Here is a 115,343-nt window from a genome sequence, read left to right as displayed (position 1 = left end):
GCAAGCCATTCCAGGGACAGTCATGAGTGTTTCCCAGATTCCGGCGGGAGATTCCAGGTGGCTCGAGGCTTACCGGGCGCTTGATCCGAAAAAGCAGGCCAACCCGATCGCTTTTTACGAAGTTCAAATCATGGCAGATGAGCCGATCAACGGCGAACTGCCATTTGGCAGTTCAGCAAATGCTGAAGTGATCATTAACGAAGCGGCCGAGGCAGTGGCAATGCCGCAGCCTTGGATTTTCAACCGCTACGATACAAGCGGCTTCGCCTATGTTCTAGCCGAGCAGGGCAATGCAGCTGTCGTTCCGGTTACGGTCAACTTCGAAGTGGATGGCAAAGCGGTCTTAAGCGACGGTATTGCACCAGGAACTGTGATGCTGAAAGACAGCACGTTGAGTGATTTCAAAACGCCGCCCAATGTCTTTATGCCATTCCCCAGTGAACAGCCGGATTACGAATTTGCCAAAAATACCAATTGGCGCAAGTACGTAGAATTTTTATTGGCAAGATAATTCACAAAAACCGACCCCGGAAGCTGCTGCTTTCGGGTTTTTTCTGTAAGGGACTATTTGACAGGATTCAGCTTATTGACCAACTAAAAAGCATGGGATTATGTGGAGAAGGCTAAAAGTAACCGCAGCGGCGTTTACTTTTTCGTAGAAGCGGCGTAAAATGAATGGATAATTCGGAACTCGAAAGAAGGCTTGACTTGATTGAATCAATGGAAAATTTATGCCATTTTAACATTTGTTATGCTCGTCTGGGGCTTTAATTTGCCTTCAGTGAAATACTTGGTGAAATTTGTCGATCCGGTAACTTTAACCGCATTCCGCATACTGACAGCCGGCATCACCGTTTTTATCATCCTGGCCTTCATGAAATTGCTTCGCTTGCCGCGCAAAAATGAATGGACGTTTATTGTGCTAGGCGCGCTTCTCAATGTGGTCGGACATCATTATTTTTTGTCCAGTGGACTGGCAATTACATCTGGTACGAACGCAGGGCTGATTTTAGGGACAGGGCCGATGCTGACAGCCGTGCTTGTTTCTTTAATCCTTCGAAGCTATCCTTCAAAACTGCAATGGGTGGGTGTGGTTATTGGGCTTGCCGGTGTGTCAGCCACCGTGATGGTAGGAAGCGGAGCAGCGGCCGGCATGAATATCGGCGACGTTTTCGTCTTTCTGTCAATACTTACCCAAGTGCTCAGCTTTCTCATCATTTCAAAATCGGCGAGTTCCATGGATCCTCGCCTGCTGACGGCGTATATGTTCATTGTGGGAGCCATCATCTTATTCATTATTTCGCTGATTCAGGAGCCAGGGGAAATCGGGGCTTTTGCAGATGTGACCCCTATCTTCTGGCTAACATTTTTCTTTTCAGCAGTGCTCGGGACCGCTGTTACCCATATGCTTTACAATTACTCCATCGGACAGGCGGGACCGACAAAAGCAGCTATTTTCATGAATTTGAATACTTTTTTCTCGCTGGTCGGCTCCGCGGTCATTCTTGGTGAAATCATCACCTCCCGCCATATTTTCGGACTTGTGCTGATTGTTATCGGAGTGCTGTTCGGATCCGGTGCTGCGGAAGATTTATTGAAAAAACGGAAAAAGCGGCTTAACGTGTGAGCCGCTTTTTGTCTATGCCGATTGTCTCAGTTTATTTTCAAGTGATTTGCAATATAATAGAAACAAGTCGAAATACGAAACGGAGTTTTAATCTATGTCATTAACATTGAATCCACGTGCAGAAGCGCTTAAAATCTCAGGAATCCGCCAATTTTTCAATCAGCTGCCCAATTATCCGGATGCGATTAACCTGACAATCGGGCAGCCTGACTTTCCGACGCCGGAAAAGGTTAAGGAAGCCGGAAAAGCGGCGATTACAGCTAATCTGACCGGTTACTCCCATAATGCAGGGCTCGTTGAACTGCGCCAGGAAATTTCTGCGTTCTTTCAAGATACATATAACCTGGTTTATAATCCGCTAACTGAAATTATTGCCACAAACGGGGCAAGCGAAGCGCTTGATGCTGTTTTCCGCACCATTTTGCAGGAAGGCGATGAAGTGATCCTTCCGGCACCTTGTTTTGCAGGATACGAACCGATTATTGAACTTAATGGCGGAAAACCTGTCCTGCTGGATACATCCGATACCGGCCTGGTACCGACAGCAGAAGCGATTAAAGCATTGATTACCAATAAAACAAAAGCGATTTTATTTAATTTCCCTTCCAACCCGACAGGTGTTACATTGACAAAGGCCCAAATGGAGCCGCTGGTGGAAGAGCTCAGCAAGCATGAAATTTTTGTCGTGACAGATGAAATCTACAGTGAAAATACATTTGAAGGCAGCCATACTTCGTTTGCCTGTTTTGATGCCATTAAAGACCGCACCTTCCTCGTGCACGGTTTGTCCAAATCCCATTCAATGACCGGATGGCGCATGGGCTTTTTGCTGGGGCCGGAACAATATGTCACGCAAGTGCTGAAAGTGCATATGTACAATACCGTGTGTGCATCCGTGCCAAGCCAGTATGCCGCAATCGAAGCATTGAAAAATAACCGCGACGCACCGGAAATGATGAACCGGGCATACCGGGAGCGCTGTGATTTTGTCTACGGAAAACTGACCGAGATGGGGCTTGATGTCGTGAAACCGGCAGGCGCATTTTATATTTTCCCTTCCATCACAAAATACGGCATGACGTCATTCGAGTTCGCGAGCGCTTTATTGAAAGAAGGAGGCGTGGCAGCTGTACCCGGGTCAGCGTTCACAAAAGCCGGAGAAGGCTTTCTCCGCATCTCATACGCCTATTCCATGCCGACACTAGAACGGGCAATGGAACGCATGGCAGCATGGATGGAAACGCTGGAGAAGAAATGAGGAATATCATTTTGCGGGGATACAACCCCCGCTGAGTGTTAGTTGATCCAAGAGGAGGACATAGAGATGGCTACATTATGGGGGACTCCCGAAAAGCTGCAGGAATTGTTATGCGAGTTGGTTAGCTGGAAAAGCATGACGTTAACAGAAGGCGAAGTTCAATTCGCTTATAAATTGAAAGAAAAACTGGAAATGATTCCGTATTTCCAGGAGCATCCTGAAAACTTGGCGTTTAGCCAAGTGAACTGGGAGCGCGAGAACGTCACTGCGCTGTATAAACATCCTGAAGCCAAAGAAACAATTGTGCTCATCAGCCATTACGATACCGTCCATACATCGGAATATGGCGACCTGGAGCCGATTGCCTGCAGCCCACTGGAATTGGCGGAAGCGTTCAAGAAAGTGCGGGATGAATTGGATCCAGATGCAAGGGCGGACCTTGAGTCAGGTGAATACTTATTCGGACGCGGCACCATGGACATGAAAGCAGGATTGGCGCTTCACATGGCAATGATTGAGAAAGCGGCTGCCGAAGAATGGCCAATCAATTTGCTGCTGGTGACAGTGGCCGACGAAGAAGTAAATTCAGCCGGCATGCGCTACGGGGTTTCGAAACTGCTGGACCTGGAGCGGGAGCACGGTTTGGAATACATCTTATTCTTGAACGGTGAACCGGTGTTTGCCCACCATCCGGGCGACATGAACCATTACGTCTATACCGGATCGATTGGTAAAATAATGCCATCTGCCTTATTCTACGGCAAAGAAACGCATGTTGGTGAACCGCTGTCCGGCATCACGTCGAGCTATATCTCGACATATCTGACGCACCGGATGGAATGGAATACTAGTTTTACTGAAACCGTTTATGGCGAAAAGACGCCTGTGCCTGTAACTTTGATGCAGCGGGACATGAAAGAAGAGTACTCGGCACAGACGCCGTACCGGACCAGCGCCATGTACAATGTCTTTTTGATGGAAAAAACGGCGGAACAAGTATTCGATCAATTCGAGAAAGTAGCCATCGAAGCGATGGAACATTGCACGCGTGATTACCGCGCAATGTGCGAGCGCGAAAACATCGAACCGGTCGGAGACATCCGGGTGCTTCGCTTTGAAGAACTGATGAAATACGCGATTGATAAATTTGGCATCGAATACGTCAATGAAGCCTTGTATGATACCATGATGCACCCGGAATGGGACGTGCGGGACAAGTCGATGCACATCGTCGATATCCTGCTGATCAATTGCCAGGAGCTTACACCGGCGACTGTGCTGCTGTATGCGCCGCCTTATTACCCGCCAGTAAACTCGTCGGAAAACGAACTCGTCAAGCGCTGCGTTGAACAAGTGACAACTAATGCCATGAATAAATTCGGATTGAAAATGAAACAAATCCATTACTTTAACGGCATATCGGATTTAAGTTATGTCAATTACACCGACCAGAATGGCGGTTGGATCACCTACGAAAAAAATACACCGGTGTATGGTGACTTGTACAACATCCCTTTCCAGGCGATGAAGCAATTGCAGGCGCCTGTTTTGAATGTCGGTCCGTTTGGCAAAGACGCCCATAAACGCACAGAGCGCCTTCATATCAAAAATACGTTTGAAGAAATGCCGATTCTGCTGGAAGAGTTGATTTTGTCGATTTCCGTTAAGAGTCCTCATTATTAAGGGTGTTGAAAGAAGAGACCTTCGCTTACAGCGAAGGTCTTTTCCATTCAAAGCCCTTGGTCTGGCGTCAGTGGGCGAAGCTTGTTCCGAAGAACACCGATAGAAATCTTAGAAACACCGATAAAAACCATTAAAACACCGATAGAACCTGCACAAAACACTGATAGAAATCACATTGCAGTTCGCCGACCGGCGGACTGCATCCTTGAGCTTCATTGGAGACCTTTGCGCACTGCGAAGGTCTTTTCCATCCTGAGCATGTGAACTTCGGTTTTGGAAACTTTCCCTAACGAACACCACTAACCCAAAATAACCCCTCCTGTCCTACAACAATCGTCCTCAATCATGTACAATTTACTTATACATAATAAGGGGGAACTGAAGATGAAAATCGTCAAAGCGCAAATCTCTGCAGTGGAATTTCCGTTGAAGGAGCCGTTTATCATTTCGTATGCGACTTATCCGAATATGCCGGCGGTCATTATCAAGCTGGAGACGGATACGGGAATCGTCGGCTACGGCGAAGCGGTACCGGATGAGCACGTTACCGGAGAACAAGTTACCGGTACATATGAAATTTTGAAAAATGTCCTCATTCCGCAAATCATCAATCAAAGCCCGTTCGACATCGAACACATCCACCATCTCATGGATGCGACGATTGCCAGAAACCCCGCGGCAAAAGCGGCGATTGATATTGCGTGCTATGACTTGATGGGGAAAGCGGCAAATCAGCCGGTCTATAACTTGATCGGCGGACGTGCACATGACCATCTCCAATATCCGAAAGTTCTGAGCATCGAAGCGCCGGAAATCATGGCGGAAAAAGCAAAAAAAGCGATGGACCAAGGATTCAGCAGCTTGAAACTGAAAGTGGGCGGCACGGATTCCGCTACTGACATTGCGCGCATTTACGCAGTGCGGGAAGCGGTGGGACCCGAAATGCCAATCCGCATCGATGTCAATCAAGGATGGAAAACGGTCGGGCATGCGGTTCAGACCATCAACCAATTGGCGGATGCACAGCTCACTTGGATTGAACAGCCGATCCGCATGGGCGATATCCGCGGGCTTGCAGATATCCGCAAAAAAACCACCACGCCAATTATGGCAGATGAAAGTGTGCAGACGATGGAAGACGTGCTTGAAATCATCCGTCTTGAGGCTGCCGATTACATCAACATCAAATTGATGAAATCCGGCGGTATTTTCCCGGCGATCCAAATGGCGAAAGCGGCAGAAGCAGCAGGCATCATTGTCCAGATCGGGTCGATGGTGGAGTCTTCAGTCGGTTCTGCGGCAGGCTATCATGCGGTTATGTCGCGCCGCAATATCCAGTCAGCTGAGTTGACTGGACCTCTTTTATTCGCAGAAGAGATTGGGAACCTGGAGTACCAGCTGCCTTATGTCAATTTGTCGGACCAGCCTGGCCTTGGCGTCGAAGTGGATGAAAAGCAGCTGCAGAAACTGTCCACGGCCACTTGCATAGTGGAAGGGAATGAACGGACAAATGGATAATGAAACAAAAATACTGGAGTACTTTGACCATTTCCATGCCCATCCCGAAGTGAGCTGGAAAGAAGTCCAAACGACGAAAAAACTGGCTGACATTATGGAAGAGCTGCAAATCAGGCATCATACCTTCAATGACGTAACGGGATTGATCGCTGAAATTGGCGAAGGAGATCAAGTAGTGGCGGTACGCGCCGACATCGATGCCCTGTGGCAGGAAGTGCAGGGAAAAGTGCAAGCCAATCATTCCTGCGGCCATGATGCCAATATGGCGATGGTGCTGGGGGCGCTTCTTTACTTGAAAGACGAAACACTGACGAAGCGTATTCGGTTTATTTTTCAGCCGGCAGAGGAAAAAGGCAATGGATCGCTTGCGATGATTGAACGTGGAGCGCTGGAAGACGTGACGCATTTATACGGTGTGCATCTGCGTCCGATTGAGGAAATGCCTTTTGGCCAAGTAGCGCCTGCCATTTATCACGGTTCCGGGATTTTCCTGAAAGGCAAGATTACCGGAGTGGATGCCCACGGTGCTCGGCCGCATCAAGGGAAAAATGCCATCGATGTGGTTGTCGCTATCCATCAATTTGTGAAATCGATTTATTTCTCGCCGTTTGAGTCGTATTCGGCGAAGCTGACGAACATCCAGGCGGGAGGCGAGTCGTTGAACATCATTCCGGGCAGCGCTGATTTTGCACTGGATGTCCGCTCCCAGTCGAACAGCCTGATGGCGGAATTGAGAAAACGCATCGATGCAGGGCTCGAATCTATCGCAGCCTTGCACGGCGTCGAAATAGAGTGGGAATGGGATGATTACACGCCGGCGGCGGAAGTGTCGGAAGAAGCAATGCAGATTGCGGACGCCGCCATCCGGTCCGTCATAGGCGATGAAAATACGTCAGCGCCTATTGAGACAACCGGTGCGGATGATTTCCATTTTTACACGATAAAGAAGCCGGAACTGAAAGCGGCGATGCTTGGAGTGGGTGCAGACCTTGTGCCGGGGCTCCATCATCCCGATATGGCGTTCAACCGGGATGCGCTTGATATCGGGGCGCGCGTACTGGCAGAAACGCTGAGAAGAACTTGAACGAGTGGCAGGTTTTAAAGAAAAGCACATTTGCGCAATGGCAAATGTGCTTTTTTCTGCTCTCTGGCAGCAACTCGGAAATAAATTCATGATACAATTCAACTATGAAAAAAATACTTATCTTTCTAATATTGTTTATCATCTTATTTGTATCATCTGGCCAAACTTATGAAGAACAATCCTTGATTCCGGCATTGGAAAAGTACCTGCCGTCCGAGCCGTTCAAAGGTGTATTGAGCCATTTGGAAATTCCGTATTGGGGCACTCACGTATCGATTGAAGAAAGAGGCTACCATAAATTTATCGAATTTTTGCTTCGCAAAGGCGCCCATGTCCTGATGTTCGGCTTGATCGCCTTGGCCGTGCTGAATCTTTTGCCTAAACCAAAAGTGTGGCTTGCTTTCATAATCGCTCTTGCCATTGCATTGATGGATGAGTTCCATCAATCGTTGACGGGAGGACGGACGCCGGCTATTCAAGATGTGTTGCTTGATGCTTTTGGAGCGCTCTTGTTTTTAAGTATTTGGTTGTTATGGAATACAGGAAAAAGAAAAACAAAAGAACAATAACTTGTGGAGGAATAAAAAGCAGTGCTGGAATCAATCCAGCACTGCTTTTTATTGAGTCGATTTTCAAGAATTTTTGTTTAAGATGACCAGATTAAATGGACTTTAAATTAGTTTATATTTTCCATTTTAAAATAAAAATATTATAATTCCCTTTTTATATAAAAATAAACATTAAAATGAGCATAAATTTAAAATTGTAATACAAATGTAATGAAAAATAGTACATTTATCTGATAAGATCATAAGTGTATTAAGTACTACTCGGAAAAATATATTAGATTCGGTGTCTGATCAACATCTAGAATCCACAACAGAGGTGTCCAATTGAAAAAATGTATAGTAGTTATGGTGATAGCGATGCTAATTTTTACAGCTAATCCGTTCTTATCAAATAAAGCCGAAGCAGCCAGTGGAACAGTAACACCAGAAGAATTAATCGCATATGCAAATAAATTTACAGGAGTACCTTATCTATGGGGCGGCAAAACACCAAGAGGTTTTGACTGTTCAGGTTACCTCTTATACATATTCAACCAATTTGATCTTTCCATCCCTCGTGTTTCTGCGGATCAATATAAGGAAGGCGCATGGGTATCGAAAAGCAATCTAAAAAAGGGTGACTTAGTATTTTTTGGAGCAAGTGCTGGTTCAACCAGAGTCACACACTCAGGACTCTATGTCGGAAATGGGAATTTCATCTCTGCAACAACAAGTAAAGGAATTGCTACAGAGAATTTGAATACAAACTCTTACTGGGCTCCACGCTATATTGGTGCAAAACGATATAATAGCGTAAAAGCTGCACCGGTCACAGTTTCTGCACCGAAAAAACAATTGCCAGCAGGTCAGTATTATGATGTGTCAAGCAAATATTGGGGTTATATTGCTATTAAAAATCTAGGCACTAAGGGCATTATCAATGGTTATGATGTCAGTGTTTTTAAACCGAATAATGCAGTAAACCGTGCAGAGGCAGCAAAAATGATTGCACTTGCAGTAGGACTTAAACCGGTTAACGGCTCATCATTCAAAGATGTTTCTTCTGCTTACTGGGCAAATGGCTATATCAATGCTGTTAAACGGGCAGGCATCATTAATGGCCGCGGTGACGGCAGATACGCACCAGCTGAGAAGATCACACGTGCAGAAATCAGTGCCATGCTAACTAGAGCATTCACTTTGAAAGCATCTTCAACATCAGTGTCATTCAAAGATTTGAAAGGCCACTGGGCTGAGGCATCTGTTGTAAAAGTTGCTTCAAACAACTTGGCGACCGGATACGATGATGGCACATTCAAGCCGAATAATAACGCTACACGCGCTGAGATGGCCACATTCATCCACAGAGCAATCAGCAAATAAAATAAGTTTTAGAAAAGGAGCCTTCAGTGGAAGGCTCCTTTTTCAGCTTATCAAAAGCATTATATTCTTATTTACTTACCGATATTCTAAATTATAGCTTCATTAGTCCAAGGCTTTTACCAGACAAAAAGGCAGTCCAGATGAGATCATCTGGACTGCCTTTTATTTAATCTACTCCAATGAATTACTCAAAATTTGTGCATTCTCTGCTCGTGTAATCGGATTTTCCGGACGGAAAGTGCCGTTTGGATATCCTTTTACAATATTGTTTTCGAATACAGCTTGAACAGCGTCGTAATAGTACTTGGAAGAAGGTACATCGCTAAACTGGGTATTTTGTGTACTCTTCAGATTATATATGCGCTGAATAAGGACTGCCATGTCTCCGCGATTGATTGGAGCATCCGGTGAAAAATTAGTTGCTGTAATTCCTTTGACATAACCAAGCTCAACAGCGCTATTGATATAGCCGGCAGCGTATGAATTTTTTGGGACATCCGTAAATTTATGATTAATGTTGTTCTTATTCAAATTTAATGCACGGCCGATCATTGTGACCGCTTCTCCACGGGTGATGGAACTGTTCGGCCGGAATGTCCCGTCCGAGAATCCGTTAGTTATGTTTTGATCGAAGATTTTTTGGATAGCTGAAGTGTACCAAATATCAGGAACTAAATCAGGGAACAAAGCCGCTTTTGAAGACAAGGACTGAACCAAACCATGTCCATATAGATTGTCTCTTCCTTTTGCCCCTAAATCCATTGCGGCCCTATTCACTGTAGCGCGAAGCTGTACGTTGGTCAAATGGGGATAAGCTTCCATGTACTGGGCAAATGTACCGGCAGCGAAAGGCGCAGCCATGGACGTTCCTTCTGAGACCATATAATCTTCCTGAGTGGAAGTTTTGGCATCTACAAATGTACTTTTAATGTTTTCCCCAGGCGCCACCAATTCCTGGTTTGGACCGAAATTTGAGAAATAGGACAGTTTGTTCAATTGGGATACAGAACCCACGGCAATGACAGAAGGAAGACGGGCAGGAAATAGAACATCTTTAATACTTAAATTTGCCCGGTAGTTGCCAGAGGCTGCAACGATGATAATGCCCTGGTCATAAGCTTTCTTGACGACAGCCTGAAGAGACGGGCTATTGGTTTGTGTTGTCAAACTGAGGTTGATAATATCCATCTTCTGCTCAATAGCCCATTCAATGCCGGCGATGACGTCGGTCATATCGCCAAAGCCTTCATCTGACAACACTCTGATTGAATAAAGTGAGGCGTCTGGTGCTACGCCAACTGTTCCAATTGAATTGTTCTGTGCTCCAATTATACCTGCGACATGTGTCCCGTGCCCAAGTTTATCGGCAAAGGCGGTCAGCCCTGAAATTTTTGATACACCACCGGCAATTTTCAAATCAGGATGCTTGTTGTTAATCCCGGAATCGACAACCGCTATTTTCACTCCTTTTCCGGTATAACCGATTTTCGAAGCGGTATTGGCTTTTATCTGTTTATAGCCCCATGTCTGCATTTGGCCGGCTGCTTTTACGAGATGATCTTCCTCAATGTATTCAATGGAAGAATCTATGCTGGCTGACTCGATGGATTGCTGATCCGGCAGGGTGACCACAACTGCGTTGATGCTATTCAATTCTTCTTGAACTTCTGCACCCATTTCATCCAGCACTTCAAAATCGATTTCATCTTTAAAAGAAATAATCACTTTCTCAGGTTCGTTTTCAGAAGCGGCAACTTCTATATGGTTAATGTTTAATGAAATGAGAGTAAGTGCTGTTGCTGCTAAAACATATATTTTTTTCAATAGATTCCCTCCATGCTTAAGCCGTTTTCTAGTAGTATAGCGCAATATAAAAAAAAGCGGGCTAAAAAGCCCGTTTTTTTATTAATTAATTATTAGCTTTCCACTTGTAGTAATCATCGATGCCGCTGGCAATTGCTTCAGAAGCCCGTTGTTTATAAGTAGCAGAAGCTAATTTAGAAGCATCTGTGCTGTTTGTGATAAATCCTAATTCCACCAATGCGGCTGGAAGAGGATTTGAACCGATAACCAGATAACCGGCTTCTTTTACACCTCGGTTGTTGTTGTTCATAGCTTTATAAAGCCTGTTCTGGATGAATGTTGCCAATTGTTTACTTTCTAAAGCCCGTTGATCAAGCGCAGCTGAGTAGAAGGTCTCTGACCCGCTAGCTGAAGGAGTTGCAGCATTGGTATGGATGCTGACGAACGCGTTGCCACCGCTCTTTTTAGCTAAATCAACTCGACTTGCCAGCGGAATAAAAATGTCAGTCGAGCGTGTCATGTAGACAGAAATACCTTTGGTTTTAAGAAGTGATTCAACGCGTTTTGCTACATCAAGGTTGATATCTTTTTCTTTTAAACCATGGCCGACCGCACCTGGGTCTGTACCGCCGTGACCTGCATCAAGAACTACGTATTTATTTGTATTAGCTACGGGTGTCACCGATTTTGCCAAATAAGCAGTACTGACATAGCCGGTTAAAGTGCCGCTTTTACCGTATGCCCAGCTACCATTGTAACCATAGACTTGGAATTTTGCGCCTCTGTAAATTTTCCCATATGATGAATAACTCGCATCCGGACCTTTGCGGACATTCAAGTTATCAGCTGTTACTGTCAGTTCAGCAATTGTAACGTTTTTGAATATTACACGGAAGTCAGTGTTGAGTGCTCGCGCTACAAAAGCGGCAAACTGCCCTCTGTTCAATTCACTGTTTGGTTCATAACTTCCGTCGCCTGTCCCGTTTGTGATGCCGGCTGTGGCGATTTTATTTGCTGCTGCATATAAACTTGTAGAGCTTGTATTTATTTTAATGTCTGTGAAAAAAACATTTCCAGTTTGTGTGAAGTTAAAGGCTCTGCTTAAAAGGAAAGCCATCTCACCGCGTGTTATTGTATCTTTCGGACGAAAATTTCCTTCTGAGTCGCCTTCGACGATTCCTTTGTCAACAGCGGATTGAATATAACCAGAAGCATAATTTTTGGGATCCACATCATTAAAAGAAGTTTTTCGTAAAGTGCCATTTAACTTTAGGGCACGACCAATCATAGCAGCGGCTTGTTCGCGTGTAACGGAAGCGTCAGGGCTGAAAGTTGTTTTTGACGTTCCATTGATTAAGCCTTTATTCCATAAATAAATAATTTCTTCATCCGTTGTTTTAATATCCTTGAAAGGAACGCCTGAGGCAGAAGAGCTGTTTGAACCTAAAGACGTAATCACTAATACCAGAGCGACAAAGAAGAGCCCAGCTTTAACTAATATTTTTTGCATAATTTAAAAATTTCCCCCTAATATTTTTTTGTTAATTTCTATAGTCAGTTTAGCAGACTTTAGTTCTAAAATATTCCTTTTTTTAATAAATGATAGAATAGATAGGTTTAAAAAACTAAATGAAGGGTAAATTCATTAAAAGTAAGCATAAATAACTACTTAATTTTAATTTTTTTCTATTTATTTTTAGTTTCATATAAATATTGTAAATAAATTGTAAAAATATGTGCTATAAGCAAAAAGTGACTCTAAGTGAAAAACTATCGAATTAGGTACTAATTTTTAGTTATATGTAAAAATTAGATAAAAAGTATGATAGTTATCATCTGGTAACTCCTATAAGATATTTACTATCTGGAAGGTCTAAAGAACGAATTTACTTTCCGATTGATAAAGGATTTTATTTCCATATAAGGGGGCTTTAATAAAAAATGAAGAAAGTATTGCTTATAACAGTCATGGCGGCATTGGTATTATCGTTATTCAATTCGCCGATAGCTAAAGCAGCAGATGACCTGAGCGGACATCCGTATGAAAAAGAAATGAGAGAATTGATGGCGCTCGGCGTTATTACTGGATACAATGACGGCTCTATTCAGCCGGAGCGCCATGTGACTCGTGCAGAATTTGCGAAAATGGTCATTAAAACTTTTGGTCTTGGAACAAATGCTGAAAGTGCAGAGTTTAAAAGCGCTGGACTGACAAACGCGGGAATAACTGCCACTGCTATAAACTTTAAAGATATTTCTGCGCATCAATGGTTTTATTGGCCGGTAATGGATGCTGTTCAAGCGGGAATTGTTAAAGGCTATCCAGATAACACATTCCGCCCAAATGAATCCATCACCCGCGAGCAAATGGCAACAATGGTATCAAGAGCATTAGCGGCAAAAGGAATGCTTCCGGATGTCGAACAGACTGCCACATTGAACTTCAAAGATTTATCTACTATATTGGAAGATCATGTAACAGATGTTCGGATTTTATCGCATCTTGAAATCTTGACAGGGAATACTGATGGAACGTTCAAACCGAAAGAAAGCTCAAAAAGATGGATGGTGGCGCTTGTTATGCTGAGAGCTAAAGATTACATGGACGGACCAGCGGAAAAAGAATTCCAGGCGGTTTCAGTAGCTTCGGATAAAACTACTATCGTAAAACATTTTGATACATTCGCAGAAGCGAAAAAATATGTTCAAGACAATACGAATTCGCAGGCAGTTGAACGCACCAACAAAATCCTCTGGATGGAGGAGGGGATCGGGTTTACGAATGCCTTCACTGAAATTTATCCTTCTGAAACGTTAAAAGCTTCAACTGGAACGTTCCGTCCATATGTTCCGGCTAGTACTGAACTAAAGTTTTTGGATTCGACAGGCACAACAGTCAAAGTGGAATTGGCGGGTAAAATAGGTTATGTCAGCCAGAATGTCATCCGTTTGATTCCGGAACAGGCTAAAAAAGGGCAATCGTATTATGAAGTATCAACCTCCGGCAGTCTGGTTCATAAAATTTATAACCACTCAAATGGAACTTTGCAGTCAACGGGAGAAATCGGCAAAGCGCCGAAAGAATTCGTGGCTGGCATGAAGTACTACAGCTGGGACGGAGCGACATTCACCAATGCCTCTGGCGCTCTTGTTACAGAAGCGCATCAATATTTCAACAAACTGCCGCTTCATACGACATCCAACTATACGGCTGCAGAACTGGACAAGTACCTTCAGGACGCCTTCCCGTATTACAACAAGACGGTAGCTGGCAAAACTTGGACCAAGAGTCCACTTGTTGGAACAGGTAAATTCTTCAAAGAAATGGAAAGCAAATACAAAGTCAACGCGCTTTATCTGATGGCCCATGCCATCCACGAAAGTGGATGGGGAACCAGTAAAATTGCACAGGATAAATTCAATCTTTTCGGTTATGGCGCAGTAGATGCGGATCCTTACAAGGCCGCTTTCACTTATCTTACGTTTAGAGAATCGATTGAATACGCTGCTCAAAAAGTCGATGCGAATTACCATACGATCAAAGCCAGCTACTATAATGGAGCATACCTTGGCAACAAAGGTGGAGGGATGAACGTTCGCTATGCATCCGATCCATTCTGGGGTGAGAAAATCGCGGGGCATATGTACCGCGCTGACCTTAAACTTGGCGGCAAAGATCTTAATAAGAAGATTTTAGGGGAAACAACAACTGCGCCTTTAAACTTCCGAAGTGGTGCATCAGCAACAAATGAAATGTTGTATACATTGCCGGTTGCCGGAGTTCCAGTCGTAATTAATGGCAACACGACGGCTTCCGGAGTTGCCTGGCATAAAGTACAGCCTGAAAACAAGGCCGATACTGAAGCCTATGTTCACGGCTCATACATTAAAATGCTGCCGTTGGCTAAGTAAAGAAAAACGCCAATCTCTAAGTTGTAAGCTTCGTATAGATTCCAATAAACTTTTAATAAATTTCACAAAAGAATCCTGTGTTCAAGCGCTTAGCACTTGAACACAGGATTCTTTGTTTATGTTATACTATCATAGAATATTTTGCCCTAAATAGAGGAGTTTTTATAATGACAAACAAATTTGTACATATATTAGGTGTGCCTTTTATCGATACGACCCGTAAGGAATTTATAACAAGATTGCAGGACCGCATTGAAAAGCGGGAAAAGACATTTGTCGTTACGGCGAATCCGGAAATTGTTATGCACTCGCTCCAAGATCCGGCTTATAAGCAGATACTCGGCAAGGCGGATTATATAACAGCTGATGGAATTGGTATTGTTAAAGCAGCTGCCATTGTCGGCGAACCTTTGCCAGAACGGGTTAGTGGCTATGACATGATGCTTGACTTGATGGAAATGGCTAATCAGAAACGCCAGCGGATCTTCTTCCTGGGAGCTTCAGAAACAGTGCTGCAGGAAACGGTACGCTTAGTTCAAGAAAAGTATACTGGCATACATATAGCGGGACATCACAACGGTTTTTTTGATTGGACAGACCCAACTTTGCCGCAAACTATCAAAAATTCGGAGCCAGACCTAGTATTCATAGCACTCGGTTTTCCGCGTCAGGAACAGTGGATTGGGCAACATATCGATGGATTTGATCAGGGAGTCTTCATCGGCGTCGGTGGCAGTTTTGATGTTTTCAGTGGAAATGTCAAACGAGCGCCTGAACTTTGGCAAAAGCTTAATCTGGAATGGTTCTACCGTTTAGTGAAGCAGCCTTCGCGCTGGAAACGGATGCTCGTCTTGCCGAAGTTTGCGCTCGTCGTGATCCGCGGGAAGGTCTTCAGTAAAGGATGAAAAATACGCTAGTCAAAAGTACGCTTATTTTATCAGTTGCTGCGTTATTATCGAAAATACTTGGAAGCCTGTTCCGCATTCCGCTTCAGAATATAGCGGGGGACGAAGTGCTTGGAATTTTCACATTGGTGTACCCGGTTTACATGGTGGCATTGACGCTGTCGGTCGCGGGTATTCCGATTGCAATTTCCAAACTAATTGCAGAAGCACGGGCTAAAGGTGATGATCAGCGCATCAAAACAATTTTTTCGGTCTCTGGAGTTTTAGCAGCGCTGTTTGGTATCATAAGTTTCTTGTTAATTTATGCGTTTTCTCATCCGATTGCGGAGGTTCTGGGAGGACCGGCTACCCGGCCGGCATTAATTGTGGTCTCTTGTACATTGCTGGTCGCACCTTATATGGCGGTATATAGAGGGTTTTTCCAAGGCTATGAGGATATGACGCCTACGGCTGTTTCCCAAGTGATTGAACAGTTTATCCGCGTCGGTTTGATCTTAATAGTGGCAGTTATCATGGTCCAAAACCTGTACAGCGATCAAGAAATAGGCGGAGGCATCATGATCGGCTCCATTATTGGAGCGGCTGTTTCGCTTATTTATCTGAGAATATTGTATGAACGGACATCAATCCGTAAGCTGAAAAGGAAGAAAGACGGATCGTTCTGGAAAACTGGAAAAACCATACTGAAAATTTCCATCCCGATTTGCATCGGAGCCATCACGATGGCTCTTCTTAATCTGGTTGATTCCATCACTATCCCTACAGGATTGAAGACTTATGGCTATGCAGGCGATGACATCAATTATCTTTACGGAATATACGGAAGAGGATTAGCGCTTGTACAAATTGTAACAGTATTCGCAAGTTCTGTTGTCCTGCCTCTTATTCCTTCTATTTCAAAAAAACTCTCGCAGCGAGACTTGAACGGAACGAAGAAACTGATTGAAAATACGTTTTTCCTTACATATCTTATTTCAATACCAGCGGCCTTCGGCTTAGTTGCGTTAACGCTGCCGATTAACTTGGGATTATTCACTGATTTGGAAGGAAGCCAAGTCGTAGCAATCATTTCATTTAGCTCACTTTTTACTTCGTTGACAGTTCTCGGAACAGGCGTGCTGCAAGGTATCAATAAAGCAAAGCTCGGTGCATGGATTATCATCTTCGGTGTCATCATCAAGCTGATCCTCAATTTTTTACTGGTGAACCTGTATGGATTAACGGGAGCTGCAATTTCCACCGCCCTTGTTTACTTGATTTTGTTCCTGTTAAATGTATATTTCATTTGGAAATACACGGAATTTGAGTATTATTCAAATAAAATTATTTCCATTTCTATTGCAGCATTAGTAATGGGGGCAATTATCTGGCTTCCAAGTTCTTTCCTGGACTTCGAAGAAATGTCGCGAATTGGAGCTTTACTATATGCCGCAATTGCAATTGTAGTAGGAGTTTCAATCTTTTTTGGCTTGCTTCTCGTATTAAAAGTGCTCAATAAAGATAATATGAGCCAGATTCCAGTGCTCAATAAAATAATTAAGTAAAACAAGGACATAGCTTGAGAGAGGCAGAAGAAATAGCTCCAGCTCTTAGGGTTCAAAAAATAAAGGTTCTAAACCATGAAAAGTTAAGGGTGTGTAATTTGTGCGAAAAGTGTTAATTGCTATTATTCTAGCCACATTAATATTGACAATTCCTTCAATATACCAGCGCGTTCAAATAGAAGAATCCAATAAGACTGTTGAAACCATTGTGCCTTACAAATTGATCCATCAATGGATGGGCAACAATCCAGATATTACTCAAGGCCAGGTATTCAGTGATTTAGAAGAGGCAGGTGTCCAATCCATTTCTGTGGAACCTGATACGTTGCGGACATTGGAACGGAAAGGGGCGATCACGGCGGTAAATTCTTCCCGAATGAGAGAGCATCTTTTGCTTAATCGCCAAGAGCCTCTGGACGCTTTTTACAATACAGAAGGACTGTTCGTCGCTTCAACTGAAGATTTTCCTCTGGCAGAAGTAGCGAAAGAGATGTTTGAAGAAACGCATTCCATAGAAGTCAACGGTGTTCAATACACGTTCATTCCGGGAGTGCAGCATACTATTCTTTCAATGCCAGTTGGCTATGATGAAGAAGTAATTGCTGCAGTATTGGACGCAGGGATAAACGTTGTTCCCCGCCTCGCTGATTACGGAGAAGAAGAACAAACCAAGCGTATGGCGGATGAACTTTTGTCTTTAAAGCAAGAAGGAATAGAAAAAGTGCTGTTCCTCGGTATGAATGCTCCGTTCTACAAAGAACCGGAGCTCCTTAAAGATTTTGCAACTGAACTGAAAGAAGGCGGTTTTACGCTGCTGCAAATTGAATCCGGAAATCAGACAGGTTTCCAGCAATTGGCTTATGCGATGGATCTCGACGTGGTAAGGCTTCATAGTGTACCTGTCACCAAAGATGACCTTTCCACTATGTCAGAACGGATTGTCCGAGCTGTAAAAGAGCGCAATATCCGTTCGATTTTCTTGAGTATGAGCTCAACTGATTACGGTGAAGCGATAGCAGGATTGAAAACTATCCGAGCAGATGTCGACACAGGATTGGTAGCGTATTCCAGAGGCGAAGCCAAGGCTTTTGCAGCCTATGAAGTGCCAGCTTGGCAAACGGCTGCCGGATTGATTGGCGCAATTGCCTTTTTAGGTTTAGCAATCGATGTTATTATCAAAAAACGCCTGTTGACGTTGCTGACAATAGCGGGTGCTCTATTGCTTGCATTAATTTATATGCTGTTTGACCTTAGCATCATATTGAAAATTTTTGCCCTTGGCGTGGCTATAGCTGCCCCTATTTTCGCAGTATTGCAGGATAAAAAGATCGAATCCAAAGGGTATTTGGTCAAAGAGTATGCAAAAGCGGTCGCTGTTACTTTAGTAGGTATTTGGTTTATTGTCGTATTACTCAATGGAAATCAATTTCTATTAGGTATAGACTCTTTTAGAGGAGTTAAACTTGTCTATATTTTGCCCATGGCATTTATTGCGATTTATGCAGTATGGGGAAGCATTAATTTCCTGCTAAAAATGAATGTGAAATATTGGCATTTGTTAACAGTCGGGTTGATTGCTGTTTTAGGGATGTATTATATAAGCAGAACCGGGAATGCAGGAGCTGTCAGTGCATTGGAGCTGCAGGTAAGACAGTTGCTTGAGCAAATTTTGTATGTGCGGCCGAGAACAAAAGAGTTTTTGATTGGCTTCCCGCTTTTCGTCGTAGCACTTTACGTGGCGAAAAGAAACATCAAAGCCAGTTATTTCATTTTGATTCCGGCGGTCATCGGCTTTTTGTCGATGGTCAATACGTTTACACATTTGCATATCCCTCTGTCGATTTCCTTGCTCCGGAGCACATATAGTGTAATTATAGGATTTTTAATCGGCTTGTTGCTTATTTTACTGTATAAATGGATTGGCAGAAGGATAGTTGGACAGATAAAGGCGAGGTGTCAGTTTTGAGAATAGTTTTGTCGGGATATTATGGCTTTGATAATGTAGGGGATGAAGCTATCCTTTATGCCATTACTCAATCGTTAAAAGAGTATTATCCAAAAATAGAAATCGTGGTGCTATCCAATAAACCGGAAAAAACGGCCGCGACTTATGGTGTCGAATCGGTAAACCGGTGGAATATTGCAGAAGTTGCGAAGGCGATAAAAGCAGCGGATGGACTGATTAGCGGTGGCGGCAGTCTGCTGCAGGATGAAACAGGACGAAAAAGCATTCCGTATTATTCCGGTGTGATGAAAATCGCCCAGTTTTTGAGAAAGCCAGTTTTTGTATACGCCCAAGGTATGGGTCCTGTTACAAGCCGGATTAATAAAATGATCATGAAAAAAACATTGCAAGCAGCTAAGTTGTTGACAGTCCGGGATGAATCATCCAAGCAATTGCTGAAAGAAATAGGCATCAAGCAGCAGATCCAGATTGTCCCGGATCCGGTAATGGGCCTTGATGCATCCAATTTCCACAGTGGCTGGCTGGATCATAAACAATTTTCAGGACGCGTCATTACAGTATCTATCAGGGACTGGACAGAAGATTTATCTTACTTGGAAAAAGTGGCAGAGGCATTGGATCAGCTTTCTAAGAAAGGCCATAACATTGTACTGGTACCCATGCACGGCAAACATGATTTGAAAACTTCAGAACGCGTAACAAACATGATGATAGAAGAAGTCCATATCTTCCCGTACGACCATTCTATACAGGAAAAAATGGCAGTCATCAAAGAATCCGATGTTTTGCTGGGCATGCGCCTGCACGCCCTTATTTTCGCAAGTGTAGGATTGACGCCATTTATAGCATTGTCGTACGATCCGAAAATTGATTCGTTTGCCTCGATCGTCGACCAACCGGTCATTGGCAATGTCAATGAGAGAAATTGGTCTTCTGAAGACATTGTCTTCGCCATTGAAAAGATTTTCGCAGATTATCCGGGAGAAGTCAGCAAACTGAAAAAGTTTGTGGTTCCTTTGCAAAAACAAGCCGATGATACAGCAAAGCGAGTAATTGATTTGCTGTTTGAACCTTTAACCGATTCAAAAGATGCTGTTTCCTATTCTGAAAGATCAAGGATACGAAATCGATAAGCAAAAAGGAGTTGCCCCTAAAAAGATTTGGGGGCAACTCCTTTTTTGATTTTTTGTATATTGAATAGCTTATTGCCTTTTCCAAAAACAATCCAGCTATGCGGTACAAACTCAAAGAAAAATCGTACAATGATCCAACTGCCGAAAAATGCAATCAGAAATGTGATTAATTGCCACGAGTGAAAAACAATCGGTTCTCCTCCTGCAGGCCCTATCCTTCTCAAAATCATCAGGAAGAACGGATGGATCAAGTACATGCCGAACGATACAGTACCGAGTTCAGTCAGCAGTTTTTTTGTGAAATTGAGCTTCATCAAACTCAGGAAATGAACAACGATGAAAATAGTAGCACCAGCAAACAATGCATGTGTGCTCCAGGCAAATTCCACCACGTAATTGCCAAAAGTCGGCTGGCCCGTACGGATGTTGTAGTAAATGCTAACATAGAAGTAAATCGTTGCTGCAAATGCAGCGAATATCAATGCAATACCCGCAAAGTGCTTTCTCCAATTCCGAATCCAATTAGCTGCCGCTTCATAATACACTCCAAGGAAAGCCCCGAAGAAATAGAACATGAAGTAAGACAGTGACACAGAACCTTTTGAAGGCACCTGCAAGAACTCGGAATTTAAGAATACCCATATCCACTGAATAGCAATTCCGATGAAGATGGAGTATTTCCGGATAAATTTGAATTTCTTAAAGAGGAATAACAAAATCGGAAACATTAAGTAAAACTGGACACTGACAAATACAAAGTACAGATGTTGATGCCCATTGCCGGTAGCAAGCTTAAACAGGAAGTTTTCAAGAAGCAGCGGGATATTGTCAAAGCTTCCATACATCCGTGTATAAATTAAAAAATAAAAAGCTGAAAAAACAACATAAGGCACCAGTATGAACAATAACCGTTTTTTATAAAATTGCTTGAACAGCTTGGCTGTTAAATCCCGGTGGTAATATGTATAAAACAAAATAAAACTGCTGAGGAAAATGAATGTAGGGGTTCCCAATTTTCCAGCGATGTTCAAAAAATTATAAACGCCGAACATTATGGAATCTGTTCCCGCTGTTGCTACTACTCCAGTGGAAGAAGAATGCACTGCAAAAACAGCAAACAAAGCTAAAGCCCGAGCATATTGGACTTCATCCAAATATTTTCTTTTTAAACTCATGTAATCACCATACTTTCTTTTATTGCCTGGGAAATATAGCATTGATATCATTTAGTTGAGAGCGTGTTATTTTAATTCACCTTTCCCATTTTAGCATACCTTTGCTGGTTCGTTGTATGGAAATATTAATAAGGTATTAAGTTTTAATTAAATGTAAAATGACTAAACATTCTTATTGTTTGAAAAAAAAGAGCGTGCTACACTAAAAGCGAATAGTTGCGCTTTTAGCTGTGTTCAAATTCAGCATGGCCTTTAACCGATAGTTACAGCTGGGTAATTGGCAATTGCTCAAAAAATAATGGGGATGGTGTTAAGATGAAAGGTAAAGTGTTAAAGACCACAATCGCCGCTGCTCTGACAGCTAGTGTAATTGGAGTTCAAGCGCCGGCTGACGTAAAAGCTGCTGAAGGGGATTTTGAACTGACGATCATGCATACGAATGATACGCATGCGAACTTGGACAAAGTGGCCAACCGTGCAACATTGGTAAAACAGATTCGTGCAGAAAAACCGAATAACTTGTTATTGGACGCAGGGGACGTTTTTTCCGGAACGCTTTATTTTAATGCTTTTGAAGGCGAGCCGGATATGAAGTTCATGAACATGATGGGCTACGATGCCATGACTTTCGGAAACCATGAGTTTGATCTTGGTTCAAGCGAAGAAGGGCACAAAGCACTTGACGAATTTGTTGGCGATGCGGAATTTCCGTTTGTGGCAGCGAACGTTGATTTTTCGAAAAATGAATATTTCCAGGATTATGCACATAAAGAAGTCACTGCAGATTATATAGACGGCAATATATATAACGGCGTTGTCAAAGAAGTCGACGGCGAAGAAGTGGGGATTTTCGGGTTGACGACAGCAGAAACAGCTACCATTTCAAGCCCTGGCGATATTGGATTCACCGACTATCTGGCCGCTGCTGAAGAAGCGGTTGCGGCATTTGAAGCGGCAGGCGTCAACAAAATTGTCGCTTTGACTCACATCGGCTATGACGATTCTGCTGCAATTGACAATGATTTGACTCTGGCTAAAGAAGTCGAAGGAATTGACGTGATCGTAGGCGGGCATACGCATACGAAACTTGAATCACCGGTATTAGTGGAAGGCACTGGTGAACCGGTTGTAATCGTGCAGGCAAATGAATACAATAAATTCCTTGGCCAACTGGATGTCACTATCAATGACGCAGGCATCATTACGGGGCATACAGGCAAGCTGCACGATGTGAATGCAGCAGCGATCATGCCGGACTCAGATGTAGAAGCTGCTTTAAAACCATATGCAGCTGAGATTGAGGCACTTAAAAACCAATCTACTGGAAAAGAAGCGAAAGTGGCACTTAATGGGGGCCGAAGTGCAACAAATGGAGATGGTACAGGTGTCCGTGCTTCTGAAACCAATCTTGGAAACTTGATTACGGATGGCATGCTGGCAAAAGCCAAAACAATCGATCCTGCTACGGCTATCGCTCTTCAAAATGGCGGCGGCATCCGGGCTTCAATCAATGCCGGCGATATTACAGTCGGTGAAGTATTGACAGTAATGCCTTTCGGCAACGCACTTGCCCTCATGGATTTGACTGGCGCTGAGATCAAAGCGGCTCTTGAGCACAGCGTGAGTGCTTATCCAAGCGAGTCTGGCGCATTCTTGCATGTAGCGGGGCTTCAGTTTAAGTTTGATCCGACAAAAGCAGCGGGATCTCGCGTTCACTCGGTGAATGTAAAAGAAGGAGATGCACTAACACCGCTTGATGACGCAAAACGCTACAAAGTAGCAACAAATACATTCACTGCAAAAGGCGGCGACAATTATACGATGTTCGCTGCCGCTTATAAAGACGGCCGGGTGAGTGAACCAGGATTTGTCGATTATCAGATGTTCATTGATTACATCAAAACATTGCCGGAAGTAAACCCGGCAGTCGAAGGACGCATCACAGTTGGCGCTGCAGCTGAACAGCCGGGGGAAGCGAAATTGCCATTCAAGGATCTGGATGAAAAAAGATGGTCATATCCATTCATTCAAGATCTATTTGCAAAAGGCATCATTGACGGTACTTCAGATACTACATTCTCGCCAAAACAAGATTTGCCGCGCTGGCAGGCAGTAACGCTTATGGTGCGTGCATTAGACCTGCCGGTAGCCACTGCGCCGAAATCCTCATTCACGGACATTTCAGCACTTCCAGCAGAGCGCCAGGCGGAAATTAATGCAGCATACGCAGAGGGTCTGATCAAAGGAAGCAGCAAAACGAAGTTCAATCCAAAAGAAAAAATTTCACGCGAACATTTCGCATTGATCATGAACCGGTTGTATGAGCATGCAAATAAAGAAGAGTACAAAACGGCCAAACCAGCTCCATTTGAAGATATCAGCAAATTGGGGCCAGAGTCGCAAAAAGCGATTGCCATGCTTTATGATCTGAAAATTTCGGAAGGCTGGCAGAACAATTACATGCCAACAAAATTCACATCACGTGAAGAAACAGCTAAAATGTTCTCATTATTGCTTCCGCATACTGAAAAGTAAATACAACCAGCAACCCCCGCTTACCGGAATGCCGGTAGGAGGGGGTTGCTTTATTTTTTTGAAAGGCTAAGGATGTGGAGATAAACAAATGGTTTTTGAGGAAATGGACAAACAGTTCTTTTTTGTATAAATTATTGCCTGACCTTTGTGTATTTTATTAGTAAATGCATGCCCTTTTTGAAGAAACTGAATCAATCGGGAAAAGGTGTGGGAAGGTGGGAATTCAGATGGAATTTATATGAAACGATTAAAATGTGTGCCTATATACTTTAAAATAACTAATTATTTACATTTTTATAATCTTTTAAGGCATTAAATTTGAAAAATTACACAATTTTAACGAAAACGATACATTCCTTTTATATAATGGAGCTGTATGTTATTAAATTCCAAGGAGTGAAGCAGAGTGACGAAGAATGCATTCGGCAAGATGTTCTTGAGCTTGTTAGTGGCCTTGTTCGCTATGCTGCCGTATATGGCAACTACAGAGGCGGCAGAACCGATTACGGTAGCGGAAGCGATTGCCAATAATTCTGGAACCGCTACGGTGAAAGGATTTATCGTAGGAACCGCTAATAGCGGAACGAGTTACGACCAGGAAGCCCCGTTCACGGCAGCTACCAATGTGGGATTGGCGGATTCGCCGGACGAAACAGATCCCGCTAAAATACTGCCTGTCCAATTGCCGACCGGTTCTGTCCGTGGAGGATTGAATCTGGCAGACAACCCGCAAAATTTCAAAGCGGAAGTGACTATCACCGGAACGCTCAGTGCTTATTTCTCTGTTCCTGGCCTCCGTTCAGCATCAGCTTACACGATCCTTTCTGAAGGCGAAGCGCCGCCGGAAGCAGCGCCGGTCGATTCAATCGCTGAAGCCCGCACCTCTAATGGCGAGTTGATCGAAGTTGAAGGCACAGTAACAACAGGAACCGGTTTCTGGGGCGGAAAAGCGTTTTACATCCAGGACGAAACAGCAGGCCTTTATGTCTTTACTTCGAACGCGAACGTTGCTCCTGGAGATAACGTACGCTTGACAGGACGCACTTCCTTATTTTCAAACGAACTGCAATTGCAGCCAGATACAATAGAAGTAATTTCATCTAACAACCCATTGCCTGCAGCGCAAACCCTTACGCCAGCAGGAGTCAATGAAGAAACGCAAGGCGAGCGCATCGAACTGCGCAACGTCACGATCACAGGCTTAAAATCAGTAAACGATTTTGGCACATTTGAATTTTCAGCGGCTGCGGAAAACGGCGAATCGGTCATCATCCGCAACGATAACCGCAACGGCCTTGATTTTGCCCGCTTCACGCAGCAATACAAAGAAGGCGACCTCATTCACGTATCGGGAATCGCTTCGAAATTCAATAACACGTACCAAGTGAAAACACTCGGCACCGGCAGCTTTGACTTGGTCAATAAACCGGCCGTTTATACAGACGTATTCCCGGGCGTCGTTTCTGCAGGAACGAAAATTACCCTGCAGTCCGGCTGGGACAACGCAAGCATCCATTACACGCTTGACGGCTCAGTGCCAACTGCCGCAAGCGCAAAATACACAGCACCGATTGAATTGACCGAAGACACGGTGATCAAAGCGATTGCTGTTGGAGACGGGACCTCAGAAGTCTTTTCATTCGATTATACGGTGCTGAAAACAGCAGACCTGAAAATCCGTGATATCCAAGGCGAAAGCCATTACTCGGATTATGAAGGCGTGGCCGTCAGCGAAATCGTTGGAGTTGTGACGCATATCTACAACTCGGCGAACTTCGTCATCCAAGATACCAATCCGGACAACGACTTCACTACGTCGGAAGCCTTGATTGTCAATAAAGCATCGAACGGCTTGAAAGTCGGCGATGTGGTGACAGTCAGCGGGACAGTAGAAGAGCATTTCCAGGAAGGCTATTCGGACATCAGACAAAACGACCTTCCGATTACGCGCATCCGCGCTGTGGAAACTGTCAAAACAGGAACAGCTTCACTTCCTGAACCGATTGTCATCGGCGAAGACGTTCAGCCGCCGTCAGAGATCATCGACAATGACCAGTTCGCAAAATTCGATCCACAACAGGACGGCATTGATTTCTGGGAGTCGCTCGAGTTGATGCGCTTGGCCGTGCCGAACGCCAAAATCGTCGGGCCACAAGGCTACGGTGAAGTGGTAGTCGTAGCAGAAAACTCGCTGAACACGGATTTCCACAAGCAAGGCGGAATCCTGATTTCCGAAAACGATTATAACCCGGAACGCATCACCGTCGATTTTAACGATGAAAGTTTCGTCGCGAAAGGCGGAGACCGCTTTAACGGAGACGTCGTCGGCGTCCTTGGCTTCGGCTTCGGAAACTATAAATTGTGGACAGAGCGAGCAAGCTTGCCGGAACTGATTGAAGGCGATACAGCTCCCGAAACCACATGGATCCAAAAAGACGAAGACAAATTGACGGTTGCTACGTATAATATGGAAAACTTCTCAGCTGACCCGAACCATACAAGTAACGAAAAAGCGGCGCGCCTCGGCGAATCGTTTGTGGAGAACTTGAAATCACCGGATGTTGTCGCATTGGTGGAAGTGCAGGATTCCAACGGGCCGATCAATTCAGGCGACCCGAATGCAGATGCCAGCTATAAGCGCTTGATCGAAGCCATCGAAGCGGCGGGCGGCCCAAGCTATAAATGGACCGACATTGCGCCGGAAAACAACCAGGACGGCGGGGAGCCGGGCGGAAATATCCGTGTCGGATTCCTGTATAACCCGGAACGCGTGACGCTCTCCGATGCACCAAAAGGCGATTACAACGACGACAATTCATGGGTAAACGGCGAACTGGCGTTGAATCCTGGACGCGTCCAGCCAATTCCGATGCCGAATACCCGCAAGCCATTGGCTGCACAATTTGAATTCCAAGGCGAAGACGTGGTCGTCATTGCGGCCCACTTGAATTCAAAAGGCGGCGACCAGCCGCTGTTCGGCCAGAACCAGCCGCCATTCCTTGGCTCTGAAGCAGAGCGCATCGAACTTGCATCAGCGATCAACGGCTTTATTGAAGAAGGCTTAGAGCAAAATCCCGACTTGAACGTAGTTGTGGCTGGAGATATGAACGACTTCGAATTCACGCCGGCACTTGACGCATTGAAAGGCGACATCCTGGCGAACAAAGTCGAAGATGTACCACTGGATGACCGTTTCTCTTATTATTACCAAGGAAACTCTCAAGTGCTTGACCATATGCTCGTGACGAATAACTTAGACGATAAAACAGAAGTCGATATGATCCACATCAACGCAATGTTCATGGAACAGCACGGACGCGCATCTGACCATGATCCGGTGCTTCTGCAAATCGACTTGGCAGATCCGGCCGTTCCGGGTGAACAGCAAGCGGACCCTGATTACTCAGGAGAGTCAGCAATTGTTGTCGCAGGCCCGGCAGATGAACAAGGCCAATTGAATATCCTCTTTAATGAAGAAACAGCAGAACAATTGCTGGCAAGCGACAAAACGCTTGTCATCGACATGCCTTCAGCAGACCTGACATTGTCCGCAGCGAACCTGCAGCAAATCGTTGCAGCCGCAGACGGAGCTTTCACATTGGAAGTGGCGTATGACGACGAAAGCGAAGTCGACAAACGCCCGACAACAGCCGATCAAGTGAGCTTAAATCTAGTGAAGGAAAACGGCGAAAATTTGAGTATCCAATTCAACGCAGCTGCTGAACTGGAATTTGACTTGAACACCGACGTCAAAATCCTGTTCGGCGCCCGTGAAGACGCCAAGGGCAAATGGAAAATCATCCAAGGCGAGAAAACCGGCAAAACGTTCACATTGAACATCACCGGACTCGGCAACTACACGGTTGTATCCAATAATGGACAGATGAAGAAGAACAAGTAGATGTCTTCACTTTGATAAGCCGCGCCGGCTGCTTTGGGTAAGGCAAAGACGATTGCTCCTGCGCAAGCTCGTCGCAAAAGTGGTGCCCAAGCTTTTGGGCACCACTTTGACTCCCGCTTTGAGCCGAGAAGTACACTCGTCTCAAAGCTCCGCCTAGCCCCTGGACGCACCGGCGCTGGATATTTCTAAGTAATAGTGATGATCATTCAAATTTATCCTTCTCTAGATATGAAGTAAAACAGCGGAGACTCCCGCGAGGCAGCGTAGCTGTTTTACGAATATGGCATATAAAGTTTATTAGTTCCACTTATATAGTAAGAAAAAGAGCTTCCGCAAACTGCGGAAGCTCTTTTTCTATCCCATCGCACCCACTTTAGCAGACCTTTTTGGTTCAACTTGCTATAATGGAAAAAGATTGAATAGCAAAGGTGCCCGACACGCTAAATAGAGCTGTAACCATTTAGCTCCTTTTGCGTCTATATAATTACCATTAATTTAAAGAAGCGAGTTGAACACATGAATAGTCGCAGAGCTAACCGTAACACCGTTGGACAAAACAAAAAACGAATTCTAATTTTCTTATTATCGCTGATTCTGATTGCTGCAGTCGGCATTGGCAGTTACCTCCTGATTGCACCGCCGCCGGAAACTGCTCCACCGGCAACAGCAAGTGTGAAACAGGAAGCGTTCGCAGGAAAGAGCTATTCTGGTTTTCAAGTAGAGCCTAAAGAAGTGCCTGAAGAGACGGCTCCAGCCGAAGGTACAGTGGAAGATACAAGGGAAGAAACACCGGAAGAAGAGGTTGTAGAAGAACCGGCTGAAAAACCGGTAACTGAAAACGAAGTTGTGGTTATTACACCGGAAGAGCCAGTTGAGGCGCCGGAAAAAGATCTCTCATTGATGATTGCGAATGCGAAGACGCACGTCTATACGCTTTATACCGACCTGGAGCAGGGCTCGGGCTTCCTATTCAATGAGCAGGGTGACATCTTGACCAATGCCCACGTCGTTAAAGGCGCGTCGTATGTGACACTTAAAAACAGTGATGGGCAAGAATTTAACGGTCATGTAATCGGCATCTCGGAAACGGAAGACATTGCGCTTGTGCGTGTGAAAGAACTTGCTGGCAAACAGCCGATGCCGATGGCTAGTGCTGATCCGCAAGTCGGTACGAACGTCGTAGCAATCGGATCTCCGGAAGATCAGGCCAATACCGCGACCGAAGGCGAAGTGACAGCAACAGGCGCCAGCTTTTCGGATACATTCGAATATGTGAATATGATTGAAAGTACCGCCATCCTGAAAAAAGGTTCCAGCGGCGGGCCGCTGATTGATACTGAAAACGAACAAATTCTTGGCATCAACTCAATCATCCTTGAAGACAGTCCAGGGATTGGTTACGCGATTCCGATCCATACCGTGGTCGGCCAATTGAATGAATGGGTTTCCAATCCGATTGAATATGAAGAAGAAGACGTCGTATTGCCGGATGTGAAAGATGCATACTTCGATGAGGAATTGCTCGGCAGTTTTATCCAATCTTATTACGAACTGATTGTCTATTCACTGAACGAACCTGAGTTGACGTATTATCATGCGTATTTGCTGCCGGGTAGTGAAGGGGAAACAGAGGGCGTAAAGCGCGTAATAGAACGAACAGATGCTAATAAAGTGTACAATATCAACGAGGTTCAGATAATGAATGTTGAAATTGGTGAAGAAGAATCGACGATTGAAGCGACCGCTGAATACATGTACCATGACAAAGCGACCAACGAGACATTCAGCGAAACCGAAACAACCGTCTTCACCGTGGTGATCGATGAATACGGCGATTACCAGATCAAGAGCATGGTCACTAAATAAAGTTTCAAGCCATTTTCGTCCGCGAAAATGGCTTTTTTCTATTCTCTTAAATGAAGAAAAAAGACTTTAAGTGCGGATTTGATGCTTTTCGTAGCGAAAAGCGCTTGTTCTTTTGGCAAACAGTCTTTTATCTGCGTTCAGCTGAAATTATTTACGCTCAGAAATCTTTATCTGCGTTCAGAAAAATTTACCTGCGTTCGATAAAATCTGGCATAGCCAAGTTTTCAAAACCAACAAAAAAGCACTTCAGCCCGCGGGCTGAAGTGCTTCATTCATTGATTAAAGGCGTTTGTAGCTGTGGAATTTCTTGCCCCAGTAAGGGTCGTTTACGCTTTTCACTTCAGCTTTTGATCCGCCGGCATGGACGAATTGGCCATTTCCGATGTAGATCCCAACGTGTGAGATTCCAGCTTTGTAAGTGTTAGCGAAGAAGATCAAGTCTCCAGGTACTGGATTGCTGACAGTTGTAGATTCCGCGAACTGAGTGCCAGTTGTGCGTGAAACTGATTTGCCGGCTTTTTTGAATACGTATTGGATGAAACCGCTGCAGTCAAAACCGCTTGTAGTCGTTCCGCCAAATTTATATGGAATTCCTTTAAGAGACAAGGCGATTGATACAACTTCAGAAGATGAAGCTGAGTTTGAAGCTTTTACTACTTTAGTAGAAGTTGGAGTCAATAATGTGCTAAGAACCCATCCGGCTTTGCCGTTGACTTTCACTTTGTACCAAGTTTTAGAGCCGACTTTCTTTTGGTGAGTTGCAGTAACTGTTGTGCCTTTTTTAGCCATAGTTACCACTTTATATTTAGTGCCTGCATCCAAACGGATGTTGGAGTTGTATTTTGTTTTGTATTTGCCAGTTTTAACAGTTGCTTTAGCTGCTGCAACTTGTTCAACTTCCTCGGTGTTAACTTGTGCTGTATGTGAAGACTCAATGGCTGGAGTAATAGTGTTGGAATTAAATGCTGCCTCGACATCAACAGCTGAGTTAGTAAATATCAATGAACTAGCTGCGAAAAGAGTGAAGACTAATTTTTTCATTATTTTTCTCCTAACATTCTTTGTTATCCTTGAATAGGATTTTGTTTGTTTCTTTAATCTGTTACTTACTATAAAGAGTCGAAGGTTGAATAACAACGTCAATTCGATTGCAGTTATATTACAGTTGTATAACAAAAATATTTATGGTTAATAAAACCAGTAGTATCAAGGGTTTCAGGGTTTCCACGAATTTAAGAAAAAGGTTTAAAACTAATGAAAAACGGGTTTTATATTAGGTTTCAGACTATTTTATGACTTAAAAAGACATTTACTACCTGTTTATGGGTATTAAATAAACTGTAAGATTATCATAAAAAATGGAAATCAACATTAAAAAAGTTGGGAATATGTTTAAAATACCTATACATATACCTAAATATTCAGAAATTATTACAACCAAATTATGGCATTAATTAAAAATAACGAATTATCATATAATTATTAAAAGAAATAAAATTATGATTAAATCGGTATATTTCCTACACTAATATAACGATGGAATATTTCTAATGTAATTCTTACAGCCAGCGAGCATTTATTAGCTTTCAGAAGCGCCTCTTTTTGACAAATGGGGCTTGATAAACTACCCTTAAATTATTCAGAATATTCCATTTAAATAAAGTGGGAGGGAAATGGCATGATCAAGATACTGTCCATAGACGGAGGCGGTGTTCGGGGCATTATTCCAGCCATTGTGTTAGCGGAGATAGAGAGACGGACAAGAAAGCCGATCTGCGAACTTTTCGATTTAATCGCCGGAACATCCGCCGGCGGAATTCTGGCGCTTGGGCTCGTGGTGCCGGAAGAAGGAGATGCGATTAGCTGCATCCCGAGGTATACAGCGAAAACGCTTGCGAAACTGTTCAAAAACGATGCCCATATCATTTTCGATAAATCGATTTTGTTCCGCATACCTGGCGGACGCTATGTATATAGAAGATATCCGGACGACGGTATGGAATTTGTCTTGGAAAAATATTTCAAAGACGCCATGATTTCCGAGTCGCTGACTGACGTCCTGATTCCCAGTTACGAAATTCAGCTGCGCAGTCCCGCCTTTTTCAAAAGTGCCAAAGTAAAATCAGAACAGCCGACACAAATGGATGTATTGATGAGAGATGTCGCCAGAGCGACGTCCGCGGCACCGACTTACTTTACGCCTGAAAGAATCGAGACACTTCCGGAATTGGCGTTTATCGACGGCGGTGTCTATGCCAACAACCCGGCAATGTGCGCCTATGCCGAAGCAAAGGCGATTTTTCAAGAAGAAACTGATTTTCTGGTCGTATCGCTCGGCACCGGCGAAGCCAACGCACCCATTCCGTACGAAGAAGCGGTCCACTGGGGCCATATCGGCTGGTCGCGGCGCATGCTGAACATCATCATGGATGGCAGCTCCGATTCCGTCGACTATCAATTGAAGCAAATTGTGACACCGCGAAAAGGGGAAGACCGTTATTACCGTTTCCAGACCGAACTCGGCAAAGACACCGAACCGATTGACAACTCCGACCCTTTTAATATGGAAAAACTCGAAGCGCTGGGCATCGGCATCATCCGCAACAGAGACAACCAGCTCAAACTCGACAAACTATGCGAGCAGCTGCTGGAATAACATAAAAAAGGCATTCGCAGTTTTTCTCTGCGAATGCCTTTAGATTTGATGCCGAAACTTTCCTTTTAAATGGTGAGGTTGCAATTCAAAGGGGATTGGTCGTAACTCACATCGAAAAGGTTGTAACTCGAGCCCAATTCGTCGTAACTCACGTACCAAAGGTCGCAACCCGAAAATTCCAGTATCCCAAAAGATGCATTTCGCCTAGGCGAAATGCGAAAAAGATGAATTTCTTCTATAATAAAGATCATGGCTCTACCCAAAGTGGCACAACCCATCCGCCACTCTCCCCATTAACCGGTTTAACCACACCTTCCTGAGGGGAAAGGGATAATGCGGATAGCAAGCCTTCAACCTATACATATATTTTTATCGGAAGGAGATACACAGATGGCACAACGAATTCACTACATGGACTGGCTGCGTGTAATCTCCATCTTTGTGGTGGTCGGCATCCATGTGGTGTCGAAGATCATCAATTCCGGCTCCTATACAGAATGGGAATGGCAATATGCCAATGCCATTGATTCGGCTCTGCGCTGGTGCGTGCCGGTTTTTTTCATGTTGAGCGGAGCATTGCTGCTGACCCGGAGGCCGGACGAACCGGTAGGGGAGTTTTTGAAAAAGCGGCTGGCGAAAGCGCTCATCCCGCTGGTTTTCTGGAGCGGGGTGTATACGGCTTACAATATTTTCGAGAAAGGCGAATCCTATACGATTTGGGAAATGATTAAGCTGTTCCTCAGCGATGACGTGTATTACCATCTTTGGTTTCTCTACGTCATCATCGGCTTGTATGTGATGGCGCCTTTCTTGCGAATCCTGGTCCATCATTTGTCGCAAAAAGCCTTCCTTTATTTCCTGATTTTCTGGTTCGTGTATTCCGGCGTCTTGCCGTTCGCCCCGAAATTCTTCGGGTTTGAACTGGCCATCCCGGCAGGCATGTTCGAGCCGTATATCGGCTATTTCATGCTGGGGGCTTACCTGTACTTGTATCCGTTGTCGAAAAAGAGCTTGCCGCTGCTCGGATTTTTGGCCATCATCGGCTATTTCATCACCTTTTTCGGCACATCTCTTCTGACAGAACGCCGGGGCGAATTCGACGATTTCTTCTATGAACATTACCGGCCGAATGCACTTGCCATCACGCTGTTCATCTACGTCGGATTCCAGCATCTCGCCGCAAAAATCAAACCGAACCGCTGGATTACCCGGATGAGCACCGCGACGCTTGGCATCTATGTCATCCATCCGCTCATCCAGACCTATCTTCACAAAATCTTTGGAATCAATGAAATGACCGGAACACCGATCATCGGCATCCCGCTCGTGTGGATCTTGATTTTCTTCCTGTCGTTCGCCATCATTTTGCTGTTCCAAAAAATACCGGGCGTCAAACACATCGTCCCTTAAAACCGTTCGCCTCTTCGGCGGACGGTTTTTTAATGCTTCCAAAAAATAAAACCAAATCGACACGGTTTTATACCCTCAAAAATGAAAAACTATGGTAAATTATAGTTATCAATAAATTATGAATGTTCAATAAAATTTACTATTATTCTAGAGGAGGAAAAACCTTGAAGAACCGGAAGGCCTTATTCATGATTTTCTTAATCGCCGCCTTGGTATTCAGCTCGCTGGCATTCGGTACCGCACAATCCGCCAGCAGCAAAAGCGCCAGCGTCCCGGGTTCCGAAAAAGCAGCCACCGTCCCGCAGCAATTATTGAAGCCGCAGCAGCCGAAAAAAGAAGTGCGCATCATCGTTGAACTTGAAAAAGAGCCGGCCATTGAACGAGCCACGGATAGGGGCATCCTCTACAGTGAATTGCCGAATGCCACAAAAGAAACTTTGGAAGCCGCTGTTGCAGCTCAGCAAAAGTCGGTAAAAGCCTCCGTCAGCGATGTTGCACCGAATATCAAGTACCTGCAAAGTTTTACGACAGTATTCAACGGCTTTTCCGCCACTGTCCCAGCAGGCCAAGTAGCGAAAATCGGTGATCAAGCCGGCGTCAAAGCGGTCTACGAAGCGACTGAATACCAGCAGCCGGACGTCACGCCGGAGATGAAACATTCAAAAGAACTGGTCCAGGCACAGCGCGTCTGGAACGACTACGGCTTTAAAGGGGAAGGGACGGTCGTCGGCATCATCGACACCGGCATTGACCCGACCCATAAAGACATGGTGTTGACCGACAACTCAACCGGTGAAATCACCAAAGCGGAAGTCGATGCCTTGCGTGCGGACGGCTCGGTCCCGAACGGCCAGTACTTCTCCGCGAAAGTGCCGTTCGGCTTCAATTACATGGACGCCAATAACGAAGTCCGTGATATCCGGCCGAACGCCTCGATGCACGGCATGCACGTCGCCGGAACCGTTGGCGCAAACGGCAACGAAGAAGACGGCGGCATCCGCGGCGTCGCACCCGAAACGCAGCTATTGGCCTTGAAAGTGTTCAGCAACGACCCGCTGTACGAATCAACGTACAGCGACATTTACATCAAAGCGATGGACGACGCCATTAAACTGGGCGCAGACGTCCTCAATTTATCAATCGGGGCCACTGCCGGATTCGTCGATTCGACAGATCCGGAACAGCAAGCCGTAGAGCGCGCGACCAACAACGGCATCCTCGTTGCCATTTCGGCAGGGAACGAAAATTTATTCGGCTCCGGCCACTTCAACCCGCTGGCGGAAAACCAGGATTACGGATTGACGGGCTCACCGAGTGTGTCACCCGATTCTTTTGGGGTGGCGTCTTTTGAAAACGACGTCATCACCGCCAAAAGCTTTGCTTATAAGGTAGCAGCACAAGAAACGCAGCGCGGCATTTATTTCCTGGGAAATAACGCCGATCCGGCCGGGCTGCCGCAGGACACCTATCCGGTAATGGATGCCGGGCTTGGAACGCCTGCTGATTTTACAGGGAAAGATTTCAAAGGCAAAGTGGCGCTTATTGCCCGAGGCGGCATCACGTTCGTTGAAAAAGGCTTGAACGCCCAGAAAGCAGGCGCCGTCGCCGTCATTATCTACAACAACACTGCAGGCACGGTCGCCATGCAGACCGACCCGGCCATCACGATTCCGTATATGTCGACGCTGCAATCCGTCGGTCTGGCTATGAAAGCAGGGCTGGATGCGAAACAGCAAGTGACCGTCACATTCGACGGCCAGTATTTTGAAGTGCCGAGTGAAACGGCCGGCAAAATGAGCGCCTTCACTTCCTGGGGACCGACGCCGAACCTCGATTTCAAACCAGAAGTCACAGCGCCCGGCGGCAATATTTTCTCGACTCTCAACAACAACGAATACGGCTTGATGAGCGGCACATCAATGGCCTCTCCGCATGTGGCCGGTGGAGCGGCGCTGTTGTTCCAGCGCATTGAAGAGCAGGAACTCACCGGCCGCGACCGTGTGCAGTTGGCGAAAACGCTGATGATGAATACCGCCAATCCGGTGGTGTTCTCACAAGGCCAGTTCGTCTCGCCAAGACGCCAAGGAGCGGGACTCATGCAGCTCCATGATGCACTTTCAACCCGCGTAATTGTGACTGATAAAGAAACAGGAAATGGATACGTGGCCTTGAAGGAAATCGCCGAAAATCAAATCGGCATGACGCTGACCGCTGAAAACACATCGGACCAAGCGGCCAAGTTTAACGTCACCGTCAATGTCCAAGTCGACGCTGTGACCAATGCCAACGGCAAAGTCGTCACGTCGCCGAACGAACTCGGCTCACTCAATATCACGGGAGACACAGAAATCGATGCACCGGCCACCATCACCGTTCCTGCTAACGGAACCATTGATATTCCGGTGACCGTAGATGTTTCAGGAGCAAGCGAACAGCTCCAAAGCAATTTCACCAACGGCTTCTTCGTGGACGGCTTTATCACCTTGACCGATGGCGATGAAGAAGTAACGGGCAATACCGCGCTTGCCGTTCCGTATTTCGGCTTTAGCGGCGATTGGGACGACGCCCGCATCTTTGACCGCTTCGCCTGGGATCCGAATACGTTCTACGGCCGGACGCTGCTTGCTGACCCGACCGGTAAAATTATCAACGGCAACAGCCATTCGACCGGCTACGAACCCGGACGCTTCGCCTTTTCACCGAACGGGGACGGTGTGCTGGATGCTGTGATTCCGGTCTTCTCATTGCTGCGGAACGCCAAGCAGGTTGAAGTGAATATCCTGAACGAAGCAGGCGAAAAGCTGCGGACGATCCGCTCCGATGAGGAATTGCGCAAGAACTTCTCAGCGACCGCACCCGACGTGCCGTACGTATTGAATCCGCTGTATGCCTGGGACGGCAACATCCTTGGCAAAAAAGCGGCGGACGGCAAATACCGCATTCAATTGCGGGCGGTCATCGATTATCCGGACGCTGAATGGCAATCAATCGATTTCCCGATCATCGTCGATACCGCAAAACCAGTGGCAACGGTGACATTCAATGCACAAACCAAAACTATCCAAGTGGCCGGCTTCACGGATAATCCGGGAGGCGGGGGAGCAGACCGCTGGGAAGTGTTCTTAAATAACACCGAATTGACGGAAAACACTGCAACTCCTGCAGACGAATCGCTGGCGCCAAGCGTGGCCACCTACACCGTAGCTGCTGAACTCAAGCCGGCCGACAAACTGAAAGCCGTGTTCTACGACACCGCTGGCAATAAAACCGAAGTGGCGCTGCCAACAAGCACAACAGTGGCGCCGGCAGCAGAAACGAACGAACCAGTCATTTACATCGATGCACCAGCCGTGCTGTCGACGCATAAAACCAAAACCGTCGAAGTGACCGGGCGGGTGGAAGATGCGTCGAAAGTGACGTCGCTCACCATCAATGGCCAAGTGCCAAGAGAATTCAACGGCACGGCGTTCAAACACACATTGACATTTGAAGATGGCACCCAGCACGTCACCATAAAAGCGGTCGATGAATTCGGCAACGATATGGAAATCCGCCGGCGGATCTTCGTCGACACCACCGTTCCTGCTATTGAATTGATCGATGTGCCGGAAACGATTGCGGCGGATGAAGACGAAACGGAAATCACGTTCAATGTCAAAGACAACTTCGACCAGATCCGCGTCTATTTATTCGACAGTGAAATCTACGCCCATCCAATAAGCCGGAACGATCGGGTCGAATTCAATGAAAACATCACAGAAACAATCGAAGTGCCGGCAACAGGACCCAATAATTTCACGCTAGTCGCCGAAGACTTAACAGGGAACCGGTCACAAATCACTTTCACCATCATTAAACAAGCACCTTAAGCCAAAAAAAGGAGTGCCATCAGCCCAGGCTGATGGCACTCCTTTATATATCATCCAACTTCAAGCAATTTCTGCTTCAACTCTTCCAACTCTTTTTTCCGCGCCAGATAATCCGCTTCATCGGCTTCTTCCCAAAGCTCCAGATCCGCCCCGCGGTCGATGGACTGGATCGCCAAATGGCGCACATCCTCCACCAGGCAATTGTTTTCCAGCTGCACAGCCGCCAGCCCGATATGCACCAGCGACATCACTTCAAAATCTTCCTCGGGATGGAACTCCTCCAAATACTCATCCAAAATGATCGTCGCCGCTTTTTTAGAAGACAAACCTTCTTCTATATAATCAATAAAGCCATCTTTCACATCACAAGTCGTATCATCATCAAATATCCCCGTACCCCACGCGCCCATTTCTCCACTCCTGTTTTTGTTTTTAACTAAAATTTTACATTAAATATAAATTTAATCAATAGAGAAAATAGAATTTACAGAAATTTGTCTGTCATAATTATGTGTTAACAGTGGATATACTGGAAGAAAGTTCTGTTGCTTTGTCCCATATCAAGGTAGTAAACCATCATAAAGCCATAAAAACAAGTATCTCTTTTACAAAAAACTATCCAGCGAAGGCGCGTCCAAGGGCGAAGCGAAGCTATAAGACGAGTGCATTTCTCGGCTTATGGCGGGAGCTCTGCCCAAAGCGTCCGAAGCGGAGTGTTAAAAAATCATACTTATGAAATCAACCAATAATCCCTCACCAAAATCCATCTTTGGAAACTCCAAAAATAAAATTGGTAATTATTTATTAAAAAACCATCAAACTAATAAAAAAACATGATAGAATTGAATTGTTTAAGATTTCAGATAATACATAACAATTCGAAGGAGGAAGTTGATTTTGGAAAAACACACATTTTGGAAAGTCTTCAGCAGCATAGTGGCACTCATTATGATTCTTACCCTGCTGTTCCCGTACCCGGCCGCAACACCAACAGCAGCCAACAGCCCATTTAAATCAGCCGCACAATCAGAAGGCCAGGCACATATCCGGGCAGCCATCGCCGAACAGACAAGGTTGCTGGAAAGAGGGCCGATGCTCCATCAAGACTTGCAGGGCATAGCACCTGAAAAAGAAGTCAATGTCATCGTCCACCTTTCCCAACGGCCAGTTGCGCTCGAGCAGGGAATCCAGGCATCAGAAGGAAAAGCTATTTCCCAGGCACAAGTCGGCGCAGTGAAAGCGGCCGTCGTTGCCCAGCAAACAGCTGTAAAAACGCAGATCCAGTCACAGCAGCTCTCGGTGAAGGAAGGTTATTCGTATAACACCGTCCTGAACGGCTTTTCAGCAAAAGTGAAAGCTGGGGATCTTAAAAAATTACTGGCGATCAAAGGCGTCCTCCTAATTGAACCAGACACCCGCGTCCAATTAATTCCGGTTGTCCCGAAAGAAGAGGTTCAAGCTTCTCTCAATTCAGGTGCTTCATTTCTTGGAGCCGATAAACTGTGGACGGAAGGATATGAAGGGGAAGGCGTCAAAGTAGCGGTTCTGGATACAGGGATTGACCGGGACCATCCGGAATTCAAAACGGTCTTTAAAGGCGGAAAAAACTTTGTGCCAAGTTCTAGCCAGTATACGAAGCCGCGGGCCAAAGATGACCCGTCTGAAACCAAACCATCGGAGCGTCCGGCAAATCAGCCCGCAATAGATCCGTATGGCAATAAATTTGCCACGTCTCACGGAACGCATGTAGCGGGAATCATCGCTGCAACGGGTTCCAATGATTTCGGTTTTAAAGGAATTGCACCGAAAGTTGAACTGTATATGTACCGCGTGCTTGGAGCCTACGGTTCCGGAGAGATTTCCCAAGTGATTGCGGGAATCGAAGAAGCGGTCATCCAGGATATGGATGTCATCAATTTATCGCTTAACGCTTATCAGACCTCAGAAGCGGAAGCGATGGCTTTTGCACTGAACAATGCCGTACTCAGCGGAACGCTGGCCGTATCTGCAGCGGGAAATAACGGCTTATATCGGGGATCGATTGGCACGCCGGCCACTTCGCGCCTTGGAATTGCAGTCGGCAACTCAACTTTGCCGGAAGAGCGGCATAAAGGCACTGTCAATGCAACAGCCGGCAGCTTTAAATTAGCCAAAGTCCATAACCTGATGGCTACTGCGATCAATGAAGATCCGGCAAAGCAGCTGGCGGGATCGTTCCCGGTGGTCGCTATTCCGGAAGCAGGAAAAGCCGTTGATTATGAAGGGCTGGATGTAAAAGGAAAAGTGGTGCTTGTTGCCCGGGGCAAAAACGAATATGTTGATAAAATCCGGATTGCCAAAGAAAAAGGGGCTGTGGCCATCCTGATCCATAACATCCGCAACACGCAGGAATCACCGGGGCCGAATGGCGTATTCTTCGGCGACTCGCCGGACTTTATCCCGGCATTTGACTTGTCTCAGACGGACGGAGAAGCGTTGCGCCTGGCAGTGGCAAAAGCGGCTGGCACCGTGTCTTTTGCAAATTTCACCAAGAAAGCAACAGCGGGTGACGTCATTTCCCAGACCAGCTCGAGCGGACCCTCTACGCCGAACTTTGACATTAAGCCGGATATCATCGCACCGGGCATGAACATACTGTCCGCGCTCCCGATGTATAAATCGGATTTCCCGAACGCCGATTACAGTGACGCCTATGTCCGCAATTCAGGGACGTCTATGTCGGCACCGCATGTGACCGGGATCATTGCCCTCATGAAGCAAGCGCATCCGGACTGGACAGCGTCCGATATCAAAGTCGCTTTGTCCAATACGGCGAAATTACTGGATACAGCAAAATACGATGTGTTTGCACAAGGCTCCGGCCGCGTCCAAGCATACAATGCCGTCCATCCAGCTGCCCTCGCTTACGTGCAGGACAAAGCGGTGCAAAACCAGAGCGGGACTCTAGTAGACAACATCAAAGGCTCGGTCACATTCGGGGCGCAGCCTATCAAGCAAAAGGATATTTCCGTCTCCAAGAAAATCCTGGTGAAAGATATTACCGGCAAAGGCGGCAATTACAAAGTGACGGTTGATGTGAAGAAAACAGCGGGCAATGCCAAACTGACTGTCGATAAACCGACATTTACATTGGCTGGTGAACAGCTGCTGAACGTCACATTGATTGCTTCAAAGAACGCCAATGCGGCAGTGGATGATGAAATCATTGGCTATATCCGCATTTCAAACGGCACCACGACGATCGCTTTGCCGTTTGCAGCTGATTTGAGCGGGAACCTCTTAGTCGAACTTCAGTCTCTGCAAATCTCTGAAAGAGACCTGTCATTTAATGGAGATGGCATCCATGATCAGGGAGTAATCAGCTTTACGCTGACGGGAGACCTAGCTCAGCATTCAATGGAAGTTTACACTTTGCTGCAAACCGATCCCAATGTATTTGAAGATCCTCTTGTTGGCTACATCCTTTTAGGAACTACCTTGAAAGCTGGAAAAAATAAGATTCTATTCAAAGGGAATTATCGGCCATGGAACGGAGGCCCTGAAACGATGTTACCAGACGGCTTGTACCATTTCACTTTCACAGGTACCCCGGCATCCAAAAATCCGGAGTATATTCAAGAAATGATTTCTCCGGTCTTTGTAAAAACAACGCCACCGAAAATTAGCGGTTCCATCAAGGAAGGAAAGCTGACTGGGAAAGTGATTGACAAATACATTGACTATAACGCCGAGTTAGAAAAGTACTTTCCTCCGACTAATTATGATTTGAATACTAAATTGAAAGCGTCGTACGTTATCACCCGGAACGGCGAAGCCCAAAAAGCGGTACCGTTCAAACTGGACCAAAAAGGCAATTTTAACGTCACCGTTAAAGGATTCAACGCACAAACCGACTCTGTAAAAGTCAGCGTAACAGACGCCGCTGGCAATAAAGGCCAGAAAACAATCAAGTAGATAATGGAGTGAAAGAGAGTGCAGGAATAACCCTGCACTCTCTTTGTATGGGAAAAGCAATAGTAAGGGACAGCGACCAAAAAGGGGATTTCCCATGCGCGAGGTTGTAACTTACGAGCAATTGGTTGCAACTCAAGCCGCATTGGTCGTAACTCGCAACCGATTCGTTGCAACTCACCCCGAAAAGGGTGCAACTCAAGCAAACCAGCCATAACAAACACCCCAAAGCCCCAATGACATGCTTTTCGCCGCGGCGAAAAGCGAAAAAGAAGGGCATCCCTCATTAAATACCTGCTCATTCCACTGGAGGTTGCAACTCGCCTTCAAAAGGTCGTAACTCAAAGGCAATTGGTTGCAACTCACGCCCGATTCGTCGCAACTCACCCGCAAAAGGTCGCAACTCACCAAAACAACACCTATATTATAGTAGAAACTCAACTACCCACCCCATAATAACTCCACAAAAAAGCCGGCCGCACCAACGACTGGCTCCACAAAACTATCTCATATAAACCCGCCGGACAGAATCGCCATGTGATGCCAAACCCATCTTCCGAAGCACATACCCAGCCGCATGCTTATCCTTCAAGCCGAGAAACTCCCGGCACTGGGCATTCGAAATCACAGGCGACACAAACTCGAACCAATCATCCAATGCCCGGGAATAGCCGTCCCAGACATCTGAGTGGCATTTCATACAAATATGCACGCGCTCACTTTTCCGCGCACAAACCGCTCCGCAGCTGCCGCACAGCACGCCTTTTTTCAAATCCTTCAACTGATAACGGTACACATCCTGGTAATTCATCTGGGGGGAAAGGGTATGGTGGTCAATGACAAGCTGGCCGGCGCGCGCCAGTTCTTGAGGAGGCATCGGCAGCCCGGTCCGGGGGAGGGAGGAGAGGAACCGGTTCAGCGAATAACCGTAAATCACAGGTACTTCTATCGGCGCCTTTTCAATCAGCGTCGTCGAGTACGGCAGCACAACAGCTGTATAAACAGGCAACGGAATACTAAGCCGATGGAATAAAATCTGCAACTCTTCTCGCGCATTCCACGCTTGCGTCACAGGAGAATTGTACCCGAAAAATTTGCCGTCACGTGTTTCTTGCTTCATATGAAAACTTTGTTCATCAAACGACAGCGTCCCGGAATAATTCTTCACTTCAAGCGCCACAGCAAAATGCGGAGTCAGCACCACCGTATCAATCTGGCAAAAGCGCTCATTCAGCTGCAGATCAGCGATAATGACAGGGGGTTCCAACCAGCGCATCCGCTGCAACAACTCATCAACCCGCTGCTCTCCGCCAAACCCGGCTCTCGCCTTATAGTGGTCGGAAACAATATCTTCATGTTCCATCTTTAGCCGATGCATCAACCGGGGCAGCACCTCCAGCAAAGCCGGCGCCTCACGTTCTTTCATAAACATCGCATCACTCCTTTTGCCACAGTATACCAATAACAGGATAAAAAGAATTCAATGAAAATCAACTAAATCCATCAGCCTAAGTAAAAAACTTCTCTATTTATTGACGAAAAATTGCTAGCCACAACCGACTAGCTTTCTTTCGAAAGGGTATATAAACAATAACTAATCGAGTAGGGGGAAGCCGCTATGTTTTGTTCAAATTGCGGATGCATGAACAACCTGACAGCGAAAAATTGCCTCAACTGCGGCCGGCCACTGGACCGCACCACCCGAATTAGAAAATACAAAAGACGCCAGCGCTTAAATATCTTCATCGCAGCGATCCTGTTGCTCGGCACAGGATTCGGCTCAGCCCGGATATTCTATCAGCCATTACCCGATCAGCCTTCAGCAGCAGTCGAAAACGCAACTGCCACCCAGCCGCAAACCAACCCGCCCATAAAAGAAGTGGTCACAGAAACCACAGATCCACCAGAAAATGCCCAACAATCAGCCCAGCCCGGAACCAAAGCTATAAAAGACATTATCAAAGAAACCCAGCAAAAAGTCTTTACCATCAAGACCGGTTCAGCATACGGCTCCGGTTTCTTGTTTACGGATTCCGGCGCAGTCGTCACCAGCGCCCATTTGATCATCGGCTATACCGACGTCATGGTCCGTACAGTAGAAGGTGTAGAGAAGCCGGGAACAGTCATCGGCATCTCGGAAACTTATGACATCGCGTTGATCCAAGTTGATGCTTTCGCTGGGGCAAAGCCGCTCCAAATCGAGCAAAATCCGAGTGACGTCGGAACCGAAGTCATTGCGCTCGGCAGTCCATCCGGCTTGGAAAATACCGCTGCAATCGGTTATTTGACTGGCACCGACCGAGATTTCGATCATGAATTCCTGTACAAAGACATGTACCAGATCGATGCCCAAATCGCACCGGGTTCCAGCGGCGGCCCGCTCATTGACGCTGTCACAGGTAAAGTCATCGGCATCAATTCACTCTTGTTGAACGACGGCAACGCCATCGGTTTCTCGATTCCCATGTATTCAATGAACGAACTGCTAAAAGGATGGGCAACAGAGCCGATGACGGAAAGGGAAGTGGAAGAAGTCTATGACACTTACGACGGCTTCGGCTAATAAAGATAAATTAAAACAAAAAAAGACGCTTCCACCAAGGAAGCGTCTTTAAAACTCTTCTTATTTAAGTCCAGCGGCTTTTTTCACCAACGCGTTGCGGCGTTGCTTTTTCGTGTTTTCATACTCGTTGACGACTGACTTTACATGAGACTCAGCAAGGCCATTCGCTTTCAAATCGCGCTTCATCACATCAACCACTGCGTAGAATGCGGCATCCATATTTTTTTCAAGATCTTTTGCTGCATTCGTATACTTGTTATAGTAGCTAGCGTAGTTTGGTGAAGCATCTGCTTGGTACTCTTTTTTAGCGACATTGACTAAGCCATCGATGCGTGCATTTGCTGTATCTTCGAGGCGGGTCAACGAAGTCTCGTACTTCGCTTTGATCTGAGAAACCGTCACACGTTTGGTGCCATTGTTAGATCCGTTATTGCCATTTGATCCATTAGTTGAACCATTGTTGTTGCCATTATTCGAACCGTTATTCCCGTTTGAACCGTTGTTTCCGTTATTGCCATTGTTAGATCCAGTAGTTCCGTTTGAACTCTTGCCAGAACCATTGTGATCGTTCGAGCCGTTAGTGCCGTTGGAAGAATTCCCGCCAGCAGAAGCACTAGCAGTTTGGCTTGTGTTTGCAGCAGTTGCTATAGCTGCAGCAGAACCGTTGCTGCTGGAAGAACTTGACGAGCCTTCACTTGATGAACCTGCATTGGAATCAGCTGCATCTTCAGTGTCAGCTTCTTTGTCTTCATCCGTTTCTTCGTCTTTCTCTTCAGTTACATTGCCTTCCCCGTCTACGACAATCTTGCTATCGTCAGGCAAGTCAACTTCGATTTTTTCTTTGGTCACTTCATCCACATTTTTATCTGCATTTTCGTATTCCTTGAATTCGAAAGCGTAAACCAAGTAACCCGCGACAGCCAAAAGAACAACAGTTAATCCAATTGTTATTTGTTTCCAATAATTTTTCACATTACATTCCTCCTGAATAAAATCCTTCTTTTTACATTATCATATCTTTAACATGAGAAGTACTTCTTTTTAAGCTTAATAAAATTATTACAAAAGATAAGTGCTGAACCTCTTTTTTCAATACATTAAAACAATACCATAAAAATAGAGCAAAAAGAATGTCTTTTAGTAATATTTTGTAAAATATATTCAAAGTTCGAACTATAAGACCACCCTCATTATCTTTCATCATAGGAATTCCCAAAAGTCAAATGAATTTTCAAAAAATATATGTAATATTACCCAAAAACTTTTTCCAATAAAAACCTCTATTCCCTAATTACTTCATGCTATACTATAAAAAGCATTTTACTGACAAAGGAGCCACTCATCAAATGGAAGAAACCATCTCGTTACAAGAATTATTTGCCACATTAAAAAAGAGGTTGGCCTTAATCATCGCGTTAACGGTCTTGGCAGTTCTGATTGCAGGCGTCATTAGCTACAATTTCCTGACACCCATTTACCAGACAAACACACAGATTCTCGTAAACCAGGAAAAAACGGACGCTTCCCAATTGCTGAACCAAAACATCCAAACCGATCTTCAGCTGATCAATACATACAGCGTCATCATTAAAAGCCCGGCTATCCTCGACCAAGTGTCGCAGCAGCTTGACTTAGGTCTCTCTGTAGAAGCTCTTAACCAGAAAATTACCGTCAACAACGCGGAAAATTCCCAAGTCGTCAATATTTCCGTGCAGGATCCGGATCCTGCCATTGCCGTTGATATCGCCAATACGACAGCGGCCGTGTTCCAGGAAGAAATCCAGGAATTGATGAAAGTCGACAACGTATCAATTCTGTCTCCGGCTGTATTAAAGGAAAATCCGTCACCGGTTGCGCCAAACCCGATGTTGAATATGGCAATCGCTGCTGTAGTCGGTTTAATGCTTGGAGTTGGAATTGCCTTCCTGCTTGAATACTTGGACACGAGCCTGAAAAACGAGCAGGACATTGAAGACGTACTCGGTGTGCCACTATTAGGCGTTATTTCTCCTATTAAAGAAGAAACACCGCTTCAAAACAGTTCAGGCACTCCATCGGAAAGAAAGGCGGGATGAGCATGTTCGCAAAACTAAAGAATAGAAAACAAGAAAAAAGAAAAAGACTGCAGCAAACCGCCAGGAAACTGGTGGCCCATACCCATCCGCGGTCGTTTGTCGTGGAGCAGTTCCGGACGCTCCGGACCAATATCAACTTCTCGTCACCGGACGCAGACATCCGTTCAATCGTCGTGACTTCAGCAGCGCCTGAAGAAGGCAAGTCCACCGCAGCAGCGAACTTGGCAGTCGTTTTTGCACAAGAAGGAAAGAAAGTCTTATTGATAGATGGCGATATGCGCAAACCGACAACGCACCATACTTTCCATATGGACAACATCATCGGCTTATCTAACGTCTTGACTCGCCAGGCGAAAATTGAAGACGCTGCCCGTCCCACGGAAGTGGAGCGGCTCGACCTGTTAACATGCGGGCCGATTCCGCCAAACCCGGCAGAACTGCTGGGTTCCCAGCAGATGACCAATATGATGGAACAGCTGAAAAGCATGTATGACTTGGTCATCTTTGACGCTCCTCCGGTCCTATCTGTAGCCGACGGCCAAATTCTTGCCAATAAATGCGAAGGCACGATTCTGGTCGTCAACTCAGGAAAGACAGAAAAAGAACAGGCAGCGAAAGCGAAAGAAGCGATCGCTTCTTCCAATAGCCGGATCATCGGCGCAGTATTGAACAACTTCGTTCCGCCAAAAGACAGCTACTACTACCAATACTACGGCTCAGAAAAGTAAAAAGGTTTTCCTTTTTGCTTTTTTCTTGGGAAATTATCTATAAGATGTACTGAACAGTCATCCATTTATATGCCGCTTCGGCCGCTTTGGGCATGGCTCACACTATAAGCCGAGAAGTACACTCGTCTTATAGCTCCGCCTAGCCCGTGGACGCGTCTGCGCTAGAGGAACTTTTTGGAAAAGAGAAGAAAAATGAGATGGTTTTTGGTGTTTGCATACTTAGATATGAAGAAAAGTAAAATCTCGATAGCAAGGAGGAAGAAGCATGATCGACACTCACTCACATATCCTGGCAGGCATTGACGACGGGGCAGAAACGATGGAAGAAACCAAACAGCTGCTGGATAAAGCCTTGGAAGAAGGGCTGACAGGCATCATCGCGACACCGCATGCCCACCATCCGAGCTATCCCACTGACATAAACGAAATCAAAAAGCAGCTGGCCATTACCAAAGACTATATAACCGAACAGAACCTCCCGATTGAAATCTACAGCGGCAACGAATGCCGGTTATCCGATAAGCTGCCGGAACGGCTAGCTCAAGGAAAAGCGTTAACGCTCGCTGATTCCCGCTACGTATTGCTCGAACTGCCGTCATCGGGTGTCCCGGCCTATACCGTACAGATCATTCAGCAGCTCATCGCCGACAATTACGTGCCAATCATTGCCCACGTCGAGCGCAACCAAGGAATCATTGAAAAGCCAGAACGGCTGGAACAGTTATTGGTCCATGGGGCATTGGCTCAAGTGACTGCAGGTTCCCTTGTCGGCGGTTTTGGCAAAGCCATACAACGAACCGCTTTCTCGCTAATCGAAGCCAACTTGATCCATGTATACGGATCGGACGTTCACAACATGTCGAAAAGACCGTTTTTGTTTAAAGAAGGGCTCGCCACACTGGAGAAAAAGAAGCACCACGAACTGATTGAAATCCTGCTTGCCAATAACGAATGCATCATCCACGACAAGCCGATGACCATCCTGGAACCTTTGAAGATTCAAAAAGGAAAATGGTGGAATTTATTTTTATAAATTTGCAATAAAAGTATAAAAATGATAATAAAAGCCTATCATTTCCAAATAATAGTATGTTAGAATTAGAACAGAATTTTCCATCCTGTGAGTATTTTAGGAGGAGCTAAGGAAAAAGTAGTATTCAGGAAAGGGCTGACCCGTTTTGTCATTAAAAAACCGGATTTCTCTATTAATTCTGGTCGATTCATTAATTGTGTTCTTTTCAATTTTTGTCGGCTACTTCCTGTTGCATCCGTGGACCAACCCATTTGAGGTCAAGTTTTTGCTGGTGAGTGCGCTGACGATTTTCGTTGCTCATCATGCATTCGCGCTCGCTTATGGTTTGTACCGGAAAGTATGGGAATACGCATCAATTGGAGAACTGACGTCCATCTTTAAAGCAGTAACTTTTTCAATCATTGCAGTTGGGGCTGCACAGTTTCTTGCAAAAGGAGATATTCTACTCAGAGCTTTAGCCATCACGTGGATGCTGCATTTATTGCTGATTGGAGGATCACGTCTTTCGTGGCGTTTGTTCCGGGACATCCTGATGGGCAAAAAAACACAGGACCAGAAACGGACGATGATTGTCGGGGCAGGGCAGGCAGGAAATTTGGTAGCGAGACAGCTCTTGAATAATAGAGACCGAGGCTTGCTGCCAGTTGCATTTCTTGACGACGATATCAAAAAGCAAGGCCTTGAAATTTACGGAATCCGGGTTATGGGCAGTACCGAAGCAATAAAAGAATATGCGAAAGACAATGACATTGAACATATCATCGTCGCCATTCCATCACTTGGGAAAAGAGAAGCGGCTGAACTGATCAAAATGGCGGTCGATACAGGAATCCGGACCCAGACCATTCCGCTCATTGAAGATATCATGACAGGCAAGCTATCTGTCACAGATATCCAAGACGTGAAAATTGAAGATTTGCTTGGCCGCGACGAAGTACAGCTCGATATGAATAAAATCAAAGATCAGTTGACTGGCAAGACAGTATTAGTGACAGGAGCAGGCGGTTCGATCGGTTCTGAAATTTGCCGGCAGATTGCACGCTTTGGTCCCAAGAAGCTTTTGCTTCTTGGACACGGAGAAAACTCGATTTACACAATCGACATGGAACTTCGTAAGAAAATTGATCCGGCCACAGAACTGATTCCGATTATTGCAGATGTACAAGATTATGAACGCATCATGGATATCATGACCTTGCATCGTCCCGATGTCGTATACCATGCCGCAGCCCATAAACACGTGCCGTTGATGGAAGGCAACCCGACAGAAGCGGTCAAAAACAATATCTACGGCACGAAAAACGTCGCTCAGGCTGCGCATATTTCAGGCGTAGAGAGTTTCGTCATGATTTCCACGGATAAAGCCGTTAACCCACCGAACGTCATGGGGGCAAGCAAACGATTTGCCGAAATGATTGTACAGAACCTAGCGAAGCGCAGCGACACGAAGTTTGTTGCTGTCCGATTTGGAAATGTGCTCGGTTCTCGTGGATCGGTCATTCCATTGTTTAAGAGCCAAATAGCAGTGGGCGGTCCGATTACGGTAACCGATCCAGAGATGACGCGTTACTTCATGACGATTCCAGAAGCATCTCGTTTAGTAATTCAAGCAGGTTCTCTAGCAAGAGGCGGGGAAGTATTCGTTCTTGATATGGGGGAACCTGTTAAGATTGTTGATCTTGCGAAGAACTTGATTCGGTTATCTGGTTATACAGAAGATGAGATTGAGATTAAGTATTCGGGGATTCGGCCAGGGGAGAAGTTGTTTGAAGAGTTGTTGAATGAAGATGAAATCCAAAACAAGCAAGTTTTTCCGAAGATTTATATTGGGAAAGCGAATCCGGCTAGTGAGATGGAATTGTTATATGTGCTGGAGAAGTTGCCTGAGATGACGAATGAAGAGATTAAAGGGACTTTGGTTACTTTAGCAAACAGAAAAAATGTGGAAGTTTCTAGAACATTATTAAAGAGCGTATAAATATTTAAGTAATGAAAGTTACATTCTTAACCGATAAAAAATTATAGAATATTTTATATCATTATTTAGGTTACCATCTATTCATTTTCTGCTCATTATAATAATTTCGAAAAATTATGAGAAGAGATTAAAAAATTAAAAGTTGAAAAGGTGTAAGGTGGATTTTATGTTTAAAAATGGTAAAAAACATGCTTTTTTTATTGAATTAATAACATTAATCGTCTTAAGAAGTATATTAATATTTATTAAATTTAATTCTCATTTTTCCTATATAATAAAAAAACTAAAAAAAATTTATGTTCGAATATATTTACCCATTTCTAAAAGTTAACATGAATGTTAATGAGATAAAATTTTTACATTATTATAAATAATTCTTACACCAAAGTTTATTGAAAGTTATTACTATCAATAGATATTGAGTATGAATTGAACAGAGTAGGTGCTAACTTAGATGATAGAAAGAAAAGATATATTAATGATTACCCATTTTAATACATTACCGGGTGAAAATGGAAATAGCAGATTTAATTTTATAGCGAATTTATTGGCAACCAATCATAATGTGGAAGTAGTGACAACAAACTTCTCCCATGGAACTAAAAGATTTAGAGAACTAAATAATATTCTATTTCAAAAGCAAAAATACAAAATTACCTTTGTAAATGAATTAGGATATAAAAAAAATGTTTCTCCAATGAGATTAATAAGTCATTATTACTTCGGTAAAAATTTGAAGATATTTTTATCGTCCAGGAAAAAACCAAGCGTTATTTATTGTTCAGTACCATCGTTGGATGCTGGATATATAGCAGCCTCATTTGCAAAAGAAAATGACATAAAATTTATAATTGATATTCAAGATTTGTGGCCTGAGGCATTCAAAATAGTACTTAAATTCCCAATTATCGGTAAACACATTTTTGGAAATATGATTAAAAAAGCAAATTTTATTTATGAAAATGCAGATGAAATTATTGGGGTTTCACAAACCTATATAGAAAGAGCACTTTCTATAAATCAGAAATGTAAAGAAGGACTTAGTGCATTTTTGGGTACTGATCTTGTGTATTTTGATAGTATAGCTAAGAATATTTATTCTGAAAAAAAGAATGAAGAATTTTGGCTCGTATATATTGGAACATTAGGACATAATTATGATTTGAAATCAGTTATTGAAGCAATGAACATTGTAAAAAAACAGGGATATCATAAGATGAAACTAAAAATAATTGGCAATGGTCCGTTAAAAAAAACTTTTGTTAATTATTCAAAAGAGCTTCAAATCAATTGTGATTTTATAGATAGGTTACCCTATGAAAAAATGATTGAGATCTTAGTCCAATGTGATGTGGCTGTTAACCCAATAACTAAAGGAGCTGCAGGAAGTATTATTAATAAAGTAGGCGATTATGCGGCTGCTGGATTACCAGTATTAAATACTCAAGAATCTCACGAATATATGAATTTATTGAATGAGTATAATGCAGGTTATAACTGTCGTAATAGCGATTCAAAAGATTTGTCAGAAAAAATTATTAAACTTTATGAAAATCCGGAAATAAAAGAAGAGCAAGGAAAAAATAATAGACGTTTGGCAGAAGATAAGTTTGATAGAAATAAAACTTACAGCGCATTAGTGACTAAGGTGGTTAACGCATAAAATGAACATAAAAGTTTTAGTATCTACAATGAATAATACGGATCCATTAGAGTTATATAATAATATGAATCTTAATACTAGTGCAGTAATTGTAAATCAATGTAACAGAGAAGACATTATTCACTATAAGAGCAATCAAAACTCTATAGAATATATCAATAGTATAGATAGAGGTTTAAGTAAGAGTAGAAATAAAGCTTTGGAACATGCTTGTATAGATGATATTTGTATGATAGCAGATGATGATATGACCTATGTGAATGATTATAGCCATATTGTAGAAAAAGCATTCAGAGATCATCAAGAATATGATGTATTGGTTTTTCAAGTAGAAGGAATAAATGATACGTTTAAAAAATACTCTAAAAATGCTCGACAGATAGGTTATTTAACATCGTTAAAAATTTCTTCAGTAGAAATGGCAATTAAAGTTAAAAGCATAAAAGAACATAATATTAAGTTTAATGAATTGTTCGGCGCAGGTGCAGAATATAAAATGGGAGAAGAAAATATCTTCTTGTTCAAATGTATAAATAAAGGCTTAAAAATTAAGTATCTTCCTTTAAAAATTGCTGATTTGTATATAGGTGATTCAACTTGGTTTAGTGGGTTTAATAAAAAATATTTTTTTGACAAGGGTGCAGTTTTTTACGAAATGACAAAAAAAATGAATTTTTTATTAATATTACAGTTTGCAATAAGGAAGTATAAAGTTTATAGAAAAAATATTTCTTTTTGTGAAGCGATGAAATCTATGAATAACGGTAAAAACGAATATATACGTGCATTAAATAAGAAGTAACGGAGGAAGATTTTTGAAGTTATTTTTTGTAGGGGATTTTAAAGGGAATAATGGTCCAGCTAACGTAAATAAAATGTTAAAAAAAAATTTACCTGATACAGCTTTTTTTGCAACAGAAAGTAAAGAAGTCAAAAGAGTTTTAGAACTTTTATATAAAATACCAAAGTCTGAAGGCGTAGTTTTTTCAGGTTTATCGAAAATAAATATAGTTGGTTTTGTTATAGCGAGAATATTTAATAAAAAATCTGCTTATTTAATGCACGGAAGTGAAGAAATAGAGGGCGAAATCAATAAAAATAAAAGCAAAAGGGCTGAAGATTTAGAAAGAAAGGTGCTCAAATTAGCGCCTAAAGTTATTTGTGTCTCAGAATTTTTTATGGAGGTACTCAAAAAGAAATATCCGCCCCTAGCAAGTAAAATAACTTATGTTAATAATGGTGTTGATTGGGAACTGTTAAATTTCTATAGTAGAATTTCAGAAGTTAAAAAAAAAAATAAGATTCTTTCAATTGGGGGAGGTATCCCGCTCAAAAATATAAGGAAAGTTTGTGAAGCTATTGAATTACTCAATACTCAATCTAATTACAAGCTGACCTTAACGGTTATTGGGAAATATGGGAAAGACTCTGAATATATTAAGTCTTTTAGTTTTGTTAAGTACTATGAAAAATTAAGTTATCGCGATACTCTTAAAGAATTAAAATCAACAAATTTATATGTACAAAATAGCCTATTTGAAAGCTTTGGTTTAGCTCCAGTTGAAGCACTATTAGGTGGAAGCAGTATATTGGTGTCACAGAATGTTGGAGCAAAATCACTATTTAAAGATTTATCAGAAAAAGATATAATTTTTGATCCAAACGATATTAATGAGATTTCGATTAAAATAAAATATTTATTGAAAAATAGCAATCATATAAGACTTATCAGTTCGATTGATAGGGATAATTCAGATTACGAAAATGCCTGCCAAAATATAATAAAAATATTTGAAAATGGAGAAATGTTTTAATGAAAGTTTATATAAATAAGTTATTAAAAATTTATGATATACAAATATTCTATCTCTTATTTTTAAATGTGTTGATGATTATTATACTATCAAGTTTTGGGCAAACTTTCCTTTTCGGTGCTAATCTTTCTTTTATTATTCCACTTCTATTTTTTCTTGTTTATATATCAAACTTTAGAAGAATTCCTCTAACCATTAGTGTCATATATATAATTTTGATTTTGTATACTTTGGCAATAACTTTAGCAGGGAAAGATTTTTATCATTGGAGTATTTCAGTTTTTACGCTCTCTTCTATTTCTTTGTTTGGTCTCATTAAATCAAATGAGAAAAATTATTTACCTATGATGACTTTATCTAGTCTATTCTCTCTTGTTCTTCTAATCTCTTACAACTACTTTGGTGTTTTAAGTAATTGGAATCCAAATTCAATCGGGATGTTTGCAACTTTTGGATTGTTAGGTTTTATATTCACTTTTAAAATAACAAAATCCAATGTACTAAAATTTTTTTATTTAATTTTAATTATTTTTAGTGTTTATTGTATATACCTTACAGATAGTAGAAATAATATAATGATTTTTCTTATAGCATTTCTTACAAATTTTTTTATGAATTTTTTTAATAATAAATTTATATTTCGGGTGTATTATTTATTTGCTTTATTTAGCGCAATGCTTATTGCAAAACTCTCTACATGGATTAACAATTTAACTTATTTGAAACCACTAGTAGAATTCTCGTATGAGTATACGGGGAAAGGGACTATTTTTTCAGATAGAGATATTTTTTGGGGATACATCGAAATTTTAATCGGTAATAACGGTTTATTTGGTAATGGTGTTAGTTTGTATAACTATATTTACTCACACAATATATTTTATTCTATCCAATACTTTTTTGGAATAATAGGTTTTATGCTTTATGTCTTACTTATTATAGTTATTTTAGAATACATTTATAAATATTCAAAAAAAGATAAAATCTCTATGTCCGTAGTTTACATTTTTATAGCGATTTGTTTTGGCCAAATCAGTGAAAATGCATTATTCACTTCAGATTTAGCTATATTCCTCCCTTATATATATCTTTCAATAGGATTATTCCGAACCAGAGAATTGAATGTTAGTAAACTATTTCTTAATAAAAAGGAAAGGAGAACATAATTTGCTCCGTAAAAAATATAATTTATATAGAATAAAGATATGGTTAAAAACGATATACTATTTTGTGTTTTCTTTAAAATGTAATAACACTGCTCTTTTAATGAATGGTAATGATACTGTGAAGGAAGTATTAAAAAATAAAAAATCAATTATTAGGTTTGGAGATGGAGAGTTTAATATTTTATCCGGTAAAAGTATTGCTTATCAAATGTACTCAAAAGAATTACATGAAGAGCTAGAAAGAATAATAAAAAATTATTTGAAAGAAGACGAAGCCACATATAAGTTATGTCTTCCTACAGATTTTTTGAAAAAAAGCGGATTTTATTTATTAAAAAAAAGAATTTATATATCTAGTTGGTCGTACACAAGATACATCTTTAAGAAAAAGTATGATGAAAATGTTTCATATGGTGACGCGTTCCTTTTTGCTAAAGGAAATGAGGAAATATATAAAAAACTGTGGATTACCGCCAAAAATGTTATTTTTATACACAATAATGAAAAGTATGCAAATTATTTTGAACAAAAGTACGGTATAAATACTAAATTTATTGAAATTCCTAAAAAAAATGCTTTTGAAGAACGCGAAAAAATTTATAATAAAATAAATATTGCATTAAGAGAAGTTGATAAAGAAAAATTAATAATTATAGTTTCTGCAGGACCTTTAGGGAAGATCTTAGTCGAAAATTTAAGTAATATAGGTTTGGTAGTGTATGATACTGGTCATTGTTGGGATGACCCTTTAGAAGCAGCTCTATGATAATCAAAATTAAGGAAGTAAAAAAATGGGGATAGCTAGAAAATTTATTAAAACTTCTGCAGTTTTTTTTCTTGGGAATACACTTACTAAGTTAGTAAGTTTTTTATTAATACCTCTTTATACAGCAAAAATTGCTCCAGAATCTTTTGGTTATTATGATTTAAGTATTTCATTGATAAATTTAGCCGTCCCAATTCTTTTTTTTCAAATCTGGGATGGAATATTTCGATTTACATTTGATTTTGAAGAACCCTTGGAAAAATATAAAGTAATTTCAAATGGTTTATTCATTCATATCTTTGGTGTAGTCGTTTTTGTGGCTTTCTCTTTTACTTTTCAGTATTTTTTTGATATTAAAAACTTGTATTTAGTGACTCTATATGGAATTTTATTTTCATTTCAATATTACTATAATTGTGTTGCAAGAAGTTTTTCTGAAAACACGTTAGTAGTCCTTACTGGTTTAATAAATAGCTTTACGAGTATAAGTATAAATATATTTGCAATTGTGGTTCTTGGAATGGGCATTGAATCTTTATATTTATCTTTTATTATAGGAACAATAATCCAAATATCAATTCTAGAATGGAAATTTAAATTATTATATCATTTTAAAATAAAAAGTTTGTCTAGAAGTTTAATGAAAATGTTACTTAAGTTCTCATTGCCAATTTCCTTAATAACGGTTTCTTATTGGCTACTTAGCGGCCTAACAAAAGTGACTATTAGTAATAAATTGGGATTGGAGGAAAATGGTATATTTTCGATAGCTAATCGATTAACTACTGTTATTATTCTAGCGGTTAATGTCTTTCAGTTTGCGTGGTATGAAATGTCTTACAATTTAACAAATAACAGCAGAAAAAACGAATATTATAATCTGAGTATAAACTATATACTAAAAGTGATTTTCTTAGTTGGATCGCTATTTTTAATAATTCTAAAGATTTTATTTCCCTATCTAATTAATGAAGATTATCAAGAAGTATTTCCAATAATTCCTGTTGTTTTTATTGGTGTGTTAATTAATTCATATTCTAGTTTCGCCGGCACATTTTTCTTAGCAGAGAAAAATTCTACTAGCCTATTATTTCCAACTTTGTTCGGTGCATTTGCCAATGGGGTTTTTCTAATAATTTTCATTGAACCGTATGGCCTAATGGGTGCTGCAATTTCTTTAACACTTGCTTTTCTATTAACTGCATTATTAATAACACTAAAAATTAATAAAATGTATAAAATCTATTTAAAATTCAAAACACTATTTGTTGGTACTTTTATGACCCTTCTTTCTGTATTAACATACTACTTTATTACAGATTTACTTATCTTGTACATCGGGATATTTCTTTTAATTTTTATTTTCTTCATAACTTTTAAAGAAGTAATTTTTATGATTTATGAAACATTTCTTAAAAAAGAAAAAATTACTTAATACTAAAAAATGCTTAAAATAATTTATCGAAATTAGTTTAAAAGGAGTAACCAGAATGAAATATACTATTTTTACACCCACATATAACAGAGAAAAAGATTTAATTAATCTATATAATTCTTTATTAAATCAGAAGAAATATGATTTTGAATGGCTCATAGTGGATGATGGATCTTTAGATAATACGAGAGAATTAATTATGAGTTTTAGAAAAACAAGTCCATTTCCAGTTAGCTATTTTTATCAAAAAAATGGTGGGAAACACAGAGCCTTTAATAAAGCAATTAAGGAAGCAGGTGGCCAATTTTTTACTTGTATAGATTCTGATGACTTATTAAAACCAGGTGCAATTGAATTAATGAACGAATATTGTGAAAAAAATATAAATTTAATGGCAACATGTTTTTTATGTGAAGATCAATACGGAAAAATAATAGGCGATTCTTACCCTTCGAGCAATAAAACTTATAATCTTATTGCATTAACTTATGATAAAAAAATTAATGGAGATAAATTATGGGTGTTTGACATGGACATTTTAAAGCAATATCGATTCCCTGAAATTCAAAATGAGAATTTTTTGACTGAAGGAGTATTACTTTTTAATATGTCTCAAAAGTATGAAATTTTAGGAGTTAATGAGTCGTTACAAATACATGAATATAAAGTAGGTGGATTAACACATATTGGGAATAGTTCGCTGTTTGACAGGAATCCAAAAGGCGCTACTCTCTATTATAAACTTTTGATAAAAATTACTCCGAGTTTTAAATATAAACTATTTTATATGGCAAAATATTTAAAGTATTCAATGGGTAAAAAAGTTGCTTAGAATGATAAAGGTTGAAATTAAATACTGGTTCTTAAAAATGAAGTTTAGGATGTCTCATATTAATTCCAAAGCAATTGACAAGACGGTAGAGTTATCAAAAGGCTCAAGGATTAATAAGAATGTAATTGTTGGACCAAATGTCAAATTAGGTGATTATTCATATATTAATAATAATTCCATAGTAATGGATACAGACATCGGAAAATTTACTTCAATAAGTTATAATTGTATGATTGGCCTTCCGAACCATCCAACTAATTTTGTTAGTACTTCTCCATTTATTTATTCAGAAAGTAATATATTCGGAGTAAAAAAAACATATAAAGATAATATTAAAACACAAATTGGTAATGATGTTTGGATTGGAGCAGGGGCCATAATTCTAAGTGGGTTAGATATAGGTGATGGAGTTATAGTTGGGGGAGGATCTGTAGTAACAAAAGATGTACCTCCTTATTCTATAGTTGTGGGAAATCCGGCCAAAGTTATTAAGAAGCGTTTCCCCGAACAAGAAATAAATTATTTAAAGAAATCAAATTTATTGGAAAACTATACAGAAAATAAAATCCTTATTAGCACTCTTGCAGAAAAAGAATCTGAATGGTTTAAAATCATTAGAGAAATTCAAAATGATAACTAAAGTATAAAAAATAAAAACATTACAAATTTGAAACTATCATTATATATTTATTTTTTTGTTAACTGTTCTAAAAATTACATTATTAGCAAAGAGGGTATTCATGACTAAAAAAATTAAAAGAGGAATTGACATTACCTTTAGTGTTTTTATGAGTGTTATGGGATTTATACCACTCTTAATAATTTGTTTATTAATAATAATCAAAATGGGAAGACCGATATTTTTTACTCAAATAAGAGCGGGGAAAGATGGAAGACCTTTTAAAATTTATAAATTTCGTACTATGAAAAACAATAAAGATAGATATGGAATGCTTTTAGAAAATAATTTACGTAAAGACAATTTCGGGAATATTCTAAGGAAATATAGTTTAGACGAGTTACCTCAAATAATAAACATTTTAAAAGGCGATATTTCACTGGTAGGACCTCGTCCACTTTTAATGGAATATAACGATTTATACAGTAGTGAGCAAAAAAGGAGACTTTATGTCAGACCTGGTTTAACTGGATGGGCACAAGTAAATGGAAGGAATGCGATTAGTTGGAACAAGAAATTTTATTATGATGTCTGGTATGTTGATAATTGGTCCTTAATGTTAGACGTAAAAATTATTCTTTTAACTATTAAAAAAGTATTAACTTCTGATGGTGTAAATACAAATTCAAATCAAATGGTAAAGAGATTTACTGGAAAAGAGGATGAATAAAATTGAGCATTCCAACATATATTTTTGGGGCTGGCGGCCTAGGTAGAGGAGTTGCTGAAACGATAAAAGTAATTTCAAATAGAGATCGTAATTGGAAACTTATTGGATTTATTGATGACAATGACGATTCTATTGGCAAAGAAGTAGATGGGACTGCTGTTGTAGGAAATACAGAATTTCTTTTAAACCTCAAAACCGTTGCAAATGTAGTCATAGCTATTGGAAATCCTCATGCAAAAGTAAAGATTCATTATAAGTTAGCGGAAAATCCAAATCTCTTATACCCTAATATCATTCATCCAGAAGTTAATCTTAACCCATCTGTAAAGATTGGAATCGGAAATATTATCTCAGACAATACTGCTTTTTCATCGCAAGTTAAAATCGGTAGTTTTACACTTGTTCACTTCAATTGTACAATTGGTCATGATGTACAGGTGGAAGACTACGTATCAATCTATCCGAATGCTAGTATTTCAGGTTTTTCAAAGCTTGGAATGAACAGTCAGATTGGCACTAATGCATCAGTATTAGCAGAAGTAACAATTGGCGAAGGTGCCTTTGTTGGAGCAGGCTCAATGGTAAATCGTGATGTATTGAGCAATCTGACAGTAGTTGGTGCACCAGCTAGAGAGATAATAAAATGATAGAGACTAATTTTTAAAAAAAGCAGAAGTACTATCATAAATGGGGAGATACTATGTTAAGAGAAAACTTGTTTATTCTTAAAGAGAAAATATCAGGAAACAAAATATTGAAAAATATTAAAGAACTTGAATCTGGCAGTAAAAAGAGCCAAGTAAGCAAGTTTAATGAATTATTGTCTCACGCAAAAAACACCACGAAGCACTATGAGAATTACTCATTAAATCAAAGTTTAAATGAGTATCCCATTATTTCTAAGAATGTAATTAAAGAGAATTATAATGATTTCTTATCTAATTCATATAAAATAGAACAATTATATAAGATGACAACAAGTGGATCTTATGGTACTCCCTTCACATTTTATTTAACTTCTGAAAAGAAAGATAAACAGCGAGCTGAAATATTATATTATGGTGAATGGGCAAATTATAAGGTTGGGAAAAAACACGCTTATTTAATGACTAAGTCTAAAAGTAAACTGAAATTATTTTTGCAGAATGAAATTATTATGGCTCCTTTCACATTAGATATCAAATGGCTGAATACTCAAAAACGTGTTTTAGATGAAGAAAAACCTTTGGTTTTAATTGGTTATACTTCTGCAATAGCTACATTAGCCAAATATGTAATAAGTGAAGGGAAACAGTATAACCTAGATGGAGTAATTTGTGTTTCAGAGGTATTGACAGAAAGCTATCGAAAAACTATAAGAAAAGCATTTAAAGTTAATGCGTTAAGTCGATACTCTACACAAGAATTTGGTGTATTAGCAAACGAATGTCCAGAAAAGTTAAAACATCATTTAAACGATGTAAATTATATTATTGAAGTACTTAATATAAATAATGATTCTCCTGCCTTGCCGGGAGAGCTAGGCAGAATTGTAGTCACAGACTTATTTTCCCATGCTATGCCATTAATAAGATACGATACAGGTGATTTAGGTATCATGAGTGAAAAACAATGCGAGTGCGGAAGGACATCTCCTGTACTTGATAAAATTGAGGGTAGATTAATTGAAGAAATATTCAATACTGATGGCGATGTTGTTTCAGGTTTCGCAATAAATGGTGCAATGCAGGATATAGAAAATATTTTGCAGTATCAGTTTAGTCAGGAAAGCGAAAAAGAATACACTGTAAGGATAATTAAACTTAAAGGATATAAAGAAGAAAAACTAATAGAAGATCGTTTTAAGAAATTTTTAGGAAGAGATGCCTTAATCACCTTTCATTATGTACAGGAAATACCACCAAAAAAATCTGGCAAAAGACCATACGTAATTCAAAATTATAAAAGAGAGTTAACTTAAATTTTGAGTTGCTTTACTTCTTTAAAAAGCAATAGAGAATTATTGTTAGTGCTCCTGAAAGGAAGTATATAAATCATGGAAAGAATTTTTCTATCCTCACCTCATATGAGTGGAAAAGAGCAGTCTTATATAGAATATGCATTTGATACGAACTGGATTGCACCGCTTGGTCCGAATGTAGATGGCTTTGAACGTGAGATTGCTGATTATGTGCAGTTGAAGGATGCTGCAGCCACAAGCTCAGGTACGGCAGCTCTTCATTTGGCATTGGAATTATTAGATGTTCAAAAAGACGATGTTGTATTTTGTTCCACCCTAACATTTATCGCGAGCGCTAATCCGATTCTTTATATGAATGCTACACCAGTCTTCATTGATTCGGAAGAAAAGACTTGGAATATGTCGCCTAATGCTTTGGAAAAGGCGTTGAAGGACGCGAAGCAAAATGGCAAAATGCCGAAAGCGGTAATTATCGTGAACTTGTACGGACAAAGTGCAATGATGGATGAACTGATTGCATTATGTGATGAGTTCGGTGTTCCTATTGTAGAGGATGCTGCAGAATCGCTCGGTGCGTATTATAAAGGAAAACCGAGCGGATCGTTTGGGAAGTACGGAGTCTTCTCATTCAACGGCAATAAAATCATCACGACATCAGGCGGCGGAATGCTTGTTTCAAACGATGTGGAAAGCTTGAAACATGCAAGATTCCTTGCCACTCAAGCAAGAGACACAGCGGTACATTACCAGCATAGTATGATGGGGTATAACTACCGCTTGAGCAATATTCTTGCAGGAGTTGGCCGTGCTCAATTGGAAGTATTAGATGAGCGGGTTAAGGCAAGAAGAGCGGTCTTCAACCGCTATGTGGAAGCATTTGGCGGAGTAGAAGGCATCGACTTTATGCCGGAACTTGAAAACACCTACGGCAATCGCTGGCTCACGACTTTGACTTTGAATCCAGAGAAAATCAAAACCACTCCTTATGAGTTAATTGAAGCACTGGGGAAAGTAAACATCGAAGCTCGTCCAGTTTGGAAACCGTTACACTTGCAACCATTATTTAAAGGCAGTGCATTTTACACCAATAGTGATGATAATGTAGTTAGTGAACGCTTATTTAAACAAGGTATTTGCTTGCCAAGTGGTTCTAATCTGACTCTAGAACAGCAGCAGCGAGTTATCGATAAAGTTATAGAAGTATTTGGAGTAGAAAAACCTGCTTCTTCTTTAAAGTTAAATAATTAGAAGAAAACGTCTTTCAGAAAGCTAAGTTAGCGATTTGAAAGACATTTTTATTTATTTAAATTAGTAAGGTTAAAAGAACACTAAATTAGAGTGGTTTATTTGAGTATTGCAATTCCTTTTCACCAATATTTATTAAATACTGGCCATATTCACTTTTTAAAAGAGGTTCCGCTAATAGCGTTAATTGATTCAAATCAATGTACTTCATGTTAAAAGCAATTTCCTCTATGCATCCTATCTTTCTACCTTGTGCTTTTTCAATCGTTTTAATAAATGCAGTCGCTTCTGCCAATGACTCAATAGTGTTGGTATTCAGAGAGAGAAATTCATTTCCTAAAGACATGATTTTAAGTGAATTTAATTTTAAATATTCATTATTAATGTCTGTGATATCTACTATACCCTTTTGTGACAATTTAAGTGTTTTTACAATTTCTACAACCCTATTGTCATAAAAGTATAAATCAGGTATTGAAAAAGATGATTGAGAACCGTAGGAATTTCCAATTTCTGAAGTGATTTTTTTTATGAAACTGTTTTGCGTTATATTAAATTGATTTGTGTTTTTATCTTTAGAAGCAAAAATGGTAGCGCCTTTCTGAGGAGAGGATTTTTGCTGAATAATAAGTGAAGATTCATGTCCATAAAAAATAGTTTCTCCAAGTATTAGAGCAACATCATCGCTTCCAATAAAATCTTCTCCGATAATAAAAGCATCAGCAACCGAATTATGTTCTTCATCTTCTATATATTCTATCTTTATACCTAAATCATCTCCATAACCTAAAAGCTTGTAATAATAAGGGAATTCTGAAATGTTACATATTACTAAAATTTCTTTAATTTCTGCATTCATTAAAATAGATAAAGGATAATAAATCATTGGCTTATCGTGAATTGGTAATAGCGACTTCGGAATTACTTTAGTAATCGAATTGAATTTATCCTTGCTTTTTCCTGTAACTATAATTCCTTTCATAAACTAGCACCCCTTTTTCTATTTGGTAGTTCTAATGTTAAAGAAAGGAGGTTAAAACAAGGTTAAATGTATTCGGAATTTTTAGTTGAATTAAGTAGATGATTTAAATTGCTTTTATCTTACTTTAAAAAGTTTACCTACTAATTGAATATTGTATAGTGAATATGCCACTTATGAGTAAATTTAGATCGCCATTTGCGGGTATGTTGAAGAAGCAGTTCCATTATGTGATCAATCATAAGCGTGTAGCGCGGCTGGTGAATGAAATGAACCTGAAATCCAGAATCCGGATGAAAAAATCTCCGGAGTTTTCAGCGCCAAAAGAGCCGAAGGAAATCTATCCGAACCGGCTGGAAAGGGATTTTGATGCGCTTCTACCGAACAGGAAGTGGGTGGCGGATCTCACGGAATTCGCTTACTTCAATCAAAAGTTCTACGACTGTGCGATCCTTGATCTCTTCGACCGTCAGGTGGTGGTCTTTCGCCTAAGCGACCGGCCGAATGCATCTCTTGTAGAAGAAGCGGTTCGGACTGCGATGGAAAATCGACAGCTGGAGTCATTGGAGGGTCTTCTGATTCATATAGACCGAGGCATCGTCTTTGCCTCAAAGGCGTACCGGAAGTTGTCGCTGGAGCTGTAGTTTCAGCCGATTATGTCACGGAAAACCAACTGTTGGGACAATGCCGTCATTGAAAGCTTTTTCTCGCACTTGAAGACCGAGTTTCCGTTCCATTCGCAGCTGACATCCCTGAAAGGGATTCAAGAGGGGCTACACAAGTTTATCACGTACTACAATATAAAAAGAGGGCAAAAATGCTTGGGCTATCTGTCGTCAGAGATGTATTACCAGGCGTTCCTAGATAGTGAAACCGCTTAATTTTACCGACTCTACTTTTAAGGAGCTAGACTACAAGAAATGTTTGTTAAATATTGGGAAAATAAGACTGTGACCCTCAGTTCAACATTTATAAGTTGGGGAATTTGATATATTAGAGTTCAACAAAATCTAAAAAGAAATAGTTTCTATGGCAGGATTCTTAATTAACGTATAATGGAAGAAAAGAGAGAGATGGGAGTGCATTGTACAAATGGCGATATTAATCACTGGAGGAGCGGGCTATATCGGCAGCCATACCTGTGTGGAATTGTTGAATGCCGGATATGAGATTGTGGTTCTTGATAATTTTTCTAATAGTAAACCAGAATCGTTACATAGAGTAAAAGAACTAACGGGGAAAGATTTTTTGTTTTATGAAGCGAATTTGCTGGAGCGAAAAAGTGTCGAAAAGGTATTCGAAAACAATGAAATTGAGGCAGTCATTCATTTTGCCAGCTTAAAAGCAGTTGGTGAATCTGTTTCAAAGCCACTCCATTACTATCATAATAACGTTACGGGTACGTTGATACTTTGTGAGGTCATGAAGGAATATGGCGTGAAAAATCTTGTGTTCAGTTCTTCGGCAACAGTATATGGAGTTCCTGAACAGGTGCCGATTTCTGAAGATTTCCCATTAAGTGCAACAAACCCCTATGGAAGAACAAAACTGATGGTAGAAGAGATGTTAAGAGATTTATTTGTAACAGACGATTCATTCAGTATTGCGTTACTCCGCTATTTTAATCCTATCGGTGCTCATAAAAGCGGGACAATCGGCGAAGATCCTAATGGGATTCCGAACAACTTGATGCCTTATATCACACAAGTGGCGGTGGGCAAATTGAAAGAACTGCAAGTGTTCGGCAATGATTACCCAACAATGGATGGAACAGGTATACGAGATTATATCCATGTCGTAGATCTCGCACTTGGCCATTTAAAAGCGTTGGAGAAAGTGATGTCTTCAACTGGTGTAGAAGCCTATAACTTAGGGACTGGAACGGGTTATAGCGTACTCGAAATAGTATCAGCATTTGAAGATGCCTGCGGTCAGCAAATTCCTTATCGAATCAGTGATAGAAGACCGGGAGATATTGCTATCTGTTATGCCGATCCATTGAAAGCGAAAACTGAGCTAGGATGGGTTGCGGAAAGAGGAATCGGAGAAATGTGCAGAGATTCTTGGAAATGGCAGCAACAGAATCCGCTCGGTTATGAAGGTAAAGAGAATTATAAATTTACTGCGCATAAATAAAACCGTAATTCTATGCTTAACAAATCCAAAATTTACTGCATGAATAATTTAGCAAGCTTATAATGATGCGAATTCCATTGATTAAATCTTTCCTTTGTGTGCGAAAAGATTCCGCTTATTCACGACAATTATATGGAGAAAATACTGCTCCTGGGAACTGCAATTGTTTCGGGGGGCGGCTTTCGCAGATTTACCAGAAAGACAAAATAGTAAAACGCCGGATTCACAGGTATACCGCGAATTCGACGTTTTTATTAGTTTCTAGTAATTTCTTTTAGCCAATCATCTGGAACACTAAGCCGCCATCAGTCACAATAGCTTGGCCTGTAATGTAATCCGCATCGTCGGATGCCAGGAAGGAGACCAAGTTGGCAACATCTTCCGGTTCATGAGGGCGGCCAAGTATAGAAAATTCGCGTCCCTGGGAAAAAAACAATTCTACAGAATTCTGAATATAAACGACAATTGCATGCAGAAGAAAATTCATTCCCGCGAACAGAAGGTTCAGGGGGATGGATTTTTGATTTGTATACAGAAAGCGAAATTGTCATGTATTGTGTCTTTCCCTGGGGAATGTGGAAGAGTAAAGAAGGACAAGGGCGAGAAACAGTCAGACCAGAAACCAGATGTCCAATAACCCAGAACCATCGGATTCGAAACATTCCTGCAGAATTCGGACAGTTCATGGCAAATGAATGTGAAAAACAGCAACTCCCAGAATATAAGATTCTCGGAGTTGCTGTTTCATTTTTTCACGAAAAGCGGCGATGGATCCATTTCACACCTTGAAAACCTTAAACATCAAACAGCTTCGCATGTGGATCTTCCTCTGCGGACTGCCGGTAACTCAGGCAATACACGGCGTATGCGGTATTCGTCTGGTCGAACGGCTCGGGCAGCCATTGCCGCAGCTGCGTCCGGTCCAGAAATGGCGGTGCAGGCTTGTCCTCGTCCGCATAAAGCGGGAACGAACTATACGGATACAACTCCAACCGCTCGACCATCGGTACTTTCGTCTCAATCGGGTTGCGGTGGATATAGGAGCTGAGGGTCAAGAGGCCAAGCCGTGAATCGACTTCCTTAGCGAAATAGCGCTTTTGGTAAATCTGGCCGACATGCCCATAGCGTTTCGAATAGGAGATGCTATAACGCTTATTGATGCGCTGCATGATTTTATCCAGCGGATCCCGCAGCGGTTTGATCAATAGATGATAATGATTGGTCATAAAGCAATAAGCCAGCATGGTAAACGGATAATCGGCATGGACATGCAGCAGCGTGCGCTTGAGCTCAAACATGTCCTCTTTCGTTTTGAAGATCGGCTGCCGGTTGTTGCCGCGCATGATGACATGGTAGTAGGAATGGGGGTTGAAATCCCTTTTTCGTGTCATTGGCTCACCTCATCAGCGAGCTGTGGACGCGCGAAGCCTGGATCTTCCATTTCAATGCTTCGTCCACCGCTGCATCTGGCACTGTGTCTTCGTTCAGCACATCGGCAATCGTCCGGGCGAGCCGCAGGATTTTCAAGGTCGCCCGGCTGCTCAAATTCTCCTGGAAACTGGCCGCTTCAATCCGGGCCAGCTGGGCGGAGCTGAACGCGACTTTTTCCTCGAACAGCTTGACCGGCACAATGGCGTTCGTGTAATTGGCGCCGTAGCGCAAGCGCTGCCGATTGCGTGCGGCCGTTACCGTTTCCCGCAGTTCTTGTGACGTCGCCGCGGACGCTTGTTCCAGGACGCTCTGGCTTTTCATCGCCAGCACAAAATCAATGCGGTCGATGATCGGGCCGGTGATTTTCTGCATGTATTTTAAGCGGACTTTATCCCCGCAGCTGCAATACATATCCCGGGCGCCGTAATAGCCGCACGGGCACGGGTTCGTCGCAGCGATCAGGTTGATGCTCGCCGGGAACTGATCGGATCCTTCGACGCGGTTCACCACCGCAAAGCCGCTCTCGAGCGGCTGGCGCAGCGTATCGATGACGCGCCGCGGAAAATGGCCGAGTTCATCGAGGAATAGGACCCCGCGGTGGGCAAGCGACATTTCACCGGGTTTTGGGTAGCGGCCGCCGCCGATGATCGCCCCTTCGGATGAAGAGTGATGCGGGCTGCGAAACGGCGGGCGCTCCGACAACGAACGCGCCTGCTTCGCCATCTGGTAGATGCTGTACACTTCCAGCACTTCGTCGTGTGCCAAATCCGGCAGAATCGTATGGAACGCATTCGCCAGCAAACTCTTGCCGCAGCCGGGCGGACCGCTCATCAGCACATGATGGCCGCCCGCTGCCGCAAGCAGCAGCGCCCGTTTGGCTTCCGTGTGTCCGCGGATTGCTGAAAAGCAGATATGGGGGATTTTCTCGGTTTCTTCATGAACAGTTTCCAGTGGGAGCAAGGTCAGCTCTTCGTCAAACAGGGAAGGTGTTCCTTTTAAATGGGAGAGTAAAGAGGGCATGTCCGGCATACGGATCAATTCGACATCCGCAGCTTGCGCAAAAAGGGAGATTTCAATGGGTGGAATGTAGATCCGTTTAAAGCCGAGCAGAATCGCCTGGTGGATTGTCGGGATCATGCTGTGGAACGTCGTCAGCTGGCCGCTCAAAGTCAGCGCAGCGATAAAGCACGTCTTCTCGGGAATCTTCACCGGCTGTTTCGCCATCGCCTGCAACACCGCGAGCAGCATCGCAGCGTCGTACGACGTGCCTTGCTTTTTCACATCTGCCGGCGACAAGTGGATGGTGATTTTTTTCATGTCAATGTCTTCTTTAAGCGCATGCAAGCAATTCAAAATCCGTTCACGCGACTCCTTGATCGATGCATCCGGTAATCCGATAATGACGCATTGTTCCTTGTCTTCACGAACCGTTGCCTCGACTTGGATCACTTGGCCGGTAAGGCCGTTCATACCCACGCTGTAAATGTAATTACTTATTTCAATCCCTTCTTTCTTCTTGGAATGGGTATACAAACCAATTGTAATAGATGAATGTTCTATTGTCTAAATTTTTATTTAATTCCGCCGTCCGGATTTTGAAAGCACCGCCAAGTCAGGGGGACGATTCAGTGGATTTGGATGAGGAGTTCATCTCCAGAGCGGACATTAAAGAGAATGGGATTAATTATGAAGATGGCATGTTCTCTGGGTAAAAGGAAGTAGATTGAAGTTCTTGTGAGTTCGATGGCCGCAGCTTTGATTTCGGAAAAAACCACGGCTTTATCTGTTTAATAAAACTTCAAGAACGGATACGAATAAGAAATACACTTTTGAGGATAACTAGTGATGGTTATCCTTTTTTTGTTGCGTCCATAATCATGGATAAAAAAGAATATCGCAAACTAAATTAACTTTAAAAGAAATAAATTAAATGTCTTCTTTAGAAATGAAGAAATATTGATTTTAAGAATGAGCTACAAAAGATTGATAACAATGTTTAAGATTAATTGGTTTGAAAAAAATAAAAGAAGTATTTATTTTCCAAATTAATAGTAGTAAATAAGTTCGAAAGTAATTATAATGTTAATAACTATATAACCATAGATTGGTGGGTCTAAAATAGCATGGAAGATTAGCATGGAAGATAAAGCGTTAGTTGGATTAGAGAACAGAGAAGAAACAAAGGCAAAGGAAAAATCACGCCATTTACATAAGTCGGCTAAAAATTTAAAAGAAGATTTAGAAGACAACTTAATGATTATGATCAGCGGAGAATTTAATGCGGGAAAATCTATTTTCATCAATGCACTTTTAGGAGAAAAAGTATTAACGACTGATATTACACCTGCTACTGCCATCATCACAAAGTTAACATATGGTGCAGAAAAGAAAATAATTGCTCAATATATAGATGATTCAAAGAAGAGCATGGCTTATCAGGAATTGAACAACGAACTTATTAGTTTCAAAGTGAAAATAGAGGCAGGATAATATTAAGCTATAGGGAATGGGAGAGAACAATGATTAGAAAAGCAAGAAACAAAGGGTATGCACTAGTTTTTATATTTTCATTATTATTTTTTGTAGGGCTAGGTGCGGCTACAGTGGAAGCAAGCACACCGGCTGCAATTGAATATATTAAAATAGAGAAAAAGAAAATTCTAACCAACCAATATCAGACGATAAAGATTAAGTTAACTGACAGTACAAGAGTTACTCATATCCAAATGTCCTATAAGATGCCTGATGGAAATTATAATGCTGCTCAGCTGTACCGAAATTCTTTAGGAGAATTCGAAGGGAGAACTTTTCCATCACCGGCAGGCGAGTATACGGTTGCAAACATTATGGTGTTGAAACAAGTAGGTGGCGCGCTCTACATGGATCAATCAGAAGGCGGCACCTATGAGTTTGATGAATGGAATTTCACTTCCTATTCAGCAGATACAACTGGACCAGAATTGGATAATTTATATGTAGATAATTCTTCAGTTTTACAAAATGGAAATGTGACAGTAACTGTTGAAGCGTATGATGATTTAAGCGATATCCAAAGTATGTATTTGGACTATAAGACGCCCAGCGGATATTATTATCAATTACCGGCAATAAACGTCGGTAATAACCGTTTTCAAGTGCAGATTCCAAGTTTTATGACATCAGGTTTATTCAATGGTGAATTTGAATGTGTTGGGATTACGATTCGGGATTCTTATAATAACGCCAGCAGCTATTATGATTACGACTACTACAGTAATAGGAATCTGGATGCAGGTAATTTCACTGTGAAACCGGAAGCCGATTCACCAATTTTAAGAAACATTTCGATCGATAAAGCCGAAGTGAACAGCCAAGAAACCCTAAAGGTAACTGCAGTGGTGGAAGATGTCTCAGGAGTTGAGAATGTAAAAGTTAATTTCACCAGTCCATTTGGCTATAACATGACTATCGAACTAAATCACACTTATGGAAGCATTTATGAAGGAGAAATCCCTTCTTACTATACGGCACTGGATAGTGGACAATGGAAGGTGCAATTTGTTTGGTTGAATGATGTTTACAGCAATTCTCAATACTTATGGAGCAATGCCGTCCATTGGTGGGGGGAAGACCTTTCCGGAGGTGATTTCGTAGTTAAAGAAAAAGACAGGACACCGCCAGAAAAACCTGAACTAAACGAGGTATACGATTTTTCTACTGTGATTAGCGGTTGGGCAGAACCTTATTCAACCATTGATGTTTTTGCAGAAGGCGGATGGCTGGGTTCAGCGACTGTGTATGCAGGCGGCTATTTTTATTTTGACATGCCGGCACAAGAAGCGGGAACCTATATAGCCGTCACATCAACGGATTCATCAGGCAATGGGTCAGAGCAAGCTACATTGATTGTAAGGGACGGTACGCCTCCAGGAGCACCGGAAGTTGGATCCGTATCGGATTCAGATACCGTTATTAATGGCCAGGCGGAACCGGGTTCAAGTATTGAAGTTGTAACCGAGCATACTTTAATAGTTGTTGGTTTTGCAGACGAGAATGGAAGCTTTTTGGTGGAAATTCCTAAACAAAAAGCCGGTACAAAGCTGGAGTTTAGGGCATTAGATGCTGCCGGCAATATGGGGGATACGAAAGAAGTGACGGTAATAGACGGTACTCCGCCTGACCTTCCAATAGTAGACGAAGTCACCGATGCTTCTACTAAAGTGACAGGTACAGCAGAAGCGGATGCTGTTATCACCATTTTCCAAGGAACAGCTGAAATTGCAAAGGGCCGATCAGACAGTGATGGCAAATATTCAATTGAAATTCCAAAACAAGCAGCTGGAACGAAACTAGAAGTTACGGCTACCGACAACAGTGAAAATATGAGTGGTAAAAAACAAGTCAGCGTGAAAGACAAGACGGCTCCAGGTGTGCCGGCGGTAAATGAAGTGACAGACAAATCAATAACGGTAACAGGAAAAGCAGAAGCCCGTGCATTAGTAACGGTGAAAAAAGGCACTGCTGTTATTGGAAACGCCAATGCGACAGTAGCAGGAGACTTTACTGTACCAATTGGCAAACAGCAAGCGGGGGTGACCTTAAGTGTGGTTGCAATGGATGCTGCAGAGAATGCGAGCAAGGTAAAAGAAGTGGTGGTAAAAGACAAAACCGCTCCAGATGCACCGACTGTGAAGGAAGTGACAGATTCATCTGACAGCATAACAGGAACCGCTGAAATAGGTTCTTCGATTACTGTGCAAACGGAGACGGATTGGATAGGGTCTGCGACTGCAGATTCAAACGGAAAATTCACTATTGGCATATCAAAATTAGCTGGCGGCTCGAAATTACAGATTACAGCTACCGATGCAGCTGGAAACACAAGTGAAATTAAAGAGATAACCCTGTTAGACACGATGCCTCCTTCTATCCCGGAAGTCAAAGAAGTGACAGACCGATCCACAACAGTTGAGGGACAAGCTGAAGCTGAAGCAGTTATACATGTGAAGGCAGGATCCGTCACAATTGGAAAAGCAGCAACTAATGTAAAGGGGGAATATTCTGTAATTATCCCAAAACAAAAAGCTGGAACAGTAGTAAGTGTGACCGCTGTTGATTTGGGTGGAAACGTTAGTCCAATAGCTGAAGTGACGGTCAAAGATGCAACAGCTCCGACACCTCCAAGCGTACAAGAAGTCACGGATCAAGCTGAAAGCGTATCAGGAATTGCCGAAGCCGGCTCTGTTGTTACGGTTATGAAAGGGGAAGCATTACTAGGGAAATCTACAGCGACTTCTGAAGGGAAATACTCGGTCGCAATTTCAAAACAAAAAGCTGGAACCGTATTGAAGGTCCAGGCTGCAGATGCTGCCGAAAATATGAGTGAAGTAAAAGAAATTACGGTAATTGATATGACAGCTCCTGCTTCACCGACTGTAAAAGAAATTACAGACCAATCAACAATAGTTACGGGTAACGCTGAAACTGGAACAAAAGTGACTGTGAAAGACGGACAAACTATTCTTGTCAGCGGTTTAGCAGGGGAAGACAGGATATATTCCATTGTAATCAACAAGCAAAAACCTGGAATTACTCTTTCTGTTATTTCCACGGATGCTGCTGGTAACAGTAGTCCGGAAACCAAAGTCACTGTAAAAGACATTACAGCTCCGAATGCCCCGATGGTAAATGCGGTAACAGATCAAACAATCAGCCTTATCGGGACAGCGGAACTTGCAACAACGATTGTTGTAAAGTCTGGTGCAACAATTTTAGGAGAAAATAAGGTAGATGCAAAAGGAAGCTATGCAGTAGCAATACCAAAGCAAGTAGCTGGCACAAATTTGATCGTTGTATCAGTTGATGCTTCTGGCAATACCAGCTTACCTAAAGAAATCAGAGTAACAGACGGAACCGCACCAAATGCTCCAACGGTTAATGATGCAACAGAAAAAACCGGAAAATTAAGTGGTACAGCAGAAGCCGGTTCGCTTGTTCAAGTTCGAGTAGGAACTGCGGTTATTGGAAAAGGGAGTGCTACAGCAAATGGTACGTATGAAATTATTATTCCGTCGCAAAAAGCGGGAACGAAATTAATTCTTACGGCTATTGACCAAGCAGGTAACAAAAGCCTAGAAAAAATAATTACAGTAAAAGATGTGACAGCTCCTTCCATACCAACAATTGCTCCATTAGACGACAATGATATAGTGATTACCGGGAAAGCTGAAACAAATGCAAAAGTCTATGCTTATATTGGGACTAAGAAACTCGGAGAAACAGTAGCCAAAAGTGGTGCTTATACGATAAAAATTGCAAAACAAAAAGCAGGACTTAACGTTTCTTTACATGCCATAGATGCAGCTGGAAATAAGAGTGGGATTAAGACTGTCAAAGTGTTGGATAAGACAGCACCAGTTATTCCAACAATCAATACTGTGGCAGATAATTCTACTGCTTTAACAGGAAAAGCAGAAACATCTGCAGTCGTTTATGCTTATGCTAACAACAAAAAAATTGGAGAAGTGATAGCGAAGAATGGTGTATATACCATTAAAATCGCGAAGCAAAAAGCAGGAACCAGTATCAGTGTTTACGCAGTGGATCCGGCTAAAAACAAAAGCGGCAGCAAAACCATAAAAGTTATTGATAAAACGCCGCCACCTGCTCCAACCGTCAACAAAGTAACGAGCAAGTCAACTGCAGTTTCCGGAAAAGGGGAAATCAGTGCGTTGGTCTTTATTTACAATGGCAGCACGAAGGTTGGCCAAGGAACAGTTGACAGCAGAGGGAATTTTAACGTAAAGATCAAAACTCAGAAAAAAGGTGCAACTTTGAAAGTGAATGTGCAAGATAAAGCAGGAAATAAAAGTGGTGGTATATCTGTTAAAGTAAACTAAATTGTAGATGAATAGGAGAATGGCTCTTCATTAGGTGAGAAGCCATTCTCTTATTTTTATTTCTTATTTTTATTTCTTAATTTCATAGGATACTAAAAAACACTGGATTCGCGGAGATATTGCGAATCCAGTGTTTCTATTATTTTCTGGTAGTTTCTTTTAACCAATCATCTGAACACTAATCCGCGATCAGTCACAATAGCTTGGCCTGTAACGTAATCCGCGTCGTCGGATGCCAGGAAGGAGGCCAAGTTGGCGACATCTTCCGGTTCTTGAGGGCGGCCAAGCAGAATATTTCCAGAGAATTGTTTAAAGGCATCGCCCGGCTGCCTATGGTCATAGTACATCATCATTTCTTCGTCGATCCGGTCCCACATGGCCGTCCCAGCTACACCCGGACAATAAGCATTGACCTGGATATCGTGTTTCGCCAATTCTTTTGCGAAAGAATGAGTAAAGATTTGACGGCATGCTTCGTCGCTGAATACGTGGAGAGCATTTCAGAGGATTCATGCCCTGCGATGCTGCAAGCGTTGATGATTTTCCCTTGGCTCTTCTGTTTGATGAATTGTGCTGCAGCTGCTTGTGCCAAAGACCACGCCGTTGACATTGATTGAAAACGCTCTTGTGGTAAATTCGCGCGCCTGTGTCAGACCCGATTCAGTTTATTCACGACAATTGCATGCAAATGAAGCTGTATCCAGAAAATGCAAAGGTTTTCGGATCCATCTTTTCTATATTTATCCAAAAATATAAATAGTCTTCATTGTGCCGGACACAGGGAACATCTCACTGGCCTCATTCTCCGCAATGGATGGCTCAAATCTCCGCACACGCGGCTTTTTCGTTCCGCAATCCTCAGCCTATTCATCGCGAAAAGGAAATCGGAATTTTAATCTAATCGGCCATTGTCCAGATAGGCGGTCGTGCCGCTTCGATGGCGGTTTGGCGTTTAGGCAATTTCAATCGAAAAAAGTTAATGAGTAAATAATGTAAAAATTCGGAAAACAAATTGACACCTCCTGCTTGTACTGGTAAATTAGGATTAGTCAATATTTGTTCTGCTAGGTAAATAGATAGCTTATTCTTGGAACCACCTCTATATAAAGTTTTATATAATTGCCAAAAAAGATGGAGTTTACAGCTCTAAAAGGAAAAGGCGGCAAACCGAAATACGTCTTTTATTAACCGCCTGAGGAGGCTTTTTGAATGTCAAATACTCAAAAGAAAAGAATTTTAATACTGGGTGGAAGCCGCCATATGGTCAATGTAGTAGAAACGGCCAAAAGGATGGGATTTTACACCATCGTTATAGACAAAGAAACCGGATCTCCGGCAAAAAGCTATGCGGATAAATTCTACGATGTCAGTACAGCGGAAATCGGCGAAGTGGCAGAGCTGGCTGAAGCAGAAAAAGTGGATGGCATTTTTACGGCGTTTGAAGACGTGAACACTTGGAATGCCCAAGCCTTGTGTGAAAAGCTTGGTCTGCCTTTTTATGCGACGAAAGAGCAGCTGGAAATTTGTTCGAATAAAGATAAATTCAAGGCGTATTGCAGGGCCTATGGGGTTCCTGTCATTGAAGAGTATCCTTTTGCCGGAAGTATGGATGATGGAACACTAGCTGGCCTGGACTTCCCGGTCATTGTCAAACCGGTGGACAGTTATGCCAGCCAGGGAATCACAGTCTGCTATAACCAAGAGGAAGTAAGCAAAGCCTATCAAAAAGCAATCGGTTTTTCAAAATCAGGAAAAGTGATTGTAGAGCGTTTTATCGATACTTCTTATGGCGTGCAGATGTTTTACACGATTCAAAATAAGGAAGTCCTTTTGACGGCAGTGGTCGACAGGCATGTGCATCAACAAAGCAAAGAGCATCCGCCTTTGCCGGTTGCTATGGTATTTCCATCCCGGCATCAAGACCAGTTTATCCACACAGTGGACCAGCCGATCCGAAAAATGATACAAGGGATGGGGATTGAAAATGGGGTTGTGTTTATCCAATCGCTTTTTGAAAATGGCGCCTTTTACATTTACGAAATGGGATTCCGTTTAAGCGGGGAACAGCATTATCGCATTATTGAACAGCAGACAAACGTTAATCTGCTGGGCATGATGCTTGACTTTGCTGTAGGCGAACCAATCGATCAATATGATATGGCAAAATACGACAATGGCGGGCTTCCTCAGCCTTCTTGCAACCTGCCCATTCTTCTGGGAAATGGAACCATAAGGGAAATTATCGGACTGGAGAAAATAATAGAGATGCCTGAGGTGATTTCCCAGGTCTTGAACCGGACCGTTGGGGATCAAATAGAAGTTACCGGTTCCTATGGCCAAATGTTTGGCCGGTTTAACATCGTTGCGGATACAGAAGAAGAACTATGGCAAACGGTGAATGCCATTTATGATCAGCTACAGATTCTTTCCAGTGAAGGAGAGGACATGATTGTCGCTCGATTCAGTCCAGTAGAAGCTGAAAAGCAGTCGAGTTGAATAAAGGCAAGCGGGGAAGCAAGTGCAGCCAGGAACCACACCAGTTTCTGGCTGTGTTTTTTCGAACTTTTTTTGCTTTCCGTATCCGTGCTGCTCGTGCTTGGCGGAATGCTTGCAAGTGTAGCGAGAGATGTTTATTGCTAAGTTCAAAGGGAATGATGTAGATACACATATTTTAATTTCGATTTTTGGAGGTAAAGAACATGAGCAGAACAAATCAAGTAAACATTGCGGAAGCACACACCATAGATAACCAAGTAATCTTTTTCAAAAGCCAGGACGAGTTTGCAAAAGCATTGCGAGAAGGCATCAGAGCTTTTGAAGAAACGGGTTTTATTGAAGAATTGGCAGAAAAGGAATAAGGAAGTGAGGCAGCTCCTAAAGGGGGCGCTTTTTTATTTTCGGAGAAGTTTTTAGAGAAAATCCTCACAGCGGTTAAGTCTGACAAGCTGGTTTGAAAAGTCGCGCCTCTGTGTTGAAAACAATTCTGCCTATGCGCAACAATTGTATAGAGAAAAAGCCGCATCCAGTAACCGTAAGGGTTTCAGGCTGCGGCTTTCGCATGTGTATAGCGAAGAGTAAATAGTGATAATTGAGACGCACCTAGTGGATAACCCCCTATTTAGCTCGTTGGATTTTGAACGCATACGCTAACCTGTGATATTCTGAGAAGAAGAATAGATGAAGTGTGGTCACTTGCATTTTGCACAAAGCATCGCTCTCTTTCTTTTCATTTGACCGAAAGAGACAGGCGGTTAATAGGAAGATAGAATGTTCAACTTGTAGCGGAAAGGGGATTTTCATGATTATTTTCCAGAGTTGCTTATGGCAAACGAACTCGACTTTAATAGAGGGGAAGGAGGAGTGTTTCCTGTTTGACCCCACCTACTATCCTCATGAATTGGAACAAATTAAAAAATCTCTTCCAGACAAACGGCTAAACTTGATCTACACTCATGCGGATTGGGATCATATTGCTGGATTTTCCGAGTTTTCATATGGGCATACGCTGGGCCATCACAAGATCAGTGAAAGCAAAGACCAAATTGAGAAAGTGAAATCTTTTGATCTCCAGTGGTATGTCGCACGTGACAAAGAACTTGAGTTTCCAAGGATTGATGAAGAAATAGTGGGGGAGACCACCAAGTTGACCTCAGATGATTCTCTTTATTTCTTGACCATTCCAGGCCATACCCCCGATATGATGGCTACCTTTTTTCTGAAACGCAAACTTGTTGTAGCAGGAGACGTCTTATCAGATTTAGAATTTCCATTTATTTTTTATTCGAGCCAAGAATACATCAAGAGTTTGCAGATGATGAAAGAGAAAATAACCGAACATCATATCCACACGCTGATTCCTGGACACGGCCGTCCTATTTTTAATTCTCAAAGGGAGATTCTCCAACGAATCGAAGACGATTTGGCTTATCTTTACCAATTAACGTCTGGTGATAAACGAGCTTATTATCGGCGACAGCCAATTCCCCCACACTTGATTTCCCGACATGAAGCAAATGTAAATTTTGTTGAAACAGAACTAAAGTAAGAGAGGAGAAAACCTTGCTTCTATGTACAAGACCTTTCAGCGATTGCATAAAGGAAATCCGCATCCAGGAACCATAAAGCACAATAAGGGAAAAAGAAAGCATTTTTTATAGCTGCTCGGGGAATAAAATTACAGAGGGATTCCTTGATTATTTACAAAATACTTTATTAGGAGAAAAAGGAGGATACTATGGATTTAAATACTCAGGCTGTTGAGGATCTATTAAGTGCTGACGAGTTGAAAGAAGTGAATGCATACTTCGAGACCAATAAATCAGGGATTATGAAGGAGCTTGCGGAAATAGACCAACACATCGCATTACGTCCTTTAGCTGTAGTCTTTCGGGAAGTAGATGAAGAGCTGCATAGCCGATACCAGGCTTTGAGTTTTTCGGAAGAAGTTAGGGAAGATGGCAGTGATGGGGTATATGTGGAATTGGTTAAATAAGTGAAAGAAGTAAGATGAGGAGTGTCCATATGGGCATTCTTTTTTGATATCAAACTCTTCTATTGAAAATAACGTAGCTGGTTCAATCTTATTTCATGAAGGAGTTTATAAAAAAGCGAATCAAGGCGATTAGTAGAAATGGTGTTAGTTAATATAGAAAGAATCCGCTATCTTCGGTATGAAGATAGCTTTTTGCTTTCATAAAACATATTTCCATTAACTCAAGCGGAGTGCCATAAAATTGTCCGCTTTTCTGTCCTGTTCAATCATATAGGGATAAGAGTAAATAATAGTAAGAGTTGATATAGGAGGGGAACGGCAATGAATACGGATATAGGCCCACTTATTCGAGGCAGAAGAAAAGAAATGGGCTTATCACAAGAGACTTTAGCTGAAAAAGCCCAAGTGAGTGAACGTACAATACGAAGAATAAGTAAATCGCGCCACTGTGTAAGATACAATTTAAATTATTCAACTGAAATGAATGCCAAAAGACCGCCTTCCATGAAATTAACGGATTTCGAAGGCTGTCTTTGTGTTTTCGTGCAGCCAGCTAATTATCCATAATTGCTCTGGGTAAAAGGAAGAAATATTAATATATGTAAATATTTTATTATTGCATAATGAATGAGCCACGTATGCGTAAAATCAAGTCATCAATTGCGGAAGATAGAGCCACAAACATATTTTCACGATAAACACCTCCGGTGAGACTGGCAGCTCTTTTGAATAATTGTCTTTTCCTTGCCTTTCAAAACCCGAGTCAACTAACGTTTCTACTTTAGATGGGATTCAAACTGTTCCCGTTAAGTAAAATTTTGTATAGAGTATCTGTTTTAGAGGAGTGATTCAATAAACGAAACGAAATTTATTGAAGTCGCGCTGGAAGTTTAATTATCGGTATAGAACATTAAAAGCCTTGATCCTCTTAAAAGAAGTCAAGGCTTTGATGCTGACAGTTTTAAAAAAATATATATAAGTTCTATCTAGATATTTTAATATTTTGCTTAAAATACAGTCGAAACACCTGTTTAAGCAGCAATTTCAATTTTATACCTATCCAATAAAAAAGAAATATCTTAAAAGACAGTTAACCCCGGAATATCATAGCTTCATTGATTGCTTCTACTACTGAATGAACAAAATTTTTATCAGTTGACCAAAGTGCATCTTTTTCATTGGCACTGGAGGATAGCTTAACAATATATTTAGTTTTTTTAAACTTAAATATTAATACAGCTAAGGCTATTAAAATAATGCCTCCCAAAAAAGTTTCGGTAAGCGCTACTAGACCTATTAAACCTAAAATGATTTCTAGTTTCCTGCCTGGTTTTGCTTCCAAAGTAGATACAGAGGTTACATTTGCTGTTGCATATGTAGTGCCACCCAAATTCATTCTAGTATTGGATATTAATACATTTTCACTTTGAAAGAAAATCTTTTCCTGAGCCTGTGCTTGTGTTACCATTTTACCCCTCCTATATAGTTATATTTATTCATTATAATATTACCATTTATTTTCAAAAAGACAATCAAACTTTAGAAAAAAGACCCTGGTAATATTTTGGGACTAGTTATAAAATCAGAGTTCGCCTCCTAAGAAAAGAAACAATTCTACAGGATTTTGGCAATTCAAAGCGATTGTATGACCAAGAAAATGGAGAACATTACTTAAGATATTAAACATGAACCTTAAAGTAGTAATAATGTCGACTAGGAACTCCAAAGTGAAGAATTTAATAAAATCGCGCCCCTGTGTTGAAAAGAATTCTGCCTATACACCACAATTGTATAGAGAAAAAGCCGCATCCAGTAACCGTAAGGGTTTCGGGCTGCGGCTTTCGCATGTTTGATACGAAAAGGAAATCGTCATGATTGAGCCGCACCCAGGGACCAACTGGGGACGGCTGGAGAGAGGCGAATTCAGCGAGCTTCTGCCCGAAGAAAACCGCCGGCATTACATCGTCGGCGGCTCCATCTCTTCCACGTGCGGATCTCTTCCGCATTCTGCGCATAGGTCAGGCAATACATGCCATATGCCAGATTATTTTTCTCGAACGGTTCCGGCAAGATCTCCCGCAACAGCTTCCGGTCCAGAAACGGAGGGGCGGGCAATCTTTGAAGTGGACCATGAAGTGCAGCGGAAGCTAGATCCGAGAAGGCGCGTGGAGATCCGGAACTTAATCATCGAATCGCTTGAAAAAAACGAGCACTTCTATTTTTCACCGTTCATCTTTTCAAGCCGGAAAGGGACCAGCGAAGTGGAAGGCGGATTTGAGCTCGTGCCTGGAAACAAGATTTATGTCCTGGACGGCCAGCATCATCCTTTCTCTCCGTGAAGTTGATACAGGGCCATCCACTGCTAGAACACATTGAGATTCACCGCGTAGCGTTTCGCCAGCCTTTTTTCAAATTATGGCTTTCGAGATATTCTCAGACCATTTATAGTTTGTCTGCCACTGAAAATTTCCTCATAGAAAAACTGCACCTCCATTTCTAGTTGTGTCTAACAATGGAGGTGCAGTTTAAGTTTGAGGATGGCTTTTGTTTGTTTAGGAATTAGGAAATAACCATATTCCATACCCTTGGACGAAATGGGCAACTTCTTTGGCATATGGTGGTAAAAAGATGGCAGAGGTGCTACATGTTGGTGGCTGCCATCCCTACTTGACTATCTTTCAGCATAACGGGAGCTGAAATGAGAAAAAACCAAATGAGGTCATTTTTTAAAAAGGCATGCTTCGGAGAGCAATTCATTTAAGAAACGGGATAATAAGTAATTAATTTAGGTATATAGGTAAATTAAGAAATAAAAAGTATGTAATAATATCTACAGCTGTAGTATGATTATTAAGGTTTCCGAAACATTTGGAAATTTTATAAAATTATTATTTAGGAGGGGAAGCTATGCAGCGAAAGTATCAATGTATGTTTTTTGTTGTTGTAATGATATTTTCCATATTGTTTCCATATGGAGTATTGGCAACAGGCACGAATTCCAGTGATTTCGAGGATATTAAGGGACACTGGGCAGAAAAAGAAATTAGGGAGTTAATTAAAGAAGGCATCGTAACAGGAAGTATGCAAAATGGCAATTTAGTAGTTAATCCAAACTTGGAAATCACAAGAGCTGAATTTTTCGCCCTTCTTATTCGTAGTTTAAAAATTAACGTTGAAGAAGAAACGGTTCCACTAAAGCCGTCTTTTAAAGATATAAACAAGCATTGGGCAGAGTCATACATAGAAGGGGCTAAAAAGCGTGAAATTACGATTGGTTATCCAGATGGTACTTTTAAGCCAAATCAAAATATTAGTAGAGCTGAGGCTGTAACTACAATCGTTCGTGCTTATAAAGTTGTTCAAGGTTCAGCTAAAGCCAGTGTGAATGGTAACTTTAAAGATATTACCGTAAAGCATTGGGCATATCCAAACATTTTACTAGCTGTTAACCAAGGATTCGTAAATGGATACCCGGATAACACATTTAAACCAGAGAATAAAATAAAAAGAGCAGAAAGTTTTGCTCTAATTTATAGAATAATCAACAAAAAGACACCTACAGGTGGAGGAGGACCTGGTGGGTCAGTGGATTCTGACGGAACCGATGATCCGGGTGACTTCAAGGTTTCAGGGCGATGGGCTTATGATAGTGAGAAAGATGCATTAGGCTGGGAATTAGATTGGGGTCAAGAAAGCCGACAAGCTCAAGCTAAAACATATAATATTTATAGAAGTTTTACAGATGAAGAAGGTTCATATGAGCTTATTGCAAAAGGAATTAAAGCTAAAACATATGTTGATGCAGAATTTAATTCTTTTGGAAAAACGTATTACAAAGTTAGCGTGGAAGAAAACGGTCGTGAAGTATATAGTTCAAATAAGATAGTTGCAGACATGATAGTAGACAGTGATAATGACGGATTATCTGATGTTATGGAAAGTGTGCACGGTTCCGATCCGACTATTTCAGATACAGATGGGGATGGACTTACAGATTATTACGAGGTTTACCAAGCTGATACTAGTCCAGTTAAGAAGGACACAGATGGAAATGGCAAAGAGGATCAAGATGAGGATACAGACAAAGATAAGTTGACGATCCTTGAAGAAGTAGATTTAGAAACAGATCCACTAAAAGCAGATACTGATGCTGATGGTATATTAGATGGTGAAGAAGTAACTGCTGGCACGAATCCGTTATTAGCAGATACAGATCAGGACAAATTATTGGATGGAGAAGAGCAGCCATTTGGGTTTAATCCTTTGAAAAAAGATACAAACAATAATGGCGTAATAGATGGAGAAGAGAAAACCACTCGAAATATTCTTCCGGAATCTAGTGAAGTGGATGCGTCTGTTTCCCCTTCTTTATTTATGGAGGGAACCGCTGCTGATTTAACTAGCGTTACCATTACAAATTTAGAAGAAGAGAATCAATTTTTATCAGAAGATATTCCAGGGTATATTGGATCAGCATATAATTTCGAAGCTGGATTTGAGTTTACACAAGCAAGTATGACCTTTTCATACAAAGAAAATGTAGTTACAGAAGATTTTGAACCAGCTATTTATTATTATAATGAGCAAGAGCAAAAGTTGGAATACTTGCCAAATCAAATTCATAATCCAGAGAATAATACAGTTACAGCCAATGTAGAACACTTTAGCTCCTACATTTTATTGAATAAAGTAGAGTGGGATGAAGTATGGGCAAATGAAATGGCAGCACCGATCATTGGTGAAAATGGAAAGACAAAAAATATTGATGTAGTTTTTTCTATTGATTCGTCCGGCTCTATGTATAGTAACGATCCAGACGATATAAGAAAAACTGCTTCTATGAATTTTGTAGATAAGTTAAAAGAAAGTGATCGTGGAGCAGTCGTTGATTTTGATAGCTACGCTGATGTTGTAGTGGAGCTTACAAATAATAAAGAACATATAAAATATGGAATAGATACAATTGACTCGTCAGGTGGAACAAATATATACCGTGGTTTACAAGCAGCTCTAGAAGAGCTTAAACAAAACGGTCGTGATGATCATTACAAAATGATCGTGTTCCTTACTGATGGTGATGGTAGTTGGAATGAAAGCATCATAAACGAATTGAATGAAAATAATGTTACTGTCTATACAGTTGGATTGGGGAACGATGTTCAAGAACCACTCTTACAAAGAATTGCCCAATCGACAAATGGTAAGTATTATTTTGCAGAACATCATGATAAGCTACAAGAAATTATTGAAGAAGTAGCCGAAGACTCTGTTGAACAGACTAAAGATGAAGATGGCGATGGATTGCCGGATAAATTAGAAGTGGGAGGATTCCGAGTAGGAAATGGCTTGTATTTCACTTCAAGTCCTGCTTTAAAAGATACGGATGGTGATGGCATCGATGACGGGGATGAAATAACCACAGAATTTGTTCCTTTCTTTGGAGGATTTTATAAATACAATTCGAATCCCCGAGATCCTGATACAGACGATGACGGTTACTTGGATGGCGAAGAGCAGCTAGAAGATAGATTAACTTATAACGTATCTCCCAGAACTGCCGCCATTTTCTCACACTCATCTTATGTGGAAATTGATAAAGCTGAGTATCTTAATCATAATTTAAGCACCATGCCTTTAAGTGAAGAGAAACGCAGCGAACTGGACGGATTTTTTGATTTAGGAACAGCTCACTACAATGAATTAAATGATTGGAAGTTAATCAAGTATGAAGATGGTGCTACAGGATTTCATGCTTTAGCCTTCAAGCGCGGCAATAATATTGCTGTAGTATATAGAGGTACCGATTCATGGGCTGATTGGGGACAAAACGCAGGTATATACCTTTTTAATAGTCATAAACAAGTACCCACGGCCAGAGATTTTTTAGCTGAATTGGTACTGGAATATCCTGATGCTAAATATCATACAATGGGGCATTCTTTAGGTGGGTTTTTAGTTCAAACTTCAACATATAGTTTAGTTAGTAATGAACTTGGAGAAAAGGGCATCCGGTTCAAAGAGAATGAGCGGTTAAAGCAAGTCATTTCCAGAGGAATAGATTTTGAAAAAGGAATGACTTATAATTCCGCATATTTCTTTTTGAATTCAGATGATACCCAACCATCTATCGATTTGGATATAGTAAAAGGTGACTCTTATAATAAAGTTGTGTTTAATTGGATTATTGAAGATGATCCGCTTCACACACTCATTTTCGCAAAAGATGAAAATAAAAAGCGCTTGGGAACTGAATATGTAGTTGGAAAAAGTATCATCGACAATGCTCACGGCGTTATGAATTTCTTTGAACCAACCTATGAAAAATTGATCAAAGAGAAAGAGTTTGATGCTTTATATACTCATTAAGCTAACCCGGATTATGAAAAAGAGAAAGAGGAGTTCTCTTTCTCTTTCTTTTTTATGAATGATAAATATAGGAGGGAATAGAATGTTATGGTACTACTTTTTGTTAAATTTAGTATTCATTCCACTAGATGTAATTGCATTCTATAGTTTTTTTACGGGCTTTATAAACTTTGAATATTTCAGTACTATCCAAATCTTATTATCTTATTTAATAATATTTATTTATTTATCCCTTCCAAGTTTAATAGCGTTTATAATTTACAAAAATTCTTCCAATAATAAAAATTTTATATACTTCTTAATTTTTATTGTTTCCAAAAATATTATTTTTTTCTCTTTTTTATTTTTCCTTCAGTAATTGGCCATTCGTTGTTAGTGAAGAAGCCGAATTTATTGTTAAGTAATATTTAAAATTGCAGCCCTATCTGGAACGCAATTCTAAATATGCAAAGATACTGTGTGAGAAATCCGCTAAAATCACTAATTTGGCGGATTTCTTTCGCGCTTTTAAGGCGAAATATCAAGCAGTCATAACTGCATAATAATTATCCAATGAACAGGGACGAAATGAGACGGCTGTTATATAGAAATGTCCGATGAAGTGGACAAAGAATAGTGAGAAGATGCCCTTCGACATCTTCTCACTATTCCTTTTAGAACCTATTATTCATCTTCACTTTTGATAATTCCATACGGACTATCTCTTTCATGTGAATACTGATTAATTGCCTTCGGAAATGTTAGACCGGGAAAAATGTCTTGCTCCAGTCACCCTTTCCGCCTGAAAACCATGTCGACCATACACGGTCATTGTTCTGTTCGGCGTTGATTCCAAAAACATCCATCTGTCTGTTGTTTCTGCTGATGGTAGAAACATGAGGATGAAATTCAGGAAGATATCCATTTGATGGAACTTGGAACGCTCCTTTCCAGCCATCGTAGAACCAGGTGCTCCAAAGGTGCTTGTGTTGATCCATATAGAAAACCTCGACATGTTCCAATTTTCTTGAAACCGCGGAAAGGCTTGCGCCAGGAGTAAGCGGAAGTGGAGGCGAAGGGAGTACTTGCCAGCCGCTCCATCCGCCGTGCCAATGATTGTTTTGAAGCTGGCCATTCTCATCTATTCCAAAAAGATCCATGTGATCAGCACTCCTAGCGACAAAGCTAAGGTGGCTGCCCGGAAGAAAACGGGCTCCGTGAAGGTCTTCCCAGTTATCCCAGTATCCATTCCACCAGCGAAGTTTTACAATCCCATCTTGGCCTACAGCAGCAACATTCATACGTTGCGGACTACGACTTAACGCAGCTACAGGAGCACCCGGTGGGAACAGAGGGCCACCCATGGATCTCCACCCATTCCAAAATGCACGGCCTGCCGATGCGTTCTCTGACCAGGCAATATAAAGCTGACCGTCGTTCCCAACTACAAAAATATCTATATAGTTAGCAGAACGCGAGGTGACACCGATATGGCAAATCTTCGGGAAAACCATTTCCATAGATATATCATTCCATATCCCAGCTGGTATGCTGGTTGGACGAAGTTGCGATACTCGCATAGATTGATTTTCATCAACCGCAAATACCATAATTCTGTTTTGATTCACTGCTACAGATTCAATAGGGGCTTCAGGATGAAACGTTGTCTGTGCCATTCCGTTGTACCACATCATGACATACCACATACTCCATAGTCTCTCGTTCCAAAAAGAAGTGCGCGGTATCCCGTCATCGCCTATAACAAAGACACTCATATGGGTGGAATAAGGTGCAACAGCCGATAGATGTGAAGACTCTGAGAGCCGAGGAGGCTGATAACCCAAGCCGTCAGGTACTTTTTCATCTACAGAAGCAGAGTAGTCGGTTGAACAACCGCTGAAGAAAGCTGGCCAAGGTTCTTTAAAGCCTTTCACTCTAAATGTATAGGTTTCACCTTCCCTTACTCCTTGTACTTCATAACTCTGTCCTTTAATTCCCTCAATAATGCTAACCTGCCCATCACTGGTAGTGATTTCCAAATCAAAGAAGTCATAGTTGTTGAGATTGTTCCAGTTTACAATTAATCCCCCGCGAAAAGGATCAATATTCAAAATGGAAGGTGGAATATCACATGCATCTTCTCCAAGTGGCTGCAGATCTGGCTCGTGGACATGTACTTCAGAAAAATAGCAGTATCTTTCAGTGAATTCAAATTGTTTTCCAAAATCGGGTACATTGATTGAACAAATTGCCACTGTTCCAGAATATCCTGAACGGAGGGAAACTATTGCACTGACAACTCTTCCATTGTTGGTGCTCATTGACTTAAGAAGCTTTGGAGCTCCAGATTCAACATTGTATAACGCTATATAGTCAGGTATTGTTAAATCATAGTCCCATTCGACTTGAAACTCTGAAAACGGTTTGCCGACTGTCACTTGTGTCCATCTTACATTAGTAAAGTAGGCCATCTTCTCCACACCTTTCCTTATATATGATGCGCTTATGGTATGATTGCTAGCCGAATTTATAGACATACCCATTTCTGTTTTGTGGTTTGAAGATACCGCCTCCCTATAACCGTATATTTTAAAATTTATTCAATAGCTTACATACAATTACGCAACTCTTTCACTAACCATATAAGAGTAGTTCAATAAATACTTAGCCATATTTTTTTATCTATGCATAAACTTTCTTACATCCTTTTCTTAAAAAATTATGGTTAAAATGAGGTGTATATGTTTTTGAATTACTTTTAAGTATAATTTATAGTTTAAATTTAAAAAGAAAATATTTTTATGCTTTTTTACCAATATAATATCATATTTTCAATAATTTATATATAAAATTTTAGAATATTCTATATATTTAATTTTTACATAAAGTTCTATTTTGAATATGTTTTTATATAGCCATAACATGTGTAGGCTCAAAAGCTGCCCTATAAAACGTCATGTTTTTTAAGATACTGCTTTCTTCTTCCATATAGGAATTAGCAAAGTATCCGAGAAGGAGCTATACGAACAGCTATTGAACGACTTTCCGATGTAGTGGAAGAAGCGAAAGGAAAATGTTTTCTACGTTAGAACTATTTAAAGTAACTAAGCTATCACCATCCCGAGCAAACTGTTGTGAAAACAAAGCCCCTCCTGTAAGATAAGCGAAACGGAAGGGTGATTAACATGGCATTTATGGACAAGCTGAACGAACTAAAAGACAAATCGATCGAAAAAGGCAAAGCCCATTGGGATGAAAATAAAGATGGCTATATCGAAAAAGCAACAAATTTGAAAAACACGATCAAAGACAAAGTTTTGAAATAAGAAGAGTTCCAAGCAGCCAGGCACATTGTGTCTGGCTTTTATTTTGCACAGTCAGCAGCTGTGATCATCAAATTGGTGAATATTTATTTGTATATTATTGTTAACAGATATCCGGCTAGATGGTAAAATCTACTTACAGATAGAAAGAGGAGTAGATTAGAAATGTACCAAAAATTGATTATTGGAGTATTGCTGATTGCAGTAGTGTTCATCATTTACTATGGTGAACGTAATTTCGGAAAATATGAAGCTTCGAGCAGCGCCATAAAGGAAACGCAGGAAACACAAGAAGCAACAGAAGTAACAGAGGAAACACGGGAACCGGTAACCTTCTCAGAAAAATTGGAAGCCGGAGAAGCAGTGACGGTGGTTTTTCTGGGCGACTCTGTGACTGAGCAAAACAAAACGACGAATAGCCAGCCAAACCATGTAGGAAAAATGCAGGAATGGTTCGATGAAAACTATCCTGACCAAGTGCAAGTCATTAATGCAGGAGTGAGCGGAAATTCAATCACCCAGATGAAAGACAGGTTGTCGACAGATGTGTTAGCTTTCAACCCTGATTTAGTGATTGTTTCTGCAGGTCTTAATGATGCAGTGGGCACTTCGAAGATTCCGGTTGAGGAGTTTAAGGAAAGCTATGCTTTCTTAGTGAATGAATTACAAAAGTCAGGAGAGACTGAAGTGATTGTAAGAACTCCGAATCTTACGCTCAATCCCTCTTTGAATAACCAAATGGTTCCTTATCTTGAAGCGACGAAGACACTTGCCCAAGAAGAAAATGTGAAACTATTTGATTTCTACGAGACGATGGCCAGTGACATGGCAGAGAAAAATATTAAGCATATTGAATTGATGCAAGATATCATCCATCCGGATGAAGACGGCCAGGAGTATATATTCCAGACTCTTAAGGCGTATATGGAAAAAGAAGTTATGGAGAAATAGTTGGAATGAACTGTTCCATGATAAGAGTGGGATTCAGATGATAAGAGGAAGAAGACTGTTTCACTGATGGAACCAAAAGAACCGCCTAACGCAGTTATGAAAACCTGCATAGGACGGTTCTTTTGATTTTTTAAAACATCTAGTTTCAAGTTGACCAGTTAAACGCTAGTTTCTTCATCTTCAGCAATCACTTGCGTCAACGCTTGGACAAACAGCTCAGTCGGTTGGGCGCCGGTCAAAGCATATTTGTTATTGATCAGGTAATATGGGACGCCTGTCACGCCGTAGCGCTTGGCTTCCTGCTGATCGGCACGAACGGCATCTGCCATGTCGCCGCTTGCCAGCATGTTGGCGACAGCTTCTCTGTCTAGCCCGACTTCTACTGCCAGTTCCGTTAAGGTTTCATGGTCACCGATATGTTTTGATTCAGTGAAATAGGCATGTAGAATCCGTTCGGTCATTTCTTTCAATAAGCCTTGCTGTTTCGCAAACAGCGTCAAACGATGAGCGTCGAACGTGTTGGTTAAAATCAACGTATCCATTTGATAGTCCAAGCCAGTTTCTTTCGCCATTTGCACGACGTTTTGCGTATTCGCTTTCGCTTGTTCAATGCTCATGCCATATTTCCGTGCCAGCATTTCGTGCATATTTTCTTTTACATTCCGGCCCATTGTCGGATCCAGTTCGTAGCTCCGGTAAGTCACTTCAATGGGATGGTCAATTCTCTGAATGGCGTCTTCCAGACGCCTTTTGCCAATATAGCAGAACGGTCAAGCAAAGTCTGTCCACATTTCAATCTTCATCGTAATCCCTCCAATATAGTAGTCATTTATAGCATAGAGGATATTTTCGCGATTTACACGTAATTTGAACTAATTTGCAGTATTGCAGGCGATGGCAACTGAATTTAACTACATACTTAAAAGACCGTCTTCAATGAAATCATGAAGGCGGTCTTTGTCTATAGGCATAGAAGAAAGGAAAGGGATGCGCTCTACTTGTGGTTTGATTTAGCAGGTTTATAAGGACTTAAAGAAAAGGTAAAAGTACAGCATTCTATAGATTGTGATTCCTTTTGTAAAGAATTAAATCATCTTAAGGGAACGCAAACTCCAAAAATAAAATATGGGTAAAAAGTTATAAATAGTTCGACAATTAGATGGGTATAACTATATAATTGAACAAGTGGAAGATTGAGGGACTGGAGATTAGTGGCTTGTTGATCCTGATAGTTGGAATAAATCAATGGGAGTGAAAGTTGAACCCGAGCAGGCCAGAGACGTACATAATTTCACCATGGAATGGTTTAAAAAGAATATTGACCGGCAAGATCAGCGGTTCCTATTATCAGAAGGAATATGGTCCTGGCTGCAACTTCGAGGAGGTGAGTGCGATGTGAACAAGGCACTGCGAACAATAAGAAATCCCCGGGTGCAATAGTCTGGACAACCTTCACCCGAGGATAATAGTTGGAGTATACCAACCCAGTGTTAGTATACTCCTTTTTAATGGAAAAAATAAGCGTTAACTAAAAAGGAGCCTGACAAGTGAAAAAGAAGAATAAGGAAAAGACTATGAAATTTGAATACGTCATTACGGCGGAGACGACAATTGTTTTGCCTAATTATAACGAGAACGGGTTCCTGCACGCATTAATTGGTAATGGAGAAGGGTTTACGAAAGTTGAACTCAGCCCTTATGATTTAATGGATATCAACTTGAGGTACCGCGGGTCTAGTTTAAGAGGGGCAATGGACGGAGCAGAGATTTTGGTGAGGGGAACAATGAATCCGATTGTACTCGATCAGGAAGAGATCCTCATATTCTTCCCGTCTTCATCGCCATTGCGGAAAGAATGTGTCTGGTTCGGCTTGAGGCATATCGTGGACTCTGTCGCTTTAGATAAGAAACTGACACAAGTAAACTTGAGCAACGGCAGTGCGGTCTCGGTCAATGTCAGCAAGCGGACATTCGACAAAAAGCTGACCAAAGCTTATGAACTGCAGTATAAGATCCAGGAGCGCAAAAAGAATTTTGAAAATCTCAATATGAGATTGCAGAGCTCGTATCATTTATATATTAAAGAGAATGGGGTTAATTACGAAACAGAGGATGAAAAGGGCGGAGGCAGGGACGCAGCAATTTAAGGTTTTTGCTAATTTGGATTCGAATATATTGGCTAAGGATGAATGAGGCTAAGGCAATGGAAGTAGTAGCGGGTTAGCTATGAGAAAAGTCTAACAGTAATTCATAAATTTATGTCAAATCAAAAGAGCTTGGTCCATTAAATTTGGACAAGCTCTTTTAATTTGCGCATTTTTTCTAAGGAAAAGTTTTACTCCTGTGTTGTAGATAGCTGAAGAAAAATCATAAAACGAACAGAACGGAAATTTGTCGCAGTAATGCTAGCCATCTAAATCTTAATTTAGTTAAGAAATGTATAAACTATTATTTTGATTGACTCCAGCTTCAATTTTATAAAAATAAAATGTAGTTATAAAGTATTGGTTATATATACTCATTAATGATAGCATAATAATGTATTCGCTATTCTTAAAGTAATACATTTAATGAGAAAGGAGTGAGTAAATATTTTAAGAATATGCATTTAAATATTTAATTTTTATAACAATGAAATGCCGTAGTGCTTTATAACACTATTTTATTTCTTTGTGTTTTCGGATGTATTCTGAAGATTTTTGTATTGAGAACCAAGCAAGCCACAATGGTTAGAATAATCCATAAGAGAAGAAGGAAACCGAATTTTTCTATAACTGTAGGGATTTTAAATTAAAGTAATGCGCAAAGAAAAGTGCTCTAGTTGTACATCATAAAAAAAGAAAGATCTACAGGGGGAATTTTTTTGTTTGAGCTTGTGAATTCAGAGGAACAGCAAAAGATATTTAATGGCATATGGGAAGAAGTTTGGAAAGAGAAGGGGTACGAATTAGAATACTCTAGTGAAACAATAGCTCAGCTATTGTTAAAGGTCCAAAATCAATATGTGGCCACTATTGAATTTAAGAAATTATCCAGTTCAACAATATGCAGTACTTTTGATTTTAAGGCGTTTCCATTCATTGAAAAGAACTTCGACCATGGTGTAGAAATTGACAAAATATCCATTGCAAAAGAGTATAGAGGTTTTGAAGTTTTAAATGCTATAATCTCTGCTATGGGTCATTTTGCGAAGGATACGGGTTTGCTCTATTATGTCGCATTAATTGAACCGCGATTTTATTTAACGCTTCGTAAGCATTATAAAATTAATGTGGAAAAGCTAGGACCTCCATTTTTCTATAAGGGTGACACCGTCGTGCCTATCTTTTTCACTTCAGAGGAAATTCAAAAAAATAAAAACCAATATTCAAGGTTTCTGGAAAAAGTTCAACTTTAAAGTAGTGCAGTTTAAGCTACGACAAATATTTAAACATCTATGTTAATTGATTATAATACTAAGGCACTTATAAATTAAAAATTAAATAGAGCCCATTTGAACTGCACTTTCATTCTTAGCCTTGGCTATTAACGGAGGTGCATTTTTTTCCGCTCATAGATAATTAATTAATTTATTTATATTAATTTATAATAGTTATTCCAATTTTCAGAAAATAATTATTTATTTACTAGGAGAAATAGTCTACTATTAGATAAAAGATGACAATTAAATGGAAAGTATTAAAGTCGAATTGACATTGAAGAAGGAGGTTCAAAATGAAGAAATTGCTGTTATTGTTTATCGGCACGGTCCTGCTTATACCGATTTCCTTCCATCACACTGCAGAGGCGTCAGACGATACCTTTATGGACGTTATAAAAATTCCTGACTCTGAGTTTAAAAACCTGCTTGTCTATGATGATCAGCTGATTACAGCTAACCGTACGTCCTCGAGACATGTTGTCCGAATTTCTTCTTACAGCAAAACGGGTGAGTTGAATTGGGAAGTTACCGGGAGCGGTCCAGGTCCTTATGCGATAGCAGAAGACCGGTTTGTAACGATGAATAAAAACAAGGATCTGATGGAGATCTATTCCACTGAGACTGGAAAAGTCTTGAAAACGGTTAAAGCTGCTTTTGCTGACACGATCCCGAGAATTTACATCAATGAGAAATATATTATACTTTCCAGTATCTCCGGCGGCGAATTTTATACGGACGGTTTTGCGGTTTACGACATTGACGGGAAATTTCTTTTCCGGGGCAAGGCGGACGGTTTTTTAGGAGGTGCGCTTTTCAATGATTCTTTTGTGTATCAGGATTTTAAAGGCATCAAATTTATGCATCTTCCTGCTCGGCAGCAAGTGTGGCATGTGCCGTTGGAAGCCAAATGGACCCATGAACATACCTTGATGCCTGTAGACAATGTCATTTTTCCCCGAGGCTTTGAGAAAAAGGCCGGAACGGATCCAGCACTTGAAAACGAAATCATGCTTGCGGTTGACGTGAGGACGGGCACGGTTCTTGATAAAAAAGATTTTGGAAAATATGAGGACCAAACATTCACGCATTTCAAGGAGTTCGGATTTCTCGTGAATCACTATGCAGAAGACATTTTCAATTTCTATCATTTTGATGGAACGAAGAACATGACCCTTCAAATGGAATCGCCGGCCATCAAGCAATTAAAAGAGGACAATTTTGTCTCGGGGGTTTATTACAATTCATATTCCGACCTCATCGCTTCACAGCAAGGCCTGTACTACTCCAAAAGCTATATCGATACAGAAAATCGCTATCTTTTTTCATCCATTAAAGGTTTAGATCAAACAGGGAAGGTAAAGTTTGAAAAAGTGCTGGATGACATCTTATATGATATCGCAACGACGGATTCGGATAAATTATTTGCTGTCAGAGGGTCGAATAAGGGATTCCCGAATCACTCCTTTGGACTGAATGTCTACGATCCGAACGGTGCCTTACTGGATACCATCGAAACGGAGTTTATCCAATATTTGGAGTCAGATGGTTCTAATTTATACGGTTACGGCGGGAATACGCTTTATATCTTCCAGGAAAGTGAAGCGAAGAAAGATGAAACGGCGCCAAGCGCTCCGTCCGTCAATGCATTAGACAGCACCGATACCACGATGACCGGAAAAGCCGAATCGGGAACGAAAGTCTACGCTTATGCGGGAGACGGCAAGATCGGGGAAGCGACAGCTGTCTGGGGGGCTTTCAGCGGCCGTATTTCAAGGCAGCCTTCAGGTGCAGAGATTACCGTGGTGGCAGTGGACAAAGCAGGCAATCAAAGTGCGGAAAAAATCGTCAAAGTGATTGATAAGACGGCACCGCCTGTGCCAAGTGTCGACCCGGTCGGCGATAATTCAGTTACCGTAAGCGGGAAAGCCGAGTCAGGCGCCAAGGTCCATGTGTATGCAGGAAGCAAGAAACTGGGAGAAGCGCCGGCGAAGAGCGGCAAGTATTCCATGAAAATCGCCAAGCAGAAAGTGGGAACAACGATAACTGCCCATGCTATCGACCCAGCGAAAAACAAAAGCAGCAATAAAAACGTGAAAGTTGTCGACAAAACGGCACCGGCTGTTCCGACGGTCAATCCGATCACCAGCAAAACCACAGTCGTTTCCGGGAAAGCCGAAAAGAGTGCCGCTTTATTCATCTACAACGGCACGAAGAAAATCGGGCAAGGGACGGTCGACAGCAAAGGGAATTTTAAAGTGAAAATCATTGCGCAGAAGAAAGGCTCTTCGTTGAAGCTCTATGCCCAGGACAAGGCGGGGAATAAGAGTGTGGGCAAGACGGTGAAGGTGAATTAGGACTGGAACTAATATATTTAGCTGCTCATGTTTGCGGTGATGATTGTTATTCCGTTGCTGTTTCCGTTATAGGTGAAATTATATGGCTAAAGAAAAAAGCCGATTCCGTGATGGAATCGGCTTTTTATTTAGCTGAAATGCAGTGGGCTGTAAACTTCAATGTTTTAAATATTCTAAAAAATTATTCATTATGAAAAGCAGTTTATGGTAATATTTAATTAGTTATATTGGACTAATGTATTAGTCCTTTTAAATGTGTTCTTAATAGAGAAAAGGCTGAATTTAATGGACAGGGGGAAACGAGAATCAATGCCCAGTTTTTTCTCATAACCATTTATCAAATTAAAAAAAGACAGGAGTGCAGTTTATTGAAAAAGATTTTTTATGCCAGTTTTTTTGTATTGATTTTGACTTTGTTTTTGGATAATGCAGTTTTAGCTGCAGAAACGACTATAACCTCAGGTGTTGCTGTGACTAAAAAAATTACTGCAAATACGACACATACCTATCAATTTTCCACAAACAATGATGGAGAAACCTATATAACCCTTGACCAAACTACCGGTGGTTTCTCTATGTTTTTATATGATGAGCAAGGTAAAATTGTCGATTATCATTATCAGATCACCAGTGGAAATACAATTATTATTAACAAAGATATCCCTAAAGGAACATATTTCCTTAAAATTGAACCATACGGTTGGAGTGGAATAACAAGTGGAACTTATCGAGTAAAAGCGACTTATCCTTCATCTTTTAATAGAAATATTACAACGTTTGAGCCAAATGACACCAATGAGACTAGTTTGCCAATTACTTCTGGCAATTTCTACAATTCAACAGCCGAAACAAAAATTGATCGCGATGTGTATCAATTTACAGCTACAGGAGATGGCGAAGTATATATTACTCTCGATCAAATGGCAGGGGGATTTTCGATGCATCTATATGATGCTAATGGTGATTTAGTAGACTATAAGTATCAAGGTACAACGGGAAATTCCATAGTTTTAAATGCCAATATACTGAAAGGAAATTATTATCTAATGATAGATCCTTACAGTTGGAATAAAATAACAAGTGCCACTTATAGAGTGAAAGCAACTTATCCTTCCTCTTTCACGAGAAATATTTCAACGTTTGAGCCAAATGACACCGATGAAACTAGTATGCCGATTAAATCTGGCGACTTTTATAGTTCGACAGCAACGACGAATATTGATAAAGATATTTATCAATTTACTGCTAATGCCGATGGAGAAGTATATATCACTTTAGACGAAACTACTGGAGGTTATTCTATGCATTTATATGATGCAAATGGTGACTTAGTAGATCATGATTATCAAAGCACAAGTGGCAATACTATCGTTTTAAATGCGAATATTATAAAAGGGAAATTTCACCTTGAGGTGGATCCATATAGTTGGAGCGGAATTAAAAGTGCCGCATATCGAGTAAAAGCGACTTATCCATCATCTTTTACGAGAAATACTAAAAGTTACGAGCCTAACGACACTATAGAAACATCTATGTCAATGGTTTCAAATCAATCTTATTCTTCAACTAGCTATTCAAGCATTGACCAAGACGTGTACAAATTTACAACAGACAAATCAGGGACAGCAGCGATTAGTTTAGATAACCTTACAGGAGGTGCTTCTTTGTCACTGTATGACAGCAATAGAACGAGATTAGATACTTACTATCCAAGTTCTATTGGAAATTCAATAAAATTTGAAAAGCAACTTGGTAAAGGAACTTATTACATTAAAATAAATCCGTATTACTGGTCTGGACTTACTAACGCTAACTATAGATTAAAAGCTACGTTTGCAGACAAAACACCAACTGTCGATTCAATTTATGATACGGGAATCACTTTGGTGGGAACCGCAGTTTCCAATACGAAAGTCTATGCAGCAGTCGGCTCATCGAAAATTGGGGAGGCAACTGCAAAAGATGGAAAGTACAGCATGAAAATACCGAAACAAAAAGCGGGAACTAAAATCGGTGTTTATACCATAGATTTAGCAGGCAATAGAAGTTCCACTAAAACCATGGTCGTTGTCAGTGCTTCAGTCAAAGCCGCATCAGCCGGTTACAGTAAGCTTAAAGTGAGTTGGGCGCAGCTGCCAGGAGCCCAGGGATATGAAGTTTACAGAAGCACTTCGAGTGCCGGGACATTCAGCAAAGTCGGTACAATCACAAGCGGGAGCACCTTAAGTTACACGAATAGTGGATTGACAGCAGGAAAAACTTACTATTATAAAGTGAGAGCTTATCGAACAATTAGTGGAAAGAAAGTGTATTATCCATATTCTAATAGCGGCAATGCCAAACCAAGTTTAGCAGCGCCTTCAAAAATTTCAGCTTCCAAAGCAAGTGCAACCGCAATTAAAACTTCCTGGAGCAAAGTAAGCGAAGCGGGCGGGTATGAACTATACCGCGCAACAAGCAAGTCAGGAACTTATACTAAAGTTAAGACGGAGACTAGTGGTTCTTCCATTGCCTTTACGGACACAGGGTTGGTGAAGGGGAAAACTTACTATTATAAAGTGCGTGCTTATCGCATTGTCGACGGGAAAAAGGTGTATAGTCCATACACGACAATTGTATCGGGTAAATTATAAAAAGTGGCTTATCCCAATCATCTTTGGGATGAGCTTTTTTTATTTAAAGGATTTTAAACAACGGAACTAAAAGAACTGAAAATTGCTTGGTAAAAAAAGAAATATACTAAGTAAAATAGACTAGTAGTTTCTGCTCATGGGCTTTATAATAGCAACAGGAAAGCAGACGAAGAAAAAATGAATATTTTTTATAATCTGCAGGGATATAAACAAAAGCGAAAGAAGGTCCGTTTGTGAAAAAGAATGTTTGGGTGAAGATGATGTTGGTGCTGGTATTGTTCTTGTCATTATTGATGGGCAATACTGTACAAGCAGAAGGCGTTAGTTCATTAAGTGAAGGCGAATACCAAGTAGGGAAAGATATTCCCGCCGGGCTTACGAAATTCAGTGTTTCAAAAGGAATGGCCAATATTTATGTGATGAGAGGAATAAATGATTTGGTTTGGGAAACACTTGATAGCGAAAATGTTTATTACCCTAACCAAGTGACGGTCAAATTGAAGACGGGCGACCGGATTGAAGTTTACCCGGAATCCGCAGGTTCGACAATTCAAATCGGAAGTGTTTCGAAAGTGGACTTGAAAAATATGTCTGCCGGATTGTACGAAATTGGCGCTGAAATTCCAGCCGGAACTTATTTATTGGATGTTGACCACGCGAAAAACAGTGTTTATGACATGTATATTTATGTCTATGACGAGCGAAACGAATACGTTGAAGGCATCGAATTGCATCCGGCAGATGCTCCGTTTGAATACAAATTTGCCGCAGGACAAAAAGTTTACGTAACGGAGCTTGCCGGTACCATGAGTTTCACAAAAAAAGTCATTGTTCCGACAAGCTTGAAGTTGAATAAGTCATCTTTAGCGATTACGCCTAGCCAGGCATATAAAGTGACGGCAACAGTTTCGCCTTCAAATGCCGTAAACAAAACAGTCGTTTGGAAAAGCTCAAATACCAAAGTCGCAACGGTTGATGCAGCTGGAAACATCAAAGGAATCGCAGGCGGATCCGCTACGATTACCGCAACAGCAAAAGACAATGCAAAAGCAGTGAAAACCTTGACAGTAAAAGTATCTGCCAAAACGGTAAAGCTCAACAAAACAGCTTTATCGCTAACGGCAGGCAAAACAAGTGTATTGACTGCGACAGTATCGCCAGCCGACAGCACCTATAAAACGGTCACTTGGAAGTCATCGAATGCAAAAGTTGCTGCTGTCGACAGCAAAGGCAAAGTGACTGCCAAGGCAAAAGGGACAGCAACGATTACAGCTGCCGTTAAAAGCGCCAAGACAGCAACGGTGAAAGTGACGGTTACTTCTCCAGTTGCTGCAAAGTCGGTGAAGATGAGCAAATCTTCCGCAACGCTTACGAAAGGAAAGACACTCGCATTATCCGCTGCAGTAAGTCCGAGCAACACGACAAATAAAGCATTAAAGTGGAAGAGCTCGAACATCAAAGTAGCAAAAGTCGATTCAAAAGGGAAAGTGACTGCTGTTGCAGCAGGGGCTGCTAAAATCACCGCTACGACCACGAACGGCAAAACAACGACCGCGACGATTACTGTGCCTTACAGCAAAACTTTGAGCTCGGGCACTTGGAAAGGCGGCACTCATTTGCCAGCAGGCCGTTATAAAATCACGACGACATCTGATTTTGGCAACTTATTCATTACAATGAGTTCATACGACCGCTATATAAATGAAATACTGGCAAAAGATCCCGCTGATGGTGTAACAACGGTTACGACGGACATCAAAGCTGGCGATAAAATTCAAATCATGGGTTTGGATAGCGTGCAATTTACCAAAGTGGCATCCCGCGTTAAATCGAACACCTTGTCCGCAGGATATTGGACAGTGGGGACAGATATCAGTGCCGGGAGATACAGAATCACAACTACGGATTATATGGGGAACCTTTTTGTACAAAGAGGCTCTTCCTCAATTGTAAACGAGATCCTTTCAGCCAAACCGGATGCTTATACCGTCACCAGCGTAACAGCTACGTTGAAAACCGGAGACCGGATTCAAATTTCCGGAATGAATAAGGTTATTTTCACGAAGAAGTAAAAGCGAAAAAAGTTATTTCTGCTGAACTGCACTTCTATTGTTAGCTGTGGCTAACAATAGAAGTGCAGTTTTTTAATTCATGCATTTCGTCATTGTCCCATCAGTCACCAATCTTGCGTGTTTCTTGTTTTAAAAAAGACACAATGAAATTTAGTTTAAATTATCTAAAAAGTTTGACATTTATGTATATCCAAAATATACTTTCATTATCAAATTGTTACGAAACGAAAGGGAGTGAAGAGAAAGCCTTTCTTTTTGTTTATCATATCGATTTTCTTGTTACTTAATGTCTTTATTTAAGATGAATAAAAACGAAAGGCTGACAAGGTAGGCGCTTTGCGGTTTGGCCAAAAAAATGATAGGAGGAAACAACATGACGTTTTGGATCACCAGCAGCATTGTATTGTTTTTGGTCGTTGTGATTTCCGCTTATGGCCCGTTGTTCGGATTGTATGGTGAAATGGTTCACAAAGAAGAAGAGGAGGAACGGGAATGAACATTCCGTGGGGGAACATTATTGTCATCTTGATCCTGGGTGCTATTTTCATTGTTTCGAGCTGGTTCATCTCACGGAAAGTGTCTACAGCCGATGAATACATTTCAGGGAACGGCAAGCTTGGCGTAGCGTTCGGAACGACGTCTCTTCTGGCATTCTGGATTACGGGGAATACCATTATGGCTGCCCCGGAAGCGGCATACGGACTGGGTGTGATTGGCGCCATTGCGTATTCATTCCTTGGCGGCGTTGCAGTCGTGTCGTTTTCGCCTTTAGGCAAACGCATTCATGAAATCATTCCGCATGGCAAGACAGTAGGGGACTTCTATAAAAACCGCTTTGATAAGAAGAACTATTATTTCTTTATGATTATGCTGTTTATCTATATGTTCGGATTGCTGATGACTCAAGGAATCGGCGGAGGGCTTTTGCTGGAACAGATTTTTGATGTCCCTTATTCGTTGGCGGTTATTTTGACGTTTATCATCGTTATCGCTTACGCCACAATGGGCGGCTTTTCTTCCATTACGGGCATCGCTTTTTTCCAGGTCATGCTGATTTTCCTGGTAGTTATCATCGTGCCGCCGCTTGTGTATTTTTCCACAGGGGTTGCGCCGATTTATAGAGGGATGGCCGAGTTCGCCCCTGAGAAATTGGACCTGCTTTTGCCGGCGGGGATCTTGTTCATGTTTGCTGGGGCGATGTTCGCCATTGGTGAAGTATTTATGGACAACACATTCTGGCAGCGTGCTTATGCAGTCCGAAAAGATAAGTTGATGAGCATTTTCGCTTTAGCAGGAATCGGCTGGTTTTTCGTGCCGCTTGCGACGGCTACTTTGGCGTTTGTCGCCATCGGCACCAATCAGGCACCGGAAGAAGTCAATCAAGTGGCACCATTTATCGCGCAGATTTACGGCGGGAACTTTGTCAGCTGGGTGTTCTTGGTCGGGGTCTGGTCGGCGCTGGCTTCTACCATTGCGGCCATCTTGAATGCCTTGGTGTCGCTGTTGATCCATGATATTTACCAAAATATCAACCCGCGTGCAGACAACGCAAAACTGCTGCGCATCAGTAAAATCCTGACAGTGGCCATCGGGGTCTTGGCATTGCTGATCAGTTTGCCCAAATTCCTAACCATGCTCCAGATGCTGATTTTCCTGGGCGTCATCAATGCGGCGTTCGTGTTTCCCATCATTTACGGCTTGTTTTGGAAAAAGCTTGATGCGACGGTCTCTTTTATCGCTTCGATTTTAGCCATCATCGTGGGCTATATCGTGTATTACACCGTCGGCGATTTGCAAGGAGTAGTGGCGAGCGGCTGGGTTTCCTTTCTCGTGTGCTGGATTGGCAGCCTCGTGAAACCGGCCGACTACAATTGGAGCAAATTGTACCGGGTCGGACAAAGCCATGCAACGGAGGTGAAACGTAAATGACGATTTCACTCGGCGTTTTTACCGTTTTAATCTGGGTCAGCATACTGGGCTCGGCACTATTGATGCTGACGATATTCGGGTATTTCCTTTACGAATTAAGAAAGAACAAAATCTGGTGAACCTTAGGAGGGGTTGAATGTTAAAGCTCAATACATTCTCAATCACAGCACGGGATGAGAAAACGGGCCAGTTCGGCGTGGCCGTTTCGACGAAAGTGCCGGCGGTGGGCTGCCTGTGCCCGTTCGTAAAAGCGGGAGTCGGGGCCATTGCTACGCAGTCGTTCGTGAATCCGTATATTGGCATCAATGGCTTGAAGTATTTGGAGGAAGGCTTGTCTGCCCAGCAAGTAATGGAGCGGATTTTGCAGGAAGACCCGGAACCGGCAATCCGCCAGTTTGGCATTGTGGATAAACAAGGCAATGCTGTAGCATTTTCCGGCGACAAGTGCGACGGCTGGTACGGCCATGTGACGGGACCGAACTACGCCATTGCCGGGAATATGCTGGTCGGCGAAGAGACCATCCAGGAAATGAAGAAATCCTTCGACAGCACATCCGAGCTGACATTGGCTGAACGCTTGATCGCCGCGATGGAAGCGGGGCAAGCTGCTGGAGGCGACAAACGGGGCCGGCAATCGGCTTCCTTGAAAGTCTATTCCACAGAAGAATACCCGCTCGTCGATTTGCGGGTGGATGAGCATCCGGATCCGGTCAAAGAACTTCGCCGCATTTTTGAAGTCGCCCAAAAGGAATTGTTCCCATTTGTTGAAATGCTGCCGACGTTGAAAAATCCGGCAGGGAAGTTTGATTTTGAGTCTTCACGGGAGATGGGTTTGCTGCAGGACGAGAAGTAAGAGGATAACGTGATTGATCCAAACCTATGGACGGGTAGAATATAAGAGAACCACCTAATGCAGTTTTTGCAACTGCATCAGGTGGTTTTCAGTTTGATGAAAATAGTTGATTCGAAGCTCAATATTTAGATAAGGAACACTGTTGGCGGTCTGTCCATAATTAGAGCCAAGCACCAACATCGTTTACCAGCTAAATCAGGAAATCGAGCATCGCATGATTTTGGAAAAGATTTGTTTTATAGTCTGGAACAGTTTTTCTATATGAAAAGCTGTGGCAATCTTTTTGTCATATGATGCGTCTCCTAAATTTAAAGAGTAAAAGATGCAGTTGTTCTTATGAATCTACCTGTCATTTCACGCTTCAGTGCTAATTATTCAGGAAGGAACATGTATTTGAAGACCAAGTCGTATGCGAATGGCCCGTACTTTTCCACTTTGCCACATGAGCTACCTTATAGTGTCCATGAGGAAGATTGTGAAACGACTTGTACGAATAGTTGTTGTGGTTTGAATAGTCGTACCATCCTGAATGTTTAGCGGCTGGATGTTTAATGCCAAATTTGTTTACATAGGCGTATGCAAGTGGACGGTCTGGCTGTTGATGTTTATAATACTTTTGCTTATGGTGGCTCCACTTGTAAAGTACAGGCGTCCAATACACAGTATCATTTTTATAGCCTTGCCAAGCAGTTACATGTTTTAGCGGGTGAGCTCTAACGGTCATTTTTCCCTGAGAAGGGAAGTATTTACACGTAATATTATAGACCGAATGCTGCGGAGAATTGTCTCCATTGTTATGCGCCATAACAGATGCGCCCGACATACCGGTAATCAAGCAGAAAGATAAGAAGAAAAGAAACGTTATTTTTCTGAATTGCTTCATTAGTTGTCACCTTCCTAAAGATATTTTGCCACACTCATCTGACTAAAAGGGATTACCAGAAAATCGGTGCAATGCGGTTGATCTTTAAGAGCAGGCCTCCTAGGTGATAGTTTTTGTTAAGCGTTCCTTATCTTATTGTTTCTATAATGAAAGCCGACAGACAGGAGTTCATCTTTTTGCAGAGAGAAAAGAAAGCTGGCTTATAGTAGATATTCAGTGCCAACTATGTAGTAAAGCGGAATCCCTTGCTCTGCCGGAAATTGATGATAAATGTTTCATAGAATTAAAGGAAACAGAAGTTATTAAATACGGATTAATCATGTCGGCAAATTGCTTAATAAAGAAAATGCTGCAGTCTTTTACAAAATTATCAAAGTTTCTAACTGTTCTATGTAGTCACCTGTATTATGTGCCTAAAGTAAGAGAAAGTCAACATTAAATTTGTAATATTCTGATAATTTAATATAATATTGATTTTTAAATGTACAAGAAGCTGTTTTACAGATTTATAAGATTTGGGCTTAAGGAAATTTTCAAGACAGGGAACGGTGAAAAGATGTCGATGATATTGAATAGAAAGTGTACGCTTTGCCTTCGTCCAATATAAAAGTATTAATTTAAAGCCCTATTAACATTCTGCTTGAACACAGAATAGAGGAATTTTGTAATCTCGCACTGAAGAATATCCGCTTGTCGATCTGCGGGTGGATGAGCATCCGGATCCGGTCAAAGAACTACGACGCGTTTTTGAAGTCGCCCAAAAAGAATTGTTCCCGTTTGTGGAAATGCTGCCGACGTTGAAGAATCCGGCTGGGAAGTTCGATTTTGAGTCTTCGCGGGAGATGGGTTTGCTGCAGGACGAAGGGTGATAATATTAGTATAAATTAAGAAGAAATGAAAAAGTGTGTTCCGATTTATGGAACGCGCTTTTTCTCATTTATGGATTTTAAAACTAAAAATTGCATATTTAAATTTGGAGCGTTTTATGTTTTACACTGTCCAGGCGACAGAGTGGTCGTCAGCAATCAACTACGCTTAAAGGAAATTGAATTATTAATACTCGTCAATGCCATGCAAGGAGAAGGTAAAGGTATTTTGATTAGTTCAAAAAGGTATTACTTTAAGCTACGATAATTCCAAATGAGAGGATGAAAAACCGGCATTTGTGGATAAGTATAATGAGTTTTTTAAAAAAATCCATTGAAAAAGGCAAAATTCAACGGAATGAAAAAAGAAGAATACAAAGACGGACAATGAACTTGAAATATAATATAATAGATAAATTCTCCAAATAATAAGCAGCATAGAGATAGTGCCGTACCCGAAAGCCCTAATGGGTTTGGATGCGTTTTTTTGCTGTCTAAAACAATTTTGAGTTCCAGAAATAGTAAAAAAATGATAACATTCACATGACAGAGGTGATTAGAGAAAGTTGTTAAGTAGCACATTGCTTATAAAAGCAAGATGAATAATTGGGGTGGAATAGAGAAAAGAGAGGGAATTGAACATGAGAAAAAAGCTGATTTTATCTGCAATTGTTTGGAGCTTGTTGTGCACTTTATTGCCACCGGCTTCGGTTATAGCAGCAGAAGACGCAACAGCACCGAAATTTTACGGAATTGAAGTTGGTCAGAGTAAAGCGACGAGCGGAGAAAACGTAAAAGTAAGTGTCGAAGCCAGTGATGAAGGAAGCGGGATAGACACAGTCGAGGTTGTGTACCAGTATGGCGCCACAAACGACGCCGAGTCTTTTCAGCTAAACTGGAATGGCATTACTCAAAAATACGAAGGTTCTATGGAGGTGAACGGAAAATCCTTTGGTCTTAACGGTACTTGGCGAATTGCCTATATCTTGCTGACCGATAAAAGTGGGAATAAGCTGCAGGTATTTAACCAAAGACCCTATCCTATGCCACATGAAAGCATCTCTATGGATTTAAGTGCAGGAAATTTACTGATTCACGGAAACGATATCACTTCACCGGTCTATCACAGTTTAACAGTGGATAAAAACAAAACAGCCGCAGGGGAACAAGTGAAAATCAGCTTAAAAGCGAGTGACCAGGAAAGCGGAGTTGACTATGCCACTGTCCGGTATGAAAACAGAAGTAACTATACACAGTCTGACGACATTTTGCTGCAGTTCAATTCAGCAACTGGTTTTTTCGAAGGTACCGTGAAAATTGAAAATAGCATTGTGGGAGGCAGGTGGATTGTCAGTGAACTTGCCATATATGATAAGAATTTTAACTTTACTTATCTGCACAATAGGGAAACACAAGGCGATTGGCAGGATACCGTTGATTTCAGTGAAGCTGATTTTATTGTCGTCGATGAAACAGCCCCTGTCGTGACAGGCGTTTTAGCTAACGGGATATACAATAGAGATGTCTATCCCGCATTTAATGAAGGAACGGCGACATTGAATAATAAGCCGTTTGAGAGCGGAAGTGCAGTATCGAAAGAAGGAACCTACATTCTCTCTGTGAAAGACAGCGTAGGAAATGCAACAAGCATTGAATTTGAAATAGACAAAACGGCTCCGACTGTATCCGGGATCACGCAAAATAGCGTGGCCAAAGAAGTGCAGCCGGTTTTTGAAGAAGGAATTGGAACATTGAACGGTGAACCGTTCAAGAGCGGCACTGTGATTTCAACCGAAGGCCGTCATACCTTAGTAGTGGCCGACAATGCAGGCAATGAAACCATTTTTTCTTTTAGAATAGACCGCACTGCTCCGGAAGTATCCGGAATTGAACCAGGGCGTGCCTATGGATCAGAAGTAACACCTGAATTTGAAGGGATTGCCACTTTAAATGGAGAGCCTTTTGACAGCGGCACGCTGGTGACAGAAGAAGCGAATTATGTATTGGTCGTCAAAGACGAGGCAGGCAATCAAACGAAAGTGAATTTTTCAATTGATAAGACCGGGCCTATTATCTTTAGTTCTATCCCTGGGGAATGGTTCGGTCCAATAGGAAAGTATGCCAATATCGATTTCGAATTGGTGTTCCATGAAGGAACGGCTACTTTGAACGGCATGGAAATAGCAAGTGGCCATGAAGTTACAGAAGAAGGCTTCTATACAGTTAAGGCGATAGATGCATTAGGAAATCAGACAGTCGCCGATTTCACGATGGACAAAACACCGCCGAAAATTGAAGGAGCGGAATTCGGTTATTTTAACACCCATATCGTTCCGACATTCAGTGAAGGAACGGCTACATTGAACGGAAAACCTTATATAAGCGGCACAGTGATTTCTGAAGAAGGAGAGTATTCACTCAGAGTCACCGATTTAACGGGCAATTCATCTCATATTTGGTTTTTTATCGATAAAACCGCTCCGGCGGCACCTATGGTTAAAGAAATTACAGAAAAATCAACGACCGTGGAAAGTGTGCCAGAAACCGGTGTCACTCAAGAGTCGACATTCATTACAGTGAAGGACGGAGATACCATTATTGGAAAGACGGACCATTTCGTGCCTGGAAGCTATAAAGTAACAATTCCTAAGCAAAAAGCGGGAACCAAATTGACCATTACGGCAACAGATACCGCTGGAAACATCAGTGAAGTGACTGAGATGATTGTGAAAGACATCACCGCCCCGGTGCTCCCTGCTGTAAACGAGGTTTATCATTATTCATCAACAGTGACAGGAAAAGCGGAAATCGGTTCCGATATTGCTGTGAAAAACGGAACATCATTGATTGGAACAGGGACAGCCGATGCGAAAGGAAATTACACGGTGAAAATTTCGAACCAGAAGACGGGAACCAAATTATCGGTTACGGCAACCGATGCTTCTGGAAATGTCAGTGAGATAAAAACAATAGTCGTGAAGGATGGGAATTATAGTGACTTGAAATCGGGTTATTGGGCTTATGATGAAGTGATGTATCTGGCCGATCAGAAAATCCTTGCAGGGTATCCGGATGGCAGTTTTCAGCCGGATAAAAATGTCACGCGCGCTGAAGCGGCCAAAATGCTTGCAGTTGCTTTAGACTTGCCGGTGCCCATTACGAATTCCGCTTTTGAAGATGTTCGTTCTTCCCACTGGGCAAAAGATTATGTTGCCGCTGTCTCGGAATTTGGTTTGTTTAACGGTTATCCGGGCGGCTCGTTCAAGCCGGATCAAATCTTGACACGCGCCGAAATGTCGAAAATCCTTGTAATTGCTTATAACCTGGAAGGGTCCTCACCCAAGAACTTTACCGATGTTTCTTCATCTTGGGCGAAGGAGTATATTTCAAGTCTAGCTAAAAACGGAATTACTACCGGATTCCCCGATCAGACTTTCAAGCCGAAAAACGCGACGACAAGGGCACAGTTTTCCACATTCCTAGCACGAGCGATGAACGAAAAATTCCGGTAAGACAGATTAAACATGGTAATGATATAGGCGTTAAAAACAACCTTCCTCCCATCAATAGAGGAAGGTTGTTTTTATGTAAAGGAAAAGGAAATATGAACCTTTTCTATTTTACGATAGCTTGTTTCATTTAGCTAAGAGGCACTCGTTTTAGTTTGATGACTTTACTTCTCTGTTTTTTGTATAAATTATAAAATTTTAGAGTAATAATTGTTATTTTGTGATACCTTTAAAAGGTATGCTTTTTTATGAAATGCAAGGTAAGGCATGTTCTTTTTCGTTGTTTTTTTAAAAGCAATAACTGAAAAAAGGTTGAGCTATTTTATGAATCTTCTATGTTTATGCCCGTCCTTAGGTTTTAGCGGGAGATTTCCTTACAAGGCCGACATAATGGGCGAGATCGGTTTCTGTATTTCTGTGTAGATAAATTTTTGTTATAACTTGAAAGGTGAAAGGAGATGTAGGCATTGACGGATTTAAGGATGCCTGAAAAAAAGTTCCGCCCCGAGCTGGAGGGGGTTAGGGCAGTTGCGGCTTTGCTGGTCGCGGTATATCATATTTGGATCGGTTCAGTTTCTGGAGGCGTTGACGTCTTTTTCATTGTTTCAGGATACTTGATTACCACTTCTTTATTGTCGCGAATGGAGCGAGATGGAAAAATTAATTTCATTGAGAATTTGCTGGGTCTGGCGAAACGGCTGATACCCCTCTCATTTACTGTCCTGCTGGTTACCGCCCTCCTATCTATCTGGATACTGCCGCAGACTTTTTGGAAGCAGACGATTTCTGAGCTTTTTTCATCTATGTTTTATTTCCAGAATTGGCAGTTGGCAACGAGTGCGGTGGACTACTTAGGGCAAAACAATGAAGCCAGCCCGCTTCAACATTTTTGGGCTCTTTCTATACAAGGACAATTTTACATAACCTGGCCGTTCATCATTACAGCGGTCTATCTTCTAGCAAAAAAAGTGTTGAAGATGCCTGTCCGGAAAACGCTGTTAACAGCATTGGTTGCAATTTTTGCAGTTTCTCTCGGATATTCTATATACATCACTGAAGCCAATCAGCCCTGGGCTTATTTTGATACTTTTGCCCGGGCATGGGAATTCAGTTTAGGCGGCATTCTGGCGCTGCTGATCCCTTATTTGACATTCAATAAAGCCATTAGTTTCATCATTGGTTGGATTGGTCTGGCCATTATTTGTTTTACCGGCATGCTTCTGCCGGTATCAAGCGTGTTCCCGGGGTATGCAGCATTATTGCCGACCATGGGTGTTATTTTTGTCATCATTGCAGCTGAAAACACCGGCCGTTTCGGCGTGCAACGGCTATTGAGTACGAAACCGTTCATGTACTTCGGCAGTATTTCCTACGGGTTTTATCTATGGCACTGGCCGCTGCTGGTTTTCTATTATGCATATTTCAGCACGGCTACGGTTTCGCTGCAGGCCGGACTCGCCATTCTGACAGTATCGTTTATCCTGTCAGTCATCACCAGCAAGCTGATCGAAGCGCCGGTCCGCGGATTGAATGTCCGCCAGTCGAAAAGGCAGTTAGGGAAAGTGCTGGTAGCGATCATGCTGCCTGTCATATTGGTGGGAGCTTCATGGAACCTCTATGTTCAGGCAAGCCTTAACGAGGAAGCAGCGGTCGAATATTCAGTCGAAGAATATCCGGGAGCACGCGTTGTTTCAGAAAACATTGTACCGGCAGAAAACGTAGCACCAGTTCCTTCACCGGCACTTGCAAAAGGCGATCTTCCGATTTTCTACAAAAAAGGAAATTGCTCCACCTACAGTGATAATCCGGACGTCAATAAATGCTCGTTCGGTGAAACGGAAAATCCCGATTACATCATTGCCCTAGTCGGGGGATCGCATTCCGGCCACTGGTTCCCGGCTTTGGAGACAATAGCCCCGGAACTGAAGCTGCAGATTGATGTCTACATCAAAGATGCCTGCCGGTTTACCACAGATGATCTGGAGGGGGCTTTGACCGAGTCTTGTATGGAATGGAACGAAACAGTGACGGAAATGCTGAAAAACGATCCGCCGGATATGATTTTCACCACGGCGAACGTCCAGGCAGAAGATAATGTCCCTCGCGGCTATATCGAGAAATGGGAAGTGTTTGAAGGCATTACGGAGATATTCGCGGTCCGGGACAACCCGAGAATGCCAAAGGATATCCCATCCTGTATGGAGGAGACTCCGGAAGAATGCTCCGTTCCACGGGAAGAGGTATTATCCGCTGTCCTGCCATGGGAAAACACAGAAAACCTTCCCGGCAATGTGACCTTTTTTGATACATCCCCTTACTTCTGCGATGACGAAACTTGTCCTCCGGCTATCGGGAATGTCCTTGTCTACCGTGACGAACATCATCTGACTACTTTGTATTCGAAGACGATGGGGCCAGTCTTGGCAGAAGATTTGAAGAAAGCGCTCGATGGTCTGGATAGACAATGATAGCGGGAATCTCCAATAAAATCATACTTTAATTCGCGGCAGCCATCTTCAATGAAATCAATCGATTTCGAAGGTGGCTGTTATTTGGTAATGCATATGACCGGAAGTTTATAACGGTTGAATGGAGCGATAACCGAAAGAAAGGGGTGCCTTATAGAAAAGACGTTGCAGGGAAAGAGAAAAAAGCAGGTAAGTTGGTTATAATTTGTTTAGAAAGAAATATATATAATTTTCCAAAATTGTATAGATCAATAAGTTTGCTATTGTCTTATAATAAGCCTAAAGGGTAAATCTGATTCAGGAGGTGCTTGACATGAACATCTTATTAATAGGCGACAGCGGCCATGCTCGTGTCATTGCTGATATCGTTAATTCTTCAGGCAATCAAATAGTAGCAAAGCTGGATGATAAATACGCTGAGCTTTTTAAGGAAGATGGCTGCTGGTTTGGACCGGTTTCTGAAGTAGGGCACTTGCTTGGGGAAGAGCAGGCTAAAGTGATTGTAGCGATTGGGGCTAACTCAGTGAGAAGAAAAATCGTTGAGCGCCTGGCGTTAAACGCCGATCAATATGCGACCGCCATCCATAAAGATGCCATTGTCAGCCCGAGCGCCGCCATTGGGCACGGCACTGTCGTAATGCCGGGAGCGGTGGTAAACGCAGCGGCAATCGTCGGCGATCATACGATTATAAATTCGCGTTCTGTAGTGGAACATGATTGTGTGGTGGGAGACTATGTCCATGTATCTCCTGGTGCAACAGTGGCAGGAGTGACTAAACTTGGAGAAGGAGTCTTGATCGAGGCGGGCGCAAGTGTAACTGCGACAAAAGAAATTGGCCAGTGGAGTGTTGTCCGCGCTGGATCGGCTGTGATAGAAGACGTCAGGGAATATACGACTGTTATGGGAGTGCCGGCTCGGGAGGTTACTTCTGAAGCGAACGAGTTGAAGCTATGAAGCACAATTGAGTAAGAGAGAAGAATTAAAGATGTTTAGTGGCGGCTGAGACAGTGAAAGATGAAAACATACTTTCAATGTTTAAAGCAAAAAGATGGTTTCGAAACTTCGAAGCCATCTTTTTTTATTGCTCAAATATTATACTTTACCCATATTTAACCTTTCCTCAATAGAATGTATACAATGGGATTTTTCAGCTTCATTTATTTGCCACTACAGTTCTAAGAAAGATAATGGTGCAAGGGGAATTTGTTTCGTACAATACAGGTATTTTTAAAAATACCTTAATAAAAAGGGGAACAACTGATGAAGAAATTCTCGCTCTTGAACTTTATGTTGATGCTTGTCATAGTGGCGCTTCTGTCTGCATGTGGAAAGAGTGAACCGGAGAGCAGTCAAGCTGTCGAAAAAGCAGCGGTTGAAGAAAAGAAAATACTAAGAATCGTGACGGACGGTGCCTATGCCCCGATGGAGTATATGGAGGGTGAAGAAGTCGTCGGATTCGGGGTTGACTTTGCAAAAGCAGTTGCACTGGAAGCGGGGTATGAAGCGGATATCGAAGCAGTCGGCTGGGAACCGATGTTTGAGGAAATCGAAAGTAAAACGGCGGATATGGCGATTTCTTCTATCACGATCACTGATAAGCGGAAACAGACATATGATTTTTCCGTGCCCTATTATTTATCTACACACAAAATTATGGTATCTAAAGATAGTGGCATAGAGAGCGTTACCGATTTGAAAGGAAAGAAGATGGCCGTGTTGAACGGTTCAACCGGGCAGACAGCGGCAAAAAGCATTGCAGGAAAATACAGTCAAGAAGTTTTGAAGTTTGCAGACCATAACTTGGCCATCCAGGAGCTGGTGAAAGGCCGTGCGGATGCAGTCATCGCTGATAATGCCGTTGTGGACTATTATGTGAAGATGCACTCGGAACAAAATTTAAAAGCCGTTACGGACGACAGTTTTGAAAATGAGTTTTATGGCGTCTTATTCCCGAAAGGCAGCGGCTTAAAAATGGAAATCGATGAAGCCATTAATATCCTCCTCGATAACGGGAAGTATGCAGAAATCTATGAAAAATGGTTCGGCATAGCACCGGATATCAAGACTTTGAAAGCACAACAATTAAAGTGAATTGTAAGCGGACATACGTAACTCTTACGGCCGGGGTCATGCAATATTTGTCGAAAGAAGCTTTACGATCCACTTTGACGGGTTTCAACCGGGCTGAAGCAGGCAATGTATAATGGAGGAATCGTTTTAAAGATGTCGAAATAGAATCGTGAGAGGGGATGGAAAACATGAGTATGCAGCAAATCGTCGCGAATGACTTAGTGAGAGATGAATATGGCAATTATTACGAAGTGGTAGGTGTAGATACAGAAGGAGAAACCCTGAAGGCGCTTGAGGTATCCAACTTGTATTTTGAAATCTCATTCCGCAGCCCTGCGGATAGCGAAAGCATAGGGGAGGAATACAAAGGCAAACCGCTTGGTGTCTACTTGCAGGACCAGCTGAATGCCTATGTGGATGACATCCAGAAACGGGAACGGCCGATTTACGGAATACGCGATTTGATGGTCAACCGGATCAAAGTTTATGCGGTGGATATCACACAGCCGCATCCAAAGCGGAACCAGACAGTTTAGTCTTTTGGAGCGAATAGCAGACGGGCCATCTTCACAGGGAAAGTTGTGGAGATGGCTTTTAATATTTCGGGTTTATATAAGTTGAGCTAAAGGTGATTTTTTATTTGCCGCTTCGGCGCTTTGGATAATGCAAAGACTTGTGCTCCTGCGCAAGCTCGTTGCAAAGCTATTTTGCGGATTATCCGCAGCTCAAGATGATTAATAAATCTAATATAGATTGAATAATTAAATAACTTGAAGTTTGATAGGCTCATCTGCATATTCGATAGTGTTTTTGGTTCAGTCCCACATTTTTTCACTATACTTTTCCTCTTTCGATTTGGATAGTAATGCATATTCAATTTTGTGAATTGGATAGGTATTATTTTCACTATAGGATGGAAATGGAGTGATCGCGTGATGATTAGCTTTTATAAATTGAGATTGACGTGGCTGGAAATGATCCACAATGATGTCCGTTGCCCGCAAATGAAAAAGAAATTGGAGTCAAAAATAGAGTATTATAAAGACAGATTGCAAGAAGTAAGTACGACAAGCAGCCACCTTCGAAGTTAAACACTTCAAAAGGCAGCTGCTTTTTGCATTGGAAAGATTTTCAGAGAGCTGCACAGCAATGGATGCCGGAAGAATACGCTGGTTTCGCAAGTAAATATCTGACATGTTTAGTTTCATTTTGATGGGGAAAAGAACCATATCGAGAAAATAAAAATGGAAAATATAAACTATTAGGAAGAAGGGTTTCTATTTGGGCTTAAATCCTATTATATTGGTCATCATCATTTTCATGATCAGTATCGTTTATGTGACGCTGTCGACGGTCCGGATGATTTTGATGATGAAAGGCTACCGGTATTTGGCAGCCGGCTTGTCCGTATTCGAAGTTATCATCAATATTCTGGGCTTGGGGCTAGTGCTCGAAAACATTTCCGAAATCCAGAATTTGATTTCGTACGCGGTTGGCTTCGGCGCTGGGATTGTCGTCGGTTCAATCATCGAAGACAAACTGACGCTCGGCTATGTGACCGCGACGGTAGTGTCTCCGGATAATTCGGACCATTTGTCAAAGCAATTGCGTGAGCTAGGTTACGGCGTGACGGATTGGGAGACGAACGGGCATGAAGGGCCGCGCCGCTCGCTGCAGATCCTGACACCGAAGAAACGTGAATTGAAATTGTACCAGACGATCAAAGAACTGGAACCGCAGGCATTTGTGGTCGCCAATGATTCGAAGACCATTCACGGCGGGTTCTGGATCCGGACTGTGAGAGGGAGAAGAATGTCTCATTGATCTCTTCGCAAATACCCTATTAAATTCAAAAGCTTCTGGAGATCCTTATGAATCCAGCAGCTTTTGTTACGGGTTATAATACTTGGGGATAAAGAGATACATTACCATTCAACCGGATTTATCCACCAGAATCCTGCGATAAAATTTTTAAGCAGAAAAGAAGTCGCCTCCATGAAATCATCCGATTTCATGGAGGCGGCTTTTCTATTTGGCAGTCCTATATTATAGAAGAAATTTCTTCATGTTCAGCGGACAAGGAATTTTTCATTGTTTGGACAAAGGTGTCGGTAATTGGGCTGGAAGCCGTATGATTCCAGGCGATGTATAAATCCATCTGTTGCTTATTGTCTTTAAGCGGCTTATAGACAATGCCGCTTTTGGGGTATTCCAGCTGGGCAGACTCAGTGACGAGCGTAACGCCGATTCCTGCGGACACCAGCGATAAAATATGGGTTACGCCTTCTGCTTCTTGTTGGATGATGGGACTCATTCCCCCCGAAAGGCAAATGGAGATGATGGTGTCATAATAGCCAGGTTCCAAGCGCCGCGGAGCCATGATAAATGGTTCGTTTTTCAAATCTTTGATGTCGATGGGTCCAGGGACGGCTGCCAGTGGATGATCTTTAGGCAATGCCGCTACAAACGGAGAGCTGTAGATAAGCTGGAAGCTGAGTGCAGGATTGATGATCGGTGGACAAATAAACCCGATGTGGATTTCGTTGTCCGCCAAAGCTTTTAGCTGATCGGTGCTTGACATCGGATGCAGCGTCACTTTGACATCAGGATATTGAGTGCGGTGGCTATGGATCAGCTGAATCAGGCTGGAATTCAAGGAGCCGGTAAATGCCACATTTAGGACTCCGGCTTTTCCGGCATGGATATTCCGTGTGTCGTCGATGCTTATTTCGACTTTGGCAAGGATTTCATAGGCTCTTGTTAAAAAATGCATTCCTGCTTTTGTCAATTCAACGGAGCGGTTGTTGCGGTTGAACAGCTTGACGTCCATTTCTTTCTCGAGCTGGATGATTTGCTGGCTGAGCGGCGGCTGGCTGATATTCAGCCGTTTCGCGGCATTGCCAAAATGCAATTCTTCAGCGACTGCGATGAAATAATGCAAATGTCTAAGTTCCATGATGAGTCCCTCCAATGTTGATTAAGACGAAAAACCTCTTAAATGGGTTTTTATATATATTAGACGAAAATCACTGAGGTTGATAGTATTTTTAAATAATTGCTTTTATTTTAAATAATCCATTATTATTAACGGTTCATGAATATAGAGGAGGAAACAAGGATGCAAGCGGTACCGCTAGTGCTGAATGAATTAGTGAAAAACAGTTTACTCAATAACGCCGGTAAAACGGCTTTGCACGTTAATGGCTCCAGTTATACCTACAATGAATTGCATAGAGACGCTAACCGGACTGCACAGGCGTTCAAGCAATACGGCATCAGCCGAAAGTCGCGTGTAGGGCTGCTGTTGCCGAATCGCTACGAGTATGTTGTCAGCGAAGTGGCGATTTACTTGGCAGGCGCCACGAAAATTCCTTTGAACAGCATGGTCAGTGAAAATGATATCCGCTATATCCTG

82 protein-coding genes and 2 pseudogenes (2 of these 84 running past the window's edge) are annotated in these 115,343 nt (G+C 41.7%); 68 read left to right on the top strand and 16 right to left on the bottom strand.

Going from position 1 to position 115,343, the window contains the following annotated elements:
* The 8 genes from QWY16_RS15315 to QWY16_RS15280 all read left to right on the top strand — a co-directional run.
* On the top strand, positions 1 to 511 hold the end of the coding sequence (locus tag QWY16_RS15315) for an efflux RND transporter periplasmic adaptor subunit (protein ID WP_300990092.1). It extends 788 nt beyond the left edge of the window; 511 of the gene's 1,299 nt are visible here — the last part of the coding sequence; its start codon lies off the left edge, out of view; its stop codon occupies positions 509 to 511.
* A 201-nt stretch (positions 512 to 712) separates the two neighbouring features.
* Entirely contained in the window at positions 713 to 1,627 is a 915-nt protein-coding gene (locus QWY16_RS15310) for a DMT family transporter (protein WP_300990091.1), read from the top strand.
* Between the two features lie 94 nt (positions 1,628 to 1,721).
* Positions 1,722 to 2,885, top strand: a complete 1,164-nt coding sequence (locus QWY16_RS15305) for an aminotransferase class I/II-fold pyridoxal phosphate-dependent enzyme (RefSeq protein WP_300990090.1) — start codon at positions 1,722 to 1,724, stop codon at positions 2,883 to 2,885.
* 66 nt (positions 2,886 to 2,951) lie between these two features.
* Positions 2,952 to 4,568 carry a M20/M25/M40 family metallo-hydrolase gene (locus QWY16_RS15300; protein ID WP_300990089.1) on the top strand — a complete coding sequence of 539 codons (1,617 nt, stop codon included), beginning with the start codon at positions 2,952 to 2,954 and terminating at the stop codon, positions 4,566 to 4,568.
* A gap of 384 nt (positions 4,569 to 4,952) precedes the next feature.
* Positions 4,953 to 6,086: a mandelate racemase/muconate lactonizing enzyme family protein gene (locus QWY16_RS15295; RefSeq protein ID WP_300990088.1), complete on the top strand. Its 1,134-nt coding sequence runs from the start codon at positions 4,953 to 4,955 to the stop codon at positions 6,084 to 6,086.
* A complete protein-coding gene (locus tag QWY16_RS15290) occupies positions 6,079 to 7,170 on the top strand; it encodes an amidohydrolase (protein WP_300993472.1) in 1,092 nt (363 codons plus the stop codon). Before QWY16_RS15295 ends, QWY16_RS15290 begins: the two co-directional genes overlap by 8 nt.
* A 104-nt stretch (positions 7,171 to 7,274) precedes the next feature.
* Positions 7,275 to 7,739, top strand: coding sequence for a VanZ family protein (locus QWY16_RS15285; protein WP_300990087.1), 465 nt, complete (start codon positions 7,275 to 7,277; stop codon positions 7,737 to 7,739).
* A 324-nt stretch (positions 7,740 to 8,063) separates the two neighbouring features.
* Positions 8,064 to 9,101 (top strand): C40 family peptidase, encoded by a 1,038-nt coding sequence (locus tag QWY16_RS15280; RefSeq protein WP_300990086.1) that lies wholly within the window; start codon positions 8,064 to 8,066, stop codon positions 9,099 to 9,101.
* Between the two features lie 171 nt (positions 9,102 to 9,272).
* Here the strand turns inward: QWY16_RS15280 and QWY16_RS15275 are convergent, their stop codons facing one another.
* The gene (locus QWY16_RS15275; RefSeq protein ID WP_300990085.1) at positions 9,273 to 10,925 is read right to left on the bottom strand and encodes a S8 family peptidase; all 1,653 of its coding nucleotides are present in this window, start codon (positions 10,923 to 10,925) and stop codon (positions 9,273 to 9,275) included.
* Positions 10,926 to 11,010: 85 nt separating this feature from the next.
* Positions 11,011 to 12,414, bottom strand: coding sequence for an N-acetylmuramoyl-L-alanine amidase (locus tag QWY16_RS15270; RefSeq protein ID WP_300990084.1), 1,404 nt, complete (start codon positions 12,412 to 12,414; stop codon positions 11,011 to 11,013).
* Between the two features lie 431 nt (positions 12,415 to 12,845).
* Between QWY16_RS15270 and QWY16_RS15265 the strand changes: the two genes are divergently transcribed.
* The 5 genes from QWY16_RS15265 (at position 12,846) to csaB (ending at position 20,364) form a co-directional block, all read left to right on the top strand.
* Entirely contained in the window at positions 12,846 to 14,816 is a 1,971-nt protein-coding gene (locus QWY16_RS15265; protein WP_300990083.1) for an S-layer homology domain-containing protein, read from the top strand.
* A gap of 167 nt (positions 14,817 to 14,983) precedes the next feature.
* Positions 14,984 to 15,721: a WecB/TagA/CpsF family glycosyltransferase gene (locus QWY16_RS15260; RefSeq protein WP_300990082.1), complete on the top strand. Its 738-nt coding sequence runs from the start codon at positions 14,984 to 14,986 to the stop codon at positions 15,719 to 15,721.
* A complete protein-coding gene (locus QWY16_RS15255; protein ID WP_300990081.1) occupies positions 15,718 to 17,265 on the top strand; it encodes a putative polysaccharide biosynthesis protein in 1,548 nt (515 codons plus the stop codon). Before QWY16_RS15260 ends, QWY16_RS15255 begins: the two co-directional genes overlap by 4 nt.
* Before the next feature lie 100 nt (positions 17,266 to 17,365).
* Positions 17,366 to 19,231 carry a DUF5693 family protein gene (locus QWY16_RS15250; RefSeq protein WP_300990080.1) on the top strand — a complete coding sequence of 622 codons (1,866 nt, stop codon included), beginning with the start codon at positions 17,366 to 17,368 and terminating at the stop codon, positions 19,229 to 19,231.
* The gene (gene csaB / locus QWY16_RS15245) at positions 19,219 to 20,364 is read left to right on the top strand and encodes a polysaccharide pyruvyl transferase CsaB (protein ID WP_367281320.1); all 1,146 of its coding nucleotides are present in this window, start codon (positions 19,219 to 19,221) and stop codon (positions 20,362 to 20,364) included. The genes QWY16_RS15250 and csaB overlap by 13 nt, the downstream gene beginning before the upstream one ends.
* Positions 20,365 to 20,381: 17 nt before the next feature.
* Here csaB and QWY16_RS15240 read toward each other — a convergent pair whose 3' ends face one another.
* Entirely contained in the window at positions 20,382 to 21,539 is a 1,158-nt protein-coding gene (locus QWY16_RS15240; RefSeq protein WP_300990078.1) for an acyltransferase, read from the bottom strand.
* Positions 21,540 to 21,854: 315 nt separating this feature from the next.
* Here QWY16_RS15240 and QWY16_RS15235 point away from each other — a divergent pair, with 315 nt between their 5' ends.
* The 3 genes from QWY16_RS15235 to QWY16_RS15225 all read left to right on the top strand — a co-directional run bounded on the left by QWY16_RS15235 (position 21,855) and on the right by QWY16_RS15225 (position 29,841).
* Complete coding sequence (locus tag QWY16_RS15235) at positions 21,855 to 24,074, top strand: 5'-nucleotidase C-terminal domain-containing protein (protein ID WP_300990077.1); 2,220 nt, start codon at positions 21,855 to 21,857, stop codon at positions 24,072 to 24,074.
* 406 nt (positions 24,075 to 24,480) lie between these two features.
* Entirely contained in the window at positions 24,481 to 27,975 is a 3,495-nt protein-coding gene (locus tag QWY16_RS15230; protein ID WP_300990076.1) for a DUF8508 domain-containing protein, read from the top strand.
* Positions 27,976 to 28,491: 516 nt separating this feature from the next.
* Entirely contained in the window at positions 28,492 to 29,841 is a 1,350-nt protein-coding gene (locus tag QWY16_RS15225; RefSeq protein ID WP_300990075.1) for a S1C family serine protease, read from the top strand.
* A gap of 279 nt (positions 29,842 to 30,120) precedes the next feature.
* Here the strand turns inward: QWY16_RS15225 and QWY16_RS15220 are convergent, their stop codons facing one another.
* Positions 30,121 to 30,882 carry a C40 family peptidase gene (locus QWY16_RS15220; protein ID WP_300990074.1) on the bottom strand — a complete coding sequence of 254 codons (762 nt, stop codon included), beginning with the start codon at positions 30,880 to 30,882 and terminating at the stop codon, positions 30,121 to 30,123.
* 637 nt (positions 30,883 to 31,519) lie between these two features.
* Here QWY16_RS15220 and QWY16_RS15215 point away from each other — a divergent pair.
* The 3 genes from QWY16_RS15215 to QWY16_RS15205 all read left to right on the top strand — a co-directional run bounded on the left by QWY16_RS15215 (position 31,520) and on the right by QWY16_RS15205 (position 37,776).
* Positions 31,520 to 32,497: a patatin-like phospholipase family protein gene (locus tag QWY16_RS15215; protein ID WP_300990073.1), complete on the top strand. Its 978-nt coding sequence runs from the start codon at positions 31,520 to 31,522 to the stop codon at positions 32,495 to 32,497.
* A gap of 390 nt (positions 32,498 to 32,887) precedes the next feature.
* Entirely contained in the window at positions 32,888 to 33,907 is a 1,020-nt protein-coding gene (locus tag QWY16_RS15210) for an acyltransferase (RefSeq protein WP_300990072.1), read from the top strand.
* A 164-nt stretch (positions 33,908 to 34,071) separates the two neighbouring features.
* Complete coding sequence (locus QWY16_RS15205) at positions 34,072 to 37,776, top strand: S8 family serine peptidase (protein WP_300990071.1); 3,705 nt, start codon at positions 34,072 to 34,074, stop codon at positions 37,774 to 37,776.
* 50 nt (positions 37,777 to 37,826) lie between these two features.
* Here the strand turns inward: QWY16_RS15205 and QWY16_RS15200 are convergent, their stop codons facing one another.
* Complete coding sequence (locus QWY16_RS15200) at positions 37,827 to 38,186, bottom strand: MarR family transcriptional regulator (RefSeq protein ID WP_300990069.1); 360 nt, start codon at positions 38,184 to 38,186, stop codon at positions 37,827 to 37,829.
* A 487-nt stretch (positions 38,187 to 38,673) separates the two neighbouring features.
* Between QWY16_RS15200 and QWY16_RS15195 the strand changes: the two genes are divergently transcribed.
* Positions 38,674 to 41,730 (top strand): S8 family serine peptidase, encoded by a 3,057-nt coding sequence (locus QWY16_RS15195; RefSeq protein ID WP_300990068.1) that lies wholly within the window; start codon positions 38,674 to 38,676, stop codon positions 41,728 to 41,730.
* A 499-nt stretch (positions 41,731 to 42,229) separates the two neighbouring features.
* Here the strand turns inward: QWY16_RS15195 and QWY16_RS15190 are convergent, their stop codons facing one another.
* Positions 42,230 to 43,159 carry a nuclease-related domain-containing protein gene (locus tag QWY16_RS15190; protein ID WP_300990067.1) on the bottom strand — a complete coding sequence of 310 codons (930 nt, stop codon included), beginning with the start codon at positions 43,157 to 43,159 and terminating at the stop codon, positions 42,230 to 42,232.
* Positions 43,160 to 43,345: 186 nt separating this feature from the next.
* Here QWY16_RS15190 and QWY16_RS15185 point away from each other — a divergent pair, with 186 nt between their 5' ends.
* Positions 43,346 to 44,290, top strand: coding sequence for a trypsin-like peptidase domain-containing protein (locus tag QWY16_RS15185; RefSeq protein WP_300990066.1), 945 nt, complete (start codon positions 43,346 to 43,348; stop codon positions 44,288 to 44,290).
* Positions 44,291 to 44,350: 60 nt separating this feature from the next.
* Here QWY16_RS15185 and QWY16_RS15180 read toward each other — a convergent pair whose 3' ends face one another.
* Positions 44,351 to 45,262: a hypothetical protein gene (locus tag QWY16_RS15180; protein WP_300990065.1), complete on the bottom strand. Its 912-nt coding sequence runs from the start codon at positions 45,260 to 45,262 to the stop codon at positions 44,351 to 44,353.
* A gap of 374 nt (positions 45,263 to 45,636) precedes the next feature.
* On the opposite strand from QWY16_RS15180, the gene QWY16_RS15175 reads away from it, so the two are divergent.
* The 16 genes from QWY16_RS15175 (at position 45,637) to QWY16_RS15100 (ending at position 62,337) form a co-directional block, all read left to right on the top strand.
* A complete protein-coding gene (locus QWY16_RS15175; protein ID WP_300990064.1) occupies positions 45,637 to 46,365 on the top strand; it encodes a YveK family protein in 729 nt (242 codons plus the stop codon).
* Between the two features lie 2 nt (positions 46,366 to 46,367).
* Entirely contained in the window at positions 46,368 to 47,093 is a 726-nt protein-coding gene (locus QWY16_RS15170) for a CpsD/CapB family tyrosine-protein kinase (RefSeq protein ID WP_300990063.1), read from the top strand.
* A 265-nt stretch (positions 47,094 to 47,358) separates the two neighbouring features.
* Positions 47,359 to 48,126 (top strand): tyrosine-protein phosphatase, encoded by a 768-nt coding sequence (locus QWY16_RS15165; protein WP_300990062.1) that lies wholly within the window; start codon positions 47,359 to 47,361, stop codon positions 48,124 to 48,126.
* Positions 48,127 to 48,271: 145 nt separating this feature from the next.
* Positions 48,272 to 50,104, top strand: coding sequence for a nucleoside-diphosphate sugar epimerase/dehydratase (locus QWY16_RS15160; protein ID WP_300990061.1), 1,833 nt, complete (start codon positions 48,272 to 48,274; stop codon positions 50,102 to 50,104).
* A gap of 454 nt (positions 50,105 to 50,558) precedes the next feature.
* Positions 50,559 to 51,767, top strand: a complete 1,209-nt coding sequence (locus QWY16_RS15155; protein ID WP_300990060.1) for a glycosyltransferase family 4 protein — start codon at positions 50,559 to 50,561, stop codon at positions 51,765 to 51,767.
* Between the two features lies 1 nt (position 51,768).
* Positions 51,769 to 52,569 (top strand): glycosyltransferase family A protein, encoded by an 801-nt coding sequence (locus QWY16_RS15150; protein ID WP_300990059.1) that lies wholly within the window; start codon positions 51,769 to 51,771, stop codon positions 52,567 to 52,569.
* Between the two features lie 13 nt (positions 52,570 to 52,582).
* The gene (locus QWY16_RS15145; RefSeq protein ID WP_300990058.1) at positions 52,583 to 53,581 is read left to right on the top strand and encodes a glycosyltransferase family 4 protein; all 999 of its coding nucleotides are present in this window, start codon (positions 52,583 to 52,585) and stop codon (positions 53,579 to 53,581) included.
* Positions 53,581 to 54,747 carry an O-antigen ligase family protein gene (locus tag QWY16_RS15140; protein ID WP_300990057.1) on the top strand — a complete coding sequence of 389 codons (1,167 nt, stop codon included), beginning with the start codon at positions 53,581 to 53,583 and terminating at the stop codon, positions 54,745 to 54,747. Before QWY16_RS15145 ends, QWY16_RS15140 begins: the two co-directional genes overlap by 1 nt.
* Position 54,748: 1 nt before the next feature.
* Positions 54,749 to 55,513 (top strand): GT-D fold domain-containing glycosyltransferase, encoded by a 765-nt coding sequence (locus tag QWY16_RS15135; RefSeq protein WP_300990056.1) that lies wholly within the window; start codon positions 54,749 to 54,751, stop codon positions 55,511 to 55,513.
* A gap of 25 nt (positions 55,514 to 55,538) precedes the next feature.
* On the top strand, positions 55,539 to 56,948 hold the full coding sequence (locus tag QWY16_RS15130) for a lipopolysaccharide biosynthesis protein (protein WP_300990055.1): 1,410 nt from the start codon (positions 55,539 to 55,541) through the stop codon (positions 56,946 to 56,948).
* Between the two features lie 55 nt (positions 56,949 to 57,003).
* Positions 57,004 to 57,780 carry a glycosyltransferase family 2 protein gene (locus QWY16_RS15125; RefSeq protein ID WP_300990054.1) on the top strand — a complete coding sequence of 259 codons (777 nt, stop codon included), beginning with the start codon at positions 57,004 to 57,006 and terminating at the stop codon, positions 57,778 to 57,780.
* A gap of 49 nt (positions 57,781 to 57,829) precedes the next feature.
* A complete protein-coding gene (locus tag QWY16_RS15120) occupies positions 57,830 to 58,420 on the top strand; it encodes a CatB-related O-acetyltransferase (RefSeq protein WP_300990053.1) in 591 nt (196 codons plus the stop codon).
* Between the two features lie 100 nt (positions 58,421 to 58,520).
* On the top strand, positions 58,521 to 59,129 hold the full coding sequence (locus QWY16_RS15115; protein ID WP_300990052.1) for a sugar transferase: 609 nt from the start codon (positions 58,521 to 58,523) through the stop codon (positions 59,127 to 59,129).
* Between the two features lie 2 nt (positions 59,130 to 59,131).
* Positions 59,132 to 59,776 carry a NeuD/PglB/VioB family sugar acetyltransferase gene (locus QWY16_RS15110; protein ID WP_300990051.1) on the top strand — a complete coding sequence of 215 codons (645 nt, stop codon included), beginning with the start codon at positions 59,132 to 59,134 and terminating at the stop codon, positions 59,774 to 59,776.
* Between the two features lie 53 nt (positions 59,777 to 59,829).
* Positions 59,830 to 61,089: a phenylacetate--CoA ligase family protein gene (locus QWY16_RS15105; protein WP_300990050.1), complete on the top strand. Its 1,260-nt coding sequence runs from the start codon at positions 59,830 to 59,832 to the stop codon at positions 61,087 to 61,089.
* Between the two features lie 75 nt (positions 61,090 to 61,164).
* A complete protein-coding gene (locus QWY16_RS15100; RefSeq protein ID WP_300990049.1) occupies positions 61,165 to 62,337 on the top strand; it encodes an aminotransferase class I/II-fold pyridoxal phosphate-dependent enzyme in 1,173 nt (390 codons plus the stop codon).
* 85 nt (positions 62,338 to 62,422) lie between these two features.
* On the opposite strand, the gene QWY16_RS15095 is transcribed toward QWY16_RS15100, so the two are convergent.
* Positions 62,423 to 63,316, bottom strand: coding sequence for a sugar phosphate nucleotidyltransferase (locus tag QWY16_RS15095; RefSeq protein WP_300990048.1), 894 nt, complete (start codon positions 63,314 to 63,316; stop codon positions 62,423 to 62,425).
* Positions 63,317 to 63,489: 173 nt separating this feature from the next.
* Between QWY16_RS15095 and QWY16_RS15090 the strand changes: the two genes are divergently transcribed.
* The 3 genes from QWY16_RS15090 to galE all read left to right on the top strand — a co-directional run bounded on the left by QWY16_RS15090 (position 63,490) and on the right by galE (position 65,449).
* Complete coding sequence (locus QWY16_RS15090) at positions 63,490 to 63,957, top strand: DDE-type integrase/transposase/recombinase (protein ID WP_300990047.1); 468 nt, start codon at positions 63,490 to 63,492, stop codon at positions 63,955 to 63,957.
* A gap of 12 nt (positions 63,958 to 63,969) precedes the next feature.
* A complete protein-coding gene (locus QWY16_RS19395) occupies positions 63,970 to 64,194 on the top strand; it encodes an integrase core domain-containing protein (RefSeq protein ID WP_367281319.1) in 225 nt (74 codons plus the stop codon).
* A gap of 211 nt (positions 64,195 to 64,405) precedes the next feature.
* Positions 64,406 to 65,449 (top strand): UDP-glucose 4-epimerase GalE, encoded by a 1,044-nt coding sequence (gene galE, locus QWY16_RS15085; protein WP_300990046.1) that lies wholly within the window; start codon positions 64,406 to 64,408, stop codon positions 65,447 to 65,449.
* A 274-nt stretch (positions 65,450 to 65,723) separates the two neighbouring features.
* Here the strand turns inward: galE and QWY16_RS15080 are convergent.
* The 3 genes and pseudogenes from QWY16_RS15080 to QWY16_RS15070 all read right to left on the bottom strand — a co-directional run.
* A pseudogene (locus QWY16_RS15080) lies at positions 65,724 to 65,867 on the bottom strand (SDR family oxidoreductase); the annotation flags it as partial.
* A gap of 376 nt (positions 65,868 to 66,243) precedes the next feature.
* On the bottom strand, positions 66,244 to 66,840 hold the full coding sequence (locus QWY16_RS15075; protein ID WP_300990045.1) for a transposase: 597 nt from the start codon (positions 66,838 to 66,840) through the stop codon (positions 66,244 to 66,246).
* A 4-nt stretch (positions 66,841 to 66,844) separates the two neighbouring features.
* The gene (locus QWY16_RS15070; RefSeq protein ID WP_300993470.1) at positions 66,845 to 68,356 is read right to left on the bottom strand and encodes a YifB family Mg chelatase-like AAA ATPase; all 1,512 of its coding nucleotides are present in this window, start codon (positions 68,354 to 68,356) and stop codon (positions 66,845 to 66,847) included.
* 660 nt (positions 68,357 to 69,016) lie between these two features.
* Here QWY16_RS15070 and QWY16_RS15065 point away from each other — a divergent pair.
* Both QWY16_RS15065 and QWY16_RS15060 read left to right on the top strand, forming a co-directional pair.
* Positions 69,017 to 69,370 carry a dynamin family protein gene (locus QWY16_RS15065; protein WP_300990044.1) on the top strand — a complete coding sequence of 118 codons (354 nt, stop codon included), beginning with the start codon at positions 69,017 to 69,019 and terminating at the stop codon, positions 69,368 to 69,370.
* A gap of 29 nt (positions 69,371 to 69,399) precedes the next feature.
* Positions 69,400 to 73,758 carry an Ig-like domain-containing protein gene (locus tag QWY16_RS15060; protein WP_300990043.1) on the top strand — a complete coding sequence of 1,453 codons (4,359 nt, stop codon included), beginning with the start codon at positions 69,400 to 69,402 and terminating at the stop codon, positions 73,756 to 73,758.
* A gap of 167 nt (positions 73,759 to 73,925) precedes the next feature.
* Here the strand turns inward: QWY16_RS15060 and QWY16_RS15055 are convergent.
* Positions 73,926 to 74,378: pseudogene (locus QWY16_RS15055) on the bottom strand (SDR family oxidoreductase); the annotation flags it as partial.
* 589 nt (positions 74,379 to 74,967) lie between these two features.
* Here QWY16_RS15055 and QWY16_RS15050 point away from each other — a divergent pair.
* From QWY16_RS15050 to QWY16_RS15030, 5 genes are all read left to right on the top strand, one after another.
* Complete coding sequence (locus tag QWY16_RS15050; RefSeq protein ID WP_300990042.1) at positions 74,968 to 76,254, top strand: ATP-binding protein; 1,287 nt, start codon at positions 74,968 to 74,970, stop codon at positions 76,252 to 76,254.
* Between the two features lie 203 nt (positions 76,255 to 76,457).
* Positions 76,458 to 76,616, top strand: a complete 159-nt coding sequence (locus tag QWY16_RS15045; protein WP_300990041.1) for a hypothetical protein — start codon at positions 76,458 to 76,460, stop codon at positions 76,614 to 76,616.
* A 440-nt stretch (positions 76,617 to 77,056) separates the two neighbouring features.
* Complete coding sequence (locus QWY16_RS15040; RefSeq protein WP_300990040.1) at positions 77,057 to 77,803, top strand: MBL fold metallo-hydrolase; 747 nt, start codon at positions 77,057 to 77,059, stop codon at positions 77,801 to 77,803.
* 189 nt (positions 77,804 to 77,992) lie between these two features.
* Positions 77,993 to 78,250, top strand: coding sequence for a hypothetical protein (locus QWY16_RS15035; RefSeq protein ID WP_300990039.1), 258 nt, complete (start codon positions 77,993 to 77,995; stop codon positions 78,248 to 78,250).
* 321 nt (positions 78,251 to 78,571) lie between these two features.
* Positions 78,572 to 78,817: a helix-turn-helix domain-containing protein gene (locus QWY16_RS15030; protein ID WP_300990038.1), complete on the top strand. Its 246-nt coding sequence runs from the start codon at positions 78,572 to 78,574 to the stop codon at positions 78,815 to 78,817.
* Positions 78,818 to 79,340: 523 nt separating this feature from the next.
* Here the strand turns inward: QWY16_RS15030 and QWY16_RS15025 are convergent.
* Positions 79,341 to 79,718, bottom strand: coding sequence for a DUF6232 family protein (locus QWY16_RS15025; protein ID WP_300990037.1), 378 nt, complete (start codon positions 79,716 to 79,718; stop codon positions 79,341 to 79,343).
* 403 nt (positions 79,719 to 80,121) lie between these two features.
* Between QWY16_RS15025 and QWY16_RS15020 the strand changes: the two genes are divergently transcribed.
* Positions 80,122 to 80,589 (top strand): ParB N-terminal domain-containing protein, encoded by a 468-nt coding sequence (locus tag QWY16_RS15020; protein WP_300990036.1) that lies wholly within the window; start codon positions 80,122 to 80,124, stop codon positions 80,587 to 80,589.
* A gap of 568 nt (positions 80,590 to 81,157) precedes the next feature.
* Positions 81,158 to 84,616: an S-layer homology domain-containing protein gene (locus QWY16_RS15015; protein ID WP_300990035.1), complete on the top strand. Its 3,459-nt coding sequence runs from the start codon at positions 81,158 to 81,160 to the stop codon at positions 84,614 to 84,616.
* Positions 84,617 to 85,356: 740 nt separating this feature from the next.
* Here the strand turns inward: QWY16_RS15015 and QWY16_RS15010 are convergent.
* Positions 85,357 to 87,033 carry a PLL family lectin gene (locus QWY16_RS15010; protein ID WP_300990034.1) on the bottom strand — a complete coding sequence of 559 codons (1,677 nt, stop codon included), beginning with the start codon at positions 87,031 to 87,033 and terminating at the stop codon, positions 85,357 to 85,359.
* A 747-nt stretch (positions 87,034 to 87,780) separates the two neighbouring features.
* Between QWY16_RS15010 and QWY16_RS15005 the strand changes: the two genes are divergently transcribed.
* A complete protein-coding gene (locus QWY16_RS15005; protein ID WP_300990033.1) occupies positions 87,781 to 87,921 on the top strand; it encodes a hypothetical protein in 141 nt (46 codons plus the stop codon).
* A 162-nt stretch (positions 87,922 to 88,083) separates the two neighbouring features.
* On the top strand, positions 88,084 to 88,869 hold the full coding sequence (locus tag QWY16_RS15000; protein ID WP_300990032.1) for an SGNH/GDSL hydrolase family protein: 786 nt from the start codon (positions 88,084 to 88,086) through the stop codon (positions 88,867 to 88,869).
* 158 nt (positions 88,870 to 89,027) lie between these two features.
* On the opposite strand, the gene QWY16_RS14995 is transcribed toward QWY16_RS15000, so the two are convergent.
* On the bottom strand, positions 89,028 to 89,627 hold the full coding sequence (locus QWY16_RS14995) for a DsbA family oxidoreductase (RefSeq protein WP_300993468.1): 600 nt from the start codon (positions 89,625 to 89,627) through the stop codon (positions 89,028 to 89,030).
* 789 nt (positions 89,628 to 90,416) lie between these two features.
* On the opposite strand from QWY16_RS14995, the gene QWY16_RS14990 reads away from it, so the two are divergent.
* From QWY16_RS14990 to QWY16_RS14915, 16 genes are all read left to right on the top strand, one after another.
* Positions 90,417 to 91,016, top strand: coding sequence for a competence protein ComK (locus QWY16_RS14990; protein ID WP_300990031.1), 600 nt, complete (start codon positions 90,417 to 90,419; stop codon positions 91,014 to 91,016).
* A gap of 716 nt (positions 91,017 to 91,732) precedes the next feature.
* Complete coding sequence (locus tag QWY16_RS14985) at positions 91,733 to 92,266, top strand: hypothetical protein (protein ID WP_300990030.1); 534 nt, start codon at positions 91,733 to 91,735, stop codon at positions 92,264 to 92,266.
* Positions 92,267 to 92,583: 317 nt separating this feature from the next.
* Positions 92,584 to 94,644, top strand: a complete 2,061-nt coding sequence (locus tag QWY16_RS14980; protein WP_300990029.1) for an Ig-like domain-containing protein — start codon at positions 92,584 to 92,586, stop codon at positions 94,642 to 94,644.
* 368 nt (positions 94,645 to 95,012) lie between these two features.
* A complete protein-coding gene (locus tag QWY16_RS14975; RefSeq protein ID WP_300990028.1) occupies positions 95,013 to 97,277 on the top strand; it encodes a fibronectin type III domain-containing protein in 2,265 nt (754 codons plus the stop codon).
* A gap of 233 nt (positions 97,278 to 97,510) precedes the next feature.
* Complete coding sequence (locus tag QWY16_RS14970; protein WP_300990027.1) at positions 97,511 to 99,349, top strand: Ig-like domain-containing protein; 1,839 nt, start codon at positions 97,511 to 97,513, stop codon at positions 99,347 to 99,349.
* A gap of 373 nt (positions 99,350 to 99,722) precedes the next feature.
* The gene (locus QWY16_RS14965; protein WP_300990026.1) at positions 99,723 to 99,845 is read left to right on the top strand and encodes a hypothetical protein; all 123 of its coding nucleotides are present in this window, start codon (positions 99,723 to 99,725) and stop codon (positions 99,843 to 99,845) included.
* Positions 99,842 to 101,278, top strand: coding sequence for a sodium:solute symporter family transporter (locus QWY16_RS14960; protein WP_300990025.1), 1,437 nt, complete (start codon positions 99,842 to 99,844; stop codon positions 101,276 to 101,278). The genes QWY16_RS14965 and QWY16_RS14960 overlap by 4 nt, the downstream gene beginning before the upstream one ends.
* A complete protein-coding gene (locus tag QWY16_RS14955) occupies positions 101,275 to 101,397 on the top strand; it encodes a hypothetical protein (RefSeq protein WP_300990024.1) in 123 nt (40 codons plus the stop codon). Before QWY16_RS14960 ends, QWY16_RS14955 begins: the two co-directional genes overlap by 4 nt.
* A 17-nt stretch (positions 101,398 to 101,414) precedes the next feature.
* Positions 101,415 to 102,131: a DUF1028 domain-containing protein gene (locus tag QWY16_RS14950; protein WP_300990023.1), complete on the top strand. Its 717-nt coding sequence runs from the start codon at positions 101,415 to 101,417 to the stop codon at positions 102,129 to 102,131.
* 1,587 nt (positions 102,132 to 103,718) lie between these two features.
* Entirely contained in the window at positions 103,719 to 103,883 is a 165-nt protein-coding gene (locus QWY16_RS14945; RefSeq protein WP_300990022.1) for a hypothetical protein, read from the top strand.
* 638 nt (positions 103,884 to 104,521) lie between these two features.
* A complete protein-coding gene (locus tag QWY16_RS14940; protein WP_300990021.1) occupies positions 104,522 to 107,392 on the top strand; it encodes an S-layer homology domain-containing protein in 2,871 nt (956 codons plus the stop codon).
* Between the two features lie 464 nt (positions 107,393 to 107,856).
* On the top strand, positions 107,857 to 109,857 hold the full coding sequence (locus tag QWY16_RS14935; RefSeq protein ID WP_300990020.1) for an acyltransferase family protein: 2,001 nt from the start codon (positions 107,857 to 107,859) through the stop codon (positions 109,855 to 109,857).
* Between the two features lie 313 nt (positions 109,858 to 110,170).
* Complete coding sequence (locus QWY16_RS14930) at positions 110,171 to 110,812, top strand: acetyltransferase (RefSeq protein ID WP_300990019.1); 642 nt, start codon at positions 110,171 to 110,173, stop codon at positions 110,810 to 110,812.
* Positions 110,813 to 111,118: 306 nt separating this feature from the next.
* Complete coding sequence (locus QWY16_RS14925) at positions 111,119 to 111,949, top strand: transporter substrate-binding domain-containing protein (RefSeq protein ID WP_300990018.1); 831 nt, start codon at positions 111,119 to 111,121, stop codon at positions 111,947 to 111,949.
* Between the two features lie 167 nt (positions 111,950 to 112,116).
* Entirely contained in the window at positions 112,117 to 112,464 is a 348-nt protein-coding gene (locus QWY16_RS14920; RefSeq protein WP_300990016.1) for a hypothetical protein, read from the top strand.
* A gap of 745 nt (positions 112,465 to 113,209) precedes the next feature.
* Positions 113,210 to 113,752, top strand: coding sequence for a DUF2179 domain-containing protein (locus QWY16_RS14915; RefSeq protein ID WP_300990015.1), 543 nt, complete (start codon positions 113,210 to 113,212; stop codon positions 113,750 to 113,752).
* A gap of 217 nt (positions 113,753 to 113,969) precedes the next feature.
* Here QWY16_RS14915 and QWY16_RS14910 read toward each other — a convergent pair whose 3' ends face one another.
* A complete protein-coding gene (locus tag QWY16_RS14910; protein WP_300990014.1) occupies positions 113,970 to 114,884 on the bottom strand; it encodes a LysR family transcriptional regulator in 915 nt (304 codons plus the stop codon).
* 162 nt (positions 114,885 to 115,046) lie between these two features.
* On the opposite strand from QWY16_RS14910, the gene QWY16_RS14905 reads away from it, so the two are divergent.
* A protein-coding gene (locus QWY16_RS14905) for an AMP-binding protein (protein ID WP_300990013.1) crosses the window boundary here: on the top strand, positions 115,047 to 115,343 show its 5' end (the start). Its footprint extends 1,269 nt past the window's final position; the window shows 297 of its 1,566 coding nt (coding positions 1-297); its start codon is at positions 115,047 to 115,049; the stop codon falls past the right edge of the window.

Origin of the sequence: Planococcus shenhongbingii, from assembly GCF_030413635.1 — a bacterium.
In the GTDB taxonomy this organism is placed as follows: domain Bacteria; phylum Bacillota; class Bacilli; order Bacillales_A; family Planococcaceae; genus Planococcus; species Planococcus shenhongbingii.
The sequence above is the reverse complement of the archived record's forward strand: the minus strand, read 5'-3'. Positions and strand labels throughout refer to the sequence as shown.

Bases quoted from the DNA above. Each gene is read 5' to 3' on its own strand.
- QWY16_RS15225 (WP_300990075.1), top strand. From the start codon at position 28,492: ATGAATAGTCGCAGAGCTAACCGTAACACCGTTGGACAAAACAAAAAA.
- QWY16_RS15140 (WP_300990057.1), top strand. From the start codon at position 53,581: ATGAAAGTTTATATAAATAAGTTATTAAAAATTTATGATATACAAATA.
- QWY16_RS15100 (WP_300990049.1), top strand. From the start codon at position 61,165: ATGGAAAGAATTTTTCTATCCTCACCTCATATGAGTGGAAAAGAGCAG.
- QWY16_RS15235 (WP_300990077.1), top strand. From the start codon at position 21,855: ATGAAAGGTAAAGTGTTAAAGACCACAATCGCCGCTGCTCTGACAGCT.
- QWY16_RS15285 (WP_300990087.1), top strand. From the start codon at position 7,275: ATGAAAAAAATACTTATCTTTCTAATATTGTTTATCATCTTATTTGTA.
- QWY16_RS14925 (WP_300990018.1), top strand. From the start codon at position 111,119: ATGAAGAAATTCTCGCTCTTGAACTTTATGTTGATGCTTGTCATAGTG.
- QWY16_RS14980 (WP_300990029.1), top strand. From the start codon at position 92,584: ATGAAGAAATTGCTGTTATTGTTTATCGGCACGGTCCTGCTTATACCG.
- QWY16_RS15000 (WP_300990032.1), top strand. From the start codon at position 88,084: ATGTACCAAAAATTGATTATTGGAGTATTGCTGATTGCAGTAGTGTTC.
- QWY16_RS15215 (WP_300990073.1), top strand. From the start codon at position 31,520: ATGATCAAGATACTGTCCATAGACGGAGGCGGTGTTCGGGGCATTATT.
- QWY16_RS15175 (WP_300990064.1), top strand. From the start codon at position 45,637: ATGGAAGAAACCATCTCGTTACAAGAATTATTTGCCACATTAAAAAAG.
- QWY16_RS15170 (WP_300990063.1), top strand. From the start codon at position 46,368: ATGTTCGCAAAACTAAAGAATAGAAAACAAGAAAAAAGAAAAAGACTG.
- QWY16_RS15270 (WP_300990084.1), bottom strand. From the start codon at position 12,414: ATGCAAAAAATATTAGTTAAAGCTGGGCTCTTCTTTGTCGCTCTGGTA.
- QWY16_RS15295 (WP_300990088.1), top strand. From the start codon at position 4,953: ATGAAAATCGTCAAAGCGCAAATCTCTGCAGTGGAATTTCCGTTGAAG.
- QWY16_RS15045 (WP_300990041.1), top strand. From the start codon at position 76,458: ATGAGCAGAACAAATCAAGTAAACATTGCGGAAGCACACACCATAGAT.
- QWY16_RS15185 (WP_300990066.1), top strand. From the start codon at position 43,346: ATGTTTTGTTCAAATTGCGGATGCATGAACAACCTGACAGCGAAAAAT.
- QWY16_RS15190 (WP_300990067.1), bottom strand. From the start codon at position 43,159: ATGTTTATGAAAGAACGTGAGGCGCCGGCTTTGCTGGAGGTGCTGCCC.
- QWY16_RS15155 (WP_300990060.1), top strand. From the start codon at position 50,559: ATGATAGAAAGAAAAGATATATTAATGATTACCCATTTTAATACATTA.
- QWY16_RS15065 (WP_300990044.1), top strand. From the start codon at position 69,017: ATGGAAGATAAAGCGTTAGTTGGATTAGAGAACAGAGAAGAAACAAAG.
- QWY16_RS15040 (WP_300990040.1), top strand. From the start codon at position 77,057: ATGATTATTTTCCAGAGTTGCTTATGGCAAACGAACTCGACTTTAATA.
- QWY16_RS15290 (WP_300993472.1), top strand. From the start codon at position 6,079: ATGGATAATGAAACAAAAATACTGGAGTACTTTGACCATTTCCATGCC.
- QWY16_RS15125 (WP_300990054.1), top strand. From the start codon at position 57,004: ATGAAATATACTATTTTTACACCCACATATAACAGAGAAAAAGATTTA.
- QWY16_RS15265 (WP_300990083.1), top strand. From the start codon at position 12,846: ATGAAGAAAGTATTGCTTATAACAGTCATGGCGGCATTGGTATTATCG.
- QWY16_RS15305 (WP_300990090.1), top strand. From the start codon at position 1,722: ATGTCATTAACATTGAATCCACGTGCAGAAGCGCTTAAAATCTCAGGA.
- QWY16_RS15240 (WP_300990078.1), bottom strand. From the start codon at position 21,539: ATGAGTTTAAAAAGAAAATATTTGGATGAAGTCCAATATGCTCGGGCT.
- QWY16_RS15060 (WP_300990043.1), top strand. From the start codon at position 69,400: ATGATTAGAAAAGCAAGAAACAAAGGGTATGCACTAGTTTTTATATTT.
- QWY16_RS19395 (WP_367281319.1), top strand. From the start codon at position 63,970: ATGTCACGGAAAACCAACTGTTGGGACAATGCCGTCATTGAAAGCTTT.
- QWY16_RS15165 (WP_300990062.1), top strand. From the start codon at position 47,359: ATGATCGACACTCACTCACATATCCTGGCAGGCATTGACGACGGGGCA.
- QWY16_RS14960 (WP_300990025.1), top strand. From the start codon at position 99,842: ATGAACATTCCGTGGGGGAACATTATTGTCATCTTGATCCTGGGTGCT.
- QWY16_RS15150 (WP_300990059.1), top strand. From the start codon at position 51,769: ATGAACATAAAAGTTTTAGTATCTACAATGAATAATACGGATCCATTA.
- QWY16_RS15005 (WP_300990033.1), top strand. From the start codon at position 87,781: ATGGCATTTATGGACAAGCTGAACGAACTAAAAGACAAATCGATCGAA.
- QWY16_RS15025 (WP_300990037.1), bottom strand. From the start codon at position 79,718: ATGGTAACACAAGCACAGGCTCAGGAAAAGATTTTCTTTCAAAGTGAA.
- QWY16_RS15200 (WP_300990069.1), bottom strand. From the start codon at position 38,186: ATGGGCGCGTGGGGTACGGGGATATTTGATGATGATACGACTTGTGAT.
- QWY16_RS15130 (WP_300990055.1), top strand. From the start codon at position 55,539: ATGGGGATAGCTAGAAAATTTATTAAAACTTCTGCAGTTTTTTTTCTT.
- QWY16_RS15090 (WP_300990047.1), top strand. From the start codon at position 63,490: ATGAGTAAATTTAGATCGCCATTTGCGGGTATGTTGAAGAAGCAGTTC.
- QWY16_RS14950 (WP_300990023.1), top strand. From the start codon at position 101,415: ATGTTAAAGCTCAATACATTCTCAATCACAGCACGGGATGAGAAAACG.
- QWY16_RS15095 (WP_300990048.1), bottom strand. From the start codon at position 63,316: ATGAAAGGAATTATAGTTACAGGAAAAAGCAAGGATAAATTCAATTCG.
- QWY16_RS14920 (WP_300990016.1), top strand. From the start codon at position 112,117: ATGAGTATGCAGCAAATCGTCGCGAATGACTTAGTGAGAGATGAATAT.
- QWY16_RS15220 (WP_300990074.1), bottom strand. From the start codon at position 30,882: ATGAAAAAATTAGTCTTCACTCTTTTCGCAGCTAGTTCATTGATATTT.
- galE (WP_300990046.1), top strand. From the start codon at position 64,406: ATGGCGATATTAATCACTGGAGGAGCGGGCTATATCGGCAGCCATACC.
- QWY16_RS15105 (WP_300990050.1), top strand. From the start codon at position 59,830: ATGTTAAGAGAAAACTTGTTTATTCTTAAAGAGAAAATATCAGGAAAC.
- QWY16_RS15260 (WP_300990082.1), top strand. From the start codon at position 14,984: ATGACAAACAAATTTGTACATATATTAGGTGTGCCTTTTATCGATACG.
- QWY16_RS15300 (WP_300990089.1), top strand. From the start codon at position 2,952: ATGGCTACATTATGGGGGACTCCCGAAAAGCTGCAGGAATTGTTATGC.
- QWY16_RS15075 (WP_300990045.1), bottom strand. From the start codon at position 66,840: ATGACACGAAAAAGGGATTTCAACCCCCATTCCTACTACCATGTCATC.
- QWY16_RS15030 (WP_300990038.1), top strand. From the start codon at position 78,572: ATGAATACGGATATAGGCCCACTTATTCGAGGCAGAAGAAAAGAAATG.
- QWY16_RS15035 (WP_300990039.1), top strand. From the start codon at position 77,993: ATGGATTTAAATACTCAGGCTGTTGAGGATCTATTAAGTGCTGACGAG.
- QWY16_RS15050 (WP_300990042.1), top strand. From the start codon at position 74,968: ATGTCAAATACTCAAAAGAAAAGAATTTTAATACTGGGTGGAAGCCGC.
- QWY16_RS15255 (WP_300990081.1), top strand. From the start codon at position 15,718: ATGAAAAATACGCTAGTCAAAAGTACGCTTATTTTATCAGTTGCTGCG.
- QWY16_RS14910 (WP_300990014.1), bottom strand. From the start codon at position 114,884: ATGGAACTTAGACATTTGCATTATTTCATCGCAGTCGCTGAAGAATTG.
- QWY16_RS15015 (WP_300990035.1), top strand. From the start codon at position 81,158: ATGCAGCGAAAGTATCAATGTATGTTTTTTGTTGTTGTAATGATATTT.
- QWY16_RS15120 (WP_300990053.1), top strand. From the start codon at position 57,830: ATGTCTCATATTAATTCCAAAGCAATTGACAAGACGGTAGAGTTATCA.
- QWY16_RS15115 (WP_300990052.1), top strand. From the start codon at position 58,521: ATGACTAAAAAAATTAAAAGAGGAATTGACATTACCTTTAGTGTTTTT.
- QWY16_RS14940 (WP_300990021.1), top strand. From the start codon at position 104,522: ATGAGAAAAAAGCTGATTTTATCTGCAATTGTTTGGAGCTTGTTGTGC.
- QWY16_RS14930 (WP_300990019.1), top strand. From the start codon at position 110,171: ATGAACATCTTATTAATAGGCGACAGCGGCCATGCTCGTGTCATTGCT.
- QWY16_RS14955 (WP_300990024.1), top strand. From the start codon at position 101,275: ATGACGATTTCACTCGGCGTTTTTACCGTTTTAATCTGGGTCAGCATA.
- QWY16_RS15020 (WP_300990036.1), top strand. From the start codon at position 80,122: ATGATTGAGCCGCACCCAGGGACCAACTGGGGACGGCTGGAGAGAGGC.
- QWY16_RS15210 (WP_300990072.1), top strand. From the start codon at position 32,888: ATGGCACAACGAATTCACTACATGGACTGGCTGCGTGTAATCTCCATC.
- QWY16_RS14965 (WP_300990026.1), top strand. From the start codon at position 99,723: ATGACGTTTTGGATCACCAGCAGCATTGTATTGTTTTTGGTCGTTGTG.